The organism is uncultured Sphingosinicella sp., assembly GCF_963974575.1.
Lineage (GTDB): Bacteria > Pseudomonadota > Alphaproteobacteria > Sphingomonadales > Sphingomonadaceae > Sphingosinicella.
The window spans coordinates 55,240-165,345 of record NZ_CAXBBQ010000001.1; the positions used below are offsets into that span (position 1 = coordinate 55,240).

Consider the following 110,106-nt stretch of genomic DNA (forward strand, 5'->3'; position numbering starts at 1 on the left):
TGCGGAAGGCGACGACGCGCGCTTCATGAGCGACGTGGCGCTTGCCATGCAAACGAACGGAAAGGCCTGATCTGATGGGTTTCAAGTGCGGTATCGTGGGCCTGCCCAATGTCGGCAAATCGACATTGTTCAATGCGCTGACCGAAACGGCCGCCGCGGCAGCGGCGAACTTCCCGTTCTGCACGATCGAGCCCAACGTGGGCCAGGTCCCGGTCCCCGATCCCCGCCTTTACAAGCTCGCCGAGATCGCGGGTTCGCAGAAGGTCATCGAAACGCAACTCGCCTTCGTCGACATCGCGGGCCTCGTGCGCGGCGCCTCGAAGGGCGAAGGCCTCGGCAACCAGTTCCTTGGAAACATCCGCGAGGTGGACGCCATCGTCCACGTGCTGCGCTGCTTCGAGAACGGCGACATCACCCATGTCGATGGCCGCGTCGACCCGATCGCCGATGCCGAAACCGTGGAGACCGAGCTGATGCTCTCCGACATCGAAAGCCTTGAGCGGCGCGTGCCCGCGCTCGTCAAAAAAGGTCAGGGCGGCGACAAGGAGGCGAAGGTCGCTGGCGCCGTGCTCGGCCGCGCGCTCGATGTTCTGAAAGAGGGCAAGCCCACGCGCATGGTCGAGGCGAAGGACGAGGAAGAGGCCCGCGTGCTCGCACAGGCGCAGCTCCTCACCGCGAAGCCCGTGCTCTATGTCTGCAACGTCGGCGAAGGCGAAGCCGCAACCGGCAACGCGCTCTCCGAAAAGGTTGCCGCCAAGGCGAAAGCAGAGGGAGCTGCGAGCGTCGTCATTTCCGCAGCCATCGAGGCGGAGATCAGCCAGATGGACCCGGCCGACCGCCCCGACTTCCTTTCCGATCTCGGGCTTACGGAAACCGGCCTCGCGCGCGTGATCCGCGCAGGCTACGACCTGCTGCACCTCATCACCTTCTTCACGGTCGGCCCCAAGGAGGCCCGGGCGTGGACGGTGGAAAGAGGCGCCACCGCCCCGAATGCCGCCGGCGTCATCCACACCGATTTCGAAAAGGGCTTCATCCGCGCCGAAACCATCGCCTACGATGATTTCACCAGCCTCGGTGGCGAGCACGGCGCAAAGGAAGCCGGGAAGCTGCGCCTGGAAGGCAAGGAGTATCTGGTGAAGGACGGCGACGTCCTCCACTTCCGCTTCAACGTCTAGTCATCCGCCGGTCACGAGGATCACGCAGGGAGATGGGCATGATGTACAATCACCTCCGCACCCTGTTCGCCGCGCTTTCGATCCTCGCGCTGTCCGCCTGCACGGTCACGCCGCGCCCTGTCGCGGAGATCGCTGCGGAAGCGCGCGTGCCGGTCACGATCCTCATCTCGATTGACGGGCTGCGGCCCGACTATCTGGACCGGGGTGTTTCACCCAACATCAACGCGCTTGCCGCATTGGGCGTGAAAGCGGCGATGCGGCCCTCGTTCCCGTCGCTCACCTTCCCGAACCACCACAGCCTCGTCACCGGGCTGCGCCCCGACCGCCACGGCATCGTCGACAACACGATGATCGACGCGCGCCGCCCCGACGTGCGCTTCACGCTCGGCGATCCGCGGCAATCGCTCGACCCGTTCTGGTGGGACGAGGCCGAGCCGATCTGGGTGACCGCCGAGAAGGCAGGCATCCGCACCGGTACGATGTTCTGGCCCGGCTCCGAAGTCGCCATCCACGGCACGCGCCCGCAGGACTGGCTGCGCTACGACAAGGCGGTGAACGGCACGCAGCGCATCAACACCGTGCTCGACTGGATGCGCCGCCCCGCTGCGATCCGCCCGCACTTCGTCACGCTCTATTTCGACACGGTGGACACCGTGGGCCACGGGCTCGGCCCCGACGCGCCGGAAACCACCGCGGCCTTCGCCGAGGTCGACCGGCTGATCGGCGATCTCGTCGCTGGGCTGAAGGCGATCGGGCAGCCTGCGAACATCGTTCTCGTCTCGGATCACGGCATGGGTGCGACTGCCGACGAGCGCGTCATCCGCATCGACCGCATGATCGCGCCGGATGTCGGCACCATCGTCACCGAAGGGCCGCTCTCCGGCGTCAATGCCCTGCCCGGCAAGGACGGCGAAGTCGCCGCAAAGCTGCTCGCCCCGCACGACCATATGCAGTGCTGGCGCAAGGGCACGTTTCCCGCGCGCTTCGCGTATGGGAAGAACCCGCGCGTCCCCGAATTCCTCTGCCTCGCGGCGCACGGCTGGGCGATCCAGGCGCGTGACCGCGAACATATTCTGAAAGGTATGCACGGCTACGATCCCGCAGAGCCCGACATGGCGGCAGTGTTCATCGCGGCCGGCCCCGCGATCGCGAGCGGCGCCGCGCTTCCGGTGTTCGACAACGTCGACGTTTATCCGCTGCTCGCCCGCCTCGTCGGCATCGCGCCGGTATCGAACGTCGATGGCCGCGCCGAAACACTCACACCCTTGCTACGGTCGGCGAACTGATCCCCTCGAAAACGTGAATTTTCCCGAAGGACCCGCGTGTTATGACGGATGCCGTGAAATATCTCGATGACATGAATGTCGGCGATCGCGCCGCGTTCGGCCACTATCCGGTAACGCGTGAGGAGGTGATCGCCTTCGCCTCGAAGTTCGATCCGCAAGCCTTCCATCTCGACGACGCGGCCGCCGCGAAAACCTACTTTGGGCGCCTCTCGGCAAGCGGTTGGCATACCTGCGCGATGACAATGCGCATGATGGTGGAAAACCTCACCGTCGGCGGTCACGCCGGGCTCGGCTCGCCGGGCGTCGACCAGATCCGCTGGCTGAAGCCGGTTTATCCCGGCGACACGCTGCGCGTGGAAACGGTGGTCACCGAGGTTCGCCCTTCGCGCAGCAAGCCTGACATCGGGACCGTGCACAGCGACATTACGGTATTCAATCAGAACGACGAGCCGGTGATGACGATGAAGTCGATCGGCCTGGTGCGGCGCCGGCCCGCGTAAGGGCCTAGTGCCCTTCGAACGCCATCAGCGTCACGGGTTCCACGCCGGCCGCACGTAACCTGTCCGCGCCGCCGAGATCGGGCAGATCGATCGCGAATGCCGCCTGCGCGACGACGCCGCCTGCACGGCGGATGAGTTCAGCCCCCGCGATAGCGGTGCCGCCGGTTGCGATCAGATCGTCGACGAGCAGTACGCGTGCGCCGGGCGCGCAGGCATCTGCGTGCATCTCCACCCGGTCCTCGCCGTATTCGAGCGCGTAATTGACGCCGATCACCGTACCCGGAAGTTTGTTGCGCTTGCGGATGAGCAGCACGCCCGCGCCTAGCCGTGGCGCGAGCGCGGCGGCGAACACGAAGCCGCGCGCCTCGATACCGGCGATGAGATCGAAAGGTCCAGCCACCGCCTCTGCCATACGGTCGATCGTGGCCGCGAAGCCCACTGGATCGAGCAGCAGCGTGGTGATGTCGCGAAACAGGATTCCGGGCTTGGGATGATCGGGAATCGTGCGGACGAGCGCGCGAAGGTCGGCGTTCCGGTCGCTCATTTGAGCACACGCCCCGCCACGCCGCGCAGCGTCTCCACGACCGGCGGTGGCCACAGCGCCGGGTCGGTGATGATGGCGTGGTCGAGCGCATGGTCGCAGCCCTGCGGACACGCCGCAGACGGCGCCCACGCCGCCGCCACTGCTGCGACGAGCGCCCGGGCGTTGGCACTGTTGCCGTGCATCACGTCGAGAATGTCGGCGACGTTCGCGCCTTCCTCGGCCGGGCGCCAGCTGTCGTAATCCGTCACCATCGCGACGCTCGCGTAGCAAAGCTCCGCCTCGCGCGCGAGCGCGGCCTCCGGCATGTTCGTCATGCCGATCACGTCGAAGCCCGCCGCCACGTAAGCGCGCGATTCGGCGCGCGTGGAGAACTGCGGGCCTTCCATCGCGAGATAGGTGCCGCCTGAAACGAATGGGATGCCGAGCGCCTTCGCCGCCTCAGCGACACGCGCCCCGAGCGGGCCGCAGACAGGATCGGCGAGGCTGACATGCGCGACGATGCCGTTTCCGAAGAACGATTTTACGCGGCCGCGCGTCCGGTCCACGAACTGGTCTACGAGCACGAACGTGCCGGGGCTGAGCGCTTCCTTGAACGAGCCGCAGGCCGATAGCGACAGCACATGCGTGCAGCCCGCCGCCTTCAGCGCGGCGATGTTGGCGCGGTAGGGAACTTCCGACGGCGTCAGCCGGTGGCCGCGGCCGTGGCGGGGCAGGAAGACGAGATCCGCCTGCCCGAGCCGCCCGAACAGCAATTCATCGGACGGCGCGCCGAAGGGCGTGTCGACAGCGCGCCAGACGACATCGGTGAGCGAGCCCAGGGCATAGAGCCCGCTGCCGCCAATGATGCCGAGCTTGCCCCCCATCGCCCGGTGCCGGGCCTAGTGCTTGATGCCCGCCCAGACCCTGCGATAGCTGAGGTACGCCAGCGTCGTCAGGATCAGCAGGAAGGCGAGCACGCCCAGACCTGCCCGCTTGCGCGATTCCATCTTAGGCTCGGCCGCCCAGGTGAGGAACGCCGCGACGTCCTGCGACATCTGGTCGACGGTCGGCTCCGGCTGGCCTTCGGCATACGTCACCTGGCCCGCGCTGAGCGGCGGCGCCATCGCGATCGCGAGGCTGTGGAAATACGGGTTGTAGTGGAGCGGCGCTTCGGGGCGGCGGTCCGCCGGGAAGTTTGCCGGAACATCCTGGAAACCGCTGATCAGCGAGTAGACGTAGTTCGAGCCGTCGTGACGCGCCTTGGTGATCAGTGAAAGGTCGGGCGGCAGCGCGTTGTTGTTCGCGGCGCGCGCTGCGATCTCGTTCGCATAGACGAGCGGCATCTTGTCCGACGGAATCGCCGGGCGGGTCGATGCTTCGCCGGTCTCCGAATTGATCGTCGGAACCTCGTGCACCCAGTTCTTGGCGATCGCCTTCACTTCGGCCTCGGAGAAGCCGATCTCGGTGAGGTTACGGAACGCGACGCGGTTCAGGCTGTGGCAGGCCGAGCAGACCTCCTTGTAAACCTGGAAGCCGCGCTGCAGCTGAACGCGGTCGTAGCCGCCGAACACGCCGAGCCCGATCGGGCCGTCCCAGGACCAGTGCACCTGCTTGGGGTGCTCGTGGAAGGCGAGCGTCGGATCGACCTCCGTGGCTTCGCGGGGTGCGAGTGCCGCGAACAGCAGGACCACGCAGAAAACGGCGCCGATGGCGATTCCGAAAAGACGAACCATGACGTCGTGTCCCTTATTCGGCCGGCTGCGCCGCCGCCGTGGCGGGCGCGGGTTCAGACTTGCCGAGTACGGCTTCGGCGATCGAGTTGGGCAGCGGGAGCGGCCGCTCGATGCGCGAGACGATCGGCAGGATGATGAGGAAGTGCGCGAAGTAGTACATCGACGCGATCTGGCTGATTCGCACCCACGGCTCTTCGGCCGGCTTGCCGCCGCAGATGCCGAGGATCAGCAGATCGAGCATCAGCACCCAGAACAGCTGCTTCGAAACCGGCTTGAAGCGGTTCGACTTGACGTTCGAACCATCGAGCCACGGCAGGAAGAACAGCAGCAGGATCGCCGCGAACATCGCGAGCACGCCCCACAGCTTCGCCGGCAGGATGAAGTCGATCGTGAAGGCGCGTAGGATCGCGTAGAACGGCCAGAAGTACCATTCGGGAACGATGTGCGCCGGGGTCGAGATCGGGTTCGCCGGAATGTAGTTGTCCGGGTGGCCGAGATAGTTCGGCAGGAAGAACACGAACACCGAGAAGATGATCAGATAGACGCACGCGCCGAACAGATCCTTCGCGGTGAAATACGGGTGGAACGGCAGCGTATCGGCCGGCCCCTTCACGTCGATGCCGGTCGGGTTGTTCGAACCCGGAATGTGCAGCGACCAGATCTTCAGGATGACGACGCCCGCGATCACGAACGGCAGCAGGTAGTGCAGGCTGAAGAAGCGGTTGAGCGTGGCGTTATCGACCGCGAAGCCGCCGAGCAGCAGCGTCACGATGCTGTCGCCGACCACCGGAATGGCCGAGAACAGGTTGGTGATGACGGTCGCGCCCCAGAAGCTCATCTGGCCCCACGGCAGCACGTAGCCCATGAAACCCGTGGCCATCATGAGCAGCAGGATGACGACGCCGAGCATCCACACGAGCTCGCGCGGCGCCTTGTAGCTGCCGTAGTAGAGCCCGCGGAAGATGTGGATATAGACCACGATGAAGAAGAAGCTCGCCCCGTTGGCGTGCGCGTAGCGCAGCAGCCAGCCGTAGTTCACGTCGCGCATGATGTGCTCGACCGAATCGAAAGCGACGAGCGTGTTCGCGCCGAAGTGCATGGCGAGCACGATGCCGGTGACGATCTGGATCAAGAGCGCGAGGCCCGACAGGACGCCGAAGTTCCACAAGTAGTTGATGTTGCGCGGCACCGGATAGCCCGCGCCCACGCTGTTGTAGACGAGACGCGGCAGCGGCAGGCGCGAATCCAGCCACTGCATGAACGGGTTCTTCGGCTGATAGTGGTTTGCCCAGGGAAAGCTCATCGCCGGTTATCCAATCTGAACGCGCGTGTCGGACTTGAAGGCGTACTCAGGCACTTCGAGGTTCTTCGGTGCCGGGCCTTTGCGGATGCGCGCCGCGGTGTCGTAGTGCGAACCGTGGCAGGGGCAGAAGTAGCCGCCGTAGTCGCCGCGATTCTCGCCTTCCGCAGCGCCGAGCGGCACGCAGCCGAGGTGGGTGCAGACGCCGAGCGTGATCAGCCAGTTCGCCTTGCCTTCCTTGGTGCGCTCCGCGAGCGTCTGCGGATCGCGCAGGTCCGAAACCGGCACCTTGTTCGCCTCGGCGATCTCGGCGGGCGTCAGGTTGCGCACGAACACGGGCTTGCCGCGCCAGTTGAGCTTGATCGCCTGCCCGGTCGCGACCGGTGCGAGATCGACCTCGATCGAGGCGAGCGCCAGCACGTCGGCGGACGGATTCATCTGGTCCACGAGCGGCCAGGCGGCCGCCGCTGCGCCAACGCCCACAAAGGCGCCGGTTGCCACATGGATGAAGTCGCGGCGGCGCACGCCTTCATCGGTGATCGGATGACCGGTGGTGTCTTCGACTGTCGTCATTCACTAACCCCGCGAGCGGGAGATATTCGGGCAGGCTCCGCCCGAACGCCCCCTTAGGTTCGATGCTTGGGCGCCTGATAGCCGCCGATACCCCTCGGCCGCAATGGGCAAAATTGGCGCATTGCTGTGGAAGCATGGCTGGGCTAGCGCAATGCGCCATGCGCATCGCCCTTTTCCAGCCCGATCTGCCGCCCAACGTCGGCACGCTGGTGCGGATGGGCGCGTGTCTCGGCCTTCCTGTGGATATCATCCGTCCCTGCGGCTTTCCGCTGGGACGTGAGGCGCTTCGCCGCAGTGCGATGGACTATTTCGAGCACGCCGACATCCACATCCATGCCGATTGGGCCGCGTTTCAGGACAGCGTGCCCGGCCGTCGCGTTCTGCTGACAACCAAGGCGTCTGTGCCGTATACGGACGCGCGCTACGTCCCGGACGATGTGCTGGTGGTGGGGCAGGAATCGGTGGGCGCCCCCGATTTCGTGCATGATGCCGCCGCGCTTCGTGTCCGTATCCCGATGAAGCCGGGCCTCCGCTCGCTGAACGTGGCGCTTGCTGCCGCGATGGTGGCGGGAGAGGCCCTCAGACAGACAGGATTCTCTCCGCAATGACGAGTTTCGACGCCCGCCAGACCGCCGCCGCCGACTGGTTCCGGACCCTTCGCGACCGTATCTGCGCGGCTTTCGAGGCGCTTGAGGACGATCTCGGCGGCGACGCCGCACCCGGCCGATTCGAACGCAAGAGCTGGGACCGCGCCGATCATACTGGCGCGCCCGGTGGCGGCGGCACGATGTCGGTGATGAAGGGCCGCGTGTTCGAGAAGGTCGGGGTCAACATCTCCACCGTCCGCGGCGCGTTCGATCCCGAGTTCGCGAAAACGATCCCCGGCGCGGCGGAAGACCCGCGCTTTTTTGCCACAGGCATCAGCCTCGTCGCGCACATGGTGAACCCGCATGTGCCCGCCGTTCACATGAACACGCGCTATCTCGTAACCACGAAAGCCTGGTTCGGCGGCGGGGCGGACCTCAACCCGCCGATTCCGGTGGAGGCGGACACGGCCGACTGGCACGCCGCCTTCAAGGCCAGCTGCGACCGGCACGACCCCGAATATTTCCCGCGCTTCAAGGCGTGGTGCGACGAGTATTTCTTCATCAAGCACCGCAATGTGGCGCGCGGGCAGGGCGGCATCTTCTACGATCAGCTCGCGAGCGGCGACTGGGACGCCGACTTCGCCTTCACCCGCGACGTCGGCGAAACGTTCCTGAGCATCTACCCGGCGCTTGTCAGCCGCCACATGCATGACGACTGGACGGCGGAAGACCGCGCCCGCCAGCTCGCCTACCGGGGCCTCTATACGGAGTTCAACCTCGTCTACGACAGGGGAACGCTGTTCGGCCTCAAGACCGGCGGCAACATCGACGCGATCCTGATGAGCCTGCCGCCCGTCGCCACCTGGAGCTAAGCGGCGAGCTGACGGTAGATATTGGCGGACAGCACCGAGACGAAGACGCTGAACATGGCGCCGACGATCGAGATCAGAAGCTCGGTGAGGAAAGACGGATCTTCCGGCGTGCCGCCCGTGGCGGCGAGCCCGATCGCGCCGACGAGCCCGCTCAAGATCGCGAAGATCAGCACGAACACCGCGAAGATCGCGAAAATACGCCCGACACTGCCGGCCGTCATCGCCCAGCTGCGGCGCAGCGCCTCGCCGGCACGGGCATTCTCGGCCGCGATGATCGCCGCGAGCAGCGACAGGCGGAGGGCGAAATAGACGGCAATCGCCGTGAGGAGCAGCAGAAGCGTGCTCGTGGCCACCGATGCCTGCTGCGCGCCCGCCAGATAAAGCACGCCGACCGGCATGAAGACGATGACGACGGCAAGGCTCGCCACGATGATACGCGGTGTCAGGCCGACGGCGCGGCGAATCGCCGATCCGGCATCGATATTGGGAAAGAGCACCAGCAGCACGATGGCGGCTTGCCCGATCACGCCGATGAGCCCGCCCACGGCCTGCGCGAGCTGCGCATTCTGCTCGCCGAGCGCCTTTCCATCGGCGAAGCGCGCGATCAGCAGCGAGGGCATGAACACGAAGGCTGCGGCGGGCAGCGCGAATTCGCCGAAGCGGCGCTGCACGTCAGCGATCGTGTCGGTCCAGGCCTTGCCGATCGCTAGCGCCACGCATCACCCCCATTTTTTCGAAAAAGAACGCCGGTTCAGGCGGCGTGCGGAACGCCCTTTTCGGCGAGCAGTTCGTGCAGCTCGCCCGATTCGAACATTTCCATCATGATGTCGCTGCCGCCCACGAACTCGCCCTTCACGTAGAGCTGCGGGATCGTCGGCCAGTCGCTGAACGCCTTGATGCCTTGGCGCAATTCGGCATCCTGCAGCACGTCTGCGCTGTCGTATTCAACGCCGAGATGCTCGAGGATGGCGATGGCGCGGCTCGAAAAGCCGCACTGCGGAAACAGCGGCGTGCCCTTCATGAACAGCACGACGTCGCTGCCGTTCACCTTCTCGGCGATTCGGGTGTTGATATCGGTCATGTGTTGCTCCTCGTCCGGTTCAGGCCGGAACCTCGGTGGTCAGCTGCAAGGCGTGCAGTTCGCCGCCCATGCGGCCGCCGAGCGCCGCATAGACCATCTGGTGCTGGCGAACGCGCGGCAGGCCCCGGAACGTCTCCGAAACCACGCGCGCGGCATAGTGATCGCCGTCGCCGGCAAGGTCGGTGATCTCCACGACTGCGTCCGGCAGCGCTGCCCGGATCATGCCTTCAATCGCGCCTGCGTCCATCGGCATGGCGCGGCCCTCAGACTTCCTCGATGAATTGGCGGCGCGCCTCGACGAGCTTTTCCTCCATCGCGCGGCGCACCTCGTGCTCGGTGACCTCCACGCCCTTGGCGGTGAGGTCGCCGTAAACCTTGCGGAACACATCGTCGTCGCCGACCTCCTCGAAGTCGGCGGCCACCACCTCGCGGGAATAGGCATCGGCCTCAGCGGTGTTCAGCCCCAGCTTTTCCGCCGCCCAGTTGCCGAGCAGGCGGTTGCGCCGCGCCGTGACCTTGAACTGCAGCTCGGCATCGCGCGCGAAGCGATTCTCGAAAGCCTTTTCGCGGTCGTTGAAATTGTTCATGACGGGCGTATGTCCTTCCTTGGCTGGCAAGCCGGTTATCGGGGCTTAGATAGAGAGGCACCGCACCCGGTTCAACTGCAAGCAGCACGCTTGATCGTCGCAGCTTTTGCGCCGAAACTTGCCGGGCGGACATTCAGGCAGGCGGGACGGTACGCAATGAGCAGCGAGATCGATGCGGCGGGCACGCTGGCGGCAGGCGGCTTGGTGGCGGCGGCGCTGGATAAACAGGACGCAAAAGCGGGCGACGTACAGACGATCTGCCCGAACTGCGGCACCGCCATCGTCGGCCATTATTGTCACGAATGCGGGCAAAGCGCGCACCTGCCGCGTTCGATCGGGCACATCTTCCACGATATCCTACACGGCGTTCTCCACTTCGACAGCAAAGGCTGGCGGACGCTGCCGATGCTGGTGGCACGCCCCGGCACGCTGACCCGCGACTATGTGGAGGGGAAGCGCGCCCGCTACGTCGCCCCCTTCCCGATGTTCCTGTTCACCGTGTTCGTGATGTATTTCACCTTCGCCATGGTCGGCGGGCCCAATGTCAACCTCGCGGACGCGGTGCAGCTCGATCCCAAGAGCGTCGAGGCGGCGCAGCAGGAGCTCGTCACCGAAACCGAAAGATTGAAAACACTCGAGGCGAAGCTGGCCGCGGCAAGGGCAAAGCCGGTGCCCGTCCCCGGCGAAGCTGCTGAACTCAAAGGCCAGATCACCGAACTGCGCACCGAGATCGGCATCATGAAAGCGACGCTCGGAACGATGGGCGTCGTGCCGCGTGATCCCGAGAATCCCGACGCGCCGCAGCCGCCGGACTGGCGCGAAGCGCTCGCGAAGGCCGCCGACAAGGACATGAAAGTCGATACCGGCAACCCCGGCCTCAACGCGAAGCTCACGAAGGCGCTGAAGAACCCCGAGCTCTTGTTCTACAAGATGCAGCAGTCCGCCTATAAGTTCTCGTTCCTGCTGGTGCCGCTGTCGCTGCCGTTCGTGTGGCTGCTGTTCCCCTTTCGGCGTGGCACACACCTCTACGATCATGCCGTTTTCACGCTCTATTCGCTGTCGTTCATGTCGCTTTTGTTCGTGTTCGCCGTGCTGCTTGCCCGCATCGGCCTCATCAGCTTTTCGAATGCCATGGCGATCAGCATGTTTGCGCCGCCCATACACATATTCGTGCAACTGAAGGGCGCGTACGGCCTCAGCATCGGCGGCGCGCTCGCGCGCACGATCCTCCTGTCGATTTTCGCGATCGTGGTCCTCGCGCTGTTCATGCTTGTCATCATGGCGCTCGGCGCGGCCTGAAGACGTCGCCCGACCGCTTCCATTGTCAGCCCGGTAGGCTTCCGCTATGGCGGGTAGTGTGTTTCCCCGCCTCGGGCGCGCGCCAGCTCCGGTGCGAACCGGGGCGGTGCTTTTTTCAGAACTCCGAATCGAGAAGGTCCGCCGATGTCCCGCCGCCGCCAGATCTACGAAGGCAAGGCCAAGATCCTGTACGAAGGGCCGGAACCCGGCACCATCATTCAGTATTTCAAGGACGACGCGACCGCGTTCAACGCCCAGAAGAAGGGCACGATCAACGGCAAGGGCGTGCTCAACAACCGGATTTCCGAGCATATCTTCACGCTGCTCGGCCAGATCGGCATTCCCACGCACTTCATCCGGCGCCTCAACATGCGCGAGCAGCTCGTGCGGCAGGTGGAGATCATTCCGGTCGAGGTCGTTGTGCGCAACGTCGCCGCCGGCTCGATCTCCAAGCGCCTCGGTATCGAGGAAGGCACGCAGCTGCCCCGCACGATCCTTGAATATTATTACAAGGACGACGCGCTCGGCGATCCGATGATCACGGACGAGCACATCGCCTGCTTCGGCTGGGCAACGCAGGAAGAGATGCACGACGTCGCCGACATGGCGATCCGCATCAACGACTTCATGTGCGGCCTGTTCGCGGGCGTCGGCATCCGCCTGATCGATTTCAAGCTGGAGTTCGGCCGCCTGTGGGATGGCGACTACAGCCGCATCATCCTTGCCGACGAGATCAGCCCGGACGGCTGCCGGCTGTGGGACAGCACCACGAACGAGAAGCTGGACAAGGATCGCTTCCGCCAGGATCTGGGCGGTGAGGTGGAAGCCTATCAGGAAGTCGCGCGCCGCTTCGGCCTGCTCCCCGAAGGCTCGGTCTCCACGGTCCTCGACCTCGACGAGCACCGCAAGGCGAGGGGCAAGAAAGACAGCTGAGGGGCCTCCGGCCTGTCTGCCGTTTTTTACACTTTTCGGCAGCGCTCCGGCTAAGTCATTGACTTAATCCACTGGCCTCTTTCTTGCATGAATCTTCCCGTAACAGGGAAGGGGTCTCGAAATGAACGCATCCAGAATTCTGGCACCATTGGCGTTTGTCGTACTGTCCGCGTCTCCGGCTTTGGCCATACCGAGCATTTCCATTGCACCTGGCGACAGCCCCGCTGGCGGCTATCTGCCTCTTTCAAGTTTCGGCATCGCCCCCGTCGCGGGCATGGGCGACGAGACCATCATCAATTTCACGACCCCCTCGTTCGTCTTTGGAGGAGAAACATGGGGCAGCGTGGGGATATCCAGCAACGGCTATCTGAAGGTGGGCGGCGCTACCGGCGCGGACAGTGCCTCTGTCAACACCGCGCTGCCTGGCGCGTCGGCTCCCAAGAATATCCTGGCTCCTTTCTGGACCGATCTTGATTTTGGGCTGGGCGGCACCTTCCGCATTGGAACGCTGACGGACGGTGTAGACACCTGGCTCGTCAGCGATTGGGCCGGCGTGCACGGGTTCGGCAGCCCCGAAGCCTATTCCTTCCAGATCTGGATCGGCATCAACGGCGTAGAGGACATTACGTTTACCTATGGTCCGCTTGGCGCACTGCCCGCGAACCTCACTGTCGGAGCGCAGGACGCCTCCGGCACCGTCGGCGACACATGGTACTACAACGGCATGGGGACAGCGCCCTTTAACGGCCTGCAACTGCGTGTGAGTTCGCTCGATCTGCCGGTCGACGTTCCTGAACCGGCGGCGCTTCCATTGTTCGGCCTTGGCGCTCTGGGGCTTGGCCTCGCGCGTCGGCGCAAGGCGGCGTGATGGGGCGGGCGAGCCGCAGGGTTCGCCCTTCCTCCACGGAAGACATCAGCGGCGTTTGGCGCGCTTCTTCTTGACCTGATATCCGCAGATGATGCCGAACAGGAATGCGCAGAACAGCGCGATATGCAGGTTCGAGCCGCGCATCTGGCCGAGGATGTCCTCGTAATAGACGAACAGCGCCACGAACATGGCGGCGGCGAGAAGGCCCATCAGCCGTCCTTTCGCCAGGCGGAAATGATGCCGAACAGGAACGACGCGACAAGCGCGAGCTGTACCTCCTGATCGTGTGTCAGCCACGGAAAGATATACCCGCCGACGAACTTCTCGGCGGTCGCGAACAGCACCACGAACAAGGCAATGGCGAGATAGTCCACGTGCCCCAGACCCCGAACTGAGAATGACCCGGTCCTAACCATAGGCGCACAGGCTTAACAAAACCCTCATGCCCGCCCTTTCGAGGCCTATTTGGGCGTTGCGGCGCGGCGCGGGGGGCGCCATAAGGCGCGCCATGAAAGCCAAAGTCTATGTCACGCTGAAAAACGGCGTCCTCGATCCGCAGGGCAAGGCCATCTGCCATGCGCTCGAATCCCTCGGGTTCGGCGAGGCGCAGGACGTGCGGCAGGGCAAGTTCATCGAGCTTGAACTCGCCGACGGCACCAGCGAGGCGCGCATCGAGGAGATGTGCCGCAAGCTGCTCGCCAACACCGTGATCGAAAACTACCGGATCGAGATCGCCTGAGATGAAGAGCGCGGTCATCGTCTTCCCCGGCAGCAACTGCGACCGTGACATGGCGGTCGCGCTCCGCGAGGTGACGGGACGTGCGCCCGCGATGGTCTGGCACCGCGAAACGGTGCTGCCCGACGTCGACGTCATCGCGCTTCCGGGCGGCTTTTCCTACGGCGACTATCTGCGCACCGGCGCGATTTCGGCGCAATCCCCGATCATGGCCGCGGTGAAGCGCGCCGCCGAGCAGGGGCGCTTCGTGCTCGGCGTCTGCAACGGCTTCCAGGTGCTCACCGAAACCGGGCTGCTGCCGGGCGCGCTGATGCGCAACGCCGGGCTCGATTTCGTGTGCCGCGACGTGCCGCTGACGGTGGAGAACACGCAGACGGCGTTCACGTCGGCCTACACGGCGGGCGAGACGATCCGCATTCCGGTCGCGCACCACGACGGCAACTACTTCGCCGATGCCGCCACGCTCGACCGGATCGAGGGCGAGGGCCGCGTGGTCTTCCGCTACGCCGAGGACGTGAATGGGGCGCAGCGCCGCATCGCGGGCATCGTCAACGAAACCGGCAACGTGCTCGGCATGATGCCGCACCCGGAGCGCGCCATCGAAGCAGCGCAGGGCGGCACAGACGGCCGCCGCCTGTTCGAAGGCCTCGTGCAGGCTTTCGTCGACGCGTGAACACGGCGGGCGACATGGCCGGCCCGCTGATGATCTTCGGCAGCCCGCGATCCGGCACGACCTGGGTCGGCTCGCTGTTCGATTCGCACCCGCGCACGCTCTACCTCCACGAGCCGGACGTCATCGAAAAGGAACCGCGGCTGCCGTTCGTGCCCTATGGCGCGCTTCCGGCCGATATCGATCGGATCACACGCGACTATTTCGAGCGGCTGGCGCACAACCGCTCGCTGCGCACCGTTCACACCCCGACGCTGTTTCCCAAAAGCTACCGCAGCGGCATCGCCGATCAGGCGCGCGCCGCGATCGTCCGCGCACTGCGCGCGGTCGATGCCGTTCTCCCCGCCGTGGGCCGCAGCCGCAACCTTCAGGTCCCCGATCTCACGAACACGGGCGAAACGCCGTACCTCGTGATGAAGTCGGTCGATTCGATCCCGCGCCTTCCCGTCTTCGCGCGCGCGCTCCCCGGCGTGAAGTTCATCTATATCGTGCGCCACCCCTGCGGCGTCGTTTCCTCGAAGCTGCGCGGTGCGGAGCTCGGCAAGATGGGCGCCGCGACGCTCTATTCGGATGTGCTGGCGCTGCCGCCCGCCCGCGCCGCCGGGCTCGACAAGGCACGCGCCGATGCGATGACGGATATCGAGAAGCTGGCGTGGGATTGGCTCATCACGAATGAGTGGGTCCACAGCGAGGTCGCCGGGCTCCCCAACGTCTACACGCTCGTCTACGACCGGCTCGCGGCGAACCTCGATCCTGAGGCCGCGTCGATGTTCGACTGGGCGGGGCTCGACCGCCCGGCGCAGGTGCAGGCCTATTTCGATCGTCTGCGCGGCTTCGACGGCACCGGCGACCGCTATTTCAGTCTCAACCAGAACCCAGCAAAGTCCGCCGCGAAATGGCGGCAGGAACTGAGCGCCGAGGCGCAGGAAACCGTCGGTGCGATCGTCGCGGGTTCCAGCGTCGGCAAGCTCTTCGGCTACTGATCCCCGCTCGTGCGGCTGCCCGGCCAACCCGCGATCAGCGTTTCCAAGCCTGCATACAGATCTGCGTCCGCCCCCGTGAGCAGGCGCTTCGCGCGCGTGCGAATCTCGGTGCGGTCCGGCTCGTCCGTCAGATACGGCGCGGGTGACTTGCCGTCGACGCGCGCCAGCAGCAGCGCCGCCGTGAGCGCCCCTGCGCGCCGCATCAGCGCCTCAGCATCCTCCCAGACGATGCCCGCACGATAGGCCTCCGCCATTTGCGTGGCGGACGCTGTCAGCGTGGCGGCGTGCGGCCTCAGCCACACCGCCTTCAGCAGAAGATGCGTGGTGCAGAACGCAAGGTCGAATGCCGGATCACCATACACCGCGCATTCGGCATCCAGGAACACGGGGCCGCCGGGTCCGACGAGGATGTTCTTCGGACTGACATCGCCGTGGACGAGCGCGACATGCCGCGCTTCGAGGTCGGCCGCGAACGCCCTGGGGCGCGGCGCGACCTCCGCATCATGCTGCGCGACGTGGAGCAGGAAGGGCTCGACGCGCAGCGCATGAAACATCGCGCCCGTATCGAAATCGGCCGCGATCGCGGGGTCGTTTGCGGTCGCGGCATGAATGCCGACGAGCGCTTCGCCGACCTTCGCGGCGAAGCCCGGATCGACACGCCCGGCGATGAGTTCGTCCTTCCAGACCGGGTGCTGCGCCGGCTCCAGAAAGCGCATCGCGAAGAGGTGCTCTTCGGGCACTTCGGCAACGATCGTGGGGACGATTCCGGGTGCGAACGCGCCGACGCGGCGCAGCCAGCGCACCTCGCTCTCGGCGCGCTCGACGGGCGCGAACCAGTCCGCCTGCACGCGCAGCTTGGGCAGCGCACGCTTCACGGCGATCGGCCCGGCCGCGGTATCGACGCGCCACACGTCGCACGATACGCCGCCCGAGAGCGGCGTCATCCGGGGGACCTCCCCGCGGGCGACAAGTCCGCAGGCGCGCAGGTGTTCGATAACGGTTTCGTCTTGCACGGCGCAGAGGCGTCCTTTCACCCGTTTTCGCGAAGCTTCGGCGCTAAGCTCTCACGTCGCTCAACGTCGGCGCGTCCTTCGCTTCCTCGGCCAGATTGGCGATCACACGGCGCAGCAGCGATTGCAGCGCGTCCACCTCCGCGTCGGATAGCCCCGCCGTCGCGAGATCATGCACCTCCGCGTTCATCGGCACGAGCACGTCTTCAAGCGCCTTCGCATGGTCCGTGAGGTGAATATAGATCTTGCGGCGATCGATCTTGCACTTCTCGCGCCGCACCAGCCCTGCCGCCTCAAGGCTTTTCAGCGCAACCACCGTGGTCGGCTCACGCATCCCGACGCGCGCGCTGAGTTCGCGCTGCGTAATGCCGTCCTCAAGCCAGAGCTGGCGCAGGAAGCGCCACTGCCCCGCGGAGACGCCATGCTCCAGCGTGCGCCGCTCGAGCGCGCGCGAAAACGAGCGGAACATCACGCGCGAAAGATAGCCGATGCTGTTCTCCGGCAGCCTGTAATACGCTGCGGGCTGACGCGTGGCCTTGGGTTTCGACACCGTAAAACTCTCCCTGTGCCGGTGCTACACGCTCGCCTTGAAGGGCGTGAAATCGGTCTTGCGGTCGTAGACGTCGAGACCTTCGCGCCGCTTCAGGAAGCCGACCACCGCATAGGTTACGGGCGTCAGGATCGCTTCCCAGCTCACTTTCAGCACCCACTGCGTGATGAGCACCTTCAGCACAAGGTCGTTCGTCCAGCCCGCCGCGCCGAGGAAAGCGAGCGGATAGAAGATCAGGCTGTCGACGCCCTGTCCCGCCACGGTGCTGCCGATGGTGCGCATCCACAGGTGCTTGCCCCCCGTCCACACCTTCATCTTTGCCATCACGTAGGAGTTGGTGAACTCGCCCGCCCAGAAGGCGACGATGCTGGCGAAGACGATGCGCGGCACCTGCCCGAACACCGCCTCATAGCTCGCCTGTCCGGTCCAGTCGGCGGCGGGCGGCAGCGCCACCACCACCCACGCCATGAACGCCATGAAAATGAGCGCGGCGAACCCCGCCCAGATGCAGCGCCGCGCCCGCGCGTAGCCGTAAACCTCCGTGAGCACGTCGCCGAGCACGTAGCCCACGGGGAAGAACAATATGCCCGCGCCGAACGGCCAGTCGCCGATGCCGGGGAGGTCGACCACCGCCACCTTCCCCGCGCCGAGCACGTTCGACAGCAGAAGGATGGTGACGAACGCCGCCATCACGAAATCGAAGTAGCGCAGCGGCCGCCCGTGCAGCGACTCCGCCTCCACGGCGCGGGGCGCATGCGCGTTGTTCACAGTTTGTTCTCCATGCGCTACACTCCCGCTCATGCGCCCCGATTCGCTGCTCCGCTGGCTGTTTCTCGATCTGAACAGCTATTTCGCCAGTGTCGAGCAGCAGTTGCAGCCGGCACTGCGCGGTAAGCCCGTCGTCGTCGCGCCGGTGGATACGGACACGACAAGCGCCATCGCCGCGAGCTATGAAGCAAAGGCCTTCGGCATCCGCACCGGCACGCCGATCTGGGAAGCGAAGCGCCTTTGCCGCGACCTCATCGTCGCCCCCGCGCGCCACAGCGCCTATGTCGAATACCATAACCGCATCATCGCGGAGGTGGACCGGCACATCCCCGTCACAAAGGTCTGCTCGATCGACGAGGTCGCCTGCCGCCTGATGGACAATGAGAACGACCCGGCGTTCGTCCGCGATCTCGCGCGGCGCATCAAGGCGGGCATCGCCGCGAACGTCGGCGAATATCTCAAATGCTCGATCGGCGTCGCGCCGACGCGCCTCGTCGCCAAGATCGCCTGCGACATGCACAAGCCCGACGGCCTTACTGTTATCGAGGCACACGAGCTGCCGGAGCGGCTCTACGCCCTCAAACTCACCGACATCCCCGGCATCGGCCGCAAGATGGAACGGCGCCTCGCCATAAAGGGCGTGCTCACGATCCGCGACCTCATCACGCGCGGCCCGAAGCGCGCTGGAGAGGCATGGGGCGCGGTGAACGGCGACCGGCTATGGTGGACACTCACTGGCCACGAGGTGCCGGACGTGGAAACGCAGCACCGCTCGATCGGCCACAGCCAGGTGCTCTCTCCCGCGAAGCGCGATCCCGTCGCCGCGCTCGCCACCGCCCGGCGCCTTTGCCTGAAGGCCGCGAGCCGTCTGCGCCGCGAAGGCTATGCCGCGCGCAGCCTGCTGCTCCACGCCCGGCTCGAGGACGGCGGCAAGTTCGCCGCGCACCAGCGCCTGCCGATGACGCAGGACAGTTTCAGCTTCCTGCGCACGCTCGAAGCGCTCTGGCCCCGCCTCGCGGCGCAGAAGCAGCGCATCCGCATGGTCGGCGTCACGCTCGCAGAGATCGCGCCCGCCGGCCACGAACAGGGCGCCCTCTTCGATCGCGACGACATCGACCACGCGCTCGCCCGCGAGGCGCGCGGCCTCCGCCTCAGCGAGGCGATGGACAAGGCGAACGCGAAGTTCGGCCGCAACGCCGTCACGCTCGGGCCGCTGATCGGCGGCCGCATCGACCAGGTCGGCGCGAAGATCGCCTTCCACCGCATCCCCGACATGGCGGAGTTCCACGAATAGGCGCTGGAACCGCGCGCGCCGCCTCGCTATGAGCGCGGCCATGACCGATATCATCACGCCCGAGATCGTCGCCGAGCACGGCCTGACGCCAGACGAGTACGAAACCATCCTCGCTGCGATGGGCCGCACGCCCAACCGCACCGAGCTTGGCATCTTCTCGGTGATGTGGTCGGAGCACTGCTCCTACAAATCGAGCCGCATCCACCTGAAGACGCTGCCCACCGAGGCGCCGTGGGTGATCTGCGGCCCTGGCGAGAACGCGGGCATCATCGACATCGGCGACGGCGACGCCGCCATCTTCAAGATGGAGAGCCACAACCACCCCTCGTTCATCGAGCCCTATCAGGGCGCGGCGACGGGCGTCGGCGGCATATTGCGCGACGTCTTCACCATGGGCGCGCGCCCGGTCGCGAACCTGAACGCGCTGCGCTTCGGTGCACCCGATCACGCCAAGACGCGCCACCTCGTCGCGGGCGTCGTCCACGGCATCGGCGGTTACGGCAACTGCGTGGGCGTGCCCACCGTGGGCGGCGAGGTGAACTTCCACCCGGCCTACAACGGCAACATCCTTGTGAACGCCATGACGGTGGGCGTCGCGAAGACCGACAAGATCTTCTATTCGGCCGCCGCCGGTATCGGCAATCCGGTGGTCTACGTCGGCTCCAAGACCGGCCGCGACGGCATCCACGGCGCCACGATGGCGAGCGCCGAATTCACCGACGATTCGGAAGAGAAGCGCCCCACCGTTCAAGTCGGCGATCCCTTCACCGAAAAGCTGCTCATCGAAGCCTGCCTCGAACTCATGGCATCAGACGCCATCGTCGCGATTCAGGACATGGGCGCCGCAGGCCTCACCTCCTCGTCGGTCGAGATGGCCTCGAAGGGCGGCGTCGGCCTTGAGCTCAACCTCGACGCCGTGCCCTGCCGCGAAACCGGCATGATCCCTTATGAGATGATGCTTTCCGAAAGCCAGGAGCGGATGCTCATGATCCTGAAGCCGGGCCGCGAGGCCGAGGCTGAGGCGATCTTCCGCAAGTGGGAACTCGATTTCGCGGTGATCGGCACTGTCACGGAAACCGGCCGCCTGGTCCTGAAATTTGAGGGGCAGACCGCCGCCGACATCCCGCTCGCCCCGCTTGCGGACAACGCCCCGCTCTACGACCGTCCGCACGTCGAGACGCCGAAGCGCGCGCCGCTGACGAACGTTCCCGAAAGCGCGGACCTCGCTACCGATCTCATCAAGCTCATCGGCTCGCCGGACATCGCCAGCCGCCGCTGGGTGTGGGAGCAGTACGACCACATGGTCGGCGCCGACACCGTCCAGCGCCCCGGCGGCGACAGCGCCGTCGTGCGCGTGCACGGCACCCAGAAGGGCCTCGCCATCACCACGGACTGCACGCCGCGCTACTGCTTCGCGGACCCGTTCGAAGGCGGCAAGCAGGCGGTCGCCGAAGCCTATCGCAACCTCTCGGCGGTCGGCGCGACGCCGCTCGCCATCACCAACTGCCTCAACTTCGGCAATCCGCAGCGCCCCGAGATCATGGGCCAGTTCGTCGGCTGCGTCTCGGGCATGGGCGCGGCGTCGAAGGCGCTCGACTTCCCCGTCGTCTCGGGCAACGTCAGCCTCTACAACGAAACGAACGGCGTCGGCATCCTGCCCACCCCCGCCATCGGCGGCGTCGGCCTGCTCAAGGATTACACCAGCAGCGCCACCATCGCCTTCAAGGCCGCGGGCGAGCCGATCTGGCTCGTCGGCACGCGCGCTGAAGGCCACCTCGGCCAGTCGATCTGGCTCCGCGAAATCCACGGCCGCGAAGACGGCCCGCCGCCCCCGGTGGACCTCGATGCCGAGCGCAAGGCAGGCGAATACGTCCGCAAGCTGATCGCAGAGGGCAAGGCAACCGCCGTCCACGACATCTCCGACGGCGGCCTCCTCGTCACCATCGCCGAAATGGCGCTCGCGGGCCGCACCGGCGCGACACTCGACGCCCTCACCACCGCCGAAGCCTTCGGCGAGGACCAGGGCCTCTACGTCGTCACGGCGCCCGAAGGCGCGCTGGATGGCGCCGCAGTGCCGGTGAAGCGCATCGGCACGACGGGCGGCGATGCCGTCACCGTGGGCAGCGCCTCCGTCAGCCTCGCCGCACTCCGCGACGCTTATGAGGGCTTCTTCCCGACGCTGATGGGGCGGGATAGCGCCGTCTAAACAGCGCATCACGCCCGAAAGGAGGCGTAGGATGGAAACGCTGGCCGGTGGCTGTCATTGCGGCAATCTGGGCCTTGCGGTCGCGCTCACCGCTTCGGCGGGAGACTACGTGCCGCGCGTTTGCGATTGCGATTTCTGCTGCAAGCACGGCGCATCCTATGTTTCGGATCCTGACGGCAGGCTCGAGATCAAGGTCCGCGATCCGCAGCTTCTAGGACGGTACAGGCAAGGCAGCGGCGCGGCTGAAATGCTCGTCTGCCGCGACTGCGGTGTTCTCGTCGGCGCTGTCTATCGCGAAGGCGATACGTTGCTCGGCGTGGCCAACGTCCGCGCTCTGGACGCTGGCCCCACGTTCGCGGCCGCGCAGCCGGCCTCTCCTCAACGCCTTGGCAGAGAGGAAAAGGTCGACCGCTGGAAGGCCGTCTGGTTCGCCGACGTCACCATCGCCGCACCGTGAAGCCTGCGCCTGCGTGACGCCTCACTTCGCGGCAGCCAACCGCCCATACTTCTTTAAAATCGCCCGCAGCTCCGCATGCGGCAGGCGCTGGATGGTGTAGCCGTCGACGCCGGTCAGCGTCTCTGCCGCCACCAGCACGTTGGTGATCGCCTCTTCGGTCGCCTGCGTCGCCGCCTCGAAGATCAGCGTCAGCTTGTCGTTCGGCATCGTTTCGACGCTGATCACGTTGCCGCCCACGCTCTGCACATTTGCGTTCGCGGTCGAGAAGGCGACGAAGATGTCGCCCGAACCGTTGCTGCCCGCGTCGCCCATGCGGCCCATGCCCGCCGCCGCGCGCTTGGCGAGGCGCTTCAGCTGATGCGGCAGCATCGGTGCGTCCGTCGCCATCACCACGATGATCGAGCCGTCACCCGGCGCGACCGCGTTGTTCGTCGCCGCCGCCGTTTGCGTCCCGCGTGTTTCGGGCAGGTACTTGTCCGCGAGTTCCTCGCCCACCGGGGCGCCCGCCACGCGCAGCCACGGCCGCATGCCGAAGTTGCACTGCACGAGCACGCCGACCGTGTAGCTCTTGCCGTCCATTTCGACCACGCGCGAGGCCGTTCCCGTGCCGCCCTTGAAGCCGAAGCACTGCATGCCGACGCCGCCGCCGACATTGCCCTCGGCCACCGGGCCGGATGCTGCGGTCTGGATCGCGCGCAGCGCGTGCTCGGGCTTCACGTGGAAGCCGTTGATATCGTTCAGCATGCCGTCGTAGGTTTCGGCCACCACGGGCGTGAACCATGCGCCCGGCCATTTCACGTCGGCGAGCCACCCCACCACCGCGTCGCGCACTACCCCGACGCTGTGCGTGTTGGTGATCATCACCGGCCCGTCGAAATAGCCGCGCTCCTCCATCCACACCGTACCGGTCATCTCACCGGCGGCGTTGCTGGTTTCCCAGCCCGCGTACACCGGCGTGCGCGAATCTTTGCCGCGCGGCAGCACGGCGGTCACGCCCGTGCGCACTGGCCCCTTGCCGCGTTCGAGCTTGCCCTCGCCCGAGATCAGGCTGACGTAGCCGACCTCCACACCCGCAACGTCGGTGATCGCATTGTTCGCCCCCGGCTTCCCAGCGAACGGCACGCCAAGATCGCGCGCACGCACGGTGTCCGCACTTGCCACGCCGCTCGCTGCACCTGCCAGAACCAAGCCCGCCGCGATGATCGCGGCAAATCGCCGATAGTGCATGTCACTTCCCCTGCCCTGAATGTGGGCAGAGCATAACGCCTTGATCGCAGAAGAAAACCTTGGCCCGAGGGTGTGGCGGCTAGCGGCCGTTGACGCACGCCCGCCGCACCTTCTCGTGCTGCGCGCGCGTGGCGCTCTCGCGGCGGGAGAATTCGGTGCGCAGCGCGTCGGCGCGGCCGGGGGGCTGGCATTGGCGGGCATAGTTCACCGCCGCATCCATGAACGTCGGCAGCACGGCGTTCAGCGCGTCGAAGTTCGCCAGCATTTCGGTGCAGGCGGTCTGCTTGTCGGGATAGGCCTTGCGCGTATCGAAATTGGAGACCGCCGCCGCGCGCTGCTGCGCCGCCAGCGCGGCTTCGCGCAAGGTCTTGCAGGCTATGGTTTCGCGGGCGCCTTCGGGGGGCTTGCCGATCACGCTTGCATCGCTGGTGCCGAACTCGCGCGCCGCGACGCCGCGCAGGTCTTTCACGATGCCGCACTGCTTGAGCACGGTCGTGCCTCCCGGCGCACCGAGATCGACCTTCACCTGGCCGTCCGTCACCACGGTGGAGCGCGGTGCGCCGTCCAGCGTCCAGTCCACCACCGCGCACTGCTCGGTCGCGGTGCGGATGGTGAGCGTGCTGCCCTCGGTCAGCAATTCGGCGCGGCAACCGCGCACGCGGACGGATGTGTCGCACGAAGGCCCCTCGGCCATCGCAGGCGTGGCCACGAGCAAAAGCGCAGCGCAGAGCAGCGTCGACCGGATCATGCCCTGTTCCCCCATCGCTTGCAGATTAACACGCACGGGTTGGTGCGTCTCGCGGTCAGATGCGCCCGAAGCTCTGGTTGCCCGCCGCGCTGCGCATCTCGCCGCGGCGCTGCACGAGCGGGTTCGTCTCCCGCTCCAGCACCTCCATGGTGCGGCGGAACAGCGGTTTCAGCCCTGCGACGAGCACGAGCAGTTCGTCGGGCTTTTCCTGGTGCTCCACGCAGCGACGTGCCCCCATTTCGATGCGTTCGGTCAGCTCGCCCAGCGTCATCGCGCCGAACTGGCGGGCTTCCGATTTCATCGTGTGCGCGGGCATCACCATGCGCGCGGCATTGCCCTCGCGCTGCGCGGCCTCGATCTCGGCGACGGCCTTGGCGCCGTCTTCCCCGAAATAGGTGATGATCTTGATGAATCCCGCACCCATGGTGGCACGCGTCTTCTCGAAGACCTCGATGTCGACCACCGGCAAACCGGGGTCGGTGATGTCCAGCTTTTCCACGCGCGCGATCCTTACCTTATTCTGCGCGAGGATTGTCGGGCACGGGGGTAAAGTTTTGGTTTCCGCTGATGCTTGCCGAGGGGTTACGATCGTTATGGCAGGGCAAGGCCGAAGCTCGCCGGCGGCGGCTCGAAAAGGCCGGTAAAGCGTTGTAATTGCGCCGCATCCCCATCGATGCGCAGAATCCCTTTCTGCACGGCCTCCGCCGCCTTCACCTGCCCGCCGACGAGGCCGAGGAACACGCGGCGCGGGCTGGTGAGCGTCACCGCCGGGGCCGCGCCTTCGCTCCACGGCTGATGCACGAGCACGCGGTTCCGCACGCTCACCAGCCGCCGCTCGCCGCTATCGGGGAGGATGATACCGATCGAAAGCTCGGCGCCCGCTGCCTTTTCGGGCGACAGGCGCACCGCCATCAGGTCGAGCAGGTCGGCAAGCGGCGTCGACATCGCGATTTCAGACGTGTCCGCGCCGCCGCCGCTCGTCGCGAGCCCGCGCAACTCGCGCGCGCCGGACAGGTAGATGTTGCGCCACGGCGCGGTTTCCGTCTGCCATGCCATCTGCTCGAAGCTCGCGGCGAGCATGTCGCGTGCGCGGGCGTTCGCGGGCTCCGCCATCACGAGGTGGGAGAGGAGTTCCGCCGCCCAGCGCTCGTCGCCCGCATTTCGTGCCTTCGCGGCCTCGCCGAGCACCTTTTTGGCGCCGCCCATCGCCGCGACGATGCGTTTGCCGCGCTCCACATCGGGCAACGGATCAAGGTGCGCGGGGTTGCCGTCGTAGTGGCCCATGTAGCGCTGATAGACGGCGCGGGCGTTGAACTTGAGGGAGCCGTAGTGGGGCCGGTTGAACCAGGCCTGCCCAAGCTCCGGCGGAAGCTGCATCGCTTCGGCGATCTCGTCGCCATTCAGCCCCGCGTTCATCATGCGCACGCTCTGGTCGTGCAGGTATTTATAGGCGTCGCGGTGCAGCGCAATGGTGCGCCGCAGCGTTTCGCCGCCCCAGCGCGGCCAGAAGTGCGAGGTGAACAGGACGTCGCTTTTCGGCCCGAACCGCGTGAGCGCTTCGGTCAGGTAATCCGCCCACACCTTCGCATCGCGTACCAGCGCGCCGCGCGGCGTCAGCACGTTGTGCATCGCGCCGTTCGCGTTCTCGGCAAGGCAGAGCGCGCGCAACTCCGGCAGGTAGAAGTTCATCTCGGCAGGCGCTTCGGTGCCGGGCGTCAGCTGGAATTCGAACCGCACCCCATCCACCTGCGTCGTCTCAGCCCCCACCCGCACCGTATCGGTCGGCGCGATCAGGCTGTAAGTCCCCCCGGCCACCACCGGGCCGAGGCCCGCCGAAACGATCCCCTCCGTCCCCCGCTCCAGCGCGCTGCCGAACATGAATGCCGCCCGCCGGCTCATCGCAGCCCCCGCGATCACGTTCTCCGAGATGGCATGTTCCATGAACCCGTCAGGCGCATAAATCCGCACCTTCCCCGCCTTCACGTCCGCCTCGTCCACGATGCCCCGCACCCCGCCGAAGTGGTCGATGTGGCTGTGCGTGTAGATCACCGCCGTCACGGGCAGGTCGCCGAGGTGTTGGCGCGCAAGCGCGATCGCGGCGCGCGCGGTTTCCACGGTCGTCAGCGGATCGACGACGATGAGGCCGGTCTTGCCCCGGATCAGCGTCATGTTCGCAAGGTCGAAGCCGCGGACCTGCCAGATGCCGGGCACCACCGCGAAAAGGCCGGACCCGCTCACCAGCTGCGCGTTCCGCCACAGGCTTGGGTTTACCGTATCGGGCACCGCTCCGGCCATTTTCGCATCGTCGGCGAACGACCGGATCACGCGGCCATCTGCCCCCAGCACATCGGCGTCCGGCCGGGCGAGAAGACCGCGCCCCGCAAAGTCGAAGTCCTCGGTATCGCCGAACGGCAAGGCCGCCGCCACCGCACTGTTCGCAGCTTTCGTCGCCGCGCTCGGTGCTTCCGCCGCCGCGGGTTGCGCGGCCGCGAGCGCCGCCACGATCCAAAGGCGCATCATCCCGGTCCTCCCTGTTTTGCGTTATGCTGCACGAATCAGGAGGCGGCGCAAATGGCGAAGGTGACAGGGATCGGCGGCGTGTTTTTCAAGGCGACGGACGTCGCCGCGACGCAGGCCTGGTATCGCGACCATCTGGGCGTCGACATGGGCGATTTCGGGGGCGTGTTCCGCTACGCCGACGCCGGTGACGAGGCTTTTTCGATCTTCAGCGCGTTCAAGGCCGAAACGACCTACCTCGATCCCTCGCCCCACGGCATCATGATCAATCTGCGCGTCGACGACCTCGACGGGCTGCAGACCCATCTCGAGGCACACGGCGTTCCCGTCGAACGCAAGGACGAGGACTATGGCAAGTTCGCGTGGGTGATCGACCCCAACGGCATCAAGCTCGAGCTGTGGGAGCAGATCGGCCCGGCACCGCCCGCCTGATGCGCCATCTGAGCGGCCCCGTTTCCTCCGCCGCGATGCCTTGCTCGTTGGCGAATGCAGGCACATCGCGCGCCGCGGCAGGATCGTCGGCGACGAGATTGAACTCGGCAGCGTCGGGATATTCGCGGAGCGCCCGCGCCAGTCGCAGCACGGGCAGCGGGCAGCGCATTCCGCGCGCATCCACCTGCACGACCACAGCGTCCGTCACGTTCAGCGGATTTCGAACAGCTTGATGCTCCGGCTCGCATAAAGATAGGCGAGCACGAGCGAAGAAAACAGCCGGCGCTTGCCGCGCCGTCCACGGGCGATAAACACGCCCTCGGGGTGCCGATAGAGATTGGGATAAACCTCTTCGGACTCCTCGACGAGTTGGTCCTTCGCGGCGCTGTCCAGGCCGCGCCAGCGCGAATAGGTGCGACGCTGCCGCCGCCGCTCGCGCACCACAAGCCAGAGCACCGCGGCGCCAGCCGCAAGACCGACACCCATTGCGAGGCCCGCGAGCCACTGCCGCCCCTCGTGCGTTTCCACCTCGCGCGGCGTGGCGAGCGCATCATCCGGCAGCGCCTCGTCCTGATCCTGCGGGCTTTGCCCCGCGCGCTCTCCAGCCTTTTCGTGCGCCAGATATTCTTCGACACGAAGCCCCATCACCGCCTTGATGGGGCCGTCGGCAAGACGCATCTGATCGATCGTGCCGTCGCCGCCCGAAACGAATCCCTCGCCCGACGCGCCCACCGTGATCGCATAAAGCGGCCGCTCGGTGCATTTAACCTTGAGCGTGCGCGCGCGTGCAGAGGTGCGAAACACCTGAAACTCGCGAACGCGCGGGCAGTTAACGTCGAGTTCGATCACAGTCGCGGAAACGAGTTTTTCCAGCTCCTCGTCCGCGGCCCCGCCTTTCAGCGCATGAAAAAGCCGCGTGGTTGCAGGCTGCAGCGCAAGGAGGCTGGGATCCGGCTCGTTTTCCGCAGCCTGCCCGGCGGGCGGCGCGGGTTCCAGCGTCTCCGGGTCTCCATCAAGCACGGCGTCGGGGACGACCGGGGGCTCGCCCGTCGCCACGGTGGGCGCGAGCATCAATGCGATCGCAACGAGAGCCGCAGCTGACATGGCGCCGATTGATACCGATGCGGCGGCGCCCTGTCAGCACGGAACAGCAACAATACGTGCTGCGCGTTTGCAGCCGCTTCCGCCGAGCCTACGCGGCTTTCGCCCGCAGCACGTTGCCGAGTGCCCGATCGAGAACGGACGTGGTGATATGGCCGTAACGCGCAAGGCCGGTGAGCCGCGCCTCGTTCGCGGGACCGAGCAGTGGTCGCAGCCCCGCACGCAGCATATCCACAAAGGCAGGCGCGCGCTCCGTCAGCGTGCGCAGCTGATCCTCCGACACCTGCCCGTCCGAAACGGCCTTCACGATCGCATTGAACGCGTCCGGGTCGGTGACGTGCGCTTGGACGGTCGCCTGCAGGATCACGTCAGCGCGTCTGGTGAGCAGCGTCCCGGCCAGCACCATGGCATTGATCTGATCGGCAAACGCTTCGAAACTCATACATGGTCCCCACTGGATACTTCGGTCAGTTAGGGCTACGGCCGCACGCGGATAAGCCCCCCCTCCGATCTCCCGGGCGACAAACGCGACGGGCCGTTCGCATGGGCTCGCTCTCGTAACGCATTGTCGCCCCAAGCGCGATCTTTCTTGAGGGTCGCGCAGCACATGGCGGATGCTTTTCGCGTGAGTGCGCCTTTACAAACGTCGCTTCGGGTGGTCGCGGGCGTCTCGGCAACATAAACGACATGATAGTCAGCAGCTGTTATAACGGAAACGACAGCTGACAAGATCGTCGACCATGTTGGTCCCAAGCCGTTCGAACAGGACAATTCATCTCAGTGAACGACCGCATCAACGAGCCCCAACCGATCGCACTTACTCCTGAACCTCGTCGTTATACGCAGGCGCGGGGCCGTGCACGGCGGGAGGCATTGCTCCAGGCGGCGCGCGAGTTGCTTCAGGAGCGCGAGATCGACGATATCACCCTGCCGATGGTGTCGGAGGCCGCGGGCATTCCATCGAGCTCGACCTATCATTTCTTTCCAGACCTGCGGGAGCTTTTCAAGGAACTGGCGCGGACGATCTCGAATGAGATGGCAAGCAGAGAGCCGGTCATCGACGCCGACGCCTCATGGCAGGCGATCATCGGCACCTTCCTCTCCGCCTCCGCCGACTATTTCAACGCCGACGCATCGGCCCGGCAACTTATCCTCGGCCCACGTACGACACCCGACATCCGGCAAGCCGGTTGCCATGATGATTTCCGCTTCGGCTTACAGCTCCACACGGCGCTGAGCGGGCGTTTCCACCTGCCCCCACTGGCCGAACCGGTCGCCATCTTCTATCGCGCGATCGTCATCGCCGACGCTTTTTTCGCCTTGTCGGTGCTGGAGGACGGCGTGATCACGCGCCACATGCTGGATGAAGCGGTTCGCGGCGCGACCGCCTATCTCGGCAATTATCTGCCCCCTGTCCTGCAGTCCAAGCGCAGCCGCTGATCCTTATCTCGGAAAAGGGCGGGGCACCGGCACCCCTGCCAGGGAACCGGTGCCCTCGACCGGTGACAGGGATCGAGAAGGGGGTTCAACGATCCCTGTGGCCGAACGGATTCAAAGCGTCATGGCCAGGATCTGTTTTGCCGCGCGCTCCCCTTCCAGCACCGCGGTCTCCCACATCTGCGCCCCCGACAGTTCGGAATGGCTGAAGGCGATGCGATGGTAGGGATCGCGCAGCACGTCCTTGCCCGCCTTCCTGCCTTCGCGGCCGAAATGGAAACCGGGCGGGGCGACCATGTAGGCGTGGCCTTGTCGGTTGGTAATGATGCCGGCGATGTCTTTATCGGCGTCGAAGCCATAAGGGCCGAACATCTTCGTGAACTGATCGCGGACCTGCGCCTCGATATCGGCATAGGACATGGAAAAGAGCATCATCCGCGCCTGCGTGCATTGATCGGGCCATTCGACGCCCGGCAGCAGGAAGGGGATATATTGCGTGAGCACCACCGGCTTGTTCGGATCGAGCGGCTGTGGGTCATGGCCGTCGACGACGAGGTTGCGGCGAAGACTCGTCCACCAGCCGAGCCCTTCGAACCAGCGGACGCCCGCCACGCCCAGCTTGTCCAGAAACTTCCAGTTCCTGAGCGCCACGTTGATGACCAGCATCGGCGCATGGTGGAACTCCTGCATCGCCGCGCGATAGGTGGCGTCGACATCGTGGCAGATGCGGCAATTGGCGTGCTGCTGCCCCGCGCAGATCACCGCCTTGCCGCGCGCGCTCACCAGCTGCCCGTCCTTGTCATAGGTGACGCGCACCGCCTTCGCCTTCGCGGGCTTGCCTTCATGGACCACAGAGAGGACCGTGCTCGACAGGCGTAGCCGCACCTTCTGGCCCGGCAAGTCGAGCTGGTCCCAACGGACATTGCTTTCCATCAGCCCGTAAAGGCTCTCGTCGCCGTCGAGCGCCTCCGGCTTGGCGAGCTTCAGGAAACGCTTCGCCGCGATCGTATTGCCGCCTGGGAAAGTCGCCAGATAGATGATGTCGGTCGGGTCGGCGCCGCCATGCTGGTAGCGATAATAGCCGATCACGCCCGGCATCAGATAATTATAGGCAGAATAGGCAGAAATAACGTCGCCGCCCTGGCCGCAGCCCATGCTAGCCATCACCGGGCTGAGCACGTCGAGCACGCCGTCGATGCAGTCGGCCGGCACTTCGCAGACGTTGAGCAGGAATTCCTTGTAGGTCATTGTGTCGAGCCATTCGGCCCAGTCGTCGCGGACCGGCGGGGTGCGATAGAGCTCGAGGTCTACCAGCGCCTTCTTGACCTTTTCCGGAATGGGGGCGTCGCGGAAGCCGTTTCGCCATGGATTCTTCACCATACCCTTGCCCTCATAAAAGAAGGCGGTGTCGGCCATCTCCCACGAGATGTGCATGGGACCCCAGGCATCGCGCGGCACCAGGATCGGCTGGGACAGGTTCTTCGGCTCCTGATAGACAAACGCCTCAGGATAGCCGAGTTCCTTGAGGAAAGGGCTGCCGAACCCGAACTTCTCTGCCGGGGCGAAGGGAACGACGATGCCCGTCGATCCCTGAGGCGCTGTGAGGCGATAGCCATCGACTTCGAATTCGTTCTGCTTGGCCTCTCCGCCGAAGATGGCATGCTGGTCGAGAATCAGGATTTTCGCGGAGGGATTGTCGCGGGCGGTGACGAAGGCGGAAGTGAGCCCGGAAATACCTGCGCCGACAATGATCAAATCATAGAGGTCGTCGACCAGCGGGGCGTTGGCAACGCGCTTGTCGAGGTCGCCGTTACGGATATGGCCATGGGCCGCGTTAACAACCTCGTGGGTGTTGCCGTTCTTGCCGGCATAGTCCCCCACGCCGCCGGGGCCGGTCCAGTCGGGGCCGAGGTCCGCGAGCGGGCTGGAAACCATCTGCGCCCCGGCGCTCGACGTCATGCTTGGCGCGGCCATGGTCAACAACGCCGCGCCCGAGCCGATCATCGTCCCGCCGACGAAATCACGGCGTGTCACTGATGGTGCGGCCTTGCCTTCCCCATTTTCGCTCATTTTCGGTCGTTCCTCCCGGCCGGCTCATCGCCGGTACCGCTGGCACAGTGCCAAAGCTTGGAGCGACTGGCAATCGAGATTCTCGATTCTGATTGACTATCTATTCCGCTTGGCTTTCGCGTGGCTTATGCGGTCGGCAGCAGCATTTGCGACAGATTAGCCCCACGGTAGGCGAAATTCCTGATGGGTTGGCGCCGCTCCAGAATCGCCGTTCCGCGTGATTGACATGGGTTTAAGGGCAATAGATACTCGACTCCATTCGAGAAACGATTCAAAGAAATCGGGTGGCGCCGATCGATTTCTACAAATGATCCCCCAGGGAAAGAGGAAGAAGATGTTCAAACCTGTTGCTCTGCTGGCGTCCGTGACGCTGGGCCTTTCCACCATCGCGGCGGCGCCCGCGGTCGCGGCCGGACCGGCTCCGGCGGTGGGCGACCTGCCCCAGGCCGAGGCCGCCGATCTTGCCGAGTTCCGCCGTCAGGTGGATGCGCTGTACCGCATGAAGGAGGAGGCCTTCGCGAAAGAAGATGCGGATGCGATCGTCGACCGCTTCTACACGCGCGACGCGATCACGTTCGGACCGGAAGGCAAGCCCGTCATCGGACGCGACGCCTTTCGCGAGGACTATCGCAACATCGTCAAGATCGCGGACGTGAAAGTGGAACCGGTCGCCACGCATGTGGGCAAGGATGCCGGCTGGGAATGGGTCAACTTCCGCGCTTTCCCGAAGGACAAAACCCAGAAACCCTTCACCTTCATCATGCTGTTCGTTTTCGCAAAAAAGGACGGCCAGTGGGTGTCGGGCGGCGATGCCTACACGGTGGGCGAATTCAGCCCGAGCCGGTGATGTCGATGGCGAAGATCGCCGCACACTCAGCACCGGAAATCCAAAACTGAATGGTGCTGCCGGTGAGGATTGAACTCACGACCTCAGCCTTACCAAGGATGCGCTCTACCACTGAGCTACGGCAGCCTGCCATTCATGCGGGCGGCGTCCTATGGGCGAGCACGCGGCGCCTTGTCAAGCAAGGTGCTTGGCGAAAGCGCATGAAACCCGATAGAGACCGGCCCATGACCAGCACGCCTGCCGACGCCCGCAAGGCCCGCCTCGCCGCGGCGCTGCGGCAGAATCTACATCGGCGGAAGGCTGCCGCCCGTGCCGAGGCGCAGGCGCCGGACAATCCCGCGCCGGAACGGGAACCGGACCCAGCCTAGATCGCGCGCGTCGCCTCGGTGAGCCAGCCGCGCACGTCTTCGGGTACGATCGGCGTCAGCGTCTCGCAGACGCGGGCGTGGTAGGCGTTCAGCCAGGCCCGTTCGTCATCGCCGAGCAGCCCAACGTCGACGAGGCGGAGGTCGATCGGCGCCAGCGTCAGTGTTTCGAAGCCGAGCAGCGATTGTTCCGCGCCCTCCACCTCGACCGGCACGACCAGCACGAGGTTTTCGATGCGGATGCCGTATTCGCCGGTCTTGTAATAGCCGGGCTCGTTCGAAACGATCATACCCGCTGCAAGGGGCTCGTCGCCGCCGCCGAAGGTGGCGATGCGCTGCGGGCCTTCGTGAACCGAGAGGAAGCTGCCGACGCCGTGGCCGGTGCCGTGCGCGTAGTCGAGCCCCGCCTGCCAGAGGAACTGGCGTGCGAGCACATCGAGCTGGGTGCCGCGCGTGCCGACCGGGAAGCGCGCCGTTGCAAGCGCGATATGGCCCTTCAGAACGCGGGTGAAGCGGTCTTTCATCTCCGCGCTCGGCGTGCCGACGATCATTGTGCGCGTCACGTCGGTGGTGCCGTCGAGATACTGGCCGCCCGAATCGAGCAGGAAGATGCTGTCCTGCTCCACCTTGCGGTTGGTTTCCGGCGAAACGCGGTAGTGGACGATCGCCCCGTTCGGCCCAGCGCCCGAAATCGTGTCGAACGACAGGTCTTTCAGCAGGTTGGATTCGCGGCGGAGATTCTCCAGCTTTTCGGCGGCGGTAATCTCGTCGAGCGTGCCTTTGGGCGCCTCGCGATCGAACCAGCCGAGGAACCTTGAAAGCGCCGCGCCATCGCGCACATGCGCGGCCTTCGCGCCCGCGATTTCGATCGGATTCTTGATCGCTTTGGCAAGGATGCAGGGGTCGCGAACCTCGATGATGCGCGCACCGCCCGCTTCGAGCGCTTGGAAGATCGCCGCGACGCACGTCGCCGGGTCTGCCGCGACGGTCTTGCCCGCTTTGCCGAGCGCCTTCAGTGTCTCCACGAACGCCTCGGGGGGCAGGATCGCCACATCCGGCCCCAGATGCGCGGCGACTTCGGGCGTGATCTTCGCAGGCGCGGTGAAAAGCTGCGCCTTGCCGTCCGCCGAAACGATCGCGAAGGCGAGCGCGACGGGCGTGCGCGAGACGTCGCGGCCGCGCACGTTGAACAGCCATGCGATCGAATCGAGCGCGGCGATCACCACGCAGTCCGCCTTCTTTTCGCTCAGCCAGCACGCGATTTCGGCGCGCTTTTCCGCGGAAACCTTCCCCGCGAGCGCCTCACCGTGCACCTCGAAGCGTTCGGCGGACGGTGCGGGCCGATCGGTCCAGACGCGGTCGACGGGATTGTCCGCGACCGGCACGAGCTCAGCGCCCTTCGCCGCAAGACGCTTGCCCGTCGCCTCCATCCAGCCGCGCGTGTGCAGCCACGGGTCAAAGCCGATGCGCTGCCCCGGCCCGACCTTTTCCTCCAGCCAGTCCGCGATCTGCACCTTGGGCACGCCGAGGTACTGGTAGAGCGTACCGTCCACCTGGTCGCGCACCTGCAGCGTATAGCGGCCGTCCACGAAAATTCCCGCTTCGCCGGCGAGCACGACGACCGATGCGGCGGAACCTTCGAACCCTGTGAGCCACGCCAGCCGCTGCGCGTAGCGGCCCACATATTCGCTCATGTGCTCGTCGGTGAGCGGCACGACGAAGCCGTCGTAGCGGTTTTCCGCCAGCGTGCGGCGCAGCGCAGCCAGCCGGTCGCGGTAAGTCGACATCGAAAACTCCTCAAAAGGCGGTCCGCGCGGCTGGTCGTGCACTGCGGCGCGAAGGCTTTGTTAAATTTCGCGTGCCAATATGGCGCGTGATCGAGACTGGAACAATCGCAATGATGGACCGCATACTGGCGCTGGGCGGCCAGTTCGACCCGAATTTCACGGCACTCGCCGTCATCATCTGCGTGATGTCGATGCTCACCGCCGTGCGGCTTTTCTCGCGCGGATTCGTGGCGCGCGGCGAGGCGCGGCCCACCTGGCTGCTGCTCGCGGGCATCTCCGCCGGTTTCGGCACATGGGCGATGCATTTCCTCGCCATGCTGGCCTACAATCCGGGCGTGCCGACCGGGCATGGTCCGGTCGGGCTGCTCACGTCGCTGATCCTCGTGCTGCCGATGGCGATCGCGGCCTTCTATGCCGCCGCGAACCTCGACGGCTGGGTGCGCCCGGCCTTCGGCGGCGTCATCCTGACCTTCGCGGTCACGGTGATGCACTTCTCCAGCCTCAAGGACTTCCGCGTCGACGGCATGTTCCATGTCGATCGCGATCTCGTGGCCGTCGCTTTCATCGCCTGCGCGCTGCTCGCGAGCGCGGGCTTTACGATTACCGGTCCGGCCCGCACCGTGCCGCGACAAGCCATCGGCGGCATCGTCCTCGGCCTTGCTGTCGCGGCCTTCCATTTCATCGCGATGGCCGCGCTCACCATCGTTCCGGGCCGGGGTGGCGCGGGTGGTCTCATCATTTCGGAATTCGCCATCGCGGGCGCGATTGCCGCCGTGACGCTGATCGTCATCGCCACCGGCCTCGGCGCCGCGCTTGTCGACGCCAAGGGCGCCGAGCGTGCGGTCGAGCGCCTGCGGCGTCTTGCGAACGGTGCGTTCGAGGGCATCGTGATCACCGCGCACGGCAAGATCGTCGATGCGAACACCAGCTTCCTCAACCTCGTCCGCGCCGACCATGACGATGTCGTCGGGCGCGCGGTCGACAAGAATCTGCTGGAACGCGGCTACAGCCAGAGCGGCAACGACGACGCGCTCCTCAGCCCATTCGATCATGGCGAAGCGATCCCGGTCGAGGTCCGCACACGCAGCCTTTCCGACGACAAGGCCGAGGCGGTCTATGCGATCCGAGACCTCCGCGCGCAGCGCAAGGCGGAGGAGGAAATCCGCTACCTCGCGCAGCACGACAGCGCCACGCGCCTTCTCAACCGCAACGCCTTCATGGCGCGCCTCGACGCGCTGCTTGAACGTGCCGCGCAGGAGGGCGAACCGGTCGCGCTGCTGTTCATGGATCTCGATCTCTTCAAGCACATCAACGACGTCCACGGCCACCGTGCCGGCGATCTCGTGATCACAGAGGTCGCCAATCGCCTTCGCGGCATGGCCAAGGGATCGAGCCTGCTGGGCCGCATCGGCGGCGACGAGTTCGTCATCGCGCTCTACGGCGGCACGCAGCCGACCGAAGCCGCGCAGTGCGCGCACAGCCTGCTTGAAAAGCTGCTCGAACCCGTGCCTTACGAGGAGCACAAGGTCGAGATTTCCGGCAGCGTCGGCATCAGCCTCTATCCGGCGGACGCGGGCAACGCGTCCGATCTCGTCGCCTTCGCCGACATGGCGCTCTACCGGGCAAAGCGCGGTGGGCGCAACGCCGCCTGCTTCTTCAGCCGCGACATGGACGAGGCGATCCGCGACCGCCGCCGCCTCGCGCGCGACCTCAAGAAGGGCATCGACGCGGGCGAGCTTCGGCTCAGCTACCAGCCGCTTGCGGCGATGGCGGATGGCCGCATCGTCGGCTTCGAGGCGCTGGTGCGCTGGCAGCATCCGGTGCGTGGGCTCCTTCAGCCCGACGATTTCATCCTCGTCGCCGAGGAAAACGGCCTCATCATCGCGCTCGGCAACTGGGTGCTGAAGCAGGCCTGCTTCGAGGCCGCGAAGTGGGAACGCCCCTTCCGCGTCGCCGTGAACCTCTCGGCGCTGCACCTGCAGGACAATTCGCTCGTCAGCCGGGTCCACGAGACCCTCGTCAACAGCGGACTGTCGCCATCAAGGCTTGAAATCGAGATCACCGAATCGGCCCTGTTCCTCGATCAGGCGCGCGCGCTTTCGAACCTGCGCCGCCTGAAGGCGCTCGGTGTCCGCATCGCGATGGACGACTTCGGCACCGGCTATTCATCGCTTTCCACGCTGAACGCCTTTCCGTTCGACCGCATCAAGATCGACCGCAGCTTCGTCGACGAGATCAGTCGCTCGCCGCAGGCCGAAAAGATCGTGCGCGCCATCGTCAGCCTTGGCCACAGCCTCGGCGTGCCGATCACCGCAGAGGGCGTCGAGACCGAAGCCCAGCTTGAATTCCTGCGCCGCGAAGGCTGCGATCAGGTGCAGGGCTTCCTGATCGGCCGCCCCGAGCACATCGATATGCACGCCGGCCTCGTGACACCGTCGAACCCCGGCGTGCCGGGCCTGGAGGACGACCAGATCGCGCAGGCCTCCTGAACGGTTGACCGCGGCAGCGCCGCTCGCGCAAACACACCGGATCTTCGCCAAGATCGACCGGAGTGCCATGACCGAGTTTCCGAAGCCGCCCGTTGCAGCCCTGAGGCCGCACAGTTTCACGCACCACGGCGTCACGATCGAAGACCCGTACGCGTGGCTTCGCGATCCCGGCTATCCGGAGGTGACGGATACCGACGTCCTCGCCTACCTCAATGCCGAGAATGCCTATTTCGAGGCGGTGATGGCCCCGCAGAAGGGGCTCATCGAAACGATCTTCACCGAGATGAAGGGCCGCGTGAAGGACGACGATGCGAGCGTCCCGCAGCGCGACGGGGATTTCCTCTACTGGTACGCCTTCGATGCGGGCGCCGAGTACCGGACATGGTATCGCAGGCCCATTACGAGCGGTGAGGACAGTGTCATCCTCGCCGAGCCGAAACTCGCCGAAGGCCACGCCTATTTCCGGCTCGGCGGCCTTGCCGTCAGCCCGAACGGCCGCCTGCTCGCCTATGCGGTCGATACGAACGGCTCAGAACGCTATGTGTTGCGCGTCCGCGACCTCGAAACCGGCGCGGAGCTTCCCGACGTGATCGAGAACTGGCGCTACGGCCTCGTCTGGGCCGCCGATTCGCAGAGCTTCCTCTACACGGATGCCGACGAGAACTGGCGCTCCAAGGTGATCTGGCACCACCGGCTCGGCGACGCGCAGTCCGCCGACCGCGCCGTCTACACCGAGGAGGCCGAGGAATTCGGCGTCCAGATCGGTCGCACGCAATCGCGCCAATATGCCGTGCTCCAGACCGGCGACCACGCGACGAGCGAGGTGCGCCTGCTCCCCACGGACGATTTCGGAGCGGAGCCAATGCTGGTGTCGCCGCGCAGGACCGACCGGCAATACGACGTCGATGAGCGCGAAGGCACGCTCTACATCCGCGTCAACGACACGCACCCCAATTTCCGCATTGTCACCGCGCCCGTTTCCGCGCCGGACGCGTGGAGCGAACTGGTCGCGGGGAGCGACCGGCACTATCTCCAGTCGCTCACCAGCTTCGAAAACCTCCTCACCATCGAGGAACGTGTCGACGGCCTCTCGCAGATCCGGCTGCACAGCTATGAAGATGGCAGCGAGCGCTACATCGCCTTCCCGGAAGCCAGCTTCGTCGCGAACCTGTCCACCAACCCGGAATACCGCGTCGACCGGCTGCGCATCGACTACCAGTCGATGGTCACGCCCAACACCGTGTACGACTACCACCTCGAAGGCGACCGCCTCGAAACCCTGAAGGTGCGCGAAATTCCGAGCGGTTACGACCCCTCGCAATACGCGACCGAACGGCTGATGGCGCCCGCGCGCGACGGCACGCTGGTTCCCGTTTCCGTCGTCTACCGCCGGGATTTCGTGAAGGACGGGCGCGGGCCGCTCCACGTCTATGCCTATGGCGCCTATGGCTTTGCCTTCCCGCCCGGGTTCTCGGCGAATCGCCTGTCGCTGCTCGATCGCGGCTTCGCCTACGCCATCGCGCATATCCGCGGCGGCGACGATCTCGGCTACCAGTGGTATCTGGACGGCAAGCTGCAGAAGCGCGCCAACACGTTCAACGATTTCGTCGACGTCACGCGCTTCCTGATCGATCAGGGCTTTGCCTCCCCCGGCCGCGTCACCGCTTCCGGCGGTTCGGCGGGCGGCGAGCTGATGGGCGCGATCGTCAACCAGGCGCCGGAGCTTTACGGCGCAGTCGCCGCGCACGTGCCGTTCGTCGATGTGCTGAACACGATGCTCGACGACACGCTGCCGCTCACCCCCGGCGAATGGCCCGAATGGGGCAACCCCATCGCGGACAAGGCCGCGTTCGATCTCATCCGCGGCTACAGCCCCTACGACAATGTGAAGGCGCAGGCCTATCCGGCCCTCCTCATCACCGGCGGGCTCAACGATCCCCGCGTCACCTATTGGGAGCCGGCGAAGTGGGCGGCAAGGCTGCGCGCGGCCAAGACCGACGACAATGTCCTGCTCCTCAAGACCAACATGGGTGCGGGCCATGGCGGCAAATCGGGGCGCTATGTCTCGCTGGAGGAAGATGCTGAGGAATATGCGTTCCTGATCAGTCAGATCGGCCAATGAGCGAGGAGGCCCAGGTTCCCGTCTTCACGCAGCAGAAGGCCCCCGTCGCCGAGGACATCGACGAGCTCGGCCACGTGAACAACGCCGTCTACGTGCGCTGGATTCAGGATATCGCGGTCGCGCACTGGTATTCCGTCGCGCCCGCCGATCTCTCCCAAAACGTCGTGTGGGTGGTCGTCCGCCACGAGATCGATTACCGCGCGCCGAGCCACCTCGGCGAGACGCTGACACTGCGGACATGGGTCGGTGACGCGCCCAAGGGCGCGCGCTACGACCGCTTCGTGGAAGTCCTCGGCCCAGACGGCAAGGTGCGCGTGCGCGCGCTCACCACATGGGCGCTGCTCGACCGCGAAAGCCGCCGTCCGATGCGGGTTACGGCGGAATTCACTGCGCCTTTCGTTCCGAAAAAGTCGGTATAGTTAGGAGTTTGCTAAGCTTGCCGCGCTAGTTTCCCTCAGCGGTCGACGGTTTCGGCCGAGGGGACCATGATGAGTGCATTCGGCAAAAAAGCTGGAATTGGGGCAGCACTAAGCGCGCCGCGCCGGGGCTTCGGCAACGCGGCGCCCATGCGCGGATCGCGCAGCACCCCGGCCGTGGAGCCGCTTCCCGAAGTTGAAGACGCACCGGAACGCGCCGAGCCCGCGCTCGAACTGACCGGCGATCGTGTTCAGGATGCCATGCAGCGCCTCAGCGCGCGCGAGCGCGGCGCTGCCGGCTCGGTAAATTCGCAGCAGGAAGGCTTCGAAGCCTCGATCCACAAGATCAAGGAACAGGTGCTTCCGCGCCTGCTCGAACGCGTGGACCCGGAAGCCGCCGCGACGCTTTCCAAGGACGAGCTCAGCGAGGAATTCCGGCCGATCATCGGCGAGGTGCTCGCCGAGCTGAAACTGACGCTCAACCGCCGCGAGCAGATCGCGCTTGAAAAGGTTCTCGTCGACGAGCTGCTCGGCCTCGGGCCGCTCGAAGTGCTGCTCGCCGATCCGGCCGTCTCGGACATCATGGTGAACGGCCCCAACCAGACCTTCATCGAACGCAAGGGCAAGCTCGAGCTCGCGAGCATCGTGTTCCGCGACGAAGAGCACTTGTTCCAGATCGCGCAGCGCATCGTGAACCGTGTCGGCCGCCGCATCGACCAGACCACGCCGCTCGCCGACGCCCGCCTGCCCGATGGCAGCCGCGTCAACGTGATCGTACCGCCGCTCTCGCTTCGCGGCACGGCCATCTCGATTCGTAAATTCTCCGCCAAGCCCATCACCATCGACATGATGCAAAAGGGCGATTCGATGTCGGAGAAGATGGCGACGACACTGAAAATCGCCGGTGCCTGCCGCTTCAACGTCGTCATCTCGGGCGGTACGGGTTCGGGCAAGACGACGATGCTGAACGCCATGTCGAAGATGATCGACCCTGGCGAGCGCGTCATCACCATCGAGGACGCGGCCGAGCTTCAGCTCCAGCAGCCGCACGTTCTGACGCTGGAAACCCGCCCCGCGAACCTTGAAGGCAAGGGCGCGGTCACCATTCGCGATCTTGTCATCAACGCGCTGCGTATGCGCCCGGATCGCATCATCCTCGGCGAAATTCGCGGGCAGGAGTGTTTCGACCTGCTCGCCGCCATGAACACCGGCCACGACGGATCGATGGCGACGCTCCACTCCAACTCCCCGCGCGAATGCCTCGCGCGTATGGAGAACATGGTGATGATGGGCGACATCAAGATCCCGAAGGAAGCCATCAGCCGCCAGATCGCCGATTCGGTCGATATGATCGTGCAGGTGAAGCGCCTGCGCGACGGTTCGCGCCGCGTGACGAACATCACCGAGGTCGTCGGCATGGAAGGCCCGGTGATCGTGACGCAGGAACTGTTCAAGTTCGAGTATCTCGACGAGGCCGAAGACGGCCGCATCATCGGTGAATACCGTTCGATGGGCCTGCGCCCGCACACGTTCGAAAAAGCCAAGGCCTTCGGCTTCGACCAGGCCCTGCTGGAGGCCTGCCTGTGACCGTGGAAGCTCTCATCCCCGTAACGCCGCCGCTGGTGAAATCGCGCCTGCGCACCAAGCGCAAGGCGGCGGTGGAGCTCGTTCTGGAAGACGGCACCAGCCTTGCCGGCCACATGTTCGTGGGGCCGGACGAGCGCGTGCTCGAATGCCTCAACGACGCGCGGCCCTTCCTCCCCTTCCTTCAGTCCGACGGCACGATGCTGATCGTCGCCAAGCTGAAGATCGCCGCCTGCCGCCCGCTCGAAGACTGAGCTTTTAAGCCGGCCAAACGGCAGGCAGGTGCGCCGCGCCTGCGACGAGCGCGAGCAGCGCCAGAAACATCACAGCGTGCCAGGGCACCCAGGGTAGCTCTCCGGGCTTGCGTTTGCGCCGCACTTGCCAGAGGCTGGTGAGGCCGAACGCGAGCGCGACCAGCATCATCTTCAGCGTGATCTCGAATGTCATGCGGGGCAGATAGTGTGTCGCCTGCGTATAGAACAGGCCCATGTGGGCCAACGAGGGAGACTTTCCATGATCCGCACTATTCTCGCCGCCGCGCTTGTATCCGCGGCCGCTGTTCCCGCCGCTGCGCAACATGATCACAGCCACAACGCCGCCCCTGCCGCGCCCGATTATGCCGCAGCGCTCGCCGCAGCGCACCGCAGCGAAGCGAACCGCGCGCGCGACGAATATCGCCACCCGGCCGAAACGCTCGCGTTCTTCGGTCTCACGCCCGGCATGACGGTGGTCGAGGTTGCACCAGGCGGCGGCTGGTACACGGAGGTTCTGGCCCCGATCCTTTCAGGTCATGGCAAGCTCTACGCCGCGCATGGCATCCCCGAGGCTAGCGAATATGCTGCGAAATCGCTGGCGGGATATCAGGCGAAGCTGGCGTCGGACCCGATCTACAAGGTCGTAGACGTCACGAAGTTCGGCAAGGGCCACTACGACGGCCTCGCACCCGCGGGCAGCGCCGACATGGTGCTGACCTTCCGCAACGTCCACAACTGGTACATGGGCGATTTCGCGGGCGACGCTTTCAAGGCCTTCTACAAGGCTCTGAAGCCCGGCGGCGTGCTCGGCGTCGTCGAACACCGCTTACCCGAAGATCGCCCCGACGAGGCGATGAAGTCCTCCGGCTACATGAAGCGCTCGACGATCGTCGCGCTCGCCGAGGCGGCGGGCTTCAAACTCGCCGGCGAATCCGATGTGAATGCCAACCCGAAGGACAGCGCCGACTGGCCGAAGGGCGTGTGGACACTGCCGCCCAATTTCCGCGAGGGCGACGAGACCCGCGCCAAATATTCCGCGATCGGCGAATCCGACCGCATGACGCTGAAGTTCGTGAAGCCCGCTTCTTAAGCGAGGCTCTTCGACGCCATCTCGAACGTATCGCGCGAGACGCCCGGCGCCGCGACGATGCGTTCGAGCTCGGCACGCATCATCGCCGCGCGCGCGTCTTCCATGCGCCGCCAGCGCCCGAACGGCGCGATGAAGCGCGCCGCCGTCTGCGGATTGATCGCGTCCACCTCCAGCAGCTTGTTGGCCACGAAGCGGTAACCGGCACCGTCCTTCCGGTGGAACACGAACTGGTTCATCGCAAGCGCGCCGACGAGCGACCGGAAACGGTTCGGGTTGCGGATCGTGAAGTCCGGATGCGCGGATAGCGCAATCGCCTTTTCAAGTGCGCCGTCCCCCGTCGCCAACGCCTGCGCCGTGAACCACTTGTCGAGCACCAGCGCATCGCCCTTGAAGCGATCGTAGAAGTCCTGCAGCACGCGCTCACGCGCCGGGGCATCCGTATCGACGAGCAGGCCGAGCGCAGCGATGCGGTCGGTCATGTTCGTCGCCGCCTGGTATTGCGCTTCCGCCGCCGCGACCGCGCCATCATCCGCATCCGCGAACAAATAGCCGAGTGCGACATTCTTCAGGCGCCGCCGCCCCTTGCCGTCGGCCGACAGGTCGTAGACGCCGTCCGAAAGGCCGGCGTGCAGCGCTGCCCACGTCTCGCGACCAACGCCTTCCAGAAGCGCACGGCGCAGTCCCTCGCGCGCGGTGTGCACGGCGTCCGGGTCGACGTTCGCGCCGAGCCGCTCGGCGACCATCGTTTCGGTTGGCAGCAGGATCGATTCGCCGATGAAGGCATGGTCGAGCGCCTGGTTCTTGATCGTCCGGCCGACCGCCTCGACAAGCGGCGCGGCGTCGGTGCCGCCGGTCTTCACGGCGTCGACCAGCCGATCCATCATCAGCTGCTGCATCGCCTCGTAGCGCGCGAACGGATCGTCGTCGTGCGCGGAAAGGAACGCGAAATCAGCAGCGCTGCGCTTCGTCTCGACCGTCACCGGCGCCGAAAAACCCCGGTTGATCGAGAGCACCGGCGGCTCGCCGACATTCTCGAACGTCATCGTCGCGCTCGCCGAGCGAAGCTGGAACAGCTGCTCCGGCCCGAGCAGTGACCCCGACTCCCGCCCGAACAGCGCAATCTTCAGCGGAATGTGCATCGGTGCCTTCTTCGACTGGCCGGGTGTATCGGGCACCGCCTGCGCCAGCGTCAGCGTCGCGGATTTCGCCGCCGCATCATAAGCAAGGTCCGCCGTCACGGTCGGCGTCCCCGCCTGCGAATACCACAGTCGGAATTGCCCGAAATCGGTGCCGCCGCCGTCTTCCAGCGCCTTCACCCAGTCCTCGACCGTCGCCGCTTCGCCGTCGTGGCGCGCGAAGTAAAGGTCGGTGCCTTTCCGGTAATTCTCCGGCCCCAGAAGCGTCGCCGCCATGCGGATCACCTCGGCGCCCTTGTTGTAGACGGTCGCCGTGTAGAAGTTCGAAATCTCGATGTAGCTTTCGGGCCGCACCGGATGCGCGAGCGGCCCGGCGTCCTCCTGGAACTGGGCCGCGCGCAGCGCGCGCACATCCTCGATGCGCTTCACCGCGGGGCTACCCATGTCGGCGCTGAAGCTCTGGTCGCGGAAGACGGTGAGGCCTTCCTTCAGGCTCAGCTGAAACCAGTCGCGGCAGGTGATGCGGTTGCCGGTCCAGTTGTGGAAATACTCGTGCGCCACCACCGCCGCCACGGCGTCGAAATCCGCGTCGGTTGCGGTTTCGGCGTCAGCGAGGATGTATTTGGAGTTGAAGACGTTGAGGCCCTTGTTCTCCATCGCGCCGAAATTGAAGTCGTCGACGGCAACGATGTTGAACACGTCGAGATCATATTCGCGCCCGTAGTGCACCTCGTCCCAGCGCATCGAGTCCTTCAGCGCCTGCATGGCGTGGCGGCACTTCTCCACGTCGGCGGGGCGCACCCAGATGCCGAGCTTCACGTGACGGCCGGACATCGTCTCGAAACTGTCTTCAAGCGCGCGAAGATCGCCCGCGACGACCGCGAACAGATAGCAGGGCTTCGGAAACGGATCGTCCCACCGCGCGAAGTGGCGGCCGTCGGCAAGATCGCCCGCCGCGACCGGATTGCCGTTCGAAAGCAGCACCGGATAGCGCGCCTTGTCCGCCTTCAATTCCACCGAATAGCGGCTGAGCACGTCGGGCCGGTCCGGGAAGAAGGTGATGCGCCGGAAGCCTTCCGCCTCGCACTGCGTGCAGAGATTGCCGCCCGAGGCATAGAGCCCCATCAGCTTGGTGTTCGCGGCAGGCGCGATTTCCACAAGCGTTTCCACAGTCGCGGCATCGCCCGGGATCGGAATCACGAGCTTGCCGTCCGCCAGCGTGTAGTCGCCTTCGCCGAGCACTCGCCCGTCCACGGCAACGGATTTCAGATCGAGGTCATCGCCATCGAGCACGAGCGGACCGTCGCCCGCACGCTCCACCTTCAGCACCGCGCGAACGCGGGTGCGATCCGCATCGAGATCGAAGGCAAGGTTGATGTCGGGGATGCGCCACGCGGGCGGCGCATAGTCCTCGCGGCGGGTGATCGTGGGGGTTTCGCTTCGTGCTTCCATGGGAGCCGACATAGTGAGCGGAAAGGCGAATCGCCAGCGGCTTCCGTGCGCGCTAGGAAGGCGCCATGCCGCACCTCCTGATCCTCGGCCAAGGTTACACCGGATCGCGCCTGCGCGCGGCGCTGGAACGCGAAGGCTGGGCCGTGACCGGCACGGCGCGCAGCGCACGGCCCGGCATCCTCGCGGCGGATGACGCGCGCGTGGCGGACGCCATCGCCACCGCAACGCACATCCTGTCCTCCGTGCCTCCCGAAGCCGATCACGACCCGGTGCTCGCGCGGCACGGCGCGGCGCTTGCCGCCTCCGGCGCGTGGCGCGGCTACCTGTCCTCCACCGGCGTCTACGGCGACACCGGCGGCGCGTGGGTGGATGAAACGGCGCCCGTCGGACATGGCCGCCGCAGCGCGCGCACCGCTGCCGATCTCTCGTGGCAGAAGATCGGCGCACGTGTGCTGCGCCTGCCCGGCATCTACGGCCCCGGCCGATCGGCGCTGGGCCGCGTACGCGAAGGGAAAGCACAGCGCATCGACGCGGGCACGCAGGTGTTCAGCCGCATCCATGTCGACGACATCGTGGCCGGCGTCATCGCCGCGTTCGCTGCGCCGCCCGGCGTCTGGAACATCGCGGACGACGAACCCGCGCCCGGCCACGCCGTCACCGCGTTCGCCTGCGCGCTCGCGGGCGCGCCACTGCCCCCGCTCGTGCCGCTCGCCGGGGCCGCGCTCTCGCCGCAGGCGCGTGCCTTCTATGCGGAGAGCCGCCGCATCGCGAACGGCAAGATGAAGCGCGACCTCGGCATCCGGCTTCGCTATCCTGATTATCGATCCGGCCTTCGCGCCTGTCTTCGGGAGGAGTGCTCATGAAATTCGGCGTCGGCCAATCGCCTCGCAGGGTGGAAGACGAACGGCTGCTCACCGGGCGCGGCCGCTACACCGACGATTTCCAGCCCGAGGGCACCGCCTACGGCGTCACCGTGCGCTCACCCTACGGCCATGCGCGCATCCTCGGCATCGACACCGCCGACGCGCGCGCCATGCCCGGCGTGCTCGCGATCTACACGGCGGAAGACATCGCGCACTATGGCCCGATCCCCTGCCTCGTACCCCTCCCCGGCCGCATAGAAACGCACCGGGCGCTGCTGACGAAGGACATCGTGCGCTTCGTCGGCGACGGCGTCGCGTTCGTGGTCGCCGAAACGCGCGCGGCCGCGCGCGCTGCTGCAGAGGCCGTCGTCGTCGATTACGAGGAGCTGCCCGCCGCCGCGACAATCGACGCCGCGCTCGCGCCCGGTGCGCCCGCGATCTGGGAAAACGCCCCGGATAATCGCGTTTTCGACTGGCATGTCGGGGATGAACACGGCGCGCGCGTAGCCATCGCGTCTGCTGCCCACGTCACGCGCCTGCGGATCGTGCAGAACCGCGTCGCCCCCACCTCGATGGAGGTCCGCGCAGCGCTCGCCGAATGGTCGGACGAGAGCGGTCTCACGCTCACCGTCGGCAGTCAGGGCGTCGCCGCCATGCACAAGACGCTCAGCCGTGAAATCCTGAAGTGCGCGCCGGAGCGGCTGCGCGTCATCACCGGCGATGTCGGCGGCGGCTTCGGGCTCAAGGTGTTCCTCTACCCCGAATACGGCCTCGTCCTCCATGCCGCCGAACATCTGAAGCGCCCGGTGAAGTGGACCGGCGAGCGCTCCGATGCGTTCCAGACCGATTCGCACGGCCGCGCCGTCCTGTCGGAGGCCGCGCTGGCGCTCGATGCCGAGGGCAATTTCCTCGCGCTAGCCGTGGAAAGCTGGTCCGATCTCGGCGCCTATCAGGCGCAGTTCGGCCCGGCGATCCAAACGATGGCGGGCGGGCGCATCATCGGCGGCGTCTATCGCATTCCGGTGATGCACAACCACGTCCACGGCGTCGTCACCAACACCGCGCCCGTCGATGCCTATCGCGGCGCGGGGCGGCCCGAGGCGACGTATCTGGTCGAGCGCCTCATCGAAACGGCGGCACGGGAGACGGGCCGCGATGCGGGTGATCTGCGCCGCCGCAATCTTCTCCGCCCTGATGAGCTGCCCCACCCCAATGGCCTCGGCCTCACCTTCGATGTCGGCAATTTTCCGGCGCTGCTCGACGCCGCGCTCGAAAAGGCCGACTGGACCGGCTTTCCCGCCCGCCGCGCGGCAGCGGAAGCGCGCGGGCTGCGCTATGGACGCGGCGCGGCTTATTATGTCGAGATCGCGGGCGGCGGCGATCTCGATGAATTCGCGGACGTGCGCTTCCTCGTCGATGGAACCATCGAAGCGGCGGTCGGCACCCAGTCCAACGGGCAGGGCCACGAGACATCGTATGCGCAGGTGCTCGCCGAACGGCTCGGCGTGCCGATGGAGCAGGTGCGGATCGTGCAGGGCGACACGGCGCGGCTGGAGGTCGGGCGCGGCACCGGCGGTTCGCGCTCGATGGTGTGGGGCGGCGGCGCGCTCATAGAAGCGGCGGACACGATCATCGAGAAGGCGCGCGATCTCGCCCGCGCCGATCTCGGCGAGGATGTCGATTTCGACGCGGGCGTTTTGCGGGCACGCGGCTCGAACACGACGATGAGCCTCGCCGAACTCGCCGCGCGCCACCCGCAGGCGCTCGATACACGCGCACGCTACGCGAAGGAAAAGCCTGCGCCGACCTTCCCGAACGGCTGCCACGTCGCCGAGGTCGAAATCGATCCCGAAACCGGCCGCGTGCGCGTCGCGCGCTACAGCATCGTCGATGATTTCGGCACGCTGGTGAACCCGCTGCTCGTCGAAGGCCAGGTGCATGGCGGCATCGCGCAGGGGCTCGGGCAGGCGCTTCTCGAAGACGTCGTCTACGACGAAAGCGCCCAGCTCCTCACCGGCAGCTTCATGGACTACGGCATCCCGCGCGCCGACGACATGCCGCGCGCCATCGCCTTCACCTCGCAGCCCGTGCCGAACCCGAACAACCCGCTCGGCGCCAAGGGCTGCGGCGAGGCAGGCACGATCGGCGCCATGCCGTCGATCATGAACGCCATCGTCGATGCGCTGGGCGGCACCCACGTCGACATGCCCGCCACCCCCGAAAAACTCTGGCGCATCTGCCGCGAACTCAGCCACCGCACAGCGGCCTGATCACGCACTTAGACATTGTCGGCACATGCGTTAGGCGTCCATAGTGGCGGGGCCTAGCATCATGCCTGACAGTCTCGACGATCCCGCCGCCGCGCGCCCCTTCGCCGTCCCGATCTATCGGACGGTATGGATCGCCAGCATCGTCTCCAATTTCGGGGGTATGATCCAGTCGGTCGGCGCGTCGTGGATGATGACGACGCTGACCACCTCCCCCGCGCTGGTCGCGCTCGTGCAGTCATCGGTAACGCTGCCGATCGTGCTGCTGTCGCTCGCGGCGGGCGCGATCGCCGACAATCGCGACCGGCGGCTTGTGATGCTTGTCGCGCAGGGTTTCATGCTCGCCGTGTCCGTGGGCCTCGCAGTGTGCACATGGGCGGGCCTCATCACGCCGTGGCTGCTGCTCGGCTTCACCTTCCTCATCGGGTGCGGCACGGCGCTGAACGGCCCGGCTTGGCAGGCTTCCGTCGGCGACATGGTGCCGCGCGCAGCGCTTCCAGGCGCGATCGCGCTCAATGCGATGAACTTCAATATCGCGCGCAGCCTAGGGCCCGCGATCGGCGGTGCGATCGTCGCGGCGGCAGGCGCAGCGGCCGCCTTCGCCGTGAACGCCTTCAGCTATATCGGCCTCATCACCGTGCTCGCCCGCTGGCGGCCGCAGCGCGAGCCGCGAACGCTGCCGCGCGAGGGGCTGTTCGATGCAATGGCGGCGGGCATCCGCTACGTCGCCATGTCGCCCACGCTACGCGCCGTGCTGCTGCGCGCAGCGGTGTTCGGGCTCGCGGCGAGTGCCATTCCCGCGCTGATGCCTGTCGTCGCGCTGAAACTGATTTCGGGCGGCGCCTTCACCTACGGGCTTCTGCTCGGCGCGTTCGGCATCGGTGCGATCGGCGGCGGGCTTTCGACCGGGCGCCTGCGCCGCACGCATTCGAGCGAATGGATCGTCCGCATCGCGATCGCGGCGTTCGCCGCCGGAACGGCGATCACCGCGTTCAGCCCGGCGATGCCGCTCACCATGCTGGGCCTGTTTCTCGCGGGCGGCGGATGGGTGCTCGCGCTGTCGACATTCAACGTCACTGTGCAGATGTCGGCGCCGCGCTGGGTCGTGGCGCGCGCGCTTGCACTTTATCAGATGTGGGCGTTTGGCGGCATGGCGATCGGCAGCTGGATGTTCGGCGAGCTCGCCGGGATGGCGGACGTGCGCACGTCGCTGATAGTTTCGGCCGTGCTCCTCCTTCTCGGCCTCCTCCTCGGCTGGGCACGCCCGCTGCCGGAAGTGAAAGACCTCGATCTCGATCCCATCGCGCGCTGGACGGAACCCGAAGTCGCGGTGCCGGTCGAGCCCCGCACGGGCCCGGTGGTGGTGACGATCGACTACCGCATTCCCGAGGCGAGCATCCACGCGTTCCTTACCGTGATGAACGAGCGGCGGCGCATCCGTATGCGCGACGGCGCCCGGCACTGGACGCTGCTGCGCGATCTCGCCGATCCCGAACTCTGGATCGAGCGTTATCACGTGCCGACATGGCTCGATTACATTCGCCACAACCAGCGCCGCACGAATGCCGACGCAGACAATTTCCACCGCCTGCGCGCGCTGCACACGGGCGCGGAGCCGCCGCGCGTGCACCGCATGATCGAGCGCCAGACCGCCGTTCTGCCCGGCCTTCGCCTGCCGAGCGCGCGTGAGCTTGCCGGGCCGATCACCGATCCGTCTCAGTCGGGTTAGCTGCGCCCCGTCGTGCCGCCCGCCGCGGCAGTTCCCGCAGGCACGCTGCGCGCCCGGAGCGCGATGACGAGGCCGACGATGGTGAGCACCGCCCCCGCCACCGCAAGAGGCGTCCAGCGGTAGCCTTCCAGAAATGTCGAGATCGTCATCGCGATAAACGGGACGAGCACGTTCGTATAACCGGCCCACGCAGGCCCGATGATGCGGATGACGTTGAAATAGAGCACGAAGGCGAGCGCCGAGGCGAAGGCGGCGAGGTAGAAGACGCCGCCCAGATAGAGGGGCGTCCATTCCACGACCGGCGGCCCGCTCGTCACCCAGGCAGCAACCGCATCGATGAGCGCGCCGTAGAACATCGCGAACGCGAGCATTCCGAACATGTCATAGCTGCGTGCGCGCACGGTCCCCTGCATCACGTTCGAAATCGAAGCGACGATGACGGCGCAGCCGGTGAGCGCAAGGCCGGTCGCGAACGCGCCGCTCCATCCCGTCTCCGTCAGTTCCCGCTGGAAAAGCAACGCGACGCCGACGATGCCGAGCCCCGCGCCGATCATGAAGCGGCGGCTGATCGGCTGCTTCAGGAACAGCCACGCGAACAGCGTGTTCGGCACCACCAGCAGCGCGAACACCACCGCGATCAGTCCCGAAGTGACGCTGCGGCTCGCCTGGTAGACAAAGTTGAAATTGCCCGCGAACTGCAGGAGGCCGAGCAGAAGGAAAAATCCGTGCGCGGACAGCGGGAAGCGCAGCGTCCGCCGCATGATGAGGCAGGCCCCGAACATCAGCAGGCTGGCAACGGCGAACCGGTAGGTGACGGACCATTGCGGCGGCACGACGCCGAGCTGCGTCTTGATCACATACCAGGTCGTTCCCCAGATGAGCGTGACCGCCGCGAACGGCAGGACGACCCGGGAAACGCCGGCGCGTGTCACAGCCCGGAAAGGGCGGCCGCGAGCGCCTGCACATGCGCCTCGGGCGTGTCCCAGGCGGTCACCAGCCGGATCTCGCCCGGCGCCCAATCGTAGAATTGGAAGCCCTGCGCGCGCAGCGCGGCGGAGTCCTCCGGCGACGCGCGCAGGAACACCTCGTTCGCCTCCACGGGGTAGAGCAGCCGGTCGCCCGCCGCGGCCGCAAGGCGGGCCGCCCCGGCGTTCGCGGCGCGGGCGTTGCGTTCCCACGCGCCCGTCTCGATCATCGCGAGGAGCTGCGCGGCGGCATATCGCCCCTTCGAAGGCATCTGCCCCGCGCGCTTCTTCCGGTGCGGCAACGTTTCGGCGAGCGCGGGGTCGAACACCACGATCGCCTCCGCAGACATGCCGCCGTTCTTGATGAACCCGAAGCTCATCATGTCCACCCCTGCGCGCCATGTGATGTCGGCGGGCGCGCAGCCGAGGTGCACGAGCGCGTTCGCGAAGCGCGCACCGTCCATATGGAGCCGCCAGCCACGTCGCTTCGCTTCCTCGCCAAGCGCCGCCACTTCATCCGGCGTATAAACGCAGCCATATTCGGTCGCCTGCGTCATCGAAAGCACGCACGGCTGCACCTGGTGCACGTCGCCGCGCATCCCGGCCACCGCCGCGCGCACGGCGTCCACCGTCAGCTTGGCGGCAGCACCTTCGGCGAGGATCAGCGCCGCACCGCCGCTGAAGAAGGCGGGAGCCCCGGCTTCGTCCACCTGGATGTGCGCCTCGCGGCTGCAGACGATCGCGCCCCACGGCGGCACCATCGCGGCGAGGCCAAGGCAGTTCGCCGCCGTTCCCGATCCCACGACGAACACGCGGCACGCATGGCCGAAAAAGTCGCCGAACACGCCGTCGAGGCGCTGCGTCAGCGCGTCTCCGTCATACGTGCCCACGACGCCCGTGTTGGCGGCGAGGACGGCTTCGATCACCTCGGGGCAGGCGGCGGCGGCGTTGTCGGATCCGAAATACATGCTGCGAGCCGCTAAGCCGCTCTTTGCGCTTGGTCAACACTGGCGCTGGCCCGCCAGTCGATTATGGTCGCGTGCACAAATCAAACATGGAACAGAATATGAATTCAAAATTGAATCCGGCGAGAGCCGGAAACAGGGCTGGAAAAGGAAAACCATGCTGAAACCGATTGTTGCCGCCGTGCTGCTTGCCGCCGCGCCTGCCGCTGCCGCCGAAACCAATGCCGCGCTTGCGCGCATCGATGCGGACCGCGCCGCGAACGAAGCCGCCGCCAAGGCGATCTGGAACTTCGCCGAGGTCGGCTATCAGGAGGCGCGCTCGTCGGCGCTGCTGCAGAAGCGTTTGAAGGACGCCGGCTTCGATGTGAAGGCGGGCGTCGCGGGCGCCCCAACGGCCTTCACCGCGACATGGTCGAACGGCACTGGCCCTGTCATCGGCATCATGGGTGAATATGATGCGCTGCCCGGCCTCAGCCAGACGGCGGACCCTGCGAAGACCGTGCGCAGCGATGTCTCCGCCGGGCACGGCTGCGGGCACCACCTGTTCGGCGTCGCCTCCGCCTCCGCCGCCATCGCGGTGAAGGACTGGATGAAGGCAAACGGCGCGAAAGGCACGATCCGCTTCTACGGCACGCCCGCCGAGGAAGGCGGCGCGGGCAAGGTCTACATGGTGCGCGAAGGCCTGTTCAACGATGTCGACATCGCGCTGCACTGGCATCCGTCGTCGGAAAACAGCGCCGATGTTCAGACCTCGAACAGCAACAAGTCCGGCAAATTCCGCTTCCACGGCATTTCAGCGCACGCCGCGGGCGCGCCCGAACGCGGCCGCTCCGCGCTCGACGGTGTGGAGGCCATGAACATGATGGCGAACATGATGCACGAGCACATGCCCGAGAAGTCGCGGATGCACTACATCATCACCGCCGGCGGCAACGCGCCAAACGTGGTGCCGGACTTCGCCGAATCCTTCTACTACGTGCGCAATCCCGATGCCGAAGTGGTACGCGAGACCTTCGAACGTCTGGTGAAGACGGCGGAAGGCGCCGCGCTCGGCACCGGCACAACGGTGGATTACGAGGTGATCCACGGCGCGCTGCCGCTGCTCCCGAACCGCACGCTGCAGACGCTCGTCCATGCGAAACTGAGCCAGGTCGGCGGCGTGCTCTACACGACCGAGGACACCGCCTTCGCGCAGAAGATTATCCCGACGCTCGGGCAGACGAAGGCGAAGCTCTCCGACGCCGCGCTCGTCGAGCCGATGAAGGAAAGCCACGAAGCGGGCTCCACCGATGTCGGCGACGTCTCGTGGACGGTGCCCACCGCGGGCTTCTCCACCGCGACGTGGGTGCCCGGCACGCCCGCGCACAGCTGGCAGGCCGTGGCGGCTGGCGGCACCTCGATCGGCATGAAGGGCATGCAGAACGCCGCGAAGGTGCTGGCACTCACCGCGATCGACCTGCTCCAGAAGCCCGAGCTGATCGCGGCGGCAAAGGAGGAGTTCGCCGAGCGCCGCGGCCCCGACTTCACCTACCGCTCCCTCGTCGGCGACCGCACCCCGCCGCTCGATTACCGCAACGCACCCGGGAAGTAAGAAGCAAGAAAGCCCCTCCCTTCCAGGGAGGGGTTGGGGAGGGTTAAGGGCACAGCCTTAGCCATCGCCCCCACCCAACCTCCCCCTGTCCAGGGAGAGGGGACAACATGGCACGCCGCAATGCCGTCGGAGGGAGACAGGAAAACACCCGCTCCAACTCCGCGCATAGGCGGCTCTGGTTTGTATCAACCCCCTGAGATTGCAGCAGGTGCCGTGGAGTGCCAAAAACGCGCGTCATGAAAAACATCCAGATCATCGACGGCGCTGCGAACGCCACCTTCAGCGTGTTCCAGGCAACAGACGACGAGTTTGCAGCCATCTTCCCGAATGGGCGAGACATGGAGTTGGTCGAAGACCTGATCGAGCGGCTTGGCGAGGAGGCCACAGGTTCCGTATTGGGATCACTCTGGGCACGCCCGATCCTCAAGCGCGATGCGCTCGGACTCCACGGCACGCTCTTCTATGACAATGAGGGACGGCGGGAACATATTCCGCCGTCAAAGCGCGAAATCGATTGGGACGATCTCTCAGTCAATCAGGCCCAGCGAAACCTGTTCGCTAAGCATCGATAAATCGTTCGCGCGCTTACAGCCCACCCATTCCCGAAATGATGCTCCACGCCGTCTCATCGATCGGCATCACCGAAAGCCGCGACTGGCGGATGAGCGCGAGATCCTTAAGCCGGTCGTCCGCCTTCATGGCCGCGAGGGTCACCGGCGTGCGCAGCGGCTTCACCGCTTCGAGGTCGACGAGGCCGGATTTCTCGTCGTCAGGGTCGGGATAGAATTCGCCCACCACCTTCGTGATGCCCACGATCTCCTTGCCCTCCACGGAATGGTAGAAGAACACGAGGTCGCCCTTTTTCATGCCGCGCATGTTGCCGAGCGCCTGCGCGTTGCGCACGCCGTTCCAGTGCGTGCGTTTCGCCTTCACCTGATCGTCCCAGCTCCACTTCGTGGGCTCGGTCTTCACCAGCCAATATGCCATGATCAACTATCCGCGTCCGGTTGCGCCTCGGGGCGAGCGTTAAGAAACGCGGGCAGTTTCATCAAGGCCTTGTCGATCTCCACAAGCGTCGGGAAGCGCGAAAGGTCGGTGCGCATACGGCGCGCGTTATACATTTGCGGCGCGATGCACACGTCGGCGAGCGTCACCTGATCGCCGAACAGATACGGGCCGGGCGAGCCTTCCGCGATCTCTTCGAGCGGCTTGAAGCCTTCCTCGATCCAGTGGCGATACCAGTCGTCGATCGCCTCCTGCTCTTGTCCCATCTCGGTCTTCAGATATTTGAGCACGCGCAGGTTATCGACCGGGTGGATGTCGCACACGATGATCTGCGCGGCGGCGCGGATACGTGCGCGCTTTACCGGGTCGGCATCGAGCAGCGAGGGCTCAGGATACATCTCGTCGATATATTCGAGGATCGCGAGGCTCTGGTTCAGCCCGACATCACCGTCGATGAAATAGGGCACGAAGCCCTGCGGGTTCAGCAGCTTGAAGCCGACGCCGCCCTGCGCGCCCGTGCGCAGATCAATGCCCTTGTTCTCGTAGTCGAGCCCCTTGAGGCCGAGCGCGATGCGCACCCGGTAGGATGCCGACGAGCGCCAGTATCCGTAAAGCACGCGCGACATGTTCGCCCCTTTCAGCTTGCTGTTCGGGCCGCTTCGTAGCGGGCGCGTTCCTCGGCGACCAGTTCCTTTCTGGAAAGCTTGCCGATCATCGTCTTGGGAAGGCTCTCGCGGATCTCGACGCCGACTGCGCGCTCGTGCTTGCCGACGTGGGCGTTCAGGTAATCGAGCAGCGCCGCATCGGTCACGTCCGCGCCGGGCATCAGCGTCACGAACGCCTTCGGCCGCTCGCCGAGGTACGCGTCGGGCACGCCGATCACGAGCGCCTCCTTCACCGCCCCGTGCTTGTAGAGCACGGCTTCGAGCTGGCTCGGGAACGCCTTGAAGCCGCCCACGACGATCATGTCCTTCAGCCGGTCGACCACGTAGACGTAACCGTCCGCGTCGATGTAGCCGACATCGCCCGTGCGCAGCCGGCCATCGATGAACGCTTCAGCGGTCGCCGCCTCTTTCTTCCAGTAGCCGCGCATGATCTGCGGGCCGGCGACCGTGATCTCGCCGGGCTCGCCCTCCGCCGGAGGTTTCGAAGGGTCGTCCTTGTCCACGATGACAATGCGCGTGCCGGGCAGCGGCTGGCCGATCGAGCCGGGCTTGCCTCCGGTCTCGTAGGGATTCACCGAAACCACACCCGCACTTTCGGTAAGCCCGTAGCCCTCCACCAGCTTCGCCTGCGTCTTCGCCTCGAACCGGGCCTTCAGCTCGGCGGCCATCGGCGCGCCACCCGAAATGCACGCGCGGATCGAGGTGAGGTCGTATTTGGCGATCTTCGGGCTGTCGAGAAATGCCTGGTACATCGTCGGCACGCCGGGCAGCGCGGTGATGCGGCGGCGCTGGATCGTCTCCAGCGCGAGGCCCAGTTCGAACTTCGGCAACAGCACCATCTCGCCCCCGCGCAGCACGGTGCGGTTAAGCACGCACGTGTTCGCGAACACGTGGAACAGCGGCAGCGCGCCGAGGATGCGGTCCTCGATATCCGGCTCGGGGTCGATCGCCTGCACCTGCTGCGCGTTCATAGAAAGATTGGCGTGCGTGAGCACCGCGCCCTTCGGCGTCCCCGTGGTGCCGCCCGTATATTGCAGCAGCGCGATGTCGCCGTGGACGTCGATCTCGGGCGCGTCCTCCAGCCCATCGTTTTCGAGCAGACTGGAAAAGCGGATATGGCGCAGGTCCGCCTTCACCTTCGAACGTTCGCGGCTTTTGAACACGCGGTAGAGCAGCGCCTTGCCTGCGGGCAGAACGTCGGCGAGCGAACCCACGACAAGACAGCGCAGCCGCGAGCTTTCCAACACCTCGGCGATCGTCGGGTAAAGCTGCGCGACGTCGAGGCAGACCATGATGTCCGTCTCGCTGTCCTCCACCTGGTGGCGAAGCTCGTCCGCCGTGTAGAGCGGCGAGAAGTTCACCACCGTGCCGCCCGCCTTCATGATCGCATAGTAAGCGATCACATATTGCGGGCAGTTCGGCAGGAAGAGGCCGACCTTGATGCCCCTCCGCACGCCGAGAATCTGGAAGCCGCGCGCGGCCTTGTTCACCGCCTCCGCGATCTCGGCATAGGAATAGATGCGGCCAAGGAAATCGATGCAGGCGGCGTCCGGCGTGCGCGCGGCGGCGTCCTCCAGAATCCGGTGGACCGGCATCGGCTCCAGCGTCAGATCCCAAGGCACCGGATGGCCGTAGTTCTGCATCCAATCCATGCCGCCGGGCATCATCCTCTCCCGCAATGCGTTTTGCGCGACTATAGCGCCTGTGTCTGAACTTTCGCTGAAAATCCGGGGAATTCGAGGCCGGTGAGCCGCGCGAGATCGGCAAGTGCCTGTGCTTCGCTCGTCACCTTGATCGCCGCCATGCCCATCGCGGCGGCGGGCTTGCAGTTGATGCCGAGGTCGTCGAGGTACACGCACGCCTCCGGCGCCACGCCCAGCGCGTCGCACATCATCTGGTAGATGCGCGGGTCGGGCTTGCGCACGCCGACCTTCGCGCTTTCGATCACATGTTCGAACCGCGCGAGGATCGCTGCGACGGCCGCGGCCTTCTCGGGATCCGCGCTCATGCCCGCGCCGCGCCCGACCTTGGCGTTGTTGGTGATACAGCCGAGCCGAAAACCCGCGTCCTTCAGCATATCGAGCGCCGCGACCATCGCCGGGCGAATATCGCCCGCGAGCAGGCTCAGCACATCGCGCCCCGCGATCTGATACCCCTGCGCCGCTGCTTCCTCAGCGAACAGCGCGTCGAAGGCGTCTGCGTCGATTTCGCTGCGTTCCAGCCGCGCCCAGGCGTTTCGGTCGGGGTCCGCGGCATTGATCCGCCGGATACTATCGCGCGGCAAACCCCGCGACGCTTCGTATCGGTTGAAGGCCTCGAACGGCGAAGACGTGATGACGCCGCCGAAGTCCCACAGAACCGCCGCGATCTCAGGCCGCACGATACCAGTCCACTCCGTCCGTCCGCGCACGCACCGCACGGCCCCGCCGCTCCAGATAATGCAGGTGCGCCAGCGTCTCGCCCGTCGCCATCATGATCTCGTCGTCGCCGACCGGACGGCGGAACAGCACCCCGAAACAATCGTGGGCGCGCTTCGGCGTCGCGATGAACGCCTCCAGCGCGTCGAGCTTCTGATGATGATCGGCCTCGAGCTGGTTGAGCCTTGCGTGCAGCCCCCGGAACGGCTCGTTGTGGGCGGGGAACACGTAAAGTTCGTGATCGAGCGCGCGCAGCTTCTCGATGCTCGCAAGCCAGTCGCCGAGCGGATCGGCCTCGGGCTCGGTCGAATAGACCGACACGTTGGAGGTGATGCGCGGCAGCACCTGGTCGCCCGCGATCATCAGCCCGTCTTCGTCGGCGACGAGGCAGGCGTGCTCGGGCGTATGCCCGCGTCCCACCACGATGCGCCACGCCCGCCCGCCGATGCGCAGCACGTCGCCGTCGGCGATGCGGATGAAGCTCGATGGCAGGCGCGAGACGGCGCGGGAAAAGCGGCCCCAACCGCGATTGCGGAAGCTTTCCAGCACCGCATCCGGCCATCCGGCGGCGCGGTAGAAATCAACGGCCTGATCGGGCGGCGCATCGGCGATGTCGAGCGTCAGCATCCGCGCCATCAGATATTCGGTGCGCGCCATCACCAGCGGCGCACCGCTTTTGTAGGCCAGCCAGCCCGCAAGCCCCAGATGATCCGGGTGATAGTGCGTGACGATGACGCGCGTGACCGGCTTTCCCGCCAGAGGTCCGGCGAGCAGCTCGCGCCACACGCCCTTGCAGCCTTCGGTGTTGAGCCCCGTATCGACGATCGCCCAGCCGTCGCCGTCGTCCAGCACCCAGAGGTTGATGTGGTCGAGGCTCATCGGCAGCGGCATCCGCAGCCAGAACACGCCCGGCGCGATCTCGTGCAACTTGTCTGGAGGCGGCGCCCAGCGGCCAAGCGGGTAGAACAGCCCGCGCCGCTCCTCACCCTCGTCGGGCGGAAGCGCGTGGTCCGCAAGCGATGCGTCGCCGATGGGTTCAGTCGTCATAACCGCACCGGCTTAGGCCGCGCGGCGCGCCGCAGCGACCTCCCGGAAACGTCAGCCCTGATCGGCTTCGTCCAGAGCTTCCTGCGCGGCGCGCGCCGCTTCGGCGCGCTCCTTGCGCAGCTCTTCCAGAAGCTCGTCGCGGTCGTGATCGAACGTCATGTCGACGCGCTCGATACCCGCCTTCTTCGCCGCCACGGCGACGAGCGCATCGAGTTCGCGCTGCGAACAGAGGCCGAGCGTCACCGGATCCTTGGGCGTGATGTTCTGGATGTTCCAGTGCGTCTTGTCGCGGATCGCCGAGATCGTCGTCTTCGTAGTGCCGATGATGCGCGAAATCTGCGCGTCGGTGATCTCCGGATGGTTGCGCACGATCCAGGCGATGCCGTCCGGCTTGTCCTGACGCTTCGAAACCGGCGTGTAGCGCGGCCCCTTGGTGCGGCGCTGCTGCTCCGGCCCCTTCTGCAGCACCAGGCTGTGCGCGGGGTTCGCCTGGGCCTTGTCGAGCTCGGCCTGCGTCAGGTCGCCGGCACGGATCGGATCGCGCGGGATATGCTTTGCAGAGGCTGTCTCGTCGGCGATCGCCTGCACTTCAAGCACATGCAGCCCGCAGAAATCGGCAATCTGCGAGAAGGTGAGCGCCGTGTTGTCGACCAGCCATGCAGCGGTCGCGTGCGGCATCAGTGGATAATTCTGGGCCATGGCGAATGCGCCTCTTCTCGAAAGAGCGAAATAAAAGGGCCGCCCTTTGGGGGGCGGCCGAACCTCTAAACTATAGGCACGCCTCAGGCTGCGATCAAGGGTTTTAGCGGCACCAACGCGCCCCGGAACTCGGTGGCGGCGCGTTCCCAGCTGAAACTCCGGCCGTAAGCGGCGCACGCAGCACGATCCTTGCCGAGCGCGCCGGCGATGGCCGCCTCGAGATCTTGATCGAGACACCCCGTCTCGGGCGTCACGATGTCGATCGGCCCCTGCACCGGATAGGCCGCCACGGGAACGCCGGAGGCGAGTGCCTCGATCAGCACCATGCCGAACGTATCGGTGCGGCTTGGGAACACGAACACGTCCGCGCCCGCATAGGCCGAAGCGAGCGCCGGGCCGCGCAGCGCGCCGAGGAAGATCACGTCGGGAAACTTTCGTTCGAGCGCCTTTCGCGCCGGGCCGTCTCCCACGACAACGCGTGTGCCCGGATGGTTCGTGGCGAGGAAGGCCTCGATGTTCTTTTCCACCGCGATCCGTCCCACATAAAGCTGGATAGGCCGGGGGAGCGCTTCGTAGGCCGCGTGCGGCGCGCTGTCCGCCGAAAAATTCGTAAGGTCGACGCCGCGTCCGAACGGCGCCGTCGGGCCGATGCCTTCCGCGGCGAGCTGCGCACGCAGGCTTGGCGTCGCGGCGAGAACGCTCTCGGCGGGGCCGTGGAACCAACGCTCGTACCGCCAGAACCACGCCGCCGGAAGGCCGGTACGCGCGGACACATAATCCGGGAAATGCGTGTGATAAGCGGTCGTGAACGGCAGTCCCGAGCGCAGACACCATCGCCTTGCGGCAAGCCCCAGCATTCCTTCGGTGGCGATATGGATGGCATCGGGGACGAAGGCGCGCAGCCGTTTCCCGACCTGACCGGACGTTGCGAGCGCAAGCCGGATTTCGCCATAGCCCGGACAGGGCAGCGAGGGCCACGCGTCAGGCGAAAGCACCAGAACCGTATGCCCGGCGCGCTCCAGCTCGCCGCGCACCATCTGAAGCGTGCGCACCACGCCGTTCACCTGCGGCTCCCACGCATCGGTGACGATCGCTATGCGCATGGAAACGGGCTCAGGCCGCGTTTGCTTGCTGCATGGGAAGCACGCGCGCGTTCATCTCGTCGGCCCAGTGCAGGATTTCCATCGTGCCGTTGAAGTGCTCGACGAGCGCGGTGCAACCCTCGACCCAGTCGCCGTCGTTGTAATAGACGACGTCGCCGAATTGCCGTTCCTCGGCGGTGTGAATGTGCCCGCAGACGACACCGTCGAGCTGGCGGTCGCCAGCCGCCTTGGCGACGGCTTCCTCGAAGCGGCTGATGAACTCGACCGCATTCTTCACCTTGTGCTTGGCGTGCTTGGAAAGCGACCAATAGGGCATGCCGAAACGCGCGCGCACCTTGTTGACGACCGTGTTCAGCTTCATCAGCATTTCGTATGCAGCGTCGCCGAGGAACGCGAGCCAGCGCGCGTAGAGCACCACGGCGTCGAACTCGTCACCGTGCAGCACGAGCAGGCGACGGCCGTCGGCGGTTTCGTGAATGGCTTTCGATCGAATCTCGACGCCGCCGAAGCTGAGCCCGGTGAACTGGCGGAACACCTCGTCGTGATTGCCCGGAATGTAGATGACGCGCGTGCCGCGCTTGGCGCGCTTCAGCAGGCGCCAGACGATGTCGTTGTGCTTGGCGGGCCAGTACCAGCTCTTCTTCAGCCGCCACCCGTCGATGATATCGCCGACGAGAAAGAGCGTGTCGGAATCGACGCTGTCGAGAAAGTCGATCAGCAGATCGGCATTGCAGCCGCGTGTGCCGAGATGCACGTCCGATATCCAGATCGTGCGGTAACGGCGGCGATCGCTCTTGCGGACTTCGGGCTGGCTCGGCCGAAGCGACGCGATGCGATCGGCAAAGTCTTCAGGCGCAAACATGTTCAAGTCGACCTCCACTGGCGGACGGCTGTTTGCGCGCCAGCGTATCGCGGTGTTGCGTTACGATTTGCAGGCCGAATTATGAAGGTTTTGCGCGAGTCGCGGCGGAATCAAGCGTGCGAGTCGATCCGGATATGCCCCGGCAGACCGGCAACGCGGGCGAGCCAAGCCTGCACGCGCGGATAGCCTGTCAGGTCGAACGCGCCGCCTTCTTCGCACACATGCGTGTAAGCGTAGAGCGCGATGTCGGCGAGGCTGAGGCTGTTCCCGACGAACCACTGGCGGTGCGTCAGATGCGCATCCATCAGTTTGAGTGCCGCTTCGCCGCCCGCGCGCTTGCCGTCGATCTGCGCCCGCTGCGCATCCGAAAGCGCGTCGCGCCCCACGTACGCGAGCCAGAAGCGCAGCGTCGCGATGTTTGGCTCGTGGTTATACTGTTCCCAGAACATCCAGCGCAGCATGTCCGCCTCGTCCCAGCGGTCCGCCGGGATCAGCGCCGAGCCTTTGGCAAGGTAGAAGATCGCCGCGTTCGATTCCGGCAGATAGCGCTCTCCGACCTGCAGCACCGGCACGCGGCCGTTCGCGTTCACGGTGGAAAGATAGGCGGGTGTGCGCGTCTCACCCTTGCGGATGTCGTAGAGCTTGCGCTCCAGCGGCAAGCCGAGGTGCGCCGCTGTCAGGCGGATCTTGTAGCAATTGCCCGAAACCGGGTCTTCATGCAGCGTCAGCCTGTCCATGCGCGATCTCCAGTACGACCTTGCCCACGTGTTCGCCAGATTCGAGATAACGATGCGCGTCCGCCGCGGCTTCCAGCGGGAACACGCGGTCGACGACGGCCTTCAAGCCACCGCCCGCGAACAGCGGCCAGACATCAGCGGCGAGGCTGTCAGCAAGCAGCGATTTATATTCGATGCTGCGCGGGCGCAGCATCGATCCCGTCAGGATCAGTCCCTTGCGCATGACCGCGCCGAGATCGAGCTCGCCGGTCTGGCCGCGCTGGAACGCAATCGACACATGACGCCCGCTTTCGCCGAGGCACTTGATGTTGCGCGCCAGATAATCGCCGCCCACCATATCGAGCACGATGTTGACCCCGCGCCCGCCGGTGATCGCGGCAACCTCGGCAACGAAATCCTGCGCCTTGTAATCGATCGCGTGATCCGCGCCGAGCGCCAGCGCCGCCGCGCATTTTTCCGCGCTGCCGCAGGTGACGATCGACGTCAGCCCGAATGCCTTGCAGAGCAGGATCGCAGTGACGCCGATGCCGCTCGTGCCGCCGTGGATCAGCGCGGTTTCGCCCGGGGCGCCGTAGCCGCGCTCGAAGAGGTTCGACCACACCGTGAAATACGTCTCCGGCAGGCTCGCCGCCTCGATGAGCGTCAGCCCTTCGGGCACCGGCAGGCACTGGCCTTCGGGGACCGTGCAATACTGCGCATAGCCGCCGCCCGCGACGAGCGCGCACACCTGCTGGCCGATCTGCAAACGCCCGGTTCCGCTGCCCAAAGCGACGATTTCGCCCGCGATCTCCAGCCCCGGTATCGAAGGTGCGCCCGGTGGCATCGGATACAGGCCGAGGCGCTGCAGCACGTCGGGCCGGTTCACGCCCGCCGCTGCGACCTTCACGAGCACTTCGCCGTCCTTCGGCACGGGGACGGGACGGTGGACGGGGACGAGCACTTCGGGGCCGCCGGGGCCTTCGGGGTCGATCGCGATCATGTCCACTGGAACCCCGGCCATGACGTCATCCTCCCCCTTGTTCGCGGCGCCCCTCTAGCGCAGATTGCGCGGCCATTCCAGGCACGGGTTAACCCTATGGACGACGATTTTCTGCCGAAAACGAAAGACGATCCGCTGACCCTGCTCACGCGGCAGGATCTCGATCCGCTGTCGCAGGACGAACTGAGGGCGCGCATCGCCGCGCTTGAAGCCGAGATCGGGCGGACACGCGCCAAGCTCACCGCGGCGGGCAGCGTGAAATCCGCCGCTGACGCGCTTTTCGCACGAAAATAGACGCCTCTCACAAGTCACGGGATGCGCGCGCCGCCTCAGCGGCACATGCTTCGCCCAACAACCGTGGGAGGGTCTCTTGAATTTCGATTTCTCGGACGACGCACGCGCGCTCAGCGAGTCCGCCCGGCGTATGCTGACGCAGCACGCGGGCCCCGACGCGGCGCGGCGCATCATGGATTCGGATGCGCCCTATGATACAGCGCTGTGGCGGCAGGTCGTCGACCTCGGCCTCACCGCCGCGCGCGTGCCGGAGGCGCACGGCGGCGTCGGCCTGTCGCCCGAGGAGAGCTGCGTGCTCGCCGAGGAATTCGGCCGCAGCCTCGCCCCCGTCCCCTTCCTCTCGACGCTGCTCGTAACCGAGGCGCTGCTTCTTGCCGGGACCGAAGCGCAGCAGGCGAAATACCTGCCCGGCATCGCGGAAGGCAGCGTCATCGCCTGCTACGCATGGGGCGAAGGCGCGAATTCGCCCGCCGCGATCCCCGCGACACGCACTGAGGGCGGCAGGCTCACGGGCACGAAGTCCCCGGTCGCAGACGCGCTCGCCGCGAGCCTCGCGGTCGTGACCGCCGCAGGAGAGGACGGCCCGGCGCTCTGGCTCGTCGATCTGAAAGACGCCGCCGTCGCGCCCGCCGCGACGCTCGATCTCGTCCGCAAGCACGGCACGATCACGCTTGACGGCACCCCCGCCGAACCTCTCGGCACATCCGCAGACTACCAACGCTTCCTCGATCGCGCCGCCGTGATCCTCGCGTTCGAAGCGATCGGCACGGCGAGCGCCGCAATGGAAATGGCGGTGGGCTACGCGAAGGACCGTGTCGCCTTCGGCCAGCGCATCGGCCGCTATCAGGGCGTCAAGCACAAGTGCGCCGACATGTACATCAAGCTCGAACTCGCCCGCGCCCACGCGCTCTACGGTGCATGGGCGTTCGCGGCGGATGCCGACGAGCTGCGCCACGCCGCCGCCGCCGCGCGCGCCGCGAGCCTCGACGCCGTGCGCTTCACCGCCGAGGAGAATGTGCAGCTGCACGGCGGCATCGGCTTCACGTGGGAATCGAACTGCCAATTCTACTACCGCCGCGCCCGGCAGATCAGTGCCGCGCTCGGCAGCCGCGCGTTCTGGGCGGACCGGCTGGTGCGCGCGCTCGAACAGCGCAACCGCGCTGCCGCCTGAGGGAGACAAGATATGGATTTCAACGACACCCCACAGGAAGCCGAATACCGCGCCAAGGTCCGCGCCTGGATCGCCGAGGCGGCGAAGGAATACCAAGGCCTTCCCGAACCGAAATCGCAGGACGAATTCGTCGCCCGTCAGAAAAGCTGGCAGAAGAAGAAATACGAAGCCGGCTACGCAGGCCTCACCTGGCCCAAGGCGTTCGGCGGGCAGGGCCTCGGGCCGATGAACGCGATCATCTTCGGGCAGGAGGAGGCGAAATCCGCCGCGCCAACCGGCCTCTATTCAATCGGCCTCGGCATGTGCATCCCCACGGTGTTCACGCACGGCCCGAAGGAGGCGATCGAACGCTTCGTACCGAAGGCGCTGGAGGGGAGCGAAATCTGGTGCCAGCTGTTCTCCGAGCCCATCGCCGGCTCCGACCTCGCAGGCATCCGCACCAAGGCGGTGCGCGACGGGGACGACTGGATCATCACCGGCCAGAAGGTGTGGACGACGTTCGCGCACCTTTCGGACTACGGCATCATCGTCACCCGCACCGATCCGTCCGCGCCCAAGCACAAGGGGCTCACCATGTTCATCGTGGACATGCACGCGCCGGGCGTCGATGCGCGGCCGCTCAAACAAATGTCGGGCGGCGCGGACTTCAACGAAGTGTTCTTCGATAGCGTGCGCGTGCCCGACGCATGGCGGATCGGCGCGGTCGGCGACGGCTGGAAGGCCGGGCTCACCACGCTGATGAACGAGCGCCTCGCGGTCGGCGGCAAGCCGCGCAATTCGCCCGGCTGGCGCACGCTGATGGAGCTTGCGAAGGGCATCGACACCGAACAGGGCCCCGCGATCGAACGCATGGACGTCCGCGCCCGCATCGCCGACACCTACATCAGCGATGAGGGTGTGAAGCTCACGCAGATGCGCGCGCTTTCTGCGCTTTCGCAGGGCAAGACGCCGGGCGCGGAGCAATCGATCTCCAAGGTCGTCGTCGCGAAAACCATGCAGGACATGGCGGCCTTCGCGCTCGATCTGTCCGAAAGCGCAGGCTTCGCGGCGGGCGAAAAGGACAGCGACCTGCAGCGCCTGCAGGGCGCCTACATGTGGTCCGCGGGCCTCCGCATCGCGGGCGGCACCGACGAGATTCTGCGCAACATCATCGCCGAGCGCGTGCTCGGCCTGCCGGGGGATTTGCGGCCCGACAAGGACACACCTTTCAACGAGATCGTGCCGCTATAGGGCGTCTGCCCTTGGCAGCGGCGCTTCGCGCTGCCACATGGGAACAATGGACATCAAGGCCGCGATCGAAGCCGCACCCTATGGCGCAAGCGAGCGTATATCGCCGCTCGTCCGCCGCGTGCTTGCGCGGAATCCGAGCCCGTTCACCTTCCTCGGCACCGGCACCTATATCGTGGGGAGCGGCAAGGTCGCCGTGATCGACCCCGGCCCGGACGAGGACGCGCATCTGGACGCCATCCTCGCCGCCACGGCGGGCGAGACGATCAGCCACCTCTTCATTACCCACACGCACCGCGATCACAGCCCCCTCGCCGTGCGGCTGAAGGCGCTGAGCGGCGCCGAGGTCGTGGGCTGCGCGCCGCTGGTGCTGGAAGACGACGGCCCCCGCACCGACGCCGCCTTCGACAGCACCTACACCCCCGACCGTGTGCTCGCGCACGGCGAGGTCGTGCCCGGCGGCACATGGGCGGACGGCGGCTGGACGATGGAGGCGGTGCACACCCCCGGCCACACATCGAACCACCTGTGCTTCGCGCTCCACGAGGAAAAGGCGCTGTTCACCGGCGACCATGTGATGGGCTGGTCGACAAGCGTCGTGACGCCGCCCGACGGCGACATGCGCGACTATATGGCAAGCCTGAAGTTGCTGCAGACGCGCGACGACACCGTCTATTATCCCACGCACGGCGAACCCGTCACCGAGCCGCAGCGGCTGGTGCGCGGCTACATCGCGCATCGCCGTCAACGCGAGGGCCAGATCCTGCGCCTGCTGGAGGGCAGCCCGAAGGCGATCCCCGATCTCGTCGCCGCGATGTACGCCTCTGTCGATCCCCGGCTGCACCCGGCGGCGGGCCGTTCGGTGCTCGCGCACCTGATCGACCTTCAGGCGCGCGGCATGGTAAGCGCGGACGGAGACGTGTGGGAGAAGGCCGCGTGAAAACCGTTCTGACGCTCGCCGCCGGTCTGCTGCTCGGTGCCCTCGCAGCCTTTTTCCTGGGCCGCGGAGAGGACAAGCCGCTCGATGCGCGGTCCATCGCCGCCGCCAGCCTTGAGGCCGTCCGCGCGCAGAACAAGCTCACTGTGTTCGCCGGGCGTTTCACGGTCGCGGTGACGACGCGCGTCGAAAAGCTCGGTCTGTCGGCGGAAAAGACGCTGATCGTGCCTGCCACGGTCCGCTACGACATCGATTATTCGAAGGTCCGCCGCGACGACATGGTGTGGGACGAAGGCAGCCGCGTGATGACGGTGCGCCTGCCCGATATCCAGCTCGACGAGCCGCAGGTCGATATGGCGAACGTCCGCGAATACGGCGGCGGCACGATCCTGATGGCGCTCGGCAATGCCGAAGAGGTCATCGACGCCGCCAACCGCCGCAAGATCAGGGAGGCCGTGCTCAAGGAAGCCGATACCACCCTCCTTCGGGAACTCGCGCGCGGTTCCGCGCGCACCGCCGTGGAGCGCGGCTTTGCCTTGCCGCTCGCCGCCGCCGGAATCGACGCCCGCATCATCGTCCGTTTCCCGGACGAGAGCGGCTACGCACTTTAGGAGTATCGACGACATGGATGCACGCCGCGCAGAGCTGCCGAAGGGCAAGGATTTGCTGAGCGAGATCGACCGGCTGAAGCGGGAACGCAACGCCGTGATCCTCGCGCATTATTATCAGGAGGCCGCGATCCAGGACATCGCGGACTTTGTGGGCGACAGCCTCGACCTCTCGCGCAAGGCCGCGGACACGGACGCGGACGTCATCGCCTTCTGCGGCGTGCGCTTCATGGCGGAAACCGCGAAGATTCTCTCCCCGCAGAAGACCGTGATCCTGCCGGACATGGACGCCGGATGCAGCCTTGAAGATTCCTGCCCGCCCGAGCAGTTCAAGCGTTTCCGCGAGGCGAACCCCGATCACATCGCGCTCACCTACATCAATTGCTCGGCGGCGGTGAAAGCGCTCTCCGACATCATCGTCACCTCGTCCTCGGCCGAGAAGATCATCAGCCAGCTGCCCAGGGACCAGAAGATCATCTTCGGGCCGGATCGGCACCTCGGCGGCTATCTTTCGCGCAAGTTCGGCCGCGAGATGCTGCTGTGGCCGGGCGCGTGCATCGTGCACGAGGCGTTCAGCGAAAAGGAACTTCTGAAGCTGAAGGCGCAGCACCCGGACGCGCCCGTCGCCGCGCACCCTGAATGCCCCGGCAACATCCTCGACCACGCCGATCTCGTCGGCTCGACAAGCGCGATCCTGAAATTCGCGCTCGAAAGCCCGGCGGAAACGATCATCGTCGTCACCGAGCCCCATATCATCCACCAGATGGAAAAGGCCGCCCCGCACAAGACCTTCATCGGTGCGCCGGGCGCAGACGGAAACTGCAGCTGCAACAACTGCCCGTTCATGGCGCTCAACACGATGGAAAAACTCTACCTCGCACTGCGCGACCTCAAGCCGGTGATCGAGATGGACGAGGACATCCGCACGAAGGCCCTGAAACCGCTCGAACGGATGCTGGCGATGGCCTCATCCACGGTGGGTCAGGGCGACATTTCGAGCGTGCGGGTTACTGGGGATTGATGCTTTCGCCCACCAACTCGTCATACCTGCGCAGGTATGACGACGAGTGTGGAATTGACCCTGCCCCGAATCCGTTTCACTTGATGCGTCCGGTAACAAGCGTCTTAGGGACGAAACGCCATGCGTTTTTCCATTCTGTTGATGGCGGCTTTGACTCTGGCGACTGCACCCGCCGCATCTGCGGCCGAAGACGATCCCAACCTCTGGCTTGAAGAGGTCGAGGGCGCCCGCGCGCTCGATCAGGTGCGCGCGTGGAATGCCGCGACCGAGAAGCGCCTGCGGACGGAAAGCCCGGCGTTCAAGGCGCTGCAGGCCGAGATGCAGGCGATCCTGGAGGACGACAGCCGCATCGCCGTGCCCGAGGCGATTCTGGGGGACAAGGTGACGAACCTGTGGACGGATGCGAAGAACCCGCAGGGGCTGTGGCGCATTGCCGATCTCGACGCTTTCGCCGCCGGAAAGCCGGTGTGGCGCACGCTGATCGACCTCGATGCGATGTCGAAGGCGGACGGGCGGAAATGGGTGTGGAAGGGCGCCGCGTGCCTTGCGCCCGCTTATGCCCGCTGCATGGTCGGCCTGTCCGACGGCGGCTCCGACGCGCTCGTCTACCGCGAGTTCGATATGGACGCGGGCGCGTTCGTTAGCGGCGGCTTTGAGACGCCCGAGGCGAAGGGCGACGTCGCGTGGGTCGATCTCGACCGGCTGATGATCGCCACCGCGCACGGCGGAGACGTGACCGAATCGGGCTACCCGCGTCAGGTCCGCCTGTGGAAACGCGGTACGCCGATGGCGGAGGCTGCGCTGCTCGCCGAGGGCAAGGCCGGCGACATGGGCATGGATGCGAGCGCAACCGGCAGCGAAGGCCGCATGTGGCCACGCATCACGCGCCATCCCGATTTCTGGACCGCCGAGACCTTCCACCTGAACCTGGACGGCACGCTCATTCGTTCGCCGCTGCCGGAGACGGCAACGATCGAGGACATGCTCGGCAGCCGCGTCGTCGCGCTGCTGCACAAGGATTGGGTTTACGGCGGCAAGACCTATGCGGCGGGCGCGCTCGTCGCCTATGACGCGGCAACGCTCGTCGTCGGGGGTCCGGCGGCGGTCGAGCAGGTCTATGCGCCTTCGCGGAAACAGGCGATCGAGTCTGTCGTCGCGGGCAGCGGACGCCTCTACGTGTCGCTGCTGGAGGATGTCGCCGGGCGGCTGATCGCGCTCACACCGACCGCAGCCGGCTGGACGGCGGAAACCGTGCCGGTGCCGCCGAACAGCGCGGTGACGCTCGCGGTGGCCGGGGGCGCGAACGACACCGCCTTCTACACGACCGAGAGCTTCGCCAGCCCCGAGACTTTGACGGCAGTGCGCGGCGGCAGCGCACCCGTAGAGGTTGCCGCGCTTCGGGCGTTCTTCGATCCCGCCTCGATTTCCGTTGAGCAGCGCTTCGCAACCTCGAAGGACGGCACGCGCATCCCTTATTTCGTCGTGCGTCCGGCAGGCACGAAAGGCCCACTGCCGACGATCATGCACGCCTACGGCGGCTTCCGGAGCGCGCAGAAGCCGACCTACCTCACCAAGAATCCCTACCAGATCGGCCCGGGCGGGCTATTCTGGCTGAAGGACGGCGGCAGCTTCGTGATCGCCAACATTCGCGGCGGCGGTGAATACGGCCCGGCGTGGCACGAGGCGGCGCTGCGCGAGAAGCGCCAGAACAGTTTCGACGATCTCTATGCCGTCGCCGAGGATCTGAAGCGCGCCGGGCTGACCTCGAAACTTGGCGTTTCGGGCCGTTCGCAGGGCGGGATGCTCGTGGGCGTCGCGATGACGCAGCGGCCGGACCTCTTCGACGCCGTCATCATGGGCGTGCCGCTCGCCGACATGCTGCGCTACAACAGGCTGCTCGCGGGCGCATCGTGGATGGGCGAATACGGCAATCCCGACGTGGCGGAGGACCGAGCGTTCATCGCGAAATATTCGCCGTACCAGAACCTGCGCCCGGGCGCGAAATACCCGCCCGTCATCATCTATACGTCTACGAAGGACGATCGCGTCCACCCCGGCCACGCCCGGAAGTATGCAGCTCGGCTGGCTGAGCAACGCCACGCCTTCGACTACTTCGAAAACATCGAAGGCGGCCACACCGGCACCGCCAACGCCGCCGAACACGCCTACCGCGCCGCGCTGATGCTGTCCTTCGCGCGCCGGGAACTGATGGGGAAATGAACATGGCGATCGCAGGCTTCGACACGGCGGCTTTCGTGCGCGCCACGCTCGCCGAGGATCTGGGCGACGCGGGCGATATCACCTCCGCCGCCGTGATTCCGGCGGACGCGCGCTTCCACGGTGTGATGGACAGCCGCGACGCCATCGTCGTCGCCGGCCTCGACATCGCCGCCGCCTTCTTCCGCTCGCTCGATCCTGAGGTGGAGATCGAGATGCTCGCGAAGGACGGCGACCGGGTGGCGGCGGGCACCGACCTGATGCGCCTTTCCGGCCTCGCCCGCGCCATGCTCACCGCCGAACGCTCGGCGCTCAACACCGTGCAGCACCTCTCCGGCATTGCGACGCTCACGCGCCGCTATGTCGATGCCATCGCGGGCACGGGCGCGATCCTGCTCGATACGCGCAAGACCATCCCCGGGCTGCGGCTCCTCGAAAAATACGCGACACGCATGGGCGGCGCGCAGAACCACCGCATGGGGCTGTGGGACGCGGCAATGATTAAGGACAATCACGTCGCGGTGGCGGGGGGCGTCGGCGAGGCCGTGCGCCGGGCGAAGGACGCAGGTATCGCCAGCATCATTCTGGAGGTCGACCGGGTGGACCAGATCGAGCCGGGGCTTGCGGCAGGCGCGACGCACCTGCTGCTCGACAATATGGGCGTTCCGGAGCTCCGCGCGGCTGTCAGCCTCGTCGCGGGGCGCGTGCCGACCGAAGCATCGGGCGGGGTCAATCTCGATACGATCCGGGGCATGGCCGAAACCGGCGTCACCTATGTTTCGGTCGGCCGGATCACGCAGTCCGCCCCCGCCGCCGATATCGGGCTCGACCTTGCGAGCGCCTGAGCGTCTGCTGCTAGCGCTCTGCCTCGCGGCCTGCGGAACGGCGGATGATTCCGCCGGCACAGCGACGGCGGAATGCAACATCCCCGCGAAGCTGGACCTGCCGCGGACTGCGAGCCTGCCGGACGTGACGCCGGACGCACCGGCGGCGGCCTATGTGCTTGCGATGTCGTGGTCGCCGGAATTCTGCCGGTTCCGCAAGGACGCGGCCGCCCACGAAGGCCAGTGTGCGGACAATGACTTCGATTTCATCTTGCACGGTCTCTGGGTGGACAGCGCGGCAGGTCCGTCGCCCCGCGCCTGTGCGGTGGCGCAGCCGGTGGGCGAGGCGCTCGTGCGCCAGCATTATTGCATGATGCCTTCGGTGCAGCTGATGCAGCACCAGTGGGCGGCGCACGGCACCTGCGCCTTTTCAAGCGCGGAGGCCTATTTCGGCGCGGCGAAATCGCTGTGGGACGGCGTGAAGCATCCCGATCTCCGAGAGCTTCGCGGCGAGACCCTGACAGCAGGCATGGTGCGCGAAGCCTTTGTGAAGGCCAATATCGGCCTGCCTTCAGACGCAATCGCGATTGCCGTGAACAACCGCGGCTGGCTAAACGAAGTGCGGTTGTGCATGGACCTCGACTACAATTACGCCACCTGCCGCGCGCCGGGCGCAGCGGATGGCGCAGCCGTGCTTATCTGGCGCGGCGGGTGACGGTGCCTTCGACCACTGCCGTCTTCGGGTGGTGCTTGTCCATGTGCTTCTTGATGATGCGCAGGTTGCGCGTGTTCGACCGGAACAGCACATCCATCGCATCGCCGAGCAGCGGCACGAAGCCGATCGCGGTGTCGAACAGCGTATTCCCCGCCATTCGGGCAATGTGCCAGCGCGACATGCCGAGGTTGCGCGCTTCCCAGATGATGTAGGCGGACATCAGTCCAGCGATGATGTCGCCGACAACGGGAACGAAGCCGAGAACGGCATCGAGACCGATCTTGTAGTTGATGCCCGGCACGGCGATCGACCGTTCGAGCAGCGCTTCCAGCGCCTCAACGCGCGCACGCACGGCGTGCGGATCGCGCGAATCGAACCCGGCGCGGGCCATCACCTCTTCAAATGCACGCTGATCGACGCTCACCTGCAGCCTCCTTGAAAGCCTGTGGCTGCGCTATTTGGTGACGACGGCTCCACATGCAAGACGCGGCCCCGCGTTTCCTGCCGGATCGGTGACGCCGTCATCGGGCTTGGCGTGAACGACGACGGCCGCGCCGTCGGTATCCAGGATCGGCGTCTCGCCGCTGTAGAGCGTTGCGCCTTCGATGCGCGCCTCAACGCGCCCCATACCGTCCGCACCGACGATGACGTTCGGCAGGTCGCCCTTGTGCTGGCCGTGCTTCGCGCCCGTCGGGTTGAAGTGCGAGCCCGCGGAGGTGAAGTCCGGCGCGGTGCAAAGACCGACACCGTGGACATGGAAAGCGTACGTGCCGGAGGGCCAGCCTTCGAGCACGAGCCCGACGTTGACGCTGCCCCCTGCTTCGGTGAGCACCGCGCGGCCCTTCGTGGCGCCATCCTTGTCGAGAAGCTGCGCATAAGCCGCGGGCGGCGGTGCAGCGGGCGCGACGGGCTGTTCGGCCTTGCTCGCGCAAGCTCCGGCCAGCAGGGCGGCCAAAGGAATGAGGGTCGTGGAAACGCGCATGATCGGTCTGTCCCCTGTATTGGTATGGCAGATCAACGCACTATGGCGTTTAAGGTTTCGCGCGCGACCTCAATCCATGGTCTTGACGATTTCCTCGACCATTTTCTTGGCGTCGGCGAGGAGCATCATGGTGTTGTCGCGGTAGAAGAGCTCGTTGTCGACGCCGGCATAGCCGACCCCGCCCATCGAGCGCTTGATGAACAACACGGTCTTCGCCTTTTCGACGTCGAGCACGGGCATCCCGTAGATCGGCGAGGTCTTGTCGGTTTTTGCCGCCGGATTGGTGACGTCGTTGGCGCCGATCACGAACGCGACGTCGGCCTGGCCGAAGTCGGTGTTGATGTCCTCAAGCTCGAACACCTCGTCGTAAGGCACGTTGGCTTCAGCGAGCAGCACGTTCATATGCCCCGGCATACGGCCCGCCACCGGGTGGATCGCATAGCGCACGTCGACGCCCTGGTGCTTCAGCTTGTCGCCCATCTCGCGCAGCACGTGCTGCGCCTGCGCCACCGCCATGCCGTAGCCCGGCACGATGATGACCTTCTCGGCGTTCTGCATCAGGAACGCGGCGTCCTCGGCGGAGCCGCGCTTCCACGGCCGGTCTATGGCGGCGGCTGCGCCCGCAGGCCCCGCCTCGGCGCCGAACCCGCCGGCGATGACGCTGATGAAGCTGCGGTTCATCGCGCGGCACATGATGTAGCTGAGGATCGCGCCCGAGGAGCCGACCAGCGCGCCGGTGATGATCATCGCCGTGTTCTGCAGCGTGAAGCCCATCGCCGCTGCCGCCCAGCCCGAATAGCTGTTCAGCATCGAGACGACGACCGGCATGTCCGCGCCGCCGATCGGAATGATGAGCAGGAAGCCGATCAGGAAGGCGAGGCCCGTTACTGTCCAGAAAACCCAGGCGTCGGGCGACGGTTCAAGCGTGAACCATGCGATAAGCCCGAGAATGCCGACGAGCGTGCCGAGGTTGATCACATGCCGCAGCGGCAGCAGGATCGGGGCGCCCGACATGTTGCCGTTCAATTTCAGGAACGCGATGACCGAGCCGGAGAAGGTGATCGCGCCGATGGCGATGCCGAGCCCCATCTCGATACGGCTGACCGGGAAGATTTCGCCGTCCGCGCCCGCGATGCCGAACGCCTGCGGATTGAGGAACGCCGCCGCCGCCACCAGCACGGCGGCCATGCCGACGAGGCTGTGGAACGCCGCGACGAGCTGCGGCATCGCAGTCATGGCGATGCGCCGCGCGACGATGAAGCCGATACCGCCGCCGAGGATGATCGCGGCCGCGATCTCGGGCAGAGAGGCGATGTCGTGCGTGGCGAGCGTCGTCGCCACCGCGATCCCCATGCCGATCATGCCGTTGCGGTTGCCCGCGCGGCTGGTCTCGGGCGACGAAAGCCCCCGCAGCGCGAGGATGAACAGAACCCCGGAGACGAGGTAAGCGAGAAGCGCCCATGCGGGCACAGCGGAAGCGACGTGTTCCATCGGCGCTCAGCCCTTCTTCTCTTTTTTCTTGTACATGGCGAGCATCCGCTGCGTCACCGCGAAGCCGCCGAAGATGTTGACGCTGGCGAGCGCAACGGCGACGAGACCGAGCCACTTGGCAAGCCCCGAACCGGCGGCCAGCGCCGCGATCAGCGCACCCACGATGATCACCGAGGAGATCGCGTTCGTCACCGCCATCAGCGGCGTGTGCAGCGCCGGCGTGACCGACCAGACCACGTAATAGCCTACAAAACAGGCCATCACGAAGATCGACAGGATCGAAATGAAGTCCATGACCTATGCTCCCCCCAGCACCGGATGGACGGCCTTGCCGTCCTTGGTCAGCCGCACGCCCTTCACGATCTCGTCGTCGTCGGGCAGCACGGGCGCCTTCGTGTCCTTATCCCAGAACGCCGACAGGAAATTGAACAGGTTGCGCGCGTAGAGCAGCGAGGCGTCCGCCGCCAGGCGGCTCGGCACGTTCCTGTGCCCGACGATTTTGACGCCGTGCTTCACCACGATCTCGCCCGCCACGGCACCTTCGACGTTGCCCCCGGCTTCGACCGCGAGGTCGACGAGCACACTGCCCGGCCGCATCGTCGCGAGCTGCGCGTCGCTGACGAGGCGCGGCGCCGCGCGGCCCGGGATGAGCGCGGTGGTGATCACGATGTCCTGCTTGGCAATATGCGATGACACCAGCTCGGCCTGCGCCGCCTTGTATTCGTCGGACATCTCGGTGGCATAGCCACCCGAGCCTTCGCCCTCGATACCCTTCACCGCCTCGACGAAGATCGGCTTGGCGCCGAGCGACATGATCTGCTCCTTGGTCGCCGAGCGCACGTCGGTCGCCGAGACCTGCGCGCCGAGGCGCCGCGCGGTCGCGATCGCCTGGAGCCCCGCAACGCCCACGCCCATGATGAACACCTTCGCGGCCGAAACCGTGCCCGCCGCCGTCATCATCATCGGAAAGGCGCGGCCGTATTCCGCCGCCGCGTCCAGCACCGCCTTGTAGCCGGCAAGGTTCGACTGCGAGGAGAGCACGTCCATCGACTGCGCGCGCGTGATGCGCGGCATCAGCTCCATGGCAAGCGCCTCGAAGCCCGCCGCCGCATAGGCGTTCGCCCGCTCCGGGTTCGCTGCAGGGGCGAGCATCGCAACCACGCGCGCACCGGGCGCCGCGCCCGCAAGCGAAGCCGGCTCCGGCGCCTGCACGCCAAGCACGATCCCAGCACCGCTGAGGACGGACGCGCGAGGGCCCACCTCGGCACCTGCCGCCGCATAATCGGCGTCCGCAATGCCCGACGCGAGACCGGCGCCCGATTCCACGGCAACTGCAGCGCCGAGCCCGATGAACTTCTTCACCGTCTCCGGGCTGGCAGCGACGCGGCGCTCAAAATCGGCGGTCTCACCAAGGACCGCGATCCGAACCGGATTCGTCATGGGAATCCTAGTTATAGAGGAAGAGGAGCATGCCGAGCAGCACGAGCACGATGAAGCCCGTGCCGTACTTCATCATCGCAAGAAAACCCGTGTAGGTCTTCGCGTGATCCTTCATCGCCTTGTCGGTGTACGTGCTGTTCTGCGCCATCTCAAACGTCCCCCAATCCGGACCCAATTCCGCCCGTTCATACCAACACACAGCCAACTGTGAAGCAAAAAACGGGTCAAAATCTTAACCTGACGGCAATGGGATGTGCCGTAACGAGACAGACGGGTCATTTTCGAGAAGCAGAGATTCGGCATTTGGCAAAGCAGACCGTCCTTGTTGTCGACGACGAGTCGGGCCAGCGGCGCATCACGGAAACCGTGGCGGCGCGCGCAGGCTATGCGACTCTGGAGGCCGAGCATGGCCAGGCGGCGCTCGATCTGCTGACGGGCCCGCGCGCCAAAGCCATCGACGCAGTGATCCTTGATTACAACATGCCGGGAAAAACCGGAATCGAGGTGCTGCGTGAACTGCGCCCGCAATTCCCGCTGCTCCCCGTCATCATGCTCACCGCCCATTCGAGCGTTTCCACGGCCGTGGAGGCGATGCGCGCAGGCGCGAGCGATTTCCTGCTCAAACCGGCCAGTGCGGACAGGATCACGCGTGCACTGGCAAGCGCGCTCGACCAGAAGACGCCCGGCGGCGAGCTGCGTCCGCTTACGGAAAAGCTGCCAGACTCGCTTGGCTTCGCCGAGATCGTCGGCAGCGACGCGGGTTTCCGCGCCGCGCTCGCGGTGGCCGAAAAGGCCGCGCAGAAGAACGTGCCGATCCTCGTTGAGGGCGAAAGCGGCGTCGGCAAGGAGGTCGTCGCACAGGCGGTCCACGCCGCCTCGCCGCGCAGAAACAAGCCGCTCGTCATCGTCAACTGCGGCGCGATCCCGGCGAATCTCGTCGAATCGGTGCTGTTCGGTCACGAAAAGGGCGCTTTCACCGGCGCCATCGAAAAGCACGTCGGGCGCTTCGGCGAGGCGGACGGCGGCACACTATTCCTAGACGAGATCGGCGAACTGCCGCTCGATGCGCAGGTGAAGCTGCTGCGCGCGCTGCAGACCGGGCAGATCGAGCCTGTCGGTAGCCGGGGTCATATAACCGTCGACGTCCGCCTGATCGCCGCGACCAACCGCGATCTCGCCGAAGAGGTCCGCGAGGGCCGCTTCCGGGAGGACCTGTTCTACCGCCTCGGCGTCGTGCCTGTCACGATCCCGCCGCTTCGCGCCCGGCGCGGCGACATCGCGGCGCTCGCGCGCCATTTCGTCCGCCGCCTTGGCGCCGAGGAAGGCGTCAACGCCCGCGATCTTTCGGACGACGCGCTCGCGCTCCTTGAGGCCTACGACTGGCCGGGCAACGTCCGCCAGCTCCAGAATGCATTGTTCCGCGCCGCCGTGCTCTGCGAGGGCACGAGGCTCACGGCGCTCGACTTCCCGCAACTTGCAGGCGCCACCGCGCCCAGGCGGACGGCGCAGCAGGCACCGGCACGCGCCGCTTCTTCCGACCTTTCAGCCGAGGTTTCGCTGTTCGGCGACGACGGCAAGCTCCGCCGCCTCGAGGATCTGGAAGCGGAGATCATCCGCAAGGCGATCCACCATTGCCGCGGCCGCATGAGCGAAGTTGCCCGCCGCCTCGGCATCGGGCGCTCGACGCTCTACCGCAAGCTTGGCGAAATGGCCGTCACCGACGATTTCGGCGGCCACGACGACGATGTCAGGAAGTTTGCCTAAGCCGCGGAAAACGTGGTTTCCGCGGGCATGGCCGCACATTGCCCCCTTGATGTTTTGCCAATCGTCCCTGATCTTCACATTAGGCGGCGGATGTTTCGCCGCATCGCAGGAGTGACGAATGCCGGCCTTTGCCCGCGAGCTCGAGCACACGCTTCACAACGCCCTCGCCGAAGCGAGCCGGCGGCGGCATGAATATGCCACGCTCGAACACCTGCTGTTCGCGCTGATCGGCGACAGTCACGCCTCCGCGGTGATGAAGGCCTGCGGCGTCGATCTCGACCAGCTCGGCGAGGAACTGACCGGTTATCTCGACAAGGAGCTGGAGCCGCTGCGCGTGGGCGACCAGGTCGATCCCAATCCCACGGCGGGCTTCCAGCGCGTCGTGCAGCGCGCGATCCTGCACGTGCAGTCTTCGGGACGCGACGAGGTGACGGGCGCCAACGTACTCGTCGCGCTATTTTCGGAGCGGGAGAGCCACGCCGTCTATTTCCTGCAGCAGCAGGACATGACGCGACTCGACGCTGTATCGTACCTCAGCCACGGCATCGCCAAATCGCCGTCGCTCTCTGAGCCGCGCGCGGTGCGCGGGGCAGACGAGCCCGCCGAGGAGGCGAAGGACAAGGGCAATGCCAAGAAGCCCGCGGATTCCCCGCTCAAGCAGTTCTGCGTCAACCTCAACGACAAGGCGCTTTCGGGCAAAGTCGACCCACTGATCGGTCGCGCCGCCGAGGTCGATCGCACGATCCAGATCCTCTGCCGCCGTTCCAAGAACAATCCGCTCTATGTGGGCGACCCCGGCGTCGGCAAGACCGCCATCGCGGAAGGCCTCGCGCGCAAGATCGTCGAGGGCGATGTGCCCGATGTGCTGAAAGACGCTGTGATCTACGCGCTCGATATGGGGGCGTTGCTCGCGGGTACCCGCTATCGCGGCGATTTCGAGGAGCGGCTGAAGGGCGTCGTCAACGAGCTCGAGAAGATGCCCGATGCGATCCTGTTCATCGACGAGATTCACACCGTGATCGGCGCCGGGGCCACCTCGGGCGGCGCGATGGATGCGTCCAACCTTCTGAAGCCCGCGCTTTCGGGCGGCGCGATCCGCTGCATCGGCTCGACGACCTACAAGGAGTTCCGCAACCACTTCGAGAAGGACCGCGCCCTCCTGCGCCGGTTCCAGAAGATCGACGTGAAGGAACCCTCGATCGAGGATACCGTGCGCATCCTCCTCGGCCTCAAGACCTATTTCGAGGAGCACCACAAGGTCCGCTATACCAACGAAGCCGTGAAGACGGCGGTGGAACTGTCGGCGCGCTATATCAACGACCGCAAGCTCCCCGACAAGGCGATCGACGTGATCGACGAAGTGGGCGCCTCGCAGATGCTGCTGCCGCCCGCCAAGCGCAAGAAGGTGATCGGCGTGAAGGACGTCGAGGCTGTGGTCGCGACAATCGCGCGCATCCCACCGAAGTCCGTGTCGTCGGACGACAAGAAGGTGCTGGCGACGCTGGAGCAGGACCTGAAGCGCGTCGTCTTCGGGCAGGATAAGGCGATCGAGACGCTTTCGTCGGCGATCAAGCTGTCACGCGCGGGGCTGCGCGAGCCGAACAAGCCGATCGGCAACTACCTGTTCTCCGGCCCCACCGGCGTCGGCAAAACCGAAGTGGCACGCCAGCTCGCCGCGATCCTCGGCATCCCGCTGCAGCGCTTCGACATGTCCGAATATATGGAGCGCCACTCGGTGAGCCGCCTCATCGGCGCGCCTCCGGGCTATGTCGGCTTCGATCAGGGCGGGCTTTTGACGGACGCTGTCGACCAGAACCCGCACTCGGTGCTGCTGCTCGACGAGATCGAAAAGGCGCACCCGGACCTGTTCAACATCCTGCTACAGGTGATGGACGCCGGAAAGCTCACCGATCATCACGGCAAGATGGTCGATTTCCGCAACGTCATCCTCATCATGACGACGAACGCGGGCGCGTCGGACATGGCGCGGGAAGGCATCGGCTTCGGTTCCACGGTACGCGTGGGCGAGGACGAGGAGGCGATCAAGCGCATGTTCACGCCCGAATTCCGCAACCGCCTCGATGCGACGGTGCCGTTCGGCTACCTGCCCACGCCGGTCGTCGCGATGGTCGTCGACAAGTTCATCCTCGAACTCGAACTGCAGCTCGCGGACCGCGACGTCCACATCAAGCTTTCGGACGAGGCAAAGCGCTGGCTGATCGATCGCGGCTACGACAGGCTCTATGGCGCGCGCCCGCTCGCCCGGCTCATCCAGACCACGATCAAGCAGCCGCTCGCGGAAGAACTGCTGTTCGGCAAGCTGGTGAACGGCGGCGAGGTCGTGGTCCACATCAAGGACGACCAGCCGACGTTCGAGATCATCGCGGCGGCACCGAAGCCGCGCGCCGCCAAAAAGGGCAAGACGGGCGAGGCGAAGGGCGGTAAGAAAACCGTCGATGCATGATGAGCCTCAGACGGGCGAAGACAAGCCGATCAACCGCCGGAACCTGATGATCGTTCTCGGCGGTCTCGGTGCGCTCTTGCTGCTTTCCAACATCGACGGACCCGGCTTCAGCCTCATTTCCGACGACCACGAAGCCGCGATCACGATCGATGCAAAGACCGATGAGATCGACGCCAAGATGGAGCGTATCGGAGCAGCCCTCGAGACGCGCCTGGAGGGTGTCGCCGAACGCGTCGAGGCGGCCGAAACGGGTGCCCGCATCGATGAGGACGAGCTTGATGCCGCGATCGAAGACCTGCGCGACGGCGATCCGGAGCGCTTCCTGAAGACTATCGAAGCGCTTTAGCCCGACCGCGGCGGCGGCGCCGTCCGTTCGTCCTGAAAACAATGCGTTGCAGCGCACAGAGCGATTGCCCGCCGCATCTCTCGCACGCAAACTTCGCCGATGAAGGCACGGGGGCCCTGGCATGATTACCCGCGCGCGCTGCGCGAACTGCTGCGCCGCGAGCCGCGGTCGCTGCCGATGGTCGCCGCAAAGCTCGGATGGTGCCGCGCACGGCATGGCCTGGGACCGCGCGACTTCTTCGATTTCGAATTGCGACATCGCCCGGCTTCGACATGGCGCGACTATCTGAGTGATGTGCCGCACATGCGGCGGATCATGCGCGCGCTTCATCCGGAGCAACTTGCCCGGCTTGTGAACGACAAGGTGCTGAGCACCGAGCGGCTGATGGAGCGAGGTGTGCCGGTCGCCCCGGTTTATGTGGTCGCCGGACGCGACACCGACCGGCATCCGGCAAGCGGACGCCTCCCGGTTGTCAACGATGCGGCGGCACTGAGACGGTGGCTTGAAGGCGCGCCGGACTGCCTGTTCTGCAAGCCCGCGACGGGTACATTCGGGAACGGCGTTTTCCGTGCGCACCGTGACGGTGCGCATTGGCGCGTCGGTGATATTTCGATGTCGGCGGCCGCTTTCGCGGAGCATCTGCTCGCGCAGGACGACCGGTCGGGAACGCTGGTCAGCCCCGAACTTCGCAACCACCCCGCGCTGGCCCCGATCACCGCGGATCTCGGGCTTGCTGCAACGCGCGTTTACACGGCGCGCACCCACACCGGGATCGAGATTTTCTGTACGATTCAGAAGGTGATGACGACCCCGGCGCTCGCCGACAACTTCCACGACGGCACCACCGGCCATCTGCTCTGCTTCGTCGATCCCGAAAACGGTTGTATCACGCACTCTTATGGGCGCGACCCCGGCGATCAAATCCGCCTGAACACATACGAAACGCACGCTCTTACGGGCGCAGGGCTTACCGGCTTCCGCATCCCCTACTGGGATGACATATTGAACCTGGCCCGCGCCGCGACCGAGGCCATGCCCGAGCTTCCGTTGCCCGGTCTAGACATTTCGCTGACGCCCGACGGCCCGGTCGTGCTGGAATCGAACGCCTATTGCTTCGCGATCGCACCCCAACTGCAGTTCGGAGGATTGCGTCCGATTTTGAAAACGCTGATCCCAAGGCTGGCGATCGACGCCGAGCGACGCGAGAATGCGCTGAGAGCGCTGCGCTCCGGCGCGCCGAAAGCCCGCCGGGCCATGCACTGAGGGATCAGGCGCGCCAGCTGCCGTCGAGCAGCTTTATGATGCCAGAGAAGTCCTTCGCCGCACCCCCGAGGTTCGAAAAGGTCTGGTAGAGTGCCTCGGCCTGCGCGCCGAGGGGCGTCGCCGCGTTCGACGCGGCAGCGGCCTCCATGGCGAGCTTCAGATCCTTCAACATCAGCGCGGCGGCGAAGCCGCCCTCGTAGTCGCGGTTGGACGGTGCGGCGGGCACCGGGCCCGGCACCGGGCAATAGCTCGTCATCGACCAGCACTGGCCGCTCGCCTTCGAGGAGATGTCGAAGAAGACCTGCGGATCGAGACCGAGCTTCTGCGCGAGCGCGAACGCCTCGCACGTGCCGATCATCGAGATGCCGAGCAGCATGTTGTTGCAGATCTTCGCGGCCTGCCCCGCGCCCGCCCCGCCGGCGTGGATCACCGCCTTGCCCATGCGCGACAGGATCGGCTCGGCGCGCGTGAACGCATCGCCTGTACCGCCGACCATGAAGGTGAGCGTACCGCCCGAGGCCGCCGCAACGCCGCCCGAAACCGGCGCATCGACCATCGCGAAGCCCTTCGCGGTTGCCGCCTCGACGACCTTGCGCGCCGTCACCACGTCAATCGTCGAGCAATCCATGAACAGGGCGCCCGGTTTCGCCGCGCCGAACACTTCGCCATTGTAGACGGCTTCGACGTGCTTGCCCGCCGGGAGCATCGTAACGACCGCGTCCGCGCCCGAAACCGCCTCCGCGGCACTTGCGGCGACGGCACAGCCATCGCCCTTCGCGCGGGCGAGCGCATCGGCGCTGAGATCGAAGGCGCGCACCGCGTATCCCGCCTTCGCAAGGTTCACGGCCATGCCCGAGCCCATGTTGCCGAGCCCGATGAATGCGATTGTCTCCGCCATGCCGATCTCCCTTGCGTGTCTTTTCAGGGGCAAGGTCTAGCCATGCGGAGCGCCAAAAGAAAAGGCCCGGCACGTCGAAACGTACCGGGCCTTTTTGCAGTCTGTAGCTGCGAAAATGCTATTCGCGGCTTCCGAACAGCTGCAGCATGAACATGAACATGTTGATGAAGTCGAGGTAGAGCGACAGAGCGCCCATCACCACGGCCTTGCCAATGAAGTCGCTGCCCGCGACCTGGAAGTACATGTTCTTGATGCGCTGCGTGTCATACGCCGTCAGGCCCGCGAAGATCAGCACGCCGATCACCGAGATGACAAACTGCATCACAGACGAGCCGAGGAACATGTTCACCACGCTCGCGATGATGAGACCAATGAGGCCCATCACGAGGAACGTGCCGAAACCCGACAGGTCCTTCTTCGTCGTGTAGCCGAACAGGCTGAGACCCGCGAACGCGCCCGCCGTGATGAAGAACATGCGCGCGATCGACGTGCCCGTGTAGGTCAGGAAGATCGTGGACATCGAGAGGCCCATCACCGCAGCGAAGGCCCAGAAAACGCCCTGTGCAGCCGGGGTGGACAGCTTGTTGATGCCGAAGCTCAGCACCATTACGAAGGCGAGCGGCGAGAGTATCAGCACCCACGCGAGCAAACCGCCCTGCGAAAAGACTTGCGCGGCCATGCCGCTGTTCGCGAACAGCAGCGCCACGATGCCGGAAAGCAGCACGCCGGAGGCCATGTAATTGTAGACCGACAGCATGTATTTGCGAAGGCCGGCGTCGAAAGCGACGCCTTCGGCCGTTGTCGCCGGGCGACCGTAAGCCAGGCGAGGATCCGTCTGGTTCACCATGTTATTCACTCTCCCATTCGCCGGGTCATCCGGCTTGCCCCCGCAATATCGTGTGGATTGGCCTCGGCTTCAAGGAAAACCGGACGGATTCACTATAGATTTCTGAGCGCGCGTGCCGGGCGGGCGCCGAGCGCACTCCACGACCCCACGAGGCTGAGCAGAAGAATCGCCGCCGCGCCGAGCACGACGGTAAGAATCACGGGCTGCCAGACGGGTAGCCATTCCAGCTCGAACACCTGTGTCACCACATACCAGCCGCCCGCCGTACCGAGGCCGAAAGCGATGGCGGAGAGAATGAGCGCGAGCAGCGCATATTCGGCGAGCAGGCTGAGCAGAACCTGCCCCCGCGTGGCGCCGAGCACCTTCAGCATCACCGAATCATAGATGCGCGCGCGCCGCGCCGCCGCGATCGCGCCGACGAGGACGGCGATCCCCGCAGCGATCGCGACAGAAGCGGCCGCACGCACCGCCGACGACATCTGGCCGAGCAGCGCGCCGGCATTTTCAATCACATCGCCGACACGGATCACCGAAGCCGACGAGAACGCCCGCACGACGGCGCGCGACACGGTGGGCACCTCTTCGGGCGGGACGGTGACTGTCGCCATGGAACTGTGCGGCGCGCTTTCGATGAGGCCGGGCGAATAGACGAGCGCGAAGTTGAAACCGAGCGAATCCCAGTTGATTTCGCGGAAGCTTGCGATGGTCGCGGGAAGATCGACGCCAAGCACGGAGACAGTGATACTGTCCCCGACCTTGAGTCCAAGCGCCTCGCCGACCTCGGCGTCCATCGAAACGAGCTGCGGCCCGCTGTAGTCCTCCGGCCACCATTTGCCGGAGACGACGCGGTTTCCGTCGGGCAGCGCCGCCGAATAGGTGAGCCCCCGGTCGCCGCGCAGGATCCACGCGCCTTCGGGTATGTCCTTCATTTCCGAAACGAGCGTGCCGTTCACAGCCACGACCGGCCCGCGCAGCGACGGCACGGTTCGGATCGCGGCGCCGGGCACGGCGTCGAGCACGGTCTTTCGGAACGCAGCGGCTTCCCCGGCGGGAATATCGACCACGAACAGGCTCGGCGCCTCGCGCGGCAGCGCCTCGTCGATCTGGCGCGAAAGATTGGTTTCGATAACGGCGAGCGTCGCGAACAGCGTGAGCCCGAGCCCGAGCGCGACGACGAGCTGCCGCGTCATCGATCCCGGCCGGTGCAGATTGCCGAGCGCAAGCCGCAGGAGCGGCTGCTTCGGTCGCGGCAGGCGTGCCGCAAGCGCCCGGATGCCGAGCGCAAGCACTGCAAGCAGGGCCATGAGGCCGAGCGCGGCGGCGATGAACACGGCAGCGAACAGCGGCTCGCGCGCCTGCACGACAGCGATGGCAGCGATGACCAGCGCTGCGCCGAGGCTGAGCAGGACAACTTCAAGCGGCGGCCGCTGGGTGCGCTCGACACCGGCGCGGAACAGACGGGCGGCGGGAACGTCCCGCGCCTTCGCGAGCGGCCAGATCGCGAACGCCGCCGCCGCAAGCAGGCCATAGAGGATCGCAGTGATCAGCGGCACGGGATAGACGCCGAGTTCGGGCGGCACCGGGAGCGCATCGCCCGCGAAGGCCACGACGATCGCGGGTACGAACGCGCCTGCCACCGCGCCGAGGACGACGGCACCGAGCGCGATCAGCCCCACCTCGATCATGTAGATGCGGAAAATCGTGCGCGAATCCGCGCCGACGCTTTTCAGCGCTGCGATCGAGCGCGTCTTGCCGTCGAGATAGGAACCGACACCGTTGCCGACGCCGACACCGGCGACGAGCAGCGCCGTCAGACCCACGAGCGTCAGGAACTGGCCGAGCCGTTCAATGAAACGCCGTGTGCCGGGCGCACCGTTCGAGCGGTCCTGTATGCGCCATGCCGCATCCGGGAAGCGCTCATTCAGCGCCTCCGTCACCGATTCAGGGGAGGCATTCGAGGGCAATTTCAAACGGTAGTGCGTGCGATAAAGGCTTCCCGGCTGGCGGAGGCCGGTTTTATCCAGCGTTTCGAGCGACATCAGAAGCGTCGGCCCGAGTGTGAAGCCCTCGCCGACCTTATCGGGCTCCTCAGCGAGCACGCCGGTAATCCGCACGCGGGCGTCGCCGATCGTCACGCTGTCGCCAATGCGTGCGCCGAGCCGGTCGAGCGCGGCCTGATCGACGACGAGGCCGCTCGCCTTCAACGCATCGGCAAGGGGCAGGCTGCCTGCGAGGCGCACACTGCCATAGAAGGGATAGGTGCCGTCGACGGCTTTCAGTTCGCCAAGAACGCTTTCGGCACCATCGAGGCGGCTTGCCATCGCGCGCATCCGGACGACCTCACCGACACGGCCGAAGCCGCGGAACGCCGCCAGTTCGGCCTCGCTCGCCTGCCGCTGCGTCAGCATCACCTCGACATCGGCGCCGAGGATCGACTGGCCCTTTTCGGAAAGGGAGGTGACGATGGCGGTGGAAAGGCTGCCGACACCCGCGAGCGCGGCAACGCCGAGGAACAGGCAGACCGCGAGCAGCCGCAGCCCGGCAAGGCCGCCGCGCAGGTCGCGCAGCGCCAGCTTGAGGGGAAGGTTCAAGCGACGGTCTCGCGCACGATCTGCCCGTCGCGCATCTCGACGATGCGGCCGCAGCGCGCGGCAAGTTCGGTGTCGTGGGTGATGAGCACGAGCGTGGTGTCCTGCGCGCGCTGCCGTTCGAACAGCAGCTCGACGATCTCGTGGCCGGTCGCGGCGTCGAGGTTGCCCGTGGGCTCGTCGGCGAAGAGGATGCCAGGGCGCGGCGCCGTGGCGCGCGCGATGGCGACGCGTTGCTGCTCGCCGCCCGAAAGCTGCGAGGGATAGTGCGTCAGCCGGTGGCCGAGGCCGACCGCCTCAAGCTCGGCGCGGGCACGCGCATCCGCATCCGCAATCCCGGCAAGTTCCAGCGGTATGGAGACGTTTTCAATCGCGGTCATCGTCGGCAGCAGGTGGAACGCCTGCAGCACGATGCCGATGCGGCCGCGCCGCGCGCGGGCGAGCCCGTCTTCGTCGAGCGTGCCGAAATCCTGCCCCGCAACACCGATCCGCCCGCCGCTGGCGCGTTCGAGGCCGGAGAGTACCGCCATCAGCGACGACTTTCCGGACCCCGAAGGCCCAAGGATCGCAACACTTTCGCCGCGCGCCACGGAAAGGCTGACGCCGCGCAGGATTTCGACCGCGCCCGCGCCTTCGCCGAGCGTGAGGGTGACATCGCGCGCATCAATCACGATATTGGAGGGCGCCGAGGAGATATCGTTCAAGGGGATCCGCTTTGTCCGGTTGGAGCATGTTTCGTATGTATGGGGATGCCACGCGCATTGTCCAAGCCGTGATTGCCGCTTTTCTGCTGTTTGTCGGCGCGAGTCCGTCCTTTGCAGAAACGCGTACAATCGTTGCCTACGGCGATTCGCTGATGGCGGGGTATCAGCTGAAGCCCGGCGAAGGCTTCGCGCCCCAGCTGGAAAAGGCGCTGAAGGCGAAAGGCATTGCGGCGCGCGTGGTCAGTGGCGCCGTCTCGGGAGACACCACGGCCGCAGGCAAGGCGCGCATGGCGTGGGTGCTCGGCGGGCTCAAAACAAAGCCCGATCTCGTCATCCTCGGCCTCGGCGCCAACGACATGCTCCGCGGCCTGCCGCCTGCGCAGGCGCGTGCCAATCTCGATGCGATGATCGCCGACTTCAAGAAGCGCGGCAGCAAGGTGCTCGTCGCGGGAATGCTCGCCGCGCCCAACATGGGCAAGGCCTATGCGGCGGAGTTCAACGGCATGTACCCGGCGCTCGCGAAGAAGCACGCCGTGCCGCTCTACCCGTTCTTCATGAAGGGCGTCGTCGCCAACAAGGCGCTACTGCTCGGCGACGGCATGCACCCCAATCCGAAGGGCGTTTCCGTGATCGTGCAGGGCATCTTGCCGAGCGTCGAGGCGGCGCTCCGCTAGTGCACAGGCTGTTCGTGGGGATCGACCTGCCGCACGCGGTGAAGGACGCGCTCGTGGCGCGCATCGGCGGCGTGCTCGGCGCGCGCTGGCAGAGCGAGGATCAGCTTCACCTGACGCTGCGCTTCGTGGGCACGGTCGACACGCACACAGCAAATGCCGTCGCCGAAGCGCTGGCGAAGATCCGCGCGCGCGCGTTTGACCTCTCCACGGCGCGCACGGGCATCTTCGAGCGCAAGGCCCGCATCGAAACCTTGTGGGTCGGCGTCGAACCGCAGGAGCCGGTGAAGGCGCTGCATAACAAGGTCGACCGCGCGCTCCAGCTTGTCGGCATCGCACCCGAAACGCGAAGCTACCTGCCGCACATCACGCTCGCCCGCTTCTCCGGCACGGCGGGTCCGCTCGACGCCTTCCTGCGCGAGGGCTTCCCGCCTGTATCGTTCCGCGTGGACGCGATCAGCCTGTTCGAAAGCCGCCTCACCACCGAGGGCGCGGACTACAGCGTCGTCGCGCGCTGGCCGCTGATCGCCTGAAGCAGCCCGCGCACACCATCTTCCACGAGCTGGAACGTCTCGGCAAAGCCCTCGTCGCCGCCGTAATAGGGGTCCGGCACATCGCCACCCTCGGCATGGTCGAGCAGCAGCGACAGCGCCGCCCGCGCGCCATCCGGCTGCATGGCGAGCAGGTCTGCGAGGTTCTTCGCGTCCATCGCCACGATATGGTCGAAGCGGTGGAAGTCCTCTTCCGTCACCTGCCGCGCGCGCAACATCGAAATGTCGAGGCCCCTTCGCAGCGCCTCCGCCTGCGCGCGCGGATCGGGGGCGTGGCCAATGTGCCAGTCGCCCGTCCCCGCGCTGTCGATCTCGAGCGCCGCGCTTTCCGCCTCCGCCAGCCGCCGCATCGCGCCCTCCGCGAGCGGCGAGCGACAGATGTTGCCTAGGCAAACGAACAGGACCGAAGTCGTCATCGCGATTTCCATGCTTTCGATTTCAAAGCCCTGTGTTAGCCACGAGGCAGCCGGCCGGACAAGGGCCGGCATCTCGAAACTGGGGAGGGTCGAGAGCATGAACGACGCAGCCGCAATTCTGGAAGCACGCAAGGGCGAGGTCGGCGGGCCATACGCCTGGTACGTGCTCGGCGTGCTCGTGCTCGTCTATGTGCTGAATTTCATCGACCGCCAGATCATCTCGATCCTCGCGGAGGACATCAAGGCCGACCTCGGCGTCACCGATGCCGACATGGGCTTCCTCTACGGCACCGCCTTCGGTGTGTTCTACTCGCTGTTCGGCATCCCGCTCGGGCGGCTTGCGGACATGTGGTATCGCGGCCGCCTGATGACGATCGGCCTGTCGATCTGGTCGGCGATGACGGCGCTTTCGGGCTTCGCGCAGAATTTCGGTCAGCTCGCCGCCGCGCGCATCGGCGTCGGCATCGGAGAGGCGACGGCGAGCCCTTGCGCCTTCTCGATCATCTCGGACTATTTCCCGCGTGAAAAGCGCGCCACCGCGCTCGCCATCTATTCGAGCGGGCTCTATCTCGGCGGCGGCCTGTCGCTCTTCATCGGCGGCGTCATCGTGAAAAGCTGGAACAGCGCCTTCCCCGGTGGCGGCCCGCTCGGCCTCGCCGGCTGGCAGGCAGCGTTCCTCGCCGTCGGCCTGCCGGGGCTGCTCCTCGCCCTCTGGGTGCTCACGCTGCGCGAGCCGCTGCGCGGCATGTCCGAAGGAATCCTGAGCCCGCCCGAGCCCTCCCCGTGGCCGAAATTCTTCATTGAGCTGTCGAGCGTCATTCCGCCCTTTACGCTGGTGCAGGCCGCGCGCGTCGGCGGACGGGCGTTCGCAGTCAACCTCTCGGGGCTGATCGTCGTCGTGCTCGGCGCGGCCTCGATGATGAGGCTCACCGGCGATACGCTGCAATGGGGCGCGATCGGCATCGGCTGCTATTCGGTGTTCTCGTGGTCGCAGTCGCTGAAGCGCCGCGACCCGCCGACCTATCAGCTCATCTGGGGTACGCCGACGTTCCTGCTCGCCATCCTGGGCTTCGGGTCGATCGCGTTCGTCACTTACGCGGTCAGCTTCTGGTCCGCGCCTTATGCGATCCGCACCTTCGGCGCCGATCCGGCGATCGTCGGCCTCATCATCGGCGGTGTCGGGGCGGCGGGCGGCTTCATCGGCGTGATCGCGGGCGGGCGCCTTGCGGACTGGGCGAAATCGCGCTGGCCGGCGGGCGACATCCTTGTGGCGGCACTGGGCGTCATCATCCCCGCGCCGCTCATGCTCATCGTCTACACCACGGAGAGCCTCACGATTTTCTATCTGGCGTTCGTGCCGATGGCGATCGTCAACAGCTGCTGGGTGGGCATCGCCGCCGCGACCAGCCAGAATCTCGTGCTGCCGAGGATGCGCGGCGCCGCGACCGCGACCTATTTCCTCGGCACAACGCTCGTCGGCCTCGGTCTCGGGCCGTACTTCGCGGGCAAGATGTCGCTTGTCACCGGCAGTCTCGGCACGGGCGTCCTCAGCCTGCTCATTGCCGGGCCGGTCACGCTCATCTGCCTCTGGTTCGTCTGGCGCCGGCTCCCGGAGGCCGAGGCCACGCGCATGGAACGCGCCGCCGCAGCCGGTGAAGGACGCGCCGCGCAAGCCTGACGCTTTATCCAGAATTGCGCACGCGCCCAAACAGCGCCACTCTTGCCGCTGTTTGCAGGACTCGGGGGAGATTGACATGTCGGGATACGACTACATCGTCGTCGGTGCAGGTTCGGCAGGCTGCGTGCTTGCCAATCGCCTGTCGGCGGACCCCAAGACGCGCGTGCTTCTTGTCGAGGCGGGCGGCAAGGACAGTTCCTTCCTGATCCACATGCCCGGCGGGCTTTCCAAGATCATTCCGCCCGAAAACGCGCACGCCACCAACTGGTGCTTCTGGACCGAACCACAGAAGCACCTGGATGGCCGTCGTCTCTATTGGCCGCGCGGGCGTGTGCTCGGCGGCTCCTCGTCGATCAACGGCATGGTCTATATTCGCGGCCACGCGAGCGACTACGACCGCTGGGCGCAGATGGGCTGCACCGGCTGGGGCTGGGACGACATTCTGCCGTATTTCCGCCGCTCCGAAACGAGCGAGCGCGGCGCCGACGATTATCACGGCGGCGATGGCCCGCTTCATACCGGTCGCCGCAGCCTGCCCACCCCGCTCATCGACGCCTTCATCAAAGCCGCGGCCGAAGCGGGGCATCCCGTAACGGACGATTTCAACGGGCCGCAGTTCGAAGGCGCGGGCCGCTATGATTCGACGATCAAGAACGGCGAGCGCTGGTCTGCCGCGAAGGGCTATCTGAAACCGATCCTCGATCGCCCCAATCTCGATGTCCTCACCGACGTGCTCGTCGAACGCGTCACGTTCAACGGGCGTCAGGCGACCGGCATCGCCTATCTGAAAAACGGCAAGGCCGAAATGGCTTCCGCGCGCGAGACGATCGTCTGCGGCGGCGCGGTGAACTCGCCGCAGCTTCTGATGCTCTCCGGCATCGGCCCCGCCGCGCATCTGGCGGAGCACGGCATCGCGGTCGTGCACGATGCGCCCGACGTCGGCGGCAATCTGCAGGATCATCTCGATATCCTGATGCAATGGACCTGCACGCAGCCGATCACGCTCAACAAGAACGCGGGCTTCCACAACAAACTGCTCGCGCTCGGCAATTGGGTGCTGCGCCGCGACGGTTCGGGCGCCTACATGCCGACCCCGGCGGGTGCGTTCCTCTCGACGCGGCCGGACCTCGCCGCGCCGGATATCCAGATCCACTTCATGCCCGTGCTTGGGGAGCCGCACGGGCGCGGAACGCTCGGGCATCAGCACGGCTATGCCATGCACATGTGCCAGCTTCGCCCTGAAAGCCGCGGCACGATCCGGCTCCAGTCCGCCGATCCCACTTCGCACCCGGCGATCGATCCCAATTATCTCTCCGCGCCCGGCGACCTCGAAACGCTGCTCGCGGGCATCGAAATCACGCGGAACATCGGGCGGATGCCTGCGCTTGCGCCCTTCCGCGGCAAGGAAGTCTGGCCGGGCGAAGGCGTCACGGCGCGCGAGGATGTCGTGACGGCGCTGAAGGCATGGGGCGAGACCATTTATCACCCGATCGGCACGTGCCGCATGGGCGCGGATGAACGCTCCGTCGTCGATATCCGCCTTGCCGTGCGCGGCGTCTCCGGCCTGCGCGTCGTGGATGCCTCGGTGATGCCGACCCTCATTTCCGGCAACACCAATGCGCCGACGATTGCGATCGCCGAAAAGGCGGCCGACATGATCATGGCAGACGCGAAGCAATCGCTGGCGGCATGATCACGCCGTTTGAAATCCCGGTCGAAGCCGAGGAGGCGGAATGGGTCCGCCGCCGTGTCGAGGCCTTCCGCTTCTTCGAGGAACCCGAGGACGCCGGCTGGCGCTACGGCGCGAACCGCGCCTATCTGGAGCGCCTGCGCGACTACTGGCTGACCGGGTTCGACTGGCCCAGCGCGGTCGCCCGTCTCAACCGCCATCCGCACGTCCGCGCCGAGGTGCTGCCGGATTTCCGCCTGCACTGCATCCACAAGCGCTCGACCCGCCCCGATGCGAAGCCGCTGCTCATCGCCCACGGCTGGCCGGGGTCGATCCTCGAATTCGATGCGATCATCGAACGGCTTGCGGAGCCTGAGGACGGCTCACCGGCCTTTCACGTGGTTGCCCCCTCGCTCCCCGGCTATGCGTGGTCGGACAAACCCAAATCGCCGATCGGCCCGCGTGCCGTCGCGAAGCTCTACGACAGCCTGATGGGCGTGCTCGGCTACGAGCGCTACATCTATCAGGGCGGCGACTGGGGCAGTGTCATCGGCGGCTGGATCGGGCTCGATTCGGCGCGCGTCACGGCGGTTCACCTGAACGGCTTCGGCCTCCGCCCGGCGAACATGCAGCCGACGACAGATGAAGAAACGCTCTGGCTGAAATGGGCCATGCAGATTCGCGCGACCGAAACCGCCTATCTGCAGCTTCAGGGCACCAAGCCGCAAAGCCTCGCCTATGCGATGATGGATTCGCCGATGGGCATCGCGGCGTGGCTCGCCGAAAAATTCTGCGGATGGAGCGATGTCGGCACGCACAACCCGGAGCCGCCGTTCAGCATGGATCAGATGCTCACCAACATCATGATCTATCTTTCGACGCGCAGCTTCCACACCGCGACCTGGATTTATCGTGGCCTCTTCGACGAAGGCGGCTTCACGATCCCGGACGGGCGGCGCATCGAGGTGCCGACCGGCGTCGCTGCCTTCCCACACGACCTGCTCGCCTTTCCCCCGCGCGCGATGGCGGAGCGCGGCTATAACATCGTGCACTGGACGAAAATGCCCCGCGGCGGCCACTTCGCCAGCCTCGAAGAACCCGAGTTATTCCTCGCCGACCTCAGAAAATTCGTCGCCGCCCTATAAATCCTCTCCCGCCCGCGGGAGAGGATACGAAGCCTTGCTGGCAAGCCGGCTAGGCAAAGTTGGTGAGGGCAGCCTTGCGCACGCGCTCGGAAATCGAAACCCCGATCCGGTCGCCGAGCAACACGATCTCCCCGCGCGCGATGAGTTCGTCGTTCGCATAGATCCACACGGGATCGTCGCGGCGCGCTTCGAGATCGATCACAGCGCCCCGCCCCATCTTCAGGAGCTGGCGGATCGGCATCTGTGTGCTGCCGATGACGACCGAAATCTCGACCTTGATCCTTTCGATAACGCTCATGACCGCCTATCTGCGTTTCGGGTTTCGGGCATGATGCGCCGGATAGGGTTAGAACGGGGTAAAGAGATGCCCGAGTGGCGGGTGGAAAGCGGCCTTGCCGATTATGCCGAAACGCTGGCGGCGATGGAGCAGCGCGCGGCCGATATCCGGGCGGGCGAAGCGGGTGAGCTGATCTGGCTCGTCGAGCATCCGCCGGTCTACACCGCCGGCACCAGCGCGGATGCGGCAGAGTTGCTCGCCCCCGCGCGCTTCCCGGTGTTCTCGACCGGCCGCGGTGGGCGCTACACCTATCATGGACCGGGTCAGCGCGTCGGCTACCTGATGCTCGATCTGGAGCAGCGCGGCCGCGATCTCAGGGGCTTCATTTGTTCGGTGGAGCGCTGGCTCATCGCAGCGCTTGCAGATTTCGGGGTCTCAGCGCGCGCGATACCCGGCCGTGTCGGCGTCTGGACGGATACGTCCGCGGGCGAGGCGAAGATCGGCGCGATCGGCGTGCGCGTGCGCCGCTGGGTCAGCTTTCACGGCTTTTCGCTGAACGTCGCGCCTGATCTCGAGCACTTTTCGGGCATCGTGCCCTGCGGGCTTGCCGAATATCCCGTCACAAGCCTCTCAGCCCTCGGCATCCAAGCGACGATGGCCGACGTCGACGCCGCGCTGCAGCGGCAGTGTCCGTTCTTGTAGGTTTCAGGCGGCGCGGCGGCGCGCGTTGTCGTCCATGCGTGCCGGGCGCGGTTTCCCGAACAGGAAGCCCTGCCCGAGTTCGACGCCTGCGCGGCGCACCGAAACGGCCTGCTCCTCAGTCTCGACATGCGTCGCGATCACCTGCGTGCCGCCGCGCGCGAGCGCCTTCAGCACATTCGGGTCGGCTTTCTCCAGAATCGTGGCGTCGAGCTTCAGGAAACCCCGACGGCGGAATATGCCTTGCAGGCGCGGCAGGTCGCCGAGAGACGCCTTGTCGACCGAGAAGGCAAAGCCCATCGCCTCGATACCGCGCAGGTCGGCAGCGACCTCAGTGTTGAGCGTAACGGCGGTGGCTGCGTCGATTTCGAACACGATACGATGCGACAGAGCCTTCTGCGCGCGCGCGAACGCGGTCAGCGTGGAGCGGAAGCCGTCGCTCTGCAGCGAATCGCCCGAAAGGTTGCAGAAAAGCCGCGTATCCATGTGCCGGTCACCGATGCGGTGGCAGAGGCCGACGATGCTGGAAAGCTGCCGCGTGTCGATATCCGCCGCGCGCCCGGTCGCGCGGGCGGCGGGCAGGAACTCGGCGGGCATCATCAGCGTGCCTGTGTGCGACCGCAGGCGCGAAAGCACCTCGTAGTGCTGCACGCGGCGATCCGGGATGCCGACGATCGGCTGCAGATGCAGCTCGATCTGTGCGTCGTCGATCGGGTCGCCGGCGCTGTGCGCCACGATGTCCGGTGTCATTTTCCGTCCACAGCGCGCGCTCACATGCGCCGCGAACTGCAGCAGGTTGTTTGCTGTCTCCAGCTTGGCGTCATGCGTTTCGGGCGCAGTCTTCGCCAGGGGCGCGGCCGGGCGCAGCATTTCAAGCGCGGCCACGCGGGCGCCGAGCGCCTCGACTTCGGCCTTGTAATACGCTGCCGTCACGAATGCACGCCGTGCGAGGCGATGCGTGGAGAAGAGAACGTCTGCGACGGCAAAGCACAGCGCCGTGGCTGCCGAGGCCGCCGCCGCGATGAAAGTCGGCACGTGCCAGAGCGCGGGACCGACGATCGAAAGCGCTGCAGCGCCCGCCGCGTAGCAAACGAGCCGCAACGGCAATCCGGCATACACAGACATTCTGGTCCCCCGTAGGAAGTTCGTGGGACGCAGACTGACGTTCAGCCGTATAAAAATGGTTAATGCGCCATCAACCACCAGGCGGTTCGAACCCAACCCGCCTTGAGCCGTTTACGGAATGCGGTTAGGTTGCGGGCGAAGCGGTGAAAAAATACCGCAGCAACAACAAAATGCCGGGGTAAAACGATGGGAAGCATGTCGAAACGCACGGTTTTTGGGTTTTCGGTGGCAATCGCCTTGGCGGTAACGGCCTGCGGAAAAAGCGATGATGCCGGGAAGGATGGCGAGAAGGCGGCTGTCGAAGGCGCGGCTGACGCATCGATGTCCGATCTCGGCGCGGACGCGTCGACGGCGGATGCCATGTCTGTCGATGTGGCGGCGGGCGGCGTCGAGCCGATGACCGATCCGGCACTGGTGGACATCGCGCCGGTCCCGGATGCCCCTGTGCCCGAACAGGCTCCCGCGCAACAGTGACCTGACGGCCCTTGCGGCCAATTCTTGTGGGAGGATTTGCATGAGCCTTGCCGAAATCACCGAAACGATGCGCAGCCGTGTCGGCGCGGATGCCGGTCTCGGGAAAAGCGTGAAGTTTGATTTTGGCGACGATGGCGTGGTGCGCATCGACGACAACGCCTCGCCCGCGGTGGTCGATAACGCGGACCTGCCGGTCGATTGCACGGTCAAGGTGTCGATGTCCGACTTTCTCGACATCGCAGAGGGCAAGACCAATCCGCAGATGGCGTTCATGATGGGCAAGCTCAAGGTGGAAGGCGACATGTCTGTCGCCCTGCAACTGGGCAAGGTGCTCGGCTGATCCTGTGCCTGTGACGGTGAAACGTATCCGGTCGGCAACTCTGGCACTCGGCATTTGTCTTGCCGCGGCGCCCGCGGCATATGCCGCGATCGATCTCGGCGGCCCGCCGGTCCGTGCCATGACGGCGGAGGAGAGCGCGGCTCATGCGATCTGGTTGCTGCGCGCCGGGCTCAACGTCTCGGCGTTGCAGTGTCAGTTCTCTCCCTATCTTGGAACCGTTCGAAACTACAATCAGATGCTGAAGCAGCATCAACCTGAATTCGCGCGCGCCTATCAGACGCTGGAGAAGCATTTCCGTCGTCTCGATGGCAAAGCCGGCCCGCGCAGCTTCGACAGTTTCACGACGCGCATCTACAACAGCTTCTCCGCGCTGGACGCGCAGCGCAGCTTCTGCGCTACCGCCGGCGAGGTGGGCCGGGAAGTCCTCTCCTGGGGGCCGGGCAGTTTGAGCGGTCGGGCGGTGTCCGCTGTCCAGCGTCTCCGCGCCGCGCTCATCGCGCAGCCAGATCCCTATCGGCAGTATCAGCTCGGATACGTCGTTCTGCCGCGGATTCCGGATCCGTGCATCGATAAGCGCGGCAAACTCATCAAACGCTGCAACGTCTGATCGCAGCAGCGGGGCCAGGCCCGCGACGCATCCCACGTTACGAGACCACCACATAGAAAAAGGGCCGCCTCTTAGAGGCGGCCCTTTCCGGTTGCGGGGCGCCGTTGAAGGCGCCCCGTGTTCCGTCGAGCTTACATCGAAGCTCCGCCGAAGTTGATTTCCACGCGGCGGTTCTGCGGTTCACGCACACCGTCGGCGGTTTCAACAAGCAGGCGGGTTTCGCCGAAGGCTTCGGACGCGACTGCCGTTTCCGGCACGCCCTGACCCACGAGGTACTGGCGAACGGCGTCAGCACGGCGCTGCGAGAGACCGACGTTGTAGTCGGCCGGCCCTGCGGCGTCGGCGTGACCGGCAAGCGTGACGCTGGCCTGGCCCGTTTCCTTGTACGCCTGCGCGGCGCGGTTGAGGATATCCGCTGCATCCGTCGTGATGTCCGACTTGTCGAAGTCGAAGAACACGATGAACGGACCCGGCGTCGGAGGCGGCGGGGGCGGCGGCGGGGGCGGCGGCGGAGGCGGCGGAGCCGGTTCCGCGACCGGAGGCGGCGGAGGCGGCGGCGCTTCCGCACCGAAGTTGAAGATCACGCTTGCAAGCAGCGAGTGGCTGCGGAAGCGGCCGTCGTATGCCGTTCCGTCCACACCGACGAGGTCAACCGAAGGCGCGTTGAAGAAACGGTACTTCAGACCCAGATCGACATTGTCGCTGATCGCCTTGCGGACGCCCGCGATGACCTGCCAAGCGAAGCCCGTATCGCTGTCGTCAGCGAAAGCAGCGCCCAGATCGGCCACCTGATAGATGTCGGCCTTGACGCGCGCGATACCGACGCCGCCACCGACGTAGCCGTTCCAGCCATCGTCGTCACCGAAATCAAGCAGACCGTTCAGCATGAAGCTGAGAGCACTCGTCGTGCCACCAGCGTCAGAGAACGTACCGGTCGCGACACCGCCGCTACCGGGAACCGCAACGCCGGCCAACGTCACCTTGTCGAGCGAGGCCTTCTTGTAGCCAAGTTCGAATTCGGTGCGGAAGCCGCCGAAGTCGTAACCAACGATGCCATCGACGTCATAGCCCATCTTGTGCTTGACGCTGACGCCGTTGCTCGTTTCGGCGCCCTGGACACCAGTCACGTCGAAATCGATATTCTCGATGAGCAGCGCACCGCCCTCGATACCTGCATACCAGGCCTTGTCGCGCGCGAGCGCCGGGCCCGCAAGAGCGGTGCCGGCCAGCGCCATGACTACGGCGAGTCTACGCATTGAAATCCCCTTTCTCAGTCTCCACGAACTTCCATGGAAGTCGTCTCAACGATCTATATCACGGAAGTATCCCGCGCAACTGAATATAACCCTGAAATGTTGCATAAATACCGCACATTACTGCAGATTTCAGAGCTTTGGACGGGGTCATGACGTCAGTAGACCCTGCGCGCGAAAGTAGCTGAGCAGGCCCGCGAGCACGCTGCGCGCCTCGATATCGATCACGCTTCCTCCCTCCGGTGCATCGATGGCAACCGGTGGTTCCGTCAACATCATGGCCCCGCCTATGTTGAGGCCCGCAACTGGAAGAGCGGTGTTCCAGACGCCGCCGCCGAACACCGCGACGATGGCTTCCTCCGCGATCCAGCACAGCATCCCTTCCGCCGGTGCCGCGATCACCCATGCGCCGTCCCAGTGCGCGAGGGCGCCGGCGTGCCCCGCCCACGCACCCGTCGCGCCCTCGCCGACGATCCAGGTCGTACCGGGCGCAGGCAGCGGGGGCGGCGCCGAAAGCGCACGGCTTGCCACGCATAGATGAACAAGGCGATCGAGCCCGTGAATCGCGGTGTTGTGCGTAAGTTCCTTCTGGCTCTGGCCGGTGGCGATCAGCGGCAGACCCAGACGCGTGGTGACAGTCATCGGCTGTTCCTATCGGTTCAAAATGAAATCGGCGGCAAACGGCGCGCCCGCCCCAACGGCGGCGCTCAGTTGACGAACCTCGAAATGAACGGCCTCGGGAAGCATCCCGAACGCCGCTGTCTGCGCGCTCGCGGAGAGCGCCCATGCGGCTTGGTCGACCTCGCCGGATACGGCAGCACTGCCGACGCTGCAGCGCACGGCATAGCGTTCGCGCTCCTCGCCGAGCGGCGCATCGACCCCGTCGATCCACCCGAAGCCCGTCCGGCTGCGCCGGATCCACGAAAACGCGATCGCGCCGTCGGCAAGCACGCGCGCCGCGCCGTGCACGGGCGGCAGCGGCTGCAGCGCGCGTCCTGTCACCCGGTGATCCGCTTGCGGGCTGTCCATCGTGCCCGTGTTGGGCGGCACGACGCGCACGGCGACATCCGTGCCGATCGCATCGGCGGAAAGGTCGATCGGAAACAGCGCCGGCGTTTCCAGAAGAACGAAGCGCTCGCCTGCCACATGCGCCGCCATCGCCGCCTCGCTCGCCTTCCGCCCGCGCAGCAGCCCAGAAAGCCGGAACCGCCTCGGCGCGATGGATACCGCGCCGCGAAACTGGATCAGTTCATCCCCGACAAGCGCCAGGTTCGCACCCGCCAGCACGGAAAGTGCCGGGCGGCTTTCAAGCCACATCGCATCAGACAGCAATTCCACGTCGAGCGCCGACGTTTCGTCCCAACGCGTCGGGCCCGCGGCCGGAAGTGCCGACAGCGTCGTACCCATCGGCACGCCGCCGCTCGCCATGCCGATGCTCGACCAGCTCGCCCCGGCGTCCCCGCTCAGCCAGATCTCGGCGCGGCGCCAGCCGCTGCCCGTGCCCGCCGCGGCAATCCAAAGGCGCGGCGCGGTCGGCGTATCACCGGCGATCGGCGGCAATTCGAACGCATGGAAGCGCGTTTCGCCTTGCGGAGCGTCGACGTTTGTTTCCGCGCGGCCGCCATCGGCCGCCGCATCGACACCGCCGTCGGCGTTCACCGGTTCCGCCTCGATGGCGACGGTCATCGTTTCCAGCGCCGTCCGGCGAATTTCCCAGCGCCGTCCGTCGCGGCCGCTGAGCCGGTCTCCCGGCTGCAACGCAAGCGCGCGGTAACCGAGCCGGAACGCTGCGGTTTCGCGCCGTGTCCACACCCGCTGCAGCACGTTCTGCGCGGCGCGTTTCGCCGCCCCGGCCGAAAGCGCAACCGGCAGCGCGCTATGGTCTTCGCGCCCGCGCGCGCCCGGCCGGAACGCCCGCTGCGCCCCCGCCTGATAATCGCGCGCGATATCCAGATAGCCAAAGGTCACCGATGCCGGCGCGTCCCCGCTGCGGCGTGCGATCGCGTGGCGGCTCTCCCCCTCCACCAACCCGTCGTCATCAAGAACAATGCCGGTTTCGGTGCTGTCGTCATGAAGCCGCACCTGCCTGCCGCCGAGCGCCCGCACGTCGCCGAGTTCGCCGAGCGATGCGACCCACGTCGAAAGCGGCGCATTCGTCGCGGCCGCGAAACCCGGCAAGGATGCCGAAAGGCCGCCCGTGGAGATGCGAACCCCGGCGGCTTCGGCAAGATCGCCGAGGATCGCGGCGATCGTGGGCGGCGCGGCATCGGACGTGACCTCGAACGACAAGTTCGGAATGCGGTTCGCAAAATCGGCGAGCTGCAGGTCCTCAAACACCGCGTAGGCAAGCCCGCGATAGGCGGGCGCGTTCGCAGGACCTTCGGCGGCGGCGATCAGCGGATCGGGCGCCTGCGTCTCGCTGCCGGTGTAGATGCGCACGGCCCCTTCCGCCGTCATCTCTCCGGCCGCGCCGCGCAGCAGCTTGCCGTCCGCCCAGATCCGGCCGATCCCCACGATCGGCCGCGCCGATATCGCCACCGCGAAGGATGCCGAATAGCTGTAGGTCGTCGTGCGTCCGCCCGAACGCTTGCCGCCGCCCGAACGGTGCGCCGTCTCGTTGAGGCCCTGGCTCCAGATCACGTTCCCCGCCGCGCGGGTCGTGCCGTAGAGCCGCGGATGCGGCACCCCGTAGGCCGAGCTTTGTACGGTGAGGTCGTCGAGGCGCGGCCCCGTGCGCCCTTTTGGCGAGAAAAGCAGCTGATCGATGGCGTTCCCCGCGACCGCGCCGATGGCAGCGCCGATGGGTCCGCCGACGATCGCGCCCACGGTCGTCAGAACAAGCGTCGCCATGGTCTCAAATCTCCGGAAAGCGCCAGCCGGTGCACGCCCATTCGGGCGGCAGCGGGGCTTCGACGACACGCCCGAGGCCGAAATGGGCATGAACGAACGTGTCCCCGCAACACACGGCGAGATGACGCTGCGCAGGCGTCACGGCGATCAGCGCCAGGTCACCCGCGCGCGGTTTGCCCGCCAGCAGCGCGCATCCGGCCGCGGCGAGTCCGGCCCCCAGGCGATCGCGATTGTCGGCAGCAAGGCAATAGTCGTGCGGCGCGGCGAACGAGAGCCCCGCGCCCTTCGCCGCCGCAATGGCGACGCCGACACAGTCGAGCGCAAGGCCGGGCACGCGCCCCTGCACGCGGCAGCGCGTGCCCACACAGGCCCGCGCCGCGTGCACGATATCTGCGTGCCGGGAATGCATGGCCGTCACAGGCTCGGGTAGCGGATCACGGAATCGGTGCCGGGGACGTGCGGCTCGCCGCGGAAATTATCCTTGTTCTGGAAGCGGTCCCGGCATGTCGAAAAGCGCCGGTCGCAACCCTCGCGCAGCTCCACGAGATCGCCCGGCGCCAGCCGCGCCGCGACCGCTTCGCGCAGGTCGACAGAGATGCCCTCCGAAGCGACGATTTCGAAATCCAGCCCCGCGAGCGCACCGGCAAGCGGCCGCAGCCGTCCGTAGGCAAGCACGCCATCCGACAAGGCACGATCGGTCTCGATGCGGGCAGCGCCCGTCACCGCCGTTACCCGCGCGATATGCGTCAGCGGCGCCAGTGCCACGCGGCAGCGCGCATCGCCCAGCCGCGCGCAGCACTCCGGCGTGCAGAGCGTGATCGGCGTGCGATCGAGGGCCGCGTGCGCGCTTTTCAGTTCCGCCTCGAAGCGGTCGTCCTGGCGCACGATGTCCCCGATCTCACCGCTAGCGAGCAGCACCGACGCGCCCGGCGCGCTCCAGTCGACGAGCGACAGCGTGGCATAGGCGCGGTCGTAGCGGCCAACGGCGATATCGTCGGCGCGGATGCGCCCGCTGCCGAGCGCGCCCGACACCTCCATGCCGCCGCCCTCGACGGAATCGGCATGGGCAAGCGCCGATGGCACCATGCCGGGCACCGGCGAACAGGTCATGCCGTCCACGACGAGCGGGCGGTCGTGCGACGTGAAACCAAGCGCCGCGCCGTCCGCGCGCTCGATCCGCCAGCAGAAGGCGAGGCTGGTCGTTTCCTCATCGAGCGCGGCGGCGAGCGCTTCCGGGATAGCGCGCATCAGGCCTCGCGCACTTCGATGATGGGGGCAGAGGGCATCTCGCCCGCGCGCCAGCCCTGCAGAGAGGCCTCGATACTGTCCTCGGCGACCCGGTCCGGCCGCAGCGCGTGCAGTTCCGCAGGCCGCCCGCCCGCGCCGATCGCCGCGTCCACATAGGCATTGCCGTGCAGCAGCAGATGCGCCGCAAGCCCCTCCAGAAACCCCGCCCGCGTCTCGCGCGGATTGGGCTGCGCGATCAGCGCCGCGAGTGCCCCGCCCGAAACTTTGAGCGGCGCCGATCCCGCGCTCTCCGCCACCAGCCGGATCGCCCGGCTCGCCACAGGATTGCGCGTCAAAGCCTCGCGCACCCGCGCCGCATAAGACGCAGGCACATCGCCCGCGTCCCAGCCCCCGCCATAGCCCAGCACATGACGCGGCAAGGCCGGACGCCCGCTCTTGCGGCCGAACCAATTGAACATCAGCGATCTCCAAAAAAGAAGAAAATCCCCCTCGCCCCTTTGGGGAGAGGGATGGGGAGAGGGGACAATCAAAAACCCCGTTCAGGCACGCCCCCTTCAGGAGCGGCGCAGAACCCTCAATCCACCACAAACAGCCGCGCGCCCGACGCGCTCACCGACCGATGCGCCATCGCGCCGTCGCCCACATGATACGACATTCCCGGCGTCAGCGTGACCCGCCGCCCGTCCGCAAGCTCGGTCACCAGCTCGCCCTCAAGGCAGAGCAATATATGCCCTTTCTCGCACCAGTGATCGGCGAGATAATCCGCCGAATAGTCCACCATTCGCACCCGGATCGCCCCGAACTGCCGCGTCCGCCAGACCGCGTGCCCGGTCTCGCCGGGATACACGGTCTCGGGGGCAGAGGCCCAGTCCATCGTTTCGAAGGCGAGTGGTTCGATGTGCATGGTAACGACTTCTCCGGAATCGTGATGCCGCCGACCATAACGCCCCCGTTCGCCAAGGCGATACCCGCGCCCGAAGCATTTCTGCCGAACACCCCGCCTCCACCACCACCTCGGTGGACCCAAATTCGGCACCATTTGAAGACGCTGAGTTAAGTGCAGCGAGAGCGGCCGCCTGAACAGCAAGATCGTTCGCTGCCGCATTCCCGGCACAGCTTTGATCGACGTTTACCTTTTGCGGCAAAGGTTCGGTCAGAGCGTCATTACTCCGCCTCACCAAGGGTGACCCCGATCTCCTCGACCGCACCCTCCGGACTCAGTTTAACGTAAAGGATGGCATCGGTGCCATCCTGAAGTTTAACGGGCCCGTCGTAGACACGTGGTGCAGACCGCGTGAGCGTAACGCCAGCCCGAACGCTCACAATGCTTAACGATTTGTCCTTGTCCGCAACGCCGGCAAGCCCAAATGGCAGGCGTTTACCCGCCTCCGATCTGAGGTACCGTTGCCTTGTCACTGTGTTCCCAAAGATCGTCCACCGCGAGTTATTACGCGTTAGAATTTCGCAGTCATCTGGCGTGCAAGGCCCGCGTCGTAGCCCCGAAACGCCGTCAGCGTTCTCAACGTGAGTTCCGACGGCTGAGAAAGCCTTCAAGGTCGGCGAACCCGCAAAAGCCATCGTTGGAAACAGCAATGCCGCGATAACAGTCTTTTTCATCCCCCATCTCCTCATGGGCGGTACAAGCACCTCCATCATGGATATGCGAGTCCGGCGGATAGCAGCCAATTTTGCGCAGAAGGATGGTCATAGCTGGCAAAACCCTCCAATCGTCCGCCTCCGCTGCTCGACGATCACTGAGCACTCTGCCGTCCAAACACAGGTCGAGAGTCGGCCAGAACACACCCTCGACCGTCACCCCGGCGAAGGCCGGGGCCCATAACCACGGTCGCATGGATACCGGCCTTCGCCGGTATGACGAGTGATCAGGCGATACCTCATTCACGAATAATAGCTCGTTAGAAGGCAGTCGCTGCAACCATGAGCAGGATGCCCACAAAGGCAACAATCCAAACCATCGCCGACACATCGGCCAGACGTGCCCAAAATCTTGACTCCGAGAGCAGCAGACTGTCCGGGCCTATATCATCGGGATTTACGCCTGTTTGTTCACATAGTACAAAAGCGAAGCGATTCCAGAGGTCTGGCCTACTCAACTCCTCGGGCGGAAGCACCTTTTGAAGAGACGTGAATACATCGCCGGCTGTGAGCCAGTCTTGAGCATCCGTATAATCTAGCTTTACGCCGAAGGTACGCTCAATGTCAGCAATCGCCTCAATCTCGTCCCCATCGCCGCCGAGCCCGACGCTTCTGGAATGGTGCTCCGTCACTATGAGAGTGATAGCCGAAATGGTGTTCCTCGCAATATGGTTCCCGCGCCAGATTATCAAACCACCCTCACCCCCGGCCGCGCACTCTTCCCCATAAGCGCCCATACCGCCCAGACCAGCGCGTCCGCCCGGTCCGGCGAACGTCCCGGCCCTTCGTAGCCGCCCCCGGCGATCAGCCCGCACAGCTCGTCCTCCAGCGCCGGAAAGGCGCCCGCGTGGTGCACGCGCCCGGCTTCGTACTGCGCCGCGACCGGCTCGGCGCGGATCGCCTTGCCGCGTGTCGCGCGCACCGATTTCACCGGCAGCGCATCGTCCACGGCGGCGAGCACGCGCGCGACCATGTCGCCGCCGTTGTTCACCTCCGCGATCACGCGGTCCGCGCCGTGCCGCGCGGCGGCATCCGAAACCGCGCGCGCCCAGCCTTCGGGCGACAGGCCCTCCACGCTCGCGTCCTCGATCACCACGATCGTGCCATCGCCAAGCAGTCCCGCCGCCACGATCCCGCACACCGATCCTGCGCCGTGCCCGGCGGGCGGATCGACGCCGATCACCACGCGCGCGAAGCCCTCATCTAGCGTCCCGTTCACCGCTCGCACCCGGCACCGCTCGATGAGCGCGCGCGACCAGAGCGCGCCTTCCACCTCCTCGATCAGTTCGCCGTCCAGTTCCTGCCGCCCCAGCCGCGTGCCGCCGTAAGCATCCGTCACCGCCGCCAGAAACGCAGCCGGCAGGTTCGCGGCGTTCTCCGCCGTGCGCCCGCGCGTCACCACGATAGCCTGCCCCGCCGTCGCCTCCTCCAGCAGGCGCCGCACCAGCGGCACGGGGCGCGGCGTCGTCGTCAGCACCGCGCGCGGCGCGCTTCCCAGCCGCAGCCCCATGCGCAGGTTCATCCACACGTCGAGGCCGCGTGGCCATTTCGCAATCTCGTCGCCCCAGGCATGGCTATGCTGCGCACCGCGCAGCGCATCCGGGTCGTCCGCCGAATAGAGGAAACCCTTCGCGCCCGTCGGCCACGAAAGCCGCCGCAGCGACGGCTCAAATTCAGGGCGCCGATCGGCGCGCACGCGGAGCAGGCCGGATTCGCCTTCCACCATTACGGCACGCGCCTCGTGCAGCGTCGTCCCGACAATGGCAATGCGCGCGGTGCCGTTTCGCGCCGCACGCTGCACCCATTCGGCGCCCGTGCGCGTCTTGCCGAAGCCGCGGCCCGCCATCACCAGCCACGTGTGCCAGTCCCCCGGCGGCACGACCTGCGCAGCCCGTGCGCGCCAATACCAGCTTCCGACCAGCACGTTCCGATCTTCAAGGTGGATCCCTCCCATCGCTTCGGCGAACTCGGCGGGAGACATCGCCTCCAGCCGCGCTTTCAGGTTCGGTGGGGTCATGCGTCGGCGTCTCCGCGCCGCGCCTCGATCGCGGCGGCGCGCGCTTCGACGGTGCGATACAGCGCCAGCGCGTCGTCCTCCGCCTCCCCGTCCCCCTCTTCGCCCACGATCATCGCATAGGCTTGCGGCCTGCGGCGGCTCAGCATGAACATCAGCAGCCGGTCCGAATATTCGCGGATTGTCACCGGCGTGCCGCTGCCACGCACCACGGTTTTTTCCACGCCGTTGCGGATGCGGTCGAAGGCTATCGCCTCCAGTTCGTCCATCGCGAGCGAAAGCGCGTCGTCCCAGGCCCGCGCGAAGGCGGCATCGCGGCGGCGCAGCGCATAGACGCCGCATGTCGCCTTGCCCGTCGCCGCCACGGCGCGGCGCACGTTCGCCGTTTCCGCCAGCGTTTCAAGGAAGATGCTGCGCCGCTTCGCCGTCCATCCGTCATGCCGCTGGGATGCGCGGCGCGCCGGTTTTTTCGCCGGTGTCGTTTTCGTCATCGGGGGTCTTTCACACGAGAAGAAGCCGCGCCGAGCCCCGACATGAAAACGGCTCCGAAGGGCCTGAACCCCCGGAGCCGCAATTCCTCAGCGTGTCTGATCTCTAGCGAAGAGCGGTTCGCTCGTCAAGCATTATTTTCCCTATTTGGTTATTTTTGGTCCTTATGGTCGCACCCGGGTTGTAACATCTCGGCGGCTGGGCCACCTCCCGCGTCGATCCTGATATGTTGTTCATCGGATCGTAATTTTATGCGCTGTAAGAAGCGCTTACCGGGGCCGGGCAAAAGAGGTTGAAATGAAAACGATCATCGTCTGCGCCTGCCTTCTGTTCATCGCCGCTGTCGGCGCCATTGCGATTCCGCCGCACGCGGGCGCGATCGCCTCGACGCCGTCTGCCGCCGCAGACGCTGCCCCTCACACCCGGTAATAGTCCGCCACGCGGTCCAGCCCCAGGCACAGCACCACCTTTCCGGCGCGCGCCGGCCAGCCCATCGCCCGTTCCGCCGTTTCGAGTCCCTCACCCAGGCACACCGTGCGCGTCAGCACGTCGGCAAGGCCTTGCCCCGCGTGCGCCAGCGCCGCATCCACGCGCGTTTTCGCGCCGATCTGCGCCGTCGTCGGGTCGGGCGCGTCGGGCGCGCTGCGGGCACCTTTCGCCACCGGCCCGGCGTCCCACGCCATCGTCACGCGCGGGCCGCGCGCGGCGATCATGAAGTCGCGGCGCAGGCGCACGCCCGCCTCGAACTGGCGGTCGCTGATCTTGCCGCGTGCGTGCAGCCACGCGATCGGCTCCTCCGCGCGGTTCGCGTGCCGCGCGCCTTCGGTGGCCGCGCGGCGGTGCGGCGGGCTGTCGATGCTGTTCACGATCAGGCGGTTACGGGTTTCGGGCATGGGCTCTCCCTCGTGTTCAGTTGCGAATCGCCCTTGCCATCGCGTGTCCGCTGTAGGACAGTGAAAAATAACCCAATAGGATAATTCGATGCTCACACGCATCCGCGAGGTCCGCAAGGGCAAGGGTCTCACGCTGGCGGACGTCGCCGAGCGCTGCCGGCCGGCCACGACGCCGCAAACCATCGGCCGCCTCGAAACCGGCACCCGCACCGTCTCGGTCGGCTGGCTCAACCGCATCGCCGCCGCGCTCGGCGTGGAAGCCGCCGAGCTCGTCACCCATCCCGAACGCCCGGACGTCCCCGTCGCCGCCCTCCTCGCCGCGGACGGCGCGCGCGCGCCGACGATGCCGCAGACGCTGCTGCCGCCCCGCCCGTCCGGCGCGATGATCGCGGTGCAGGTCGTCTCGGGCATCGGCGACTATCGCACCGGCGATTCGATCTGGTGCGATCGGCTCTCCCCCGCCGAGTTCGAACGCGCGCGCAACCGCGACGTGCTCGTCCCCCGCCCCGCCGGGCGCTTCGTGTTCGGCCGTCTTGTGGATCTCGACGGCCAGCGCCTCGCCATCCTGCCGCTGGTCCCCGGCGCGCGGCAGCTCGTCGTTTCGGAAACCCCCTGGCTCGCGGTCGCGGCAACATTGGTACGCCCACTTTAGGGAGTATGCGCCCAAAGGCGCCGCCGCTAACCGCAGCGCCGAAAGGAGCCCTTCATGCTCGATACCACCCGCCGCACCGCGTTCGACGAGGACCACGCCCTCTTCCGCGACAGCGTCCGCAAGTTCTTCGACCGCGAACTCCATCCCAACCTTGATCGGTGGGAGCACGAAGGCATCGTCGACCGCAACTTCTGGCGCGCCTGCGGCGAAGCGGGTCTACTTTGCCCGCAAGTCCCTGAAGAATACGGCGGTCTCGGCCTCGACTACCGCTACAACGCCGTCATAGGGGAGGAACTTTGCTACGCCGGCTCCTCGGCAGGCATCACCCTCCACTCCGACATCGTCGTCGACTACATCATCAACTACGGCTCCGAAGAACAAAAGCGCCGCTGGCTCCCCGGAATGGTCTCGGGCGAAGTCATCACCGCGATCGCGATGACGGAGCCGGGCGCCGGCTCCGACCTCCAGGGCGTGAAGACAACCGCGAAGCGCGACGGCAACCACTATGTCGTCAACGGCTCCAAGACCTACATCACCAACGGCCAGAACGCCGACCTCATCATAGTCGTCGCCAAGACCGATCCGACGCAGGGCGCGAAGGGCACCTCGCTCATCCTCGTCGAAGCCGATCGCGATGGCTTCGCGCGCGGCCGCAACCTCGACAAGATCGGGCAACATTCCGCCGACACCTCCGAACTGTTCTTCAACGACGTCCGCGTCCCCATCACCAACTGCATCGGCGAGGAGAACATGGGCTTCATCTACCTGATGAAGCAGCTCCCGCAGGAACGCCTCCAGATCGCGCTCTCCGCACAGGCGGTCGCGCAGCGCGCGTTCGACGAGGCGGTCAAGTTCACCAAGGAGCGCAAGGCCTTCGGCAAGACCGTGTTCGATTTCCAGAACACAAAGTTCACGCTCGCCAACCTCGCGACGCAACTACAGGTCGGCTGGGCGCATCTCGACTGGGCGCTGAAGCGCCACGTCGAAGGCAAGCTCACCGCCGCCGAAGCCTCCGCCGCCAAGCTCTGGCACACCGAGTTGCAATGGGATGCCTGCGACCTCTCGCTCCAGCTGCACGGCGGCGCGGGCTATATGAACGAATACCCGATCGCTCGCCTGTGGCGCGACGCGCGCGTACAACGCATTTACGGCGGTACGTCGGAGATCATGAAGGAAGTCGTCAGCCGCGCCATCTAGGCAGCGCGGCTAGAAACTCTCTTCGGCGTAAATCCGCGAAAGATCGCCCGCCCAGCGACCATGGTAAGCTTCGAGCAAGCGCTCGGCGGGAGTCTTGCCGCTTTCGACAATCTCGAACAGCGGCGCGAGGAAGATCGCCTCACTGTCGCCCGAGCTGTTGAGCCGTGCGCGCCGCGTCAGCCCCGCTTCGGCGATGGCGAGGATTTCCTTGCCGAGCTGCTGGAACGTGCGTCCGCGCGGCCCCGTCGCCTGCAAACCCAGTCTCGGCACCTCCTCGCGGATGCGGTTATGGTCAGCGATCGTCCAGTGCTTGACCGCATCCCACGCCGCATCGAGCGCGATGTCGTCGTAGAGCAGCCCCACCCAGAAGGCAGGCAGCGCGCAGATACGGTTCCACGGGCCGCCGTCCGCGCCGCGCATCTCGAGATAGGACTTGAGGCGCACTTCCGGGAAAGCGGTCGAGATATGATCGTTCCAGTCGCCGAGCGTCGCGCGCTCGCCGGGCAGCGCCGTGAGCTTGCCGTCCATGAAGGCGCGGAAATCCTGTCCGGCGAGATCGACGTACTTGCCGTCGCGCACGGCGAAATACATCGGCACGTCGAGAATATAGTCGGCCCAGCGTTCGAAGCCGAAACCGTCCTCGAACACGAACGGTAGCATCCCCGTGCGCGCCGCATCGGTATCGGTCCAGATGTGGCTGCGGTAGCTGAGGAAGCCGTTGGGCCTCCCTTCGGTGAACGGCGAGTTCGCGAACAGCGCCGTTGCGAGCGGCTGCAGCGCGAGGCTGACGCGGAACTTCTTCACCATGTCCGCCTCGCTCGCATAGTCGAGGTTGGTCTGGATGGTGCAGGTCCGCAGCATCATGTCGAGGCCAAGCGATCCCACGCGCGGCATGTGGCGCAGCATGATCGCGTAGCGCCCCTTGGGCATGATCGGCAGTTCGTCGCGACGCTTGTCGGGCCACATACCGAGGCCGAGAAAACCGAGGCCGAGCTCCTTGCCGACCTCCTGCACTTGCTTCAGATGCCGACCTGTCTCAGCGCAGGTCTGGTGCAGGTTTTCAAGCGGTGCGCCCGAAAGCTCGAATTGCCCGGCGGGTTCGAGACTTACGTTCCCGTCGTCGCCAGCAAGCGCGATGACATATCCGTTCTCCTCCACCGGCTCCCAGCCGAAGCGTGTCATCGCCATCAGCAGATCGCGGATGCCGCCTTGCTCGTCATAGGACGGTGCGCGGTGATCGGTGGTGCGATACACGAACTTCTCGTGCTCAGTACCGATTCGCCAACGCTCCGCGGGCTTGCTGCCGCGTTCGAAAACGCTCAGCAAATCATCTTTTGACTCGATAGGAAGGGCATCCCCTTCACCGGCCTTGCGCGTGCTCATGGCGAGCGCTTAGCCGTCCTCGCGGCCGCGCGCCAGAGAGGAAATGAGCGAGGCTCAAT

The 110,106-nt window shown here is 66.1% G+C and carries 119 protein-coding genes and 1 tRNA gene (2 of these 120 cut by a window edge); 55 read left to right on the top strand and 65 right to left on the bottom strand.

What is annotated here, in order from left to right:
• The 4 genes in view from pth to AAC014_RS00295 are tightly spaced (at most 53 nt apart) and all read left to right on the top strand, a layout consistent with a single transcriptional unit that may run on beyond the window.
• Positions 1-70, top strand: the end of a protein-coding gene (gene pth, locus AAC014_RS00280) for an aminoacyl-tRNA hydrolase (protein WP_339702672.1). The gene continues 512 nt to the left of window position 1, outside the view; only the last 70 of its 582 coding nucleotides appear in the window; its start codon lies off the left edge, out of view; it ends in the stop codon at positions 68-70.
• Between the two features lie 4 nt (positions 71-74).
• The gene (ychF, locus tag AAC014_RS00285) at positions 75-1,175 is read left to right on the top strand and encodes a redox-regulated ATPase YchF (RefSeq protein ID WP_339702675.1); all 1,101 of its coding nucleotides are present in this window, start codon (positions 75-77) and stop codon (positions 1,173-1,175) included.
• 38 nt (positions 1,176-1,213) lie between these two features.
• Positions 1,214-2,461, top strand: coding sequence for an ectonucleotide pyrophosphatase/phosphodiesterase (locus AAC014_RS00290; protein ID WP_339702678.1), 1,248 nt, complete (start codon positions 1,214-1,216; stop codon positions 2,459-2,461).
• A gap of 53 nt (positions 2,462-2,514) precedes the next feature.
• The gene (locus AAC014_RS00295; protein WP_339703925.1) at positions 2,515-2,961 is read left to right on the top strand and encodes a MaoC family dehydratase; all 447 of its coding nucleotides are present in this window, start codon (positions 2,515-2,517) and stop codon (positions 2,959-2,961) included.
• A gap of 4 nt (positions 2,962-2,965) precedes the next feature.
• On the opposite strand, the gene AAC014_RS00300 is transcribed toward AAC014_RS00295, so the two are convergent.
• Genes AAC014_RS00300 through petA form a run of 5 tightly spaced genes read right to left on the bottom strand, consistent with a single transcriptional unit; the run spans position 2,966 to position 7,090 of the window.
• Positions 2,966-3,505, bottom strand: a complete 540-nt coding sequence (locus AAC014_RS00300) for an adenine phosphoribosyltransferase (protein WP_339702681.1) — start codon at positions 3,503-3,505, stop codon at positions 2,966-2,968.
• A complete protein-coding gene (gene mtnP / locus AAC014_RS00305; RefSeq protein WP_339702684.1) occupies positions 3,502-4,368 on the bottom strand; it encodes an S-methyl-5'-thioadenosine phosphorylase in 867 nt (288 codons plus the stop codon). The genes AAC014_RS00300 and mtnP overlap by 4 nt, the downstream gene beginning before the upstream one ends.
• A gap of 15 nt (positions 4,369-4,383) precedes the next feature.
• Positions 4,384-5,217 carry a cytochrome c1 gene (locus AAC014_RS00310; RefSeq protein WP_339702686.1) on the bottom strand — a complete coding sequence of 278 codons (834 nt, stop codon included), beginning with the start codon at positions 5,215-5,217 and terminating at the stop codon, positions 4,384-4,386.
• 13 nt (positions 5,218-5,230) lie between these two features.
• Entirely contained in the window at positions 5,231-6,520 is a 1,290-nt protein-coding gene (locus AAC014_RS00315; RefSeq protein WP_293779299.1) for a cytochrome b/b6, read from the bottom strand.
• 6 nt (positions 6,521-6,526) lie between these two features.
• Positions 6,527-7,090, bottom strand: a complete 564-nt coding sequence (gene petA / locus AAC014_RS00320) for a ubiquinol-cytochrome c reductase iron-sulfur subunit (RefSeq protein WP_339702692.1) — start codon at positions 7,088-7,090, stop codon at positions 6,527-6,529.
• 158 nt (positions 7,091-7,248) lie between these two features.
• On the opposite strand from petA, the gene AAC014_RS00325 reads away from it, so the two are divergent.
• Entirely contained in the window at positions 7,249-7,698 is a 450-nt protein-coding gene (locus AAC014_RS00325) for a tRNA (cytidine(34)-2'-O)-methyltransferase (RefSeq protein ID WP_293779303.1), read from the top strand.
• Positions 7,695-8,549 carry an oxygen-dependent coproporphyrinogen oxidase gene (gene hemF, locus AAC014_RS00330; RefSeq protein WP_339702695.1) on the top strand — a complete coding sequence of 285 codons (855 nt, stop codon included), beginning with the start codon at positions 7,695-7,697 and terminating at the stop codon, positions 8,547-8,549. Before AAC014_RS00325 ends, hemF begins: the two co-directional genes overlap by 4 nt.
• Here the strand turns inward: hemF and AAC014_RS00335 are convergent.
• The 4 genes from AAC014_RS00335 to AAC014_RS00350 are packed head-to-tail and all read right to left on the bottom strand — an operon-like array spanning position 8,546 to position 10,217.
• On the bottom strand, positions 8,546-9,265 hold the full coding sequence (locus tag AAC014_RS00335; RefSeq protein WP_339702698.1) for a hypothetical protein: 720 nt from the start codon (positions 9,263-9,265) through the stop codon (positions 8,546-8,548). The genes hemF and AAC014_RS00335 overlap by 4 nt on opposite strands.
• A gap of 35 nt (positions 9,266-9,300) precedes the next feature.
• A complete protein-coding gene (gene grxD, locus AAC014_RS00340; RefSeq protein WP_293779309.1) occupies positions 9,301-9,630 on the bottom strand; it encodes a Grx4 family monothiol glutaredoxin in 330 nt (109 codons plus the stop codon).
• Positions 9,631-9,649: 19 nt separating this feature from the next.
• Positions 9,650-9,883: a BolA family transcriptional regulator gene (locus AAC014_RS00345; RefSeq protein ID WP_339702703.1), complete on the bottom strand. Its 234-nt coding sequence runs from the start codon at positions 9,881-9,883 to the stop codon at positions 9,650-9,652.
• 10 nt (positions 9,884-9,893) lie between these two features.
• A complete protein-coding gene (locus AAC014_RS00350) occupies positions 9,894-10,217 on the bottom strand; it encodes a DUF1476 domain-containing protein (RefSeq protein ID WP_339702706.1) in 324 nt (107 codons plus the stop codon).
• Positions 10,218-10,373: 156 nt separating this feature from the next.
• Between AAC014_RS00350 and AAC014_RS00355 the strand changes: the two genes are divergently transcribed.
• The 3 genes from AAC014_RS00355 to AAC014_RS00365 all read left to right on the top strand — a co-directional run bounded on the left by AAC014_RS00355 (position 10,374) and on the right by AAC014_RS00365 (position 13,317).
• Positions 10,374-11,516 carry a DUF3667 domain-containing protein gene (locus AAC014_RS00355; RefSeq protein WP_339702709.1) on the top strand — a complete coding sequence of 381 codons (1,143 nt, stop codon included), beginning with the start codon at positions 10,374-10,376 and terminating at the stop codon, positions 11,514-11,516.
• Positions 11,517-11,660: 144 nt separating this feature from the next.
• A complete protein-coding gene (purC, locus tag AAC014_RS00360; RefSeq protein ID WP_339702712.1) occupies positions 11,661-12,449 on the top strand; it encodes a phosphoribosylaminoimidazolesuccinocarboxamide synthase in 789 nt (262 codons plus the stop codon).
• Positions 12,450-12,570: 121 nt separating this feature from the next.
• The gene (locus AAC014_RS00365) at positions 12,571-13,317 is read left to right on the top strand and encodes a PEP-CTERM sorting domain-containing protein (protein ID WP_339702715.1); all 747 of its coding nucleotides are present in this window, start codon (positions 12,571-12,573) and stop codon (positions 13,315-13,317) included.
• Positions 13,318-13,362: 45 nt separating this feature from the next.
• Here the strand turns inward: AAC014_RS00365 and AAC014_RS00370 are convergent, their stop codons facing one another.
• Positions 13,363-13,527: a hypothetical protein gene (locus AAC014_RS00370; RefSeq protein WP_160119054.1), complete on the bottom strand. Its 165-nt coding sequence runs from the start codon at positions 13,525-13,527 to the stop codon at positions 13,363-13,365.
• The gene (locus tag AAC014_RS00375; protein ID WP_339702722.1) at positions 13,527-13,691 is read right to left on the bottom strand and encodes a hypothetical protein; all 165 of its coding nucleotides are present in this window, start codon (positions 13,689-13,691) and stop codon (positions 13,527-13,529) included. The genes AAC014_RS00370 and AAC014_RS00375 overlap by 1 nt, the downstream gene beginning before the upstream one ends.
• A 134-nt stretch (positions 13,692-13,825) precedes the next feature.
• On the opposite strand from AAC014_RS00375, the gene purS reads away from it, so the two are divergent.
• From purS to AAC014_RS00390, 3 genes are read left to right on the top strand one after another with little or no spacing between them, the layout of a single operon-like run.
• Entirely contained in the window at positions 13,826-14,056 is a 231-nt protein-coding gene (gene purS, locus AAC014_RS00380; RefSeq protein WP_339702725.1) for a phosphoribosylformylglycinamidine synthase subunit PurS, read from the top strand.
• A gap of 1 nt (position 14,057) precedes the next feature.
• Entirely contained in the window at positions 14,058-14,726 is a 669-nt protein-coding gene (gene purQ / locus AAC014_RS00385; RefSeq protein WP_339702728.1) for a phosphoribosylformylglycinamidine synthase subunit PurQ, read from the top strand.
• A 14-nt stretch (positions 14,727-14,740) separates the two neighbouring features.
• On the top strand, positions 14,741-15,706 hold the full coding sequence (locus AAC014_RS00390; RefSeq protein ID WP_339702731.1) for a sulfotransferase: 966 nt from the start codon (positions 14,741-14,743) through the stop codon (positions 15,704-15,706).
• On the opposite strand, the gene AAC014_RS00395 is transcribed toward AAC014_RS00390, so the two are convergent.
• From AAC014_RS00395 to AAC014_RS00405, 3 genes are read right to left on the bottom strand one after another with little or no spacing between them, the layout of a single operon-like run.
• The gene (locus AAC014_RS00395; RefSeq protein ID WP_339702734.1) at positions 15,700-16,719 is read right to left on the bottom strand and encodes an aminoglycoside phosphotransferase family protein; all 1,020 of its coding nucleotides are present in this window, start codon (positions 16,717-16,719) and stop codon (positions 15,700-15,702) included. The genes AAC014_RS00390 and AAC014_RS00395 overlap by 7 nt on opposite strands.
• A gap of 43 nt (positions 16,720-16,762) precedes the next feature.
• Positions 16,763-17,266, bottom strand: a complete 504-nt coding sequence (locus AAC014_RS00400; RefSeq protein WP_339702738.1) for a MarR family transcriptional regulator — start codon at positions 17,264-17,266, stop codon at positions 16,763-16,765.
• Between the two features lie 24 nt (positions 17,267-17,290).
• Positions 17,291-18,034, bottom strand: a complete 744-nt coding sequence (locus AAC014_RS00405) for a queuosine precursor transporter (protein ID WP_339702741.1) — start codon at positions 18,032-18,034, stop codon at positions 17,291-17,293.
• A gap of 31 nt (positions 18,035-18,065) precedes the next feature.
• Between AAC014_RS00405 and AAC014_RS00410 the strand changes: the two genes are divergently transcribed.
• The 3 genes from AAC014_RS00410 to AAC014_RS00420 are packed head-to-tail and all read left to right on the top strand — an operon-like array spanning position 18,066 to position 21,991.
• Complete coding sequence (locus AAC014_RS00410; RefSeq protein ID WP_339702744.1) at positions 18,066-19,328, top strand: type VI secretion protein ImpB; 1,263 nt, start codon at positions 18,066-18,068, stop codon at positions 19,326-19,328.
• Positions 19,329-19,356: 28 nt separating this feature from the next.
• Complete coding sequence (gene purL / locus AAC014_RS00415) at positions 19,357-21,534, top strand: phosphoribosylformylglycinamidine synthase subunit PurL (protein WP_339702747.1); 2,178 nt, start codon at positions 19,357-19,359, stop codon at positions 21,532-21,534.
• Positions 21,535-21,565: 31 nt separating this feature from the next.
• Positions 21,566-21,991, top strand: a complete 426-nt coding sequence (locus AAC014_RS00420) for a hypothetical protein (protein WP_339702750.1) — start codon at positions 21,566-21,568, stop codon at positions 21,989-21,991.
• Positions 21,992-22,012: 21 nt separating this feature from the next.
• On the opposite strand, the gene AAC014_RS00425 is transcribed toward AAC014_RS00420, so the two are convergent.
• From AAC014_RS00425 to AAC014_RS00440, 4 genes are all read right to left on the bottom strand, one after another.
• Positions 22,013-23,218 (bottom strand): P1 family peptidase, encoded by a 1,206-nt coding sequence (locus tag AAC014_RS00425; RefSeq protein WP_339702753.1) that lies wholly within the window; start codon positions 23,216-23,218, stop codon positions 22,013-22,015.
• Between the two features lie 79 nt (positions 23,219-23,297).
• A complete protein-coding gene (locus AAC014_RS00430; protein WP_339702756.1) occupies positions 23,298-23,966 on the bottom strand; it encodes a hypothetical protein in 669 nt (222 codons plus the stop codon).
• A gap of 55 nt (positions 23,967-24,021) precedes the next feature.
• Positions 24,022-24,465 (bottom strand): Hpt domain-containing protein, encoded by a 444-nt coding sequence (locus AAC014_RS00435; RefSeq protein ID WP_339702759.1) that lies wholly within the window; start codon positions 24,463-24,465, stop codon positions 24,022-24,024.
• A gap of 92 nt (positions 24,466-24,557) precedes the next feature.
• A complete protein-coding gene (locus tag AAC014_RS00440) occupies positions 24,558-26,486 on the bottom strand; it encodes an alkyl sulfatase dimerization domain-containing protein (protein ID WP_339702762.1) in 1,929 nt (642 codons plus the stop codon).
• A gap of 51 nt (positions 26,487-26,537) precedes the next feature.
• On the opposite strand from AAC014_RS00440, the gene AAC014_RS00445 reads away from it, so the two are divergent.
• A complete protein-coding gene (locus tag AAC014_RS00445; protein ID WP_339702765.1) occupies positions 26,538-26,915 on the top strand; it encodes a VOC family protein in 378 nt (125 codons plus the stop codon).
• Here the strand turns inward: AAC014_RS00445 and AAC014_RS00450 are convergent.
• From AAC014_RS00450 to AAC014_RS00460, 3 genes are all read right to left on the bottom strand, one after another.
• Complete coding sequence (locus tag AAC014_RS00450) at positions 26,869-27,123, bottom strand: sulfurtransferase TusA family protein (protein ID WP_339702768.1); 255 nt, start codon at positions 27,121-27,123, stop codon at positions 26,869-26,871. The two genes, AAC014_RS00445 and AAC014_RS00450, sit on opposite strands and share 47 nt — an antisense overlap.
• Before the next feature lie 2 nt (positions 27,124-27,125).
• Entirely contained in the window at positions 27,126-28,019 is an 894-nt protein-coding gene (locus AAC014_RS00455) for a hypothetical protein (protein ID WP_339702771.1), read from the bottom strand.
• An 88-nt stretch (positions 28,020-28,107) separates the two neighbouring features.
• The gene (locus AAC014_RS00460) at positions 28,108-28,458 is read right to left on the bottom strand and encodes a hypothetical protein (RefSeq protein WP_339702774.1); all 351 of its coding nucleotides are present in this window, start codon (positions 28,456-28,458) and stop codon (positions 28,108-28,110) included.
• Between the two features lie 338 nt (positions 28,459-28,796).
• On the opposite strand from AAC014_RS00460, the gene AAC014_RS00465 reads away from it, so the two are divergent.
• Positions 28,797-29,456, top strand: a complete 660-nt coding sequence (locus AAC014_RS00465; protein ID WP_339702777.1) for a TetR/AcrR family transcriptional regulator — start codon at positions 28,797-28,799, stop codon at positions 29,454-29,456.
• 111 nt (positions 29,457-29,567) lie between these two features.
• Here AAC014_RS00465 and AAC014_RS00470 read toward each other — a convergent pair whose 3' ends face one another.
• Positions 29,568-31,523 (bottom strand): NAD(P)-binding protein, encoded by a 1,956-nt coding sequence (locus tag AAC014_RS00470; RefSeq protein ID WP_339702780.1) that lies wholly within the window; start codon positions 31,521-31,523, stop codon positions 29,568-29,570.
• A gap of 334 nt (positions 31,524-31,857) precedes the next feature.
• Between AAC014_RS00470 and AAC014_RS00475 the strand changes: the two genes are divergently transcribed.
• On the top strand, positions 31,858-32,370 hold the full coding sequence (locus tag AAC014_RS00475; protein ID WP_339702783.1) for a nuclear transport factor 2 family protein: 513 nt from the start codon (positions 31,858-31,860) through the stop codon (positions 32,368-32,370).
• A gap of 51 nt (positions 32,371-32,421) precedes the next feature.
• Here the strand turns inward: AAC014_RS00475 and AAC014_RS00480 are convergent.
• Positions 32,422-32,496 (bottom strand) — tRNA-Thr (locus tag AAC014_RS00480).
• Positions 32,497-32,594: 98 nt separating this feature from the next.
• On the opposite strand from AAC014_RS00480, the gene AAC014_RS00485 reads away from it, so the two are divergent.
• A complete protein-coding gene (locus AAC014_RS00485) occupies positions 32,595-32,738 on the top strand; it encodes a hypothetical protein (RefSeq protein WP_339702786.1) in 144 nt (47 codons plus the stop codon).
• On the opposite strand, the gene AAC014_RS00490 is transcribed toward AAC014_RS00485, so the two are convergent.
• Positions 32,735-34,522, bottom strand: coding sequence for an aminopeptidase P family protein (locus AAC014_RS00490; protein ID WP_339702789.1), 1,788 nt, complete (start codon positions 34,520-34,522; stop codon positions 32,735-32,737). The genes AAC014_RS00485 and AAC014_RS00490 overlap by 4 nt on opposite strands.
• A gap of 110 nt (positions 34,523-34,632) precedes the next feature.
• On the opposite strand from AAC014_RS00490, the gene AAC014_RS00495 reads away from it, so the two are divergent.
• The 5 genes from AAC014_RS00495 (at position 34,633) to AAC014_RS00515 (ending at position 41,387) form a co-directional block, all read left to right on the top strand.
• Positions 34,633-37,011 carry an EAL domain-containing protein gene (locus tag AAC014_RS00495; RefSeq protein WP_339702792.1) on the top strand — a complete coding sequence of 793 codons (2,379 nt, stop codon included), beginning with the start codon at positions 34,633-34,635 and terminating at the stop codon, positions 37,009-37,011.
• Positions 37,012-37,078: 67 nt separating this feature from the next.
• A complete protein-coding gene (locus AAC014_RS00500; protein WP_339702795.1) occupies positions 37,079-39,133 on the top strand; it encodes a S9 family peptidase in 2,055 nt (684 codons plus the stop codon).
• A complete protein-coding gene (locus tag AAC014_RS00505; RefSeq protein WP_339702798.1) occupies positions 39,130-39,552 on the top strand; it encodes an acyl-CoA thioesterase in 423 nt (140 codons plus the stop codon). The genes AAC014_RS00500 and AAC014_RS00505 overlap by 4 nt, the downstream gene beginning before the upstream one ends.
• Positions 39,553-39,621: 69 nt before the next feature.
• Positions 39,622-41,136 (top strand): CpaF family protein, encoded by a 1,515-nt coding sequence (locus AAC014_RS00510; RefSeq protein ID WP_339702801.1) that lies wholly within the window; start codon positions 39,622-39,624, stop codon positions 41,134-41,136.
• Positions 41,133-41,387, top strand: coding sequence for a hypothetical protein (locus AAC014_RS00515; RefSeq protein WP_126494480.1), 255 nt, complete (start codon positions 41,133-41,135; stop codon positions 41,385-41,387). The genes AAC014_RS00510 and AAC014_RS00515 overlap by 4 nt, the downstream gene beginning before the upstream one ends.
• A 4-nt stretch (positions 41,388-41,391) precedes the next feature.
• Here AAC014_RS00515 and AAC014_RS00520 read toward each other — a convergent pair whose 3' ends face one another.
• Complete coding sequence (locus AAC014_RS00520) at positions 41,392-41,631, bottom strand: hypothetical protein (RefSeq protein WP_160119057.1); 240 nt, start codon at positions 41,629-41,631, stop codon at positions 41,392-41,394.
• 15 nt (positions 41,632-41,646) lie between these two features.
• Between AAC014_RS00520 and AAC014_RS00525 the strand changes: the two genes are divergently transcribed.
• Complete coding sequence (locus AAC014_RS00525; protein WP_339702806.1) at positions 41,647-42,477, top strand: methyltransferase; 831 nt, start codon at positions 41,647-41,649, stop codon at positions 42,475-42,477.
• Here AAC014_RS00525 and pepN read toward each other — a convergent pair.
• Positions 42,474-45,065, bottom strand: a complete 2,592-nt coding sequence (gene pepN / locus AAC014_RS00530; protein WP_339702809.1) for an aminopeptidase N — start codon at positions 45,063-45,065, stop codon at positions 42,474-42,476. The two genes, AAC014_RS00525 and pepN, sit on opposite strands and share 4 nt — an antisense overlap.
• Positions 45,066-45,130: 65 nt before the next feature.
• On the opposite strand from pepN, the gene AAC014_RS00535 reads away from it, so the two are divergent.
• The 3 genes from AAC014_RS00535 (at position 45,131) to AAC014_RS00545 (ending at position 49,924) form a co-directional block, all read left to right on the top strand.
• A complete protein-coding gene (locus AAC014_RS00535; RefSeq protein ID WP_339702812.1) occupies positions 45,131-45,928 on the top strand; it encodes an SDR family NAD(P)-dependent oxidoreductase in 798 nt (265 codons plus the stop codon).
• Complete coding sequence (locus AAC014_RS00540; RefSeq protein ID WP_339702815.1) at positions 45,925-48,198, top strand: xanthine dehydrogenase family protein molybdopterin-binding subunit; 2,274 nt, start codon at positions 45,925-45,927, stop codon at positions 48,196-48,198. Before AAC014_RS00535 ends, AAC014_RS00540 begins: the two co-directional genes overlap by 4 nt.
• A 61-nt stretch (positions 48,199-48,259) precedes the next feature.
• Positions 48,260-49,924, top strand: a complete 1,665-nt coding sequence (locus tag AAC014_RS00545; RefSeq protein WP_339702818.1) for an MFS transporter — start codon at positions 48,260-48,262, stop codon at positions 49,922-49,924.
• On the opposite strand, the gene AAC014_RS00550 is transcribed toward AAC014_RS00545, so the two are convergent.
• Complete coding sequence (locus AAC014_RS00550) at positions 49,921-50,856, bottom strand: DMT family transporter (RefSeq protein ID WP_339702821.1); 936 nt, start codon at positions 50,854-50,856, stop codon at positions 49,921-49,923. The two genes, AAC014_RS00545 and AAC014_RS00550, sit on opposite strands and share 4 nt — an antisense overlap.
• Complete coding sequence (locus tag AAC014_RS00555; protein WP_339702824.1) at positions 50,853-51,857, bottom strand: beta-eliminating lyase-related protein; 1,005 nt, start codon at positions 51,855-51,857, stop codon at positions 50,853-50,855. Before AAC014_RS00555 ends, AAC014_RS00550 begins: the two co-directional genes overlap by 4 nt.
• Positions 51,858-52,011: 154 nt before the next feature.
• Here AAC014_RS00555 and AAC014_RS00560 point away from each other — a divergent pair, with 154 nt between their 5' ends.
• Positions 52,012-53,445 (top strand): amidohydrolase, encoded by a 1,434-nt coding sequence (locus tag AAC014_RS00560; RefSeq protein ID WP_339702827.1) that lies wholly within the window; start codon positions 52,012-52,014, stop codon positions 53,443-53,445.
• Between the two features lie 236 nt (positions 53,446-53,681).
• Positions 53,682-54,017 carry a hypothetical protein gene (locus AAC014_RS00565; protein WP_339702830.1) on the top strand — a complete coding sequence of 112 codons (336 nt, stop codon included), beginning with the start codon at positions 53,682-53,684 and terminating at the stop codon, positions 54,015-54,017.
• 13 nt (positions 54,018-54,030) lie between these two features.
• On the opposite strand, the gene AAC014_RS00570 is transcribed toward AAC014_RS00565, so the two are convergent.
• The 10 genes from AAC014_RS00570 to AAC014_RS00615 form a co-directional block, all read right to left on the bottom strand.
• A complete protein-coding gene (locus AAC014_RS00570; protein WP_339702833.1) occupies positions 54,031-54,432 on the bottom strand; it encodes an EVE domain-containing protein in 402 nt (133 codons plus the stop codon).
• Positions 54,433-54,434: 2 nt separating this feature from the next.
• Positions 54,435-55,076 carry a maleylacetoacetate isomerase gene (gene maiA / locus AAC014_RS00575; protein WP_339702836.1) on the bottom strand — a complete coding sequence of 214 codons (642 nt, stop codon included), beginning with the start codon at positions 55,074-55,076 and terminating at the stop codon, positions 54,435-54,437.
• An 11-nt stretch (positions 55,077-55,087) separates the two neighbouring features.
• Positions 55,088-56,779 (bottom strand): long-chain fatty acid--CoA ligase, encoded by a 1,692-nt coding sequence (locus AAC014_RS00580; protein ID WP_339702838.1) that lies wholly within the window; start codon positions 56,777-56,779, stop codon positions 55,088-55,090.
• A gap of 29 nt (positions 56,780-56,808) precedes the next feature.
• Entirely contained in the window at positions 56,809-57,495 is a 687-nt protein-coding gene (locus AAC014_RS00585) for an HAD-IA family hydrolase (protein WP_339702840.1), read from the bottom strand.
• Positions 57,485-58,579: an MBL fold metallo-hydrolase gene (locus tag AAC014_RS00590; protein WP_339702842.1), complete on the bottom strand. Its 1,095-nt coding sequence runs from the start codon at positions 58,577-58,579 to the stop codon at positions 57,485-57,487. Before AAC014_RS00590 ends, AAC014_RS00585 begins: the two co-directional genes overlap by 11 nt.
• Before the next feature lie 51 nt (positions 58,580-58,630).
• Positions 58,631-59,257 carry a DUF1013 domain-containing protein gene (locus AAC014_RS00595; RefSeq protein WP_121051597.1) on the bottom strand — a complete coding sequence of 209 codons (627 nt, stop codon included), beginning with the start codon at positions 59,255-59,257 and terminating at the stop codon, positions 58,631-58,633.
• Positions 59,258-59,361: 104 nt separating this feature from the next.
• Positions 59,362-60,381, bottom strand: a complete 1,020-nt coding sequence (locus tag AAC014_RS00600; RefSeq protein ID WP_339702845.1) for a glycosyltransferase family 1 protein — start codon at positions 60,379-60,381, stop codon at positions 59,362-59,364.
• Between the two features lie 10 nt (positions 60,382-60,391).
• Positions 60,392-61,243, bottom strand: coding sequence for a UDP-2,3-diacylglucosamine diphosphatase (locus tag AAC014_RS00605; RefSeq protein ID WP_339702848.1), 852 nt, complete (start codon positions 61,241-61,243; stop codon positions 60,392-60,394).
• Positions 61,244-61,353: 110 nt separating this feature from the next.
• A complete protein-coding gene (locus tag AAC014_RS00610; RefSeq protein WP_339702851.1) occupies positions 61,354-61,980 on the bottom strand; it encodes a glutathione S-transferase family protein in 627 nt (208 codons plus the stop codon).
• Complete coding sequence (locus AAC014_RS00615) at positions 61,958-62,980, bottom strand: NAD(P)H-quinone oxidoreductase (RefSeq protein WP_339702854.1); 1,023 nt, start codon at positions 62,978-62,980, stop codon at positions 61,958-61,960. The genes AAC014_RS00610 and AAC014_RS00615 overlap by 23 nt, the downstream gene beginning before the upstream one ends.
• A gap of 75 nt (positions 62,981-63,055) precedes the next feature.
• Between AAC014_RS00615 and AAC014_RS00620 the strand changes: the two genes are divergently transcribed.
• From AAC014_RS00620 to AAC014_RS00660, 9 genes are all read left to right on the top strand, one after another.
• Positions 63,056-63,253, top strand: a complete 198-nt coding sequence (locus AAC014_RS00620; RefSeq protein WP_121051176.1) for a DUF1192 domain-containing protein — start codon at positions 63,056-63,058, stop codon at positions 63,251-63,253.
• 76 nt (positions 63,254-63,329) lie between these two features.
• On the top strand, positions 63,330-64,424 hold the full coding sequence (locus AAC014_RS00625; RefSeq protein ID WP_339702863.1) for an acyl-CoA dehydrogenase family protein: 1,095 nt from the start codon (positions 63,330-63,332) through the stop codon (positions 64,422-64,424).
• 12 nt (positions 64,425-64,436) lie between these two features.
• Entirely contained in the window at positions 64,437-65,654 is a 1,218-nt protein-coding gene (locus AAC014_RS00630; RefSeq protein ID WP_339702866.1) for an acyl-CoA dehydrogenase family protein, read from the top strand.
• Between the two features lie 37 nt (positions 65,655-65,691).
• Positions 65,692-66,591, top strand: a complete 900-nt coding sequence (locus tag AAC014_RS00635) for an MBL fold metallo-hydrolase (RefSeq protein WP_339702869.1) — start codon at positions 65,692-65,694, stop codon at positions 66,589-66,591.
• The gene (locus AAC014_RS00640) at positions 66,588-67,199 is read left to right on the top strand and encodes a DUF4230 domain-containing protein (protein ID WP_339702872.1); all 612 of its coding nucleotides are present in this window, start codon (positions 66,588-66,590) and stop codon (positions 67,197-67,199) included. Before AAC014_RS00635 ends, AAC014_RS00640 begins: the two co-directional genes overlap by 4 nt.
• A gap of 13 nt (positions 67,200-67,212) precedes the next feature.
• A complete protein-coding gene (gene nadA, locus AAC014_RS00645) occupies positions 67,213-68,217 on the top strand; it encodes a quinolinate synthase NadA (RefSeq protein WP_339702875.1) in 1,005 nt (334 codons plus the stop codon).
• 120 nt (positions 68,218-68,337) lie between these two features.
• Entirely contained in the window at positions 68,338-70,437 is a 2,100-nt protein-coding gene (locus AAC014_RS00650; protein WP_339702878.1) for a prolyl oligopeptidase family serine peptidase, read from the top strand.
• The gene (gene nadC, locus AAC014_RS00655; protein ID WP_339702881.1) at positions 70,434-71,279 is read left to right on the top strand and encodes a carboxylating nicotinate-nucleotide diphosphorylase; all 846 of its coding nucleotides are present in this window, start codon (positions 70,434-70,436) and stop codon (positions 71,277-71,279) included. The genes AAC014_RS00650 and nadC overlap by 4 nt, the downstream gene beginning before the upstream one ends.
• Positions 71,266-71,973, top strand: coding sequence for a ribonuclease T (locus AAC014_RS00660; protein ID WP_339702884.1), 708 nt, complete (start codon positions 71,266-71,268; stop codon positions 71,971-71,973). Before nadC ends, AAC014_RS00660 begins: the two co-directional genes overlap by 14 nt.
• Here AAC014_RS00660 and AAC014_RS00665 read toward each other — a convergent pair.
• From AAC014_RS00665 to AAC014_RS00690, 6 genes are all read right to left on the bottom strand, one after another.
• On the bottom strand, positions 71,954-72,364 hold the full coding sequence (locus AAC014_RS00665) for a DUF4112 domain-containing protein (RefSeq protein WP_339703929.1): 411 nt from the start codon (positions 72,362-72,364) through the stop codon (positions 71,954-71,956). The two genes, AAC014_RS00660 and AAC014_RS00665, sit on opposite strands and share 20 nt — an antisense overlap.
• A gap of 63 nt (positions 72,365-72,427) precedes the next feature.
• A complete protein-coding gene (locus AAC014_RS00670) occupies positions 72,428-72,955 on the bottom strand; it encodes a superoxide dismutase family protein (RefSeq protein WP_339702887.1) in 528 nt (175 codons plus the stop codon).
• Positions 72,956-73,024: 69 nt separating this feature from the next.
• Positions 73,025-74,446, bottom strand: coding sequence for an NAD(P)(+) transhydrogenase (Re/Si-specific) subunit beta (locus AAC014_RS00675; RefSeq protein WP_339702890.1), 1,422 nt, complete (start codon positions 74,444-74,446; stop codon positions 73,025-73,027).
• Between the two features lie 6 nt (positions 74,447-74,452).
• A complete protein-coding gene (locus tag AAC014_RS00680; protein WP_293784110.1) occupies positions 74,453-74,740 on the bottom strand; it encodes an NAD(P) transhydrogenase subunit alpha in 288 nt (95 codons plus the stop codon).
• Positions 74,741-74,743: 3 nt separating this feature from the next.
• Entirely contained in the window at positions 74,744-75,886 is a 1,143-nt protein-coding gene (locus AAC014_RS00685; protein WP_339702900.1) for an NAD(P) transhydrogenase subunit alpha, read from the bottom strand.
• A 7-nt stretch (positions 75,887-75,893) separates the two neighbouring features.
• Complete coding sequence (locus AAC014_RS00690; RefSeq protein ID WP_121050326.1) at positions 75,894-76,034, bottom strand: aa3-type cytochrome c oxidase subunit IV; 141 nt, start codon at positions 76,032-76,034, stop codon at positions 75,894-75,896.
• A 146-nt stretch (positions 76,035-76,180) separates the two neighbouring features.
• Here AAC014_RS00690 and AAC014_RS00695 point away from each other — a divergent pair, with 146 nt between their 5' ends.
• From AAC014_RS00695 to AAC014_RS00710, 4 genes are all read left to right on the top strand, one after another.
• Positions 76,181-77,650, top strand: coding sequence for a sigma-54 dependent transcriptional regulator (locus tag AAC014_RS00695; RefSeq protein ID WP_339703931.1), 1,470 nt, complete (start codon positions 76,181-76,183; stop codon positions 77,648-77,650).
• A 118-nt stretch (positions 77,651-77,768) separates the two neighbouring features.
• On the top strand, positions 77,769-80,114 hold the full coding sequence (clpA, locus tag AAC014_RS00700) for an ATP-dependent Clp protease ATP-binding subunit ClpA (RefSeq protein ID WP_339702908.1): 2,346 nt from the start codon (positions 77,769-77,771) through the stop codon (positions 80,112-80,114).
• Positions 80,107-80,460: a hypothetical protein gene (locus AAC014_RS00705; protein ID WP_339702911.1), complete on the top strand. Its 354-nt coding sequence runs from the start codon at positions 80,107-80,109 to the stop codon at positions 80,458-80,460. The genes clpA and AAC014_RS00705 overlap by 8 nt, the downstream gene beginning before the upstream one ends.
• A gap of 99 nt (positions 80,461-80,559) precedes the next feature.
• A complete protein-coding gene (locus tag AAC014_RS00710; RefSeq protein WP_339702914.1) occupies positions 80,560-81,723 on the top strand; it encodes a sugar-transfer associated ATP-grasp domain-containing protein in 1,164 nt (387 codons plus the stop codon).
• A gap of 4 nt (positions 81,724-81,727) precedes the next feature.
• On the opposite strand, the gene mmsB is transcribed toward AAC014_RS00710, so the two are convergent.
• From mmsB to AAC014_RS00730, 4 genes are all read right to left on the bottom strand, one after another.
• Entirely contained in the window at positions 81,728-82,621 is an 894-nt protein-coding gene (mmsB, locus tag AAC014_RS00715; protein WP_339702917.1) for a 3-hydroxyisobutyrate dehydrogenase, read from the bottom strand.
• Positions 82,622-82,739: 118 nt separating this feature from the next.
• Complete coding sequence (locus AAC014_RS00720; RefSeq protein WP_339702920.1) at positions 82,740-83,468, bottom strand: Bax inhibitor-1/YccA family protein; 729 nt, start codon at positions 83,466-83,468, stop codon at positions 82,740-82,742.
• Positions 83,469-83,560: 92 nt separating this feature from the next.
• Positions 83,561-86,059, bottom strand: a complete 2,499-nt coding sequence (locus tag AAC014_RS00725) for an FtsX-like permease family protein (RefSeq protein WP_339702923.1) — start codon at positions 86,057-86,059, stop codon at positions 83,561-83,563.
• Complete coding sequence (locus AAC014_RS00730; RefSeq protein WP_339703933.1) at positions 86,056-86,751, bottom strand: ATP-binding cassette domain-containing protein; 696 nt, start codon at positions 86,749-86,751, stop codon at positions 86,056-86,058. The genes AAC014_RS00725 and AAC014_RS00730 overlap by 4 nt, the downstream gene beginning before the upstream one ends.
• Before the next feature lie 35 nt (positions 86,752-86,786).
• Between AAC014_RS00730 and AAC014_RS00735 the strand changes: the two genes are divergently transcribed.
• Together AAC014_RS00735 and thpR are read left to right on the top strand one after the other, a co-directional pair.
• On the top strand, positions 86,787-87,434 hold the full coding sequence (locus AAC014_RS00735; RefSeq protein WP_339702926.1) for an arylesterase: 648 nt from the start codon (positions 86,787-86,789) through the stop codon (positions 87,432-87,434).
• Complete coding sequence (gene thpR / locus AAC014_RS00740) at positions 87,434-87,964, top strand: RNA 2',3'-cyclic phosphodiesterase (RefSeq protein ID WP_339702929.1); 531 nt, start codon at positions 87,434-87,436, stop codon at positions 87,962-87,964. Before AAC014_RS00735 ends, thpR begins: the two co-directional genes overlap by 1 nt.
• Here the strand turns inward: thpR and AAC014_RS00745 are convergent.
• Complete coding sequence (locus AAC014_RS00745; protein WP_339702932.1) at positions 87,928-88,398, bottom strand: low molecular weight protein-tyrosine-phosphatase; 471 nt, start codon at positions 88,396-88,398, stop codon at positions 87,928-87,930. The two genes, thpR and AAC014_RS00745, sit on opposite strands and share 37 nt — an antisense overlap.
• Before the next feature lie 97 nt (positions 88,399-88,495).
• Between AAC014_RS00745 and AAC014_RS00750 the strand changes: the two genes are divergently transcribed.
• From AAC014_RS00750 to AAC014_RS00760, 3 genes are all read left to right on the top strand, one after another.
• A complete protein-coding gene (locus AAC014_RS00750; protein ID WP_339702935.1) occupies positions 88,496-90,076 on the top strand; it encodes an MFS transporter in 1,581 nt (526 codons plus the stop codon).
• Between the two features lie 76 nt (positions 90,077-90,152).
• Positions 90,153-91,769 (top strand): choline dehydrogenase, encoded by a 1,617-nt coding sequence (locus tag AAC014_RS00755; RefSeq protein WP_339702938.1) that lies wholly within the window; start codon positions 90,153-90,155, stop codon positions 91,767-91,769.
• The gene (locus AAC014_RS00760) at positions 91,766-92,890 is read left to right on the top strand and encodes an epoxide hydrolase family protein (protein ID WP_339702941.1); all 1,125 of its coding nucleotides are present in this window, start codon (positions 91,766-91,768) and stop codon (positions 92,888-92,890) included. Before AAC014_RS00755 ends, AAC014_RS00760 begins: the two co-directional genes overlap by 4 nt.
• Positions 92,891-92,939: 49 nt before the next feature.
• On the opposite strand, the gene AAC014_RS00765 is transcribed toward AAC014_RS00760, so the two are convergent.
• On the bottom strand, positions 92,940-93,188 hold the full coding sequence (locus tag AAC014_RS00765) for a FliM/FliN family flagellar motor switch protein (protein ID WP_339702944.1): 249 nt from the start codon (positions 93,186-93,188) through the stop codon (positions 92,940-92,942).
• 66 nt (positions 93,189-93,254) lie between these two features.
• Between AAC014_RS00765 and lipB the strand changes: the two genes are divergently transcribed.
• Positions 93,255-93,869: a lipoyl(octanoyl) transferase LipB gene (lipB, locus tag AAC014_RS00770; protein WP_339702947.1), complete on the top strand. Its 615-nt coding sequence runs from the start codon at positions 93,255-93,257 to the stop codon at positions 93,867-93,869.
• 3 nt (positions 93,870-93,872) lie between these two features.
• Here the strand turns inward: lipB and AAC014_RS00775 are convergent, their stop codons facing one another.
• Entirely contained in the window at positions 93,873-94,991 is a 1,119-nt protein-coding gene (locus AAC014_RS00775) for an EAL domain-containing protein (protein ID WP_339702949.1), read from the bottom strand.
• Positions 94,992-95,186: 195 nt separating this feature from the next.
• Between AAC014_RS00775 and AAC014_RS00780 the strand changes: the two genes are divergently transcribed.
• From AAC014_RS00780 to AAC014_RS00790, 3 genes are all read left to right on the top strand, one after another.
• Positions 95,187-95,465 carry a hypothetical protein gene (locus AAC014_RS00780; protein ID WP_339702952.1) on the top strand — a complete coding sequence of 93 codons (279 nt, stop codon included), beginning with the start codon at positions 95,187-95,189 and terminating at the stop codon, positions 95,463-95,465.
• A 40-nt stretch (positions 95,466-95,505) separates the two neighbouring features.
• Complete coding sequence (locus AAC014_RS00785) at positions 95,506-95,805, top strand: SCP2 sterol-binding domain-containing protein (RefSeq protein WP_339702955.1); 300 nt, start codon at positions 95,506-95,508, stop codon at positions 95,803-95,805.
• 118 nt (positions 95,806-95,923) lie between these two features.
• Complete coding sequence (locus AAC014_RS00790; RefSeq protein ID WP_339702957.1) at positions 95,924-96,412, top strand: hypothetical protein; 489 nt, start codon at positions 95,924-95,926, stop codon at positions 96,410-96,412.
• Positions 96,413-96,543: 131 nt separating this feature from the next.
• On the opposite strand, the gene AAC014_RS00795 is transcribed toward AAC014_RS00790, so the two are convergent.
• From AAC014_RS00795 to AAC014_RS00845, 11 genes are all read right to left on the bottom strand, one after another.
• Positions 96,544-97,668 (bottom strand): OmpA family protein, encoded by a 1,125-nt coding sequence (locus tag AAC014_RS00795; RefSeq protein ID WP_339702959.1) that lies wholly within the window; start codon positions 97,666-97,668, stop codon positions 96,544-96,546.
• A 147-nt stretch (positions 97,669-97,815) separates the two neighbouring features.
• The gene (locus AAC014_RS00800) at positions 97,816-98,307 is read right to left on the bottom strand and encodes a DUF2793 domain-containing protein (RefSeq protein WP_339702962.1); all 492 of its coding nucleotides are present in this window, start codon (positions 98,305-98,307) and stop codon (positions 97,816-97,818) included.
• 9 nt (positions 98,308-98,316) lie between these two features.
• On the bottom strand, positions 98,317-100,515 hold the full coding sequence (locus AAC014_RS00805; protein WP_339702965.1) for a phage tail protein: 2,199 nt from the start codon (positions 100,513-100,515) through the stop codon (positions 98,317-98,319).
• A gap of 4 nt (positions 100,516-100,519) precedes the next feature.
• Positions 100,520-100,924, bottom strand: a complete 405-nt coding sequence (locus tag AAC014_RS00810) for a peptidoglycan endopeptidase (protein WP_339702968.1) — start codon at positions 100,922-100,924, stop codon at positions 100,520-100,522.
• A gap of 5 nt (positions 100,925-100,929) precedes the next feature.
• Positions 100,930-101,763 carry a DUF2163 domain-containing protein gene (locus AAC014_RS00815; RefSeq protein WP_339702971.1) on the bottom strand — a complete coding sequence of 278 codons (834 nt, stop codon included), beginning with the start codon at positions 101,761-101,763 and terminating at the stop codon, positions 100,930-100,932.
• Positions 101,763-102,221 carry a phage portal protein gene (locus AAC014_RS00820; protein WP_339702973.1) on the bottom strand — a complete coding sequence of 153 codons (459 nt, stop codon included), beginning with the start codon at positions 102,219-102,221 and terminating at the stop codon, positions 101,763-101,765. The genes AAC014_RS00815 and AAC014_RS00820 overlap by 1 nt, the downstream gene beginning before the upstream one ends.
• A gap of 116 nt (positions 102,222-102,337) precedes the next feature.
• On the bottom strand, positions 102,338-102,667 hold the full coding sequence (locus AAC014_RS00825; RefSeq protein ID WP_339702975.1) for a DHCW motif cupin fold protein: 330 nt from the start codon (positions 102,665-102,667) through the stop codon (positions 102,338-102,340).
• A gap of 615 nt (positions 102,668-103,282) precedes the next feature.
• Entirely contained in the window at positions 103,283-103,471 is a 189-nt protein-coding gene (locus AAC014_RS00830; RefSeq protein WP_126494487.1) for a hypothetical protein, read from the bottom strand.
• Between the two features lie 208 nt (positions 103,472-103,679).
• Entirely contained in the window at positions 103,680-104,111 is a 432-nt protein-coding gene (locus AAC014_RS00835; RefSeq protein WP_339702979.1) for a hypothetical protein, read from the bottom strand.
• Positions 104,108-105,373, bottom strand: a complete 1,266-nt coding sequence (locus tag AAC014_RS00840; RefSeq protein WP_339703935.1) for a terminase family protein — start codon at positions 105,371-105,373, stop codon at positions 104,108-104,110. Before AAC014_RS00840 ends, AAC014_RS00835 begins: the two co-directional genes overlap by 4 nt.
• A 59-nt stretch (positions 105,374-105,432) precedes the next feature.
• Positions 105,433-105,924 (bottom strand): hypothetical protein, encoded by a 492-nt coding sequence (locus tag AAC014_RS00845; RefSeq protein ID WP_339702981.1) that lies wholly within the window; start codon positions 105,922-105,924, stop codon positions 105,433-105,435.
• Positions 105,925-106,219: 295 nt separating this feature from the next.
• Here AAC014_RS00845 and AAC014_RS00850 point away from each other — a divergent pair, with 295 nt between their 5' ends.
• Positions 106,220-106,351: a hypothetical protein gene (locus AAC014_RS00850; protein WP_339702983.1), complete on the top strand. Its 132-nt coding sequence runs from the start codon at positions 106,220-106,222 to the stop codon at positions 106,349-106,351.
• On the opposite strand, the gene AAC014_RS00855 is transcribed toward AAC014_RS00850, so the two are convergent.
• On the bottom strand, positions 106,339-106,815 hold the full coding sequence (locus AAC014_RS00855) for a DUF6456 domain-containing protein (RefSeq protein WP_339702985.1): 477 nt from the start codon (positions 106,813-106,815) through the stop codon (positions 106,339-106,341). The genes AAC014_RS00850 and AAC014_RS00855 overlap by 13 nt on opposite strands.
• An 88-nt stretch (positions 106,816-106,903) precedes the next feature.
• Here AAC014_RS00855 and AAC014_RS00860 point away from each other — a divergent pair, with 88 nt between their 5' ends.
• Positions 106,904-107,467, top strand: a complete 564-nt coding sequence (locus AAC014_RS00860; RefSeq protein WP_339702987.1) for a helix-turn-helix transcriptional regulator — start codon at positions 106,904-106,906, stop codon at positions 107,465-107,467.
• A 54-nt stretch (positions 107,468-107,521) separates the two neighbouring features.
• Positions 107,522-108,664: an acyl-CoA dehydrogenase family protein gene (locus AAC014_RS00865; protein ID WP_339702989.1), complete on the top strand. Its 1,143-nt coding sequence runs from the start codon at positions 107,522-107,524 to the stop codon at positions 108,662-108,664.
• A gap of 9 nt (positions 108,665-108,673) precedes the next feature.
• Here AAC014_RS00865 and AAC014_RS00870 read toward each other — a convergent pair whose 3' ends face one another.
• Together AAC014_RS00870 and AAC014_RS00875 are read right to left on the bottom strand one after the other, a co-directional pair.
• On the bottom strand, positions 108,674-110,047 hold the full coding sequence (locus AAC014_RS00870; protein ID WP_339702991.1) for a glutamate--cysteine ligase: 1,374 nt from the start codon (positions 110,045-110,047) through the stop codon (positions 108,674-108,676).
• Positions 110,048-110,101: 54 nt separating this feature from the next.
• Positions 110,102-110,106 carry the end of a 16S rRNA (uracil(1498)-N(3))-methyltransferase gene (locus AAC014_RS00875; protein WP_339702994.1) on the bottom strand. It continues 745 nt past the right edge of the window, so only the last 5 of its 750 coding nucleotides appear in the window; the start codon falls outside the window, past its right edge — the gene reads right to left on this strand; it ends in the stop codon at positions 110,102-110,104.

What these genes read in the sequence shown, in the direction of transcription:
- ychF (WP_339702675.1), top strand. Translation starts at nt 75, where the DNA reads ATGGGTTTCAAGTGCGGTATCGTGGGCCTGCCCAATGTCGGCAAATCG.
- AAC014_RS00290 (WP_339702678.1), top strand. Translation starts at nt 1,214, where the DNA reads ATGATGTACAATCACCTCCGCACCCTGTTCGCCGCGCTTTCGATCCTC.
- AAC014_RS00300 (WP_339702681.1), bottom strand. Translation starts at nt 3,505, where the DNA reads ATGAGCGACCGGAACGCCGACCTTCGCGCGCTCGTCCGCACGATTCCC.
- mtnP (WP_339702684.1), bottom strand. Translation starts at nt 4,368, where the DNA reads ATGGGGGGCAAGCTCGGCATCATTGGCGGCAGCGGGCTCTATGCCCTG.
- AAC014_RS00310 (WP_339702686.1), bottom strand. Translation starts at nt 5,217, where the DNA reads ATGGTTCGTCTTTTCGGAATCGCCATCGGCGCCGTTTTCTGCGTGGTC.
- AAC014_RS00315 (WP_293779299.1), bottom strand. Translation starts at nt 6,520, where the DNA reads ATGAGCTTTCCCTGGGCAAACCACTATCAGCCGAAGAACCCGTTCATG.
- petA (WP_339702692.1), bottom strand. Translation starts at nt 7,090, where the DNA reads ATGACGACAGTCGAAGACACCACCGGTCATCCGATCACCGATGAAGGC.
- AAC014_RS00325 (WP_293779303.1), top strand. Translation starts at nt 7,249, where the DNA reads ATGCGCATCGCCCTTTTCCAGCCCGATCTGCCGCCCAACGTCGGCACG.
- hemF (WP_339702695.1), top strand. Translation starts at nt 7,695, where the DNA reads ATGACGAGTTTCGACGCCCGCCAGACCGCCGCCGCCGACTGGTTCCGG.
- grxD (WP_293779309.1), bottom strand. Translation starts at nt 9,630, where the DNA reads ATGACCGATATCAACACCCGAATCGCCGAGAAGGTGAACGGCAGCGAC.
- AAC014_RS00345 (WP_339702703.1), bottom strand. Translation starts at nt 9,883, where the DNA reads ATGCCGATGGACGCAGGCGCGATTGAAGGCATGATCCGGGCAGCGCTG.
- AAC014_RS00350 (WP_339702706.1), bottom strand. Translation starts at nt 10,217, where the DNA reads ATGAACAATTTCAACGACCGCGAAAAGGCTTTCGAGAATCGCTTCGCG.
- AAC014_RS00355 (WP_339702709.1), top strand. Translation starts at nt 10,374, where the DNA reads ATGAGCAGCGAGATCGATGCGGCGGGCACGCTGGCGGCAGGCGGCTTG.
- purC (WP_339702712.1), top strand. Translation starts at nt 11,661, where the DNA reads ATGTCCCGCCGCCGCCAGATCTACGAAGGCAAGGCCAAGATCCTGTAC.
- AAC014_RS00365 (WP_339702715.1), top strand. Translation starts at nt 12,571, where the DNA reads ATGAACGCATCCAGAATTCTGGCACCATTGGCGTTTGTCGTACTGTCC.
- AAC014_RS00370 (WP_160119054.1), bottom strand. Translation starts at nt 13,527, where the DNA reads ATGGGCCTTCTCGCCGCCGCCATGTTCGTGGCGCTGTTCGTCTATTAC.
- purS (WP_339702725.1), top strand. Translation starts at nt 13,826, where the DNA reads ATGAAAGCCAAAGTCTATGTCACGCTGAAAAACGGCGTCCTCGATCCG.
- purQ (WP_339702728.1), top strand. Translation starts at nt 14,058, where the DNA reads ATGAAGAGCGCGGTCATCGTCTTCCCCGGCAGCAACTGCGACCGTGAC.
- AAC014_RS00390 (WP_339702731.1), top strand. Translation starts at nt 14,741, where the DNA reads ATGGCCGGCCCGCTGATGATCTTCGGCAGCCCGCGATCCGGCACGACC.
- AAC014_RS00410 (WP_339702744.1), top strand. Translation starts at nt 18,066, where the DNA reads ATGCGCCCCGATTCGCTGCTCCGCTGGCTGTTTCTCGATCTGAACAGC.
- purL (WP_339702747.1), top strand. Translation starts at nt 19,357, where the DNA reads ATGAGCGCGGCCATGACCGATATCATCACGCCCGAGATCGTCGCCGAG.
- AAC014_RS00420 (WP_339702750.1), top strand. Translation starts at nt 21,566, where the DNA reads ATGGAAACGCTGGCCGGTGGCTGTCATTGCGGCAATCTGGGCCTTGCG.
- AAC014_RS00425 (WP_339702753.1), bottom strand. Translation starts at nt 23,218, where the DNA reads ATGCACTATCGGCGATTTGCCGCGATCATCGCGGCGGGCTTGGTTCTG.
- AAC014_RS00430 (WP_339702756.1), bottom strand. Translation starts at nt 23,966, where the DNA reads ATGATCCGGTCGACGCTGCTCTGCGCTGCGCTTTTGCTCGTGGCCACG.
- AAC014_RS00440 (WP_339702762.1), bottom strand. Translation starts at nt 26,486, where the DNA reads ATGATGCGCCTTTGGATCGTGGCGGCGCTCGCGGCCGCGCAACCCGCG.
- AAC014_RS00445 (WP_339702765.1), top strand. Translation starts at nt 26,538, where the DNA reads ATGGCGAAGGTGACAGGGATCGGCGGCGTGTTTTTCAAGGCGACGGAC.
- AAC014_RS00455 (WP_339702771.1), bottom strand. Translation starts at nt 28,019, where the DNA reads ATGTCAGCTGCGGCTCTCGTTGCGATCGCATTGATGCTCGCGCCCACC.
- AAC014_RS00460 (WP_339702774.1), bottom strand. Translation starts at nt 28,458, where the DNA reads ATGAGTTTCGAAGCGTTTGCCGATCAGATCAATGCCATGGTGCTGGCC.
- AAC014_RS00470 (WP_339702780.1), bottom strand. Translation starts at nt 31,523, where the DNA reads ATGAGCGAAAATGGGGAAGGCAAGGCCGCACCATCAGTGACACGCCGT.
- AAC014_RS00475 (WP_339702783.1), top strand. Translation starts at nt 31,858, where the DNA reads ATGTTCAAACCTGTTGCTCTGCTGGCGTCCGTGACGCTGGGCCTTTCC.
- AAC014_RS00485 (WP_339702786.1), top strand. Translation starts at nt 32,595, where the DNA reads ATGACCAGCACGCCTGCCGACGCCCGCAAGGCCCGCCTCGCCGCGGCG.
- AAC014_RS00490 (WP_339702789.1), bottom strand. Translation starts at nt 34,522, where the DNA reads ATGTCGACTTACCGCGACCGGCTGGCTGCGCTGCGCCGCACGCTGGCG.
- AAC014_RS00495 (WP_339702792.1), top strand. Translation starts at nt 34,633, where the DNA reads ATGATGGACCGCATACTGGCGCTGGGCGGCCAGTTCGACCCGAATTTC.
- AAC014_RS00500 (WP_339702795.1), top strand. Translation starts at nt 37,079, where the DNA reads ATGACCGAGTTTCCGAAGCCGCCCGTTGCAGCCCTGAGGCCGCACAGT.
- AAC014_RS00505 (WP_339702798.1), top strand. Translation starts at nt 39,130, where the DNA reads ATGAGCGAGGAGGCCCAGGTTCCCGTCTTCACGCAGCAGAAGGCCCCC.
- AAC014_RS00510 (WP_339702801.1), top strand. Translation starts at nt 39,622, where the DNA reads ATGAGTGCATTCGGCAAAAAAGCTGGAATTGGGGCAGCACTAAGCGCG.
- AAC014_RS00525 (WP_339702806.1), top strand. Translation starts at nt 41,647, where the DNA reads ATGATCCGCACTATTCTCGCCGCCGCGCTTGTATCCGCGGCCGCTGTT.
- pepN (WP_339702809.1), bottom strand. Translation starts at nt 45,065, where the DNA reads ATGGAAGCACGAAGCGAAACCCCCACGATCACCCGCCGCGAGGACTAT.
- AAC014_RS00535 (WP_339702812.1), top strand. Translation starts at nt 45,131, where the DNA reads ATGCCGCACCTCCTGATCCTCGGCCAAGGTTACACCGGATCGCGCCTG.
- AAC014_RS00540 (WP_339702815.1), top strand. Translation starts at nt 45,925, where the DNA reads ATGAAATTCGGCGTCGGCCAATCGCCTCGCAGGGTGGAAGACGAACGG.
- AAC014_RS00545 (WP_339702818.1), top strand. Translation starts at nt 48,260, where the DNA reads ATGCCTGACAGTCTCGACGATCCCGCCGCCGCGCGCCCCTTCGCCGTC.
- AAC014_RS00555 (WP_339702824.1), bottom strand. Translation starts at nt 51,857, where the DNA reads ATGTATTTCGGATCCGACAACGCCGCCGCCGCCTGCCCCGAGGTGATC.
- AAC014_RS00560 (WP_339702827.1), top strand. Translation starts at nt 52,012, where the DNA reads ATGCTGAAACCGATTGTTGCCGCCGTGCTGCTTGCCGCCGCGCCTGCC.
- AAC014_RS00565 (WP_339702830.1), top strand. Translation starts at nt 53,682, where the DNA reads ATGAAAAACATCCAGATCATCGACGGCGCTGCGAACGCCACCTTCAGC.
- AAC014_RS00570 (WP_339702833.1), bottom strand. Translation starts at nt 54,432, where the DNA reads ATGGCATATTGGCTGGTGAAGACCGAGCCCACGAAGTGGAGCTGGGAC.
- maiA (WP_339702836.1), bottom strand. Translation starts at nt 55,076, where the DNA reads ATGTCGCGCGTGCTTTACGGATACTGGCGCTCGTCGGCATCCTACCGG.
- AAC014_RS00580 (WP_339702838.1), bottom strand. Translation starts at nt 56,779, where the DNA reads ATGCCCGGCGGCATGGATTGGATGCAGAACTACGGCCATCCGGTGCCT.
- AAC014_RS00590 (WP_339702842.1), bottom strand. Translation starts at nt 58,579, where the DNA reads ATGACGACTGAACCCATCGGCGACGCATCGCTTGCGGACCACGCGCTT.
- AAC014_RS00595 (WP_121051597.1), bottom strand. Translation starts at nt 59,257, where the DNA reads ATGCCGCACGCGACCGCTGCATGGCTGGTCGACAACACGGCGCTCACC.
- AAC014_RS00600 (WP_339702845.1), bottom strand. Translation starts at nt 60,381, where the DNA reads ATGCGCATAGCGATCGTCACCGATGCGTGGGAGCCGCAGGTGAACGGC.
- AAC014_RS00605 (WP_339702848.1), bottom strand. Translation starts at nt 61,243, where the DNA reads ATGTTTGCGCCTGAAGACTTTGCCGATCGCATCGCGTCGCTTCGGCCG.
- AAC014_RS00610 (WP_339702851.1), bottom strand. Translation starts at nt 61,980, where the DNA reads ATGGACAGGCTGACGCTGCATGAAGACCCGGTTTCGGGCAATTGCTAC.
- AAC014_RS00615 (WP_339702854.1), bottom strand. Translation starts at nt 62,980, where the DNA reads ATGGCCGGGGTTCCAGTGGACATGATCGCGATCGACCCCGAAGGCCCC.
- AAC014_RS00620 (WP_121051176.1), top strand. Translation starts at nt 63,056, where the DNA reads ATGGACGACGATTTTCTGCCGAAAACGAAAGACGATCCGCTGACCCTG.
- AAC014_RS00630 (WP_339702866.1), top strand. Translation starts at nt 64,437, where the DNA reads ATGGATTTCAACGACACCCCACAGGAAGCCGAATACCGCGCCAAGGTC.
- AAC014_RS00635 (WP_339702869.1), top strand. Translation starts at nt 65,692, where the DNA reads ATGGGAACAATGGACATCAAGGCCGCGATCGAAGCCGCACCCTATGGC.
- nadA (WP_339702875.1), top strand. Translation starts at nt 67,213, where the DNA reads ATGGATGCACGCCGCGCAGAGCTGCCGAAGGGCAAGGATTTGCTGAGC.
- AAC014_RS00650 (WP_339702878.1), top strand. Translation starts at nt 68,338, where the DNA reads ATGCGTTTTTCCATTCTGTTGATGGCGGCTTTGACTCTGGCGACTGCA.
- nadC (WP_339702881.1), top strand. Translation starts at nt 70,434, where the DNA reads ATGAACATGGCGATCGCAGGCTTCGACACGGCGGCTTTCGTGCGCGCC.
- AAC014_RS00665 (WP_339703929.1), bottom strand. Translation starts at nt 72,364, where the DNA reads ATGGCCCGCGCCGGGTTCGATTCGCGCGATCCGCACGCCGTGCGTGCG.
- AAC014_RS00670 (WP_339702887.1), bottom strand. Translation starts at nt 72,955, where the DNA reads ATGCGCGTTTCCACGACCCTCATTCCTTTGGCCGCCCTGCTGGCCGGA.
- AAC014_RS00675 (WP_339702890.1), bottom strand. Translation starts at nt 74,446, where the DNA reads ATGGAACACGTCGCTTCCGCTGTGCCCGCATGGGCGCTTCTCGCTTAC.
- AAC014_RS00680 (WP_293784110.1), bottom strand. Translation starts at nt 74,740, where the DNA reads ATGGACTTCATTTCGATCCTGTCGATCTTCGTGATGGCCTGTTTTGTA.
- AAC014_RS00685 (WP_339702900.1), bottom strand. Translation starts at nt 75,886, where the DNA reads ATGACGAATCCGGTTCGGATCGCGGTCCTTGGTGAGACCGCCGATTTT.
- AAC014_RS00690 (WP_121050326.1), bottom strand. Translation starts at nt 76,034, where the DNA reads ATGGCGCAGAACAGCACGTACACCGACAAGGCGATGAAGGATCACGCG.
- clpA (WP_339702908.1), top strand. Translation starts at nt 77,769, where the DNA reads ATGCCGGCCTTTGCCCGCGAGCTCGAGCACACGCTTCACAACGCCCTC.
- AAC014_RS00705 (WP_339702911.1), top strand. Translation starts at nt 80,107, where the DNA reads ATGCATGATGAGCCTCAGACGGGCGAAGACAAGCCGATCAACCGCCGG.
- AAC014_RS00710 (WP_339702914.1), top strand. Translation starts at nt 80,560, where the DNA reads ATGAAGGCACGGGGGCCCTGGCATGATTACCCGCGCGCGCTGCGCGAA.
- mmsB (WP_339702917.1), bottom strand. Translation starts at nt 82,621, where the DNA reads ATGGCGGAGACAATCGCATTCATCGGGCTCGGCAACATGGGCTCGGGC.
- AAC014_RS00720 (WP_339702920.1), bottom strand. Translation starts at nt 83,468, where the DNA reads ATGGTGAACCAGACGGATCCTCGCCTGGCTTACGGTCGCCCGGCGACA.
- AAC014_RS00735 (WP_339702926.1), top strand. Translation starts at nt 86,787, where the DNA reads ATGTTTCGTATGTATGGGGATGCCACGCGCATTGTCCAAGCCGTGATT.
- AAC014_RS00745 (WP_339702932.1), bottom strand. Translation starts at nt 88,398, where the DNA reads ATGACGACTTCGGTCCTGTTCGTTTGCCTAGGCAACATCTGTCGCTCG.
- AAC014_RS00750 (WP_339702935.1), top strand. Translation starts at nt 88,496, where the DNA reads ATGAACGACGCAGCCGCAATTCTGGAAGCACGCAAGGGCGAGGTCGGC.
- AAC014_RS00755 (WP_339702938.1), top strand. Translation starts at nt 90,153, where the DNA reads ATGTCGGGATACGACTACATCGTCGTCGGTGCAGGTTCGGCAGGCTGC.
- AAC014_RS00760 (WP_339702941.1), top strand. Translation starts at nt 91,766, where the DNA reads ATGATCACGCCGTTTGAAATCCCGGTCGAAGCCGAGGAGGCGGAATGG.
- AAC014_RS00765 (WP_339702944.1), bottom strand. Translation starts at nt 93,188, where the DNA reads ATGAGCGTTATCGAAAGGATCAAGGTCGAGATTTCGGTCGTCATCGGC.
- lipB (WP_339702947.1), top strand. Translation starts at nt 93,255, where the DNA reads ATGCCCGAGTGGCGGGTGGAAAGCGGCCTTGCCGATTATGCCGAAACG.
- AAC014_RS00775 (WP_339702949.1), bottom strand. Translation starts at nt 94,991, where the DNA reads ATGTCTGTGTATGCCGGATTGCCGTTGCGGCTCGTTTGCTACGCGGCG.
- AAC014_RS00780 (WP_339702952.1), top strand. Translation starts at nt 95,187, where the DNA reads ATGTCGAAACGCACGGTTTTTGGGTTTTCGGTGGCAATCGCCTTGGCG.
- AAC014_RS00785 (WP_339702955.1), top strand. Translation starts at nt 95,506, where the DNA reads ATGAGCCTTGCCGAAATCACCGAAACGATGCGCAGCCGTGTCGGCGCG.
- AAC014_RS00790 (WP_339702957.1), top strand. Translation starts at nt 95,924, where the DNA reads ATGACGGCGGAGGAGAGCGCGGCTCATGCGATCTGGTTGCTGCGCGCC.
- AAC014_RS00795 (WP_339702959.1), bottom strand. Translation starts at nt 97,668, where the DNA reads ATGCGTAGACTCGCCGTAGTCATGGCGCTGGCCGGCACCGCTCTTGCG.
- AAC014_RS00800 (WP_339702962.1), bottom strand. Translation starts at nt 98,307, where the DNA reads ATGACTGTCACCACGCGTCTGGGTCTGCCGCTGATCGCCACCGGCCAG.
- AAC014_RS00805 (WP_339702965.1), bottom strand. Translation starts at nt 100,515, where the DNA reads ATGGCGACGCTTGTTCTGACGACCGTGGGCGCGATCGTCGGCGGACCC.
- AAC014_RS00810 (WP_339702968.1), bottom strand. Translation starts at nt 100,924, where the DNA reads ATGCATTCCCGGCACGCAGATATCGTGCACGCGGCGCGGGCCTGTGTG.
- AAC014_RS00815 (WP_339702971.1), bottom strand. Translation starts at nt 101,763, where the DNA reads ATGCGCGCTATCCCGGAAGCGCTCGCCGCCGCGCTCGATGAGGAAACG.
- AAC014_RS00820 (WP_339702973.1), bottom strand. Translation starts at nt 102,221, where the DNA reads ATGTTCAATTGGTTCGGCCGCAAGAGCGGGCGTCCGGCCTTGCCGCGT.
- AAC014_RS00825 (WP_339702975.1), bottom strand. Translation starts at nt 102,667, where the DNA reads ATGCACATCGAACCACTCGCCTTCGAAACGATGGACTGGGCCTCTGCC.
- AAC014_RS00830 (WP_126494487.1), bottom strand. Translation starts at nt 103,471, where the DNA reads ATGACCATCCTTCTGCGCAAAATTGGCTGCTATCCGCCGGACTCGCAT.
- AAC014_RS00840 (WP_339703935.1), bottom strand. Translation starts at nt 105,373, where the DNA reads ATGGGAGGGATCCACCTTGAAGATCGGAACGTGCTGGTCGGAAGCTGG.
- AAC014_RS00845 (WP_339702981.1), bottom strand. Translation starts at nt 105,924, where the DNA reads ATGACGAAAACGACACCGGCGAAAAAACCGGCGCGCCGCGCATCCCAG.
- AAC014_RS00850 (WP_339702983.1), top strand. Translation starts at nt 106,220, where the DNA reads ATGAAAACGATCATCGTCTGCGCCTGCCTTCTGTTCATCGCCGCTGTC.
- AAC014_RS00855 (WP_339702985.1), bottom strand. Translation starts at nt 106,815, where the DNA reads ATGCCCGAAACCCGTAACCGCCTGATCGTGAACAGCATCGACAGCCCG.
- AAC014_RS00860 (WP_339702987.1), top strand. Translation starts at nt 106,904, where the DNA reads ATGCTCACACGCATCCGCGAGGTCCGCAAGGGCAAGGGTCTCACGCTG.
- AAC014_RS00865 (WP_339702989.1), top strand. Translation starts at nt 107,522, where the DNA reads ATGCTCGATACCACCCGCCGCACCGCGTTCGACGAGGACCACGCCCTC.
- AAC014_RS00870 (WP_339702991.1), bottom strand. Translation starts at nt 110,047, where the DNA reads ATGAGCACGCGCAAGGCCGGTGAAGGGGATGCCCTTCCTATCGAGTCA.